The sequence below is a fragment of the Streptomyces sp. NPDC090798 genome, assembly GCF_044768965.1.
Taxonomy (GTDB): domain Bacteria; phylum Actinomycetota; class Actinomycetes; order Streptomycetales; family Streptomycetaceae; genus Streptomyces.
In genome coordinates, this window is the sequence record NZ_JBIVXA010000004.1 from 338756 (window position 1) to 454098 (window position 115343).

At 70.2% G+C, this 115343-nt stretch carries 93 protein-coding genes and 6 pseudogenes (1 of these 99 cut by a window edge); 55 read left to right on the forward strand and 44 right to left on the reverse strand.

Annotated elements, in window-relative coordinates; translation table 11 throughout:
- On the reverse strand, positions 1-799 hold the 5' portion of the coding sequence (locus ACIQTP_RS11695) for a hypothetical protein (RefSeq protein ID WP_403398760.1). It extends 758 nt beyond the left edge of the window; only the first 799 of its 1557 coding nucleotides appear in the window; its start codon is at positions 797-799; its stop codon lies beyond the left edge, outside the window.
- Positions 800-981: 182 nt separating this feature from the next.
- Here ACIQTP_RS11695 and ACIQTP_RS11700 point away from each other — a divergent pair, with 182 nt between their 5' ends.
- The 3 genes from ACIQTP_RS11700 (at position 982) to ACIQTP_RS11710 (ending at position 4716) form a co-directional block, all read left to right on the forward strand.
- Positions 982-1443 (forward strand): MarR family winged helix-turn-helix transcriptional regulator, encoded by a 462-nt coding sequence (locus ACIQTP_RS11700; protein ID WP_403398761.1) that lies wholly within the window; start codon positions 982-984, stop codon positions 1441-1443.
- 104 nt (positions 1444-1547) lie between these two features.
- Positions 1548-3218 carry an MFS transporter gene (locus ACIQTP_RS11705; protein ID WP_403399107.1) on the forward strand — a complete coding sequence of 557 codons (1671 nt, stop codon included), beginning with the start codon at positions 1548-1550 and terminating at the stop codon, positions 3216-3218.
- 718 nt (positions 3219-3936) lie between these two features.
- Positions 3937-4716 carry a polysaccharide deacetylase family protein gene (locus ACIQTP_RS11710; protein ID WP_403398763.1) on the forward strand — a complete coding sequence of 260 codons (780 nt, stop codon included), beginning with the start codon at positions 3937-3939 and terminating at the stop codon, positions 4714-4716.
- Between the two features lie 7 nt (positions 4717-4723).
- Here the strand turns inward: ACIQTP_RS11710 and ACIQTP_RS11715 are convergent, their stop codons facing one another.
- Together ACIQTP_RS11715 and ACIQTP_RS11720 are read right to left on the reverse strand one after the other, a co-directional pair.
- Entirely contained in the window at positions 4724-5818 is a 1095-nt protein-coding gene (locus ACIQTP_RS11715; RefSeq protein ID WP_403398765.1) for a sugar ABC transporter substrate-binding protein, read from the reverse strand.
- Positions 5815-8349 (reverse strand): SpoIIE family protein phosphatase, encoded by a 2535-nt coding sequence (locus tag ACIQTP_RS11720; protein WP_403398767.1) that lies wholly within the window; start codon positions 8347-8349, stop codon positions 5815-5817. Before ACIQTP_RS11720 ends, ACIQTP_RS11715 begins: the two co-directional genes overlap by 4 nt.
- A gap of 412 nt (positions 8350-8761) precedes the next feature.
- Between ACIQTP_RS11720 and ACIQTP_RS11725 the strand changes: the two genes are divergently transcribed.
- The 4 genes from ACIQTP_RS11725 to ACIQTP_RS11740 all read left to right on the forward strand — a co-directional run bounded on the left by ACIQTP_RS11725 (position 8762) and on the right by ACIQTP_RS11740 (position 14239).
- Positions 8762-9850 (forward strand): sugar ABC transporter substrate-binding protein, encoded by a 1089-nt coding sequence (locus ACIQTP_RS11725; RefSeq protein ID WP_403398768.1) that lies wholly within the window; start codon positions 8762-8764, stop codon positions 9848-9850.
- A gap of 38 nt (positions 9851-9888) precedes the next feature.
- A complete protein-coding gene (locus tag ACIQTP_RS11730) occupies positions 9889-10671 on the forward strand; it encodes an ATP-binding cassette domain-containing protein (protein WP_403398770.1) in 783 nt (260 codons plus the stop codon).
- Between the two features lie 5 nt (positions 10672-10676).
- A complete protein-coding gene (locus ACIQTP_RS11735; RefSeq protein WP_403398772.1) occupies positions 10677-11960 on the forward strand; it encodes a sugar ABC transporter permease in 1284 nt (427 codons plus the stop codon).
- A 203-nt stretch (positions 11961-12163) separates the two neighbouring features.
- Entirely contained in the window at positions 12164-14239 is a 2076-nt protein-coding gene (locus ACIQTP_RS11740; protein ID WP_403398774.1) for a DUF1996 domain-containing protein, read from the forward strand.
- 131 nt (positions 14240-14370) lie between these two features.
- Here ACIQTP_RS11740 and glpK read toward each other — a convergent pair whose 3' ends face one another.
- Together glpK and ACIQTP_RS11750 are read right to left on the reverse strand one after the other, a co-directional pair.
- The gene (glpK, locus tag ACIQTP_RS11745; RefSeq protein WP_403398776.1) at positions 14371-15885 is read right to left on the reverse strand and encodes a glycerol kinase GlpK; all 1515 of its coding nucleotides are present in this window, start codon (positions 15883-15885) and stop codon (positions 14371-14373) included.
- A 39-nt stretch (positions 15886-15924) separates the two neighbouring features.
- Positions 15925-16692, reverse strand: a complete 768-nt coding sequence (locus ACIQTP_RS11750) for an IclR family transcriptional regulator (RefSeq protein WP_403398779.1) — start codon at positions 16690-16692, stop codon at positions 15925-15927.
- Between the two features lie 197 nt (positions 16693-16889).
- Here ACIQTP_RS11750 and ACIQTP_RS11755 point away from each other — a divergent pair, with 197 nt between their 5' ends.
- Positions 16890-17315, forward strand: coding sequence for an ATP-binding protein (locus tag ACIQTP_RS11755; protein ID WP_403398781.1), 426 nt, complete (start codon positions 16890-16892; stop codon positions 17313-17315).
- A 64-nt stretch (positions 17316-17379) separates the two neighbouring features.
- Here ACIQTP_RS11755 and sbnB read toward each other — a convergent pair whose 3' ends face one another.
- From sbnB to ACIQTP_RS11775, 4 genes are read right to left on the reverse strand one after another with little or no spacing between them, the layout of a single operon-like run.
- On the reverse strand, positions 17380-18414 hold the full coding sequence (gene sbnB, locus ACIQTP_RS11760) for a 2,3-diaminopropionate biosynthesis protein SbnB (RefSeq protein WP_403399110.1): 1035 nt from the start codon (positions 18412-18414) through the stop codon (positions 17380-17382).
- A gap of 43 nt (positions 18415-18457) precedes the next feature.
- Positions 18458-19117, reverse strand: a complete 660-nt coding sequence (locus tag ACIQTP_RS11765; RefSeq protein WP_403398783.1) for a TauD/TfdA family dioxygenase — start codon at positions 19115-19117, stop codon at positions 18458-18460.
- Between the two features lie 23 nt (positions 19118-19140).
- Positions 19141-21642, reverse strand: a complete 2502-nt coding sequence (locus ACIQTP_RS11770; RefSeq protein ID WP_403398785.1) for an amino acid adenylation domain-containing protein — start codon at positions 21640-21642, stop codon at positions 19141-19143.
- Between the two features lie 48 nt (positions 21643-21690).
- Positions 21691-24414 carry a Pls/PosA family non-ribosomal peptide synthetase gene (locus ACIQTP_RS11775; RefSeq protein ID WP_403398787.1) on the reverse strand — a complete coding sequence of 908 codons (2724 nt, stop codon included), beginning with the start codon at positions 24412-24414 and terminating at the stop codon, positions 21691-21693.
- A gap of 464 nt (positions 24415-24878) precedes the next feature.
- On the opposite strand from ACIQTP_RS11775, the gene sbnA reads away from it, so the two are divergent.
- Positions 24879-25865, forward strand: a complete 987-nt coding sequence (gene sbnA, locus ACIQTP_RS11780) for a 2,3-diaminopropionate biosynthesis protein SbnA (RefSeq protein WP_403398789.1) — start codon at positions 24879-24881, stop codon at positions 25863-25865.
- A gap of 69 nt (positions 25866-25934) precedes the next feature.
- Here the strand turns inward: sbnA and ACIQTP_RS11785 are convergent, their stop codons facing one another.
- A complete protein-coding gene (locus ACIQTP_RS11785) occupies positions 25935-26249 on the reverse strand; it encodes an ArsR/SmtB family transcription factor (RefSeq protein ID WP_403398791.1) in 315 nt (104 codons plus the stop codon).
- Positions 26250-26369: 120 nt separating this feature from the next.
- Here ACIQTP_RS11785 and ACIQTP_RS11790 point away from each other — a divergent pair, with 120 nt between their 5' ends.
- The 4 genes from ACIQTP_RS11790 (at position 26370) to ACIQTP_RS11805 (ending at position 29300) form a co-directional block, all read left to right on the forward strand.
- The gene (locus ACIQTP_RS11790) at positions 26370-26789 is read left to right on the forward strand and encodes an arsenate reductase ArsC (RefSeq protein ID WP_403398794.1); all 420 of its coding nucleotides are present in this window, start codon (positions 26370-26372) and stop codon (positions 26787-26789) included.
- A gap of 200 nt (positions 26790-26989) precedes the next feature.
- Positions 26990-27982 (forward strand): Ppx/GppA phosphatase family protein, encoded by a 993-nt coding sequence (locus ACIQTP_RS11795; protein WP_403398795.1) that lies wholly within the window; start codon positions 26990-26992, stop codon positions 27980-27982.
- Entirely contained in the window at positions 27979-28587 is a 609-nt protein-coding gene (locus ACIQTP_RS11800) for a histidine phosphatase family protein (protein WP_403398798.1), read from the forward strand. The genes ACIQTP_RS11795 and ACIQTP_RS11800 overlap by 4 nt, the downstream gene beginning before the upstream one ends.
- 149 nt (positions 28588-28736) lie before the next feature.
- Positions 28737-29300, forward strand: a complete 564-nt coding sequence (locus tag ACIQTP_RS11805; RefSeq protein ID WP_403398800.1) for a hypothetical protein — start codon at positions 28737-28739, stop codon at positions 29298-29300.
- Here the strand turns inward: ACIQTP_RS11805 and ACIQTP_RS11810 are convergent.
- The gene (locus ACIQTP_RS11810; RefSeq protein WP_403398802.1) at positions 29278-29841 is read right to left on the reverse strand and encodes a DUF3291 domain-containing protein; all 564 of its coding nucleotides are present in this window, start codon (positions 29839-29841) and stop codon (positions 29278-29280) included. The genes ACIQTP_RS11805 and ACIQTP_RS11810 overlap by 23 nt on opposite strands.
- 354 nt (positions 29842-30195) lie before the next feature.
- Between ACIQTP_RS11810 and ACIQTP_RS11815 the strand changes: the two genes are divergently transcribed.
- Both ACIQTP_RS11815 and ACIQTP_RS11820 read left to right on the forward strand, forming a co-directional pair.
- Positions 30196-30441: a hypothetical protein gene (locus ACIQTP_RS11815; protein WP_403398804.1), complete on the forward strand. Its 246-nt coding sequence runs from the start codon at positions 30196-30198 to the stop codon at positions 30439-30441.
- Positions 30442-30458: 17 nt separating this feature from the next.
- Entirely contained in the window at positions 30459-30644 is a 186-nt protein-coding gene (locus ACIQTP_RS11820; protein WP_403398805.1) for a hypothetical protein, read from the forward strand.
- On the opposite strand, the pseudogene ACIQTP_RS11825 reads toward ACIQTP_RS11820, so the two are convergent.
- Positions 30637-30801, reverse strand: a pseudogene (locus tag ACIQTP_RS11825) (Tn3 family transposase); the annotation flags it as partial. The gene ACIQTP_RS11820 and the pseudogene ACIQTP_RS11825 sit on opposite strands and share 8 nt — an antisense overlap.
- Before the next feature lie 775 nt (positions 30802-31576).
- Between ACIQTP_RS11825 and ACIQTP_RS11830 the strand changes: the two are divergent.
- Positions 31577-32647, forward strand: coding sequence for an acyltransferase family protein (locus ACIQTP_RS11830; RefSeq protein ID WP_403399112.1), 1071 nt, complete (start codon positions 31577-31579; stop codon positions 32645-32647).
- Here the strand turns inward: ACIQTP_RS11830 and ACIQTP_RS11835 are convergent.
- Both ACIQTP_RS11835 and ACIQTP_RS11840 read right to left on the reverse strand, forming a co-directional pair.
- Positions 32639-33823, reverse strand: a complete 1185-nt coding sequence (locus ACIQTP_RS11835; RefSeq protein ID WP_403398806.1) for a cytochrome P450 — start codon at positions 33821-33823, stop codon at positions 32639-32641. The two genes, ACIQTP_RS11830 and ACIQTP_RS11835, sit on opposite strands and share 9 nt — an antisense overlap.
- A 1516-nt stretch (positions 33824-35339) precedes the next feature.
- On the reverse strand, positions 35340-35537 hold the full coding sequence (locus ACIQTP_RS11840; RefSeq protein WP_403398808.1) for an antitoxin: 198 nt from the start codon (positions 35535-35537) through the stop codon (positions 35340-35342).
- Positions 35538-36267: 730 nt separating this feature from the next.
- Here ACIQTP_RS11840 and ACIQTP_RS11845 point away from each other — a divergent pair.
- The 4 genes from ACIQTP_RS11845 (at position 36268) to ACIQTP_RS11860 (ending at position 45031) form a co-directional block, all read left to right on the forward strand.
- The gene (locus tag ACIQTP_RS11845; protein WP_403398810.1) at positions 36268-40842 is read left to right on the forward strand and encodes a HAMP domain-containing protein; all 4575 of its coding nucleotides are present in this window, start codon (positions 36268-36270) and stop codon (positions 40840-40842) included.
- A gap of 86 nt (positions 40843-40928) precedes the next feature.
- Entirely contained in the window at positions 40929-43364 is a 2436-nt protein-coding gene (locus ACIQTP_RS11850; protein ID WP_403398813.1) for a SpoIIE family protein phosphatase, read from the forward strand.
- A 399-nt stretch (positions 43365-43763) separates the two neighbouring features.
- Positions 43764-44105: an STAS domain-containing protein gene (locus ACIQTP_RS11855; protein WP_403399114.1), complete on the forward strand. Its 342-nt coding sequence runs from the start codon at positions 43764-43766 to the stop codon at positions 44103-44105.
- The gene (locus ACIQTP_RS11860; protein ID WP_403398814.1) at positions 44102-45031 is read left to right on the forward strand and encodes an anti-sigma factor RsbA family regulatory protein; all 930 of its coding nucleotides are present in this window, start codon (positions 44102-44104) and stop codon (positions 45029-45031) included. Before ACIQTP_RS11855 ends, ACIQTP_RS11860 begins: the two co-directional genes overlap by 4 nt.
- Positions 45032-45069: 38 nt before the next feature.
- On the opposite strand, the gene ACIQTP_RS11865 is transcribed toward ACIQTP_RS11860, so the two are convergent.
- The 5 genes and pseudogenes from ACIQTP_RS11865 to ACIQTP_RS11885 all read right to left on the reverse strand — a co-directional run bounded on the left by ACIQTP_RS11865 (position 45070) and on the right by ACIQTP_RS11885 (position 49372).
- Positions 45070-45201, reverse strand: coding sequence for a hypothetical protein (locus tag ACIQTP_RS11865; RefSeq protein ID WP_403398816.1), 132 nt, complete (start codon positions 45199-45201; stop codon positions 45070-45072).
- A gap of 327 nt (positions 45202-45528) precedes the next feature.
- Positions 45529-45976 (reverse strand): annotated as a pseudogene (locus ACIQTP_RS11870) (ATP-binding protein).
- A 1030-nt stretch (positions 45977-47006) separates the two neighbouring features.
- Entirely contained in the window at positions 47007-47234 is a 228-nt protein-coding gene (locus ACIQTP_RS11875; RefSeq protein ID WP_403398818.1) for a DUF6480 family protein, read from the reverse strand.
- A gap of 677 nt (positions 47235-47911) precedes the next feature.
- Positions 47912-48176: pseudogene (locus tag ACIQTP_RS11880) on the reverse strand (hypothetical protein); the annotation flags it as partial.
- A gap of 17 nt (positions 48177-48193) precedes the next feature.
- Positions 48194-49372: an AI-2E family transporter gene (locus ACIQTP_RS11885; protein WP_403398821.1), complete on the reverse strand. Its 1179-nt coding sequence runs from the start codon at positions 49370-49372 to the stop codon at positions 48194-48196.
- Positions 49373-49690: 318 nt separating this feature from the next.
- On the opposite strand from ACIQTP_RS11885, the gene ACIQTP_RS11890 reads away from it, so the two are divergent.
- The 7 genes from ACIQTP_RS11890 (at position 49691) to ACIQTP_RS11920 (ending at position 58595) form a co-directional block, all read left to right on the forward strand.
- Entirely contained in the window at positions 49691-50179 is a 489-nt protein-coding gene (locus ACIQTP_RS11890; RefSeq protein ID WP_403398823.1) for a flavin reductase family protein, read from the forward strand.
- A gap of 391 nt (positions 50180-50570) precedes the next feature.
- Entirely contained in the window at positions 50571-51557 is a 987-nt protein-coding gene (locus tag ACIQTP_RS11895; protein WP_403398825.1) for a YihY/virulence factor BrkB family protein, read from the forward strand.
- Between the two features lie 518 nt (positions 51558-52075).
- Complete coding sequence (locus ACIQTP_RS11900) at positions 52076-53881, forward strand: methylmalonyl-CoA mutase family protein (protein WP_403398827.1); 1806 nt, start codon at positions 52076-52078, stop codon at positions 53879-53881.
- Between the two features lie 8 nt (positions 53882-53889).
- A complete protein-coding gene (scpA, locus tag ACIQTP_RS11905) occupies positions 53890-56064 on the forward strand; it encodes a methylmalonyl-CoA mutase (RefSeq protein WP_403399116.1) in 2175 nt (724 codons plus the stop codon).
- Between the two features lie 5 nt (positions 56065-56069).
- Positions 56070-57056 (forward strand): methylmalonyl Co-A mutase-associated GTPase MeaB, encoded by a 987-nt coding sequence (meaB, locus tag ACIQTP_RS11910; RefSeq protein WP_403398829.1) that lies wholly within the window; start codon positions 56070-56072, stop codon positions 57054-57056.
- A 184-nt stretch (positions 57057-57240) separates the two neighbouring features.
- A complete protein-coding gene (locus tag ACIQTP_RS11915) occupies positions 57241-57981 on the forward strand; it encodes an FAD binding domain-containing protein (RefSeq protein ID WP_403398831.1) in 741 nt (246 codons plus the stop codon).
- Positions 57982-58061: 80 nt separating this feature from the next.
- Positions 58062-58595 (forward strand): GNAT family N-acetyltransferase, encoded by a 534-nt coding sequence (locus ACIQTP_RS11920; protein WP_402046866.1) that lies wholly within the window; start codon positions 58062-58064, stop codon positions 58593-58595.
- A gap of 27 nt (positions 58596-58622) precedes the next feature.
- On the opposite strand, the gene ACIQTP_RS11925 is transcribed toward ACIQTP_RS11920, so the two are convergent.
- Positions 58623-59516, reverse strand: a complete 894-nt coding sequence (locus tag ACIQTP_RS11925) for a DMT family transporter (RefSeq protein WP_403398833.1) — start codon at positions 59514-59516, stop codon at positions 58623-58625.
- Positions 59517-59804: 288 nt separating this feature from the next.
- On the opposite strand from ACIQTP_RS11925, the gene ACIQTP_RS11930 reads away from it, so the two are divergent.
- The 10 genes from ACIQTP_RS11930 to ACIQTP_RS11975 all read left to right on the forward strand — a co-directional run bounded on the left by ACIQTP_RS11930 (position 59805) and on the right by ACIQTP_RS11975 (position 72299).
- Entirely contained in the window at positions 59805-60008 is a 204-nt protein-coding gene (locus tag ACIQTP_RS11930) for a hypothetical protein (protein ID WP_403398835.1), read from the forward strand.
- Between the two features lie 329 nt (positions 60009-60337).
- A complete protein-coding gene (locus ACIQTP_RS11935; RefSeq protein WP_403398838.1) occupies positions 60338-60865 on the forward strand; it encodes a hypothetical protein in 528 nt (175 codons plus the stop codon).
- 500 nt (positions 60866-61365) lie between these two features.
- Positions 61366-63510 carry a hypothetical protein gene (locus ACIQTP_RS11940; RefSeq protein ID WP_403398840.1) on the forward strand — a complete coding sequence of 715 codons (2145 nt, stop codon included), beginning with the start codon at positions 61366-61368 and terminating at the stop codon, positions 63508-63510.
- Positions 63511-63596: 86 nt separating this feature from the next.
- A complete protein-coding gene (gene pelF, locus ACIQTP_RS11945; RefSeq protein ID WP_403398842.1) occupies positions 63597-65135 on the forward strand; it encodes a GT4 family glycosyltransferase PelF in 1539 nt (512 codons plus the stop codon).
- Positions 65132-66508 (forward strand): hypothetical protein, encoded by a 1377-nt coding sequence (locus ACIQTP_RS11950; RefSeq protein ID WP_403398844.1) that lies wholly within the window; start codon positions 65132-65134, stop codon positions 66506-66508. The genes pelF and ACIQTP_RS11950 overlap by 4 nt, the downstream gene beginning before the upstream one ends.
- A gap of 88 nt (positions 66509-66596) precedes the next feature.
- Positions 66597-67598 carry a GDP-mannose 4,6-dehydratase gene (locus ACIQTP_RS11955; protein WP_403398846.1) on the forward strand — a complete coding sequence of 334 codons (1002 nt, stop codon included), beginning with the start codon at positions 66597-66599 and terminating at the stop codon, positions 67596-67598.
- 34 nt (positions 67599-67632) lie between these two features.
- Positions 67633-68346, forward strand: coding sequence for an NDP-sugar synthase (locus tag ACIQTP_RS11960; protein ID WP_403398849.1), 714 nt, complete (start codon positions 67633-67635; stop codon positions 68344-68346).
- Positions 68347-68353: 7 nt separating this feature from the next.
- Positions 68354-69268: an NAD-dependent epimerase/dehydratase family protein gene (locus tag ACIQTP_RS11965; RefSeq protein ID WP_403398851.1), complete on the forward strand. Its 915-nt coding sequence runs from the start codon at positions 68354-68356 to the stop codon at positions 69266-69268.
- On the forward strand, positions 69265-69924 hold the full coding sequence (locus ACIQTP_RS11970; protein WP_403398853.1) for a spherulation-specific family 4 protein: 660 nt from the start codon (positions 69265-69267) through the stop codon (positions 69922-69924). The genes ACIQTP_RS11965 and ACIQTP_RS11970 overlap by 4 nt, the downstream gene beginning before the upstream one ends.
- Positions 69925-70022: 98 nt before the next feature.
- A complete protein-coding gene (locus ACIQTP_RS11975; protein ID WP_403398855.1) occupies positions 70023-72299 on the forward strand; it encodes an FUSC family protein in 2277 nt (758 codons plus the stop codon).
- 62 nt (positions 72300-72361) lie between these two features.
- Here the strand turns inward: ACIQTP_RS11975 and ACIQTP_RS11980 are convergent, their stop codons facing one another.
- From ACIQTP_RS11980 to ACIQTP_RS11995, 4 genes are all read right to left on the reverse strand, one after another.
- The gene (locus ACIQTP_RS11980) at positions 72362-73567 is read right to left on the reverse strand and encodes a cysteine desulfurase-like protein (RefSeq protein WP_403398857.1); all 1206 of its coding nucleotides are present in this window, start codon (positions 73565-73567) and stop codon (positions 72362-72364) included.
- 44 nt (positions 73568-73611) lie between these two features.
- Positions 73612-73977, reverse strand: a complete 366-nt coding sequence (locus ACIQTP_RS11985; protein ID WP_403398859.1) for a PRC-barrel domain containing protein — start codon at positions 73975-73977, stop codon at positions 73612-73614.
- 108 nt (positions 73978-74085) lie between these two features.
- Positions 74086-74262: a hypothetical protein gene (locus ACIQTP_RS11990; protein WP_402046902.1), complete on the reverse strand. Its 177-nt coding sequence runs from the start codon at positions 74260-74262 to the stop codon at positions 74086-74088.
- A gap of 462 nt (positions 74263-74724) precedes the next feature.
- Entirely contained in the window at positions 74725-75687 is a 963-nt protein-coding gene (locus ACIQTP_RS11995) for an anti-sigma factor RsbA family regulatory protein (RefSeq protein WP_403398861.1), read from the reverse strand.
- A 218-nt stretch (positions 75688-75905) separates the two neighbouring features.
- Between ACIQTP_RS11995 and ACIQTP_RS12000 the strand changes: the two genes are divergently transcribed.
- A complete protein-coding gene (locus ACIQTP_RS12000; protein ID WP_403398863.1) occupies positions 75906-76787 on the forward strand; it encodes an RNA polymerase sigma factor SigF in 882 nt (293 codons plus the stop codon).
- A gap of 96 nt (positions 76788-76883) precedes the next feature.
- Here ACIQTP_RS12000 and fusA read toward each other — a convergent pair whose 3' ends face one another.
- From fusA to ACIQTP_RS12015, 3 genes are all read right to left on the reverse strand, one after another.
- Positions 76884-78983 (reverse strand): elongation factor G, encoded by a 2100-nt coding sequence (gene fusA / locus ACIQTP_RS12005; RefSeq protein ID WP_403398865.1) that lies wholly within the window; start codon positions 78981-78983, stop codon positions 76884-76886.
- A gap of 512 nt (positions 78984-79495) precedes the next feature.
- Positions 79496-80158, reverse strand: a complete 663-nt coding sequence (locus ACIQTP_RS12010; protein ID WP_403398867.1) for an alpha/beta hydrolase — start codon at positions 80156-80158, stop codon at positions 79496-79498.
- A gap of 240 nt (positions 80159-80398) precedes the next feature.
- Positions 80399-80746 (reverse strand): PRC-barrel domain containing protein, encoded by a 348-nt coding sequence (locus ACIQTP_RS12015; protein ID WP_403398869.1) that lies wholly within the window; start codon positions 80744-80746, stop codon positions 80399-80401.
- Between ACIQTP_RS12015 and ACIQTP_RS12020 the strand changes: the two genes are divergently transcribed.
- Positions 80745-80966, forward strand: a complete 222-nt coding sequence (locus ACIQTP_RS12020) for a hypothetical protein (protein WP_403398872.1) — start codon at positions 80745-80747, stop codon at positions 80964-80966. The two genes, ACIQTP_RS12015 and ACIQTP_RS12020, sit on opposite strands and share 2 nt — an antisense overlap.
- Positions 80967-80977: 11 nt before the next feature.
- The gene (locus tag ACIQTP_RS12025; RefSeq protein ID WP_403398874.1) at positions 80978-82084 is read left to right on the forward strand and encodes a PP2C family protein-serine/threonine phosphatase; all 1107 of its coding nucleotides are present in this window, start codon (positions 80978-80980) and stop codon (positions 82082-82084) included.
- Positions 82085-82148: 64 nt separating this feature from the next.
- Here the strand turns inward: ACIQTP_RS12025 and ACIQTP_RS12030 are convergent, their stop codons facing one another.
- Positions 82149-84419 (reverse strand): M4 family metallopeptidase, encoded by a 2271-nt coding sequence (locus tag ACIQTP_RS12030; RefSeq protein ID WP_403398876.1) that lies wholly within the window; start codon positions 84417-84419, stop codon positions 82149-82151.
- Between the two features lie 551 nt (positions 84420-84970).
- On the opposite strand from ACIQTP_RS12030, the gene ACIQTP_RS12035 reads away from it, so the two are divergent.
- Positions 84971-85885 (forward strand): endonuclease/exonuclease/phosphatase family protein, encoded by a 915-nt coding sequence (locus ACIQTP_RS12035; RefSeq protein WP_403398878.1) that lies wholly within the window; start codon positions 84971-84973, stop codon positions 85883-85885.
- 180 nt (positions 85886-86065) lie between these two features.
- Here the strand turns inward: ACIQTP_RS12035 and ACIQTP_RS12040 are convergent.
- Positions 86066-86380 (reverse strand): annotated as a pseudogene (locus tag ACIQTP_RS12040) (AAA family ATPase); the annotation flags it as partial.
- Positions 86381-86512: 132 nt separating this feature from the next.
- Between ACIQTP_RS12040 and ACIQTP_RS12045 the strand changes: the two are divergent.
- Entirely contained in the window at positions 86513-87199 is a 687-nt protein-coding gene (locus ACIQTP_RS12045; protein ID WP_403398880.1) for a hypothetical protein, read from the forward strand.
- An 80-nt stretch (positions 87200-87279) separates the two neighbouring features.
- Here ACIQTP_RS12045 and ACIQTP_RS12050 read toward each other — a convergent pair whose 3' ends face one another.
- The 4 genes from ACIQTP_RS12050 to ACIQTP_RS12065 form a co-directional block, all read right to left on the reverse strand.
- A complete protein-coding gene (locus ACIQTP_RS12050; RefSeq protein ID WP_403398882.1) occupies positions 87280-87930 on the reverse strand; it encodes a cytochrome P450 in 651 nt (216 codons plus the stop codon).
- Positions 87927-88526: a hypothetical protein gene (locus ACIQTP_RS12055; RefSeq protein ID WP_403398884.1), complete on the reverse strand. Its 600-nt coding sequence runs from the start codon at positions 88524-88526 to the stop codon at positions 87927-87929. Before ACIQTP_RS12055 ends, ACIQTP_RS12050 begins: the two co-directional genes overlap by 4 nt.
- A 53-nt stretch (positions 88527-88579) precedes the next feature.
- Entirely contained in the window at positions 88580-88705 is a 126-nt protein-coding gene (locus ACIQTP_RS12060) for a hypothetical protein (protein ID WP_403398886.1), read from the reverse strand.
- 116 nt (positions 88706-88821) lie between these two features.
- Positions 88822-90102 carry an MFS transporter gene (locus ACIQTP_RS12065; RefSeq protein WP_403398888.1) on the reverse strand — a complete coding sequence of 427 codons (1281 nt, stop codon included), beginning with the start codon at positions 90100-90102 and terminating at the stop codon, positions 88822-88824.
- Between the two features lie 900 nt (positions 90103-91002).
- On the opposite strand from ACIQTP_RS12065, the gene ACIQTP_RS12070 reads away from it, so the two are divergent.
- Entirely contained in the window at positions 91003-91176 is a 174-nt protein-coding gene (locus ACIQTP_RS12070) for a CsbD family protein (protein WP_403399118.1), read from the forward strand.
- A 68-nt stretch (positions 91177-91244) separates the two neighbouring features.
- Positions 91245-91922 (forward strand): low affinity iron permease family protein, encoded by a 678-nt coding sequence (locus ACIQTP_RS12075; RefSeq protein ID WP_403398890.1) that lies wholly within the window; start codon positions 91245-91247, stop codon positions 91920-91922.
- A 31-nt stretch (positions 91923-91953) separates the two neighbouring features.
- Here ACIQTP_RS12075 and ACIQTP_RS12080 read toward each other — a convergent pair whose 3' ends face one another.
- The 4 genes and pseudogenes from ACIQTP_RS12080 to ACIQTP_RS12095 form a co-directional block, all read right to left on the reverse strand.
- The gene (locus tag ACIQTP_RS12080; RefSeq protein ID WP_403398892.1) at positions 91954-92388 is read right to left on the reverse strand and encodes a hypothetical protein; all 435 of its coding nucleotides are present in this window, start codon (positions 92386-92388) and stop codon (positions 91954-91956) included.
- A 75-nt stretch (positions 92389-92463) separates the two neighbouring features.
- Positions 92464-93429 (reverse strand): LLM class F420-dependent oxidoreductase, encoded by a 966-nt coding sequence (locus tag ACIQTP_RS12085; protein WP_403398895.1) that lies wholly within the window; start codon positions 93427-93429, stop codon positions 92464-92466.
- A 262-nt stretch (positions 93430-93691) separates the two neighbouring features.
- Entirely contained in the window at positions 93692-93979 is a 288-nt protein-coding gene (locus tag ACIQTP_RS12090; RefSeq protein ID WP_403398898.1) for a substrate-binding domain-containing protein, read from the reverse strand.
- Positions 93980-94376: 397 nt separating this feature from the next.
- Positions 94377-94586, reverse strand: a pseudogene (locus ACIQTP_RS12095) (hypothetical protein); the annotation flags it as partial.
- Positions 94587-94619: 33 nt separating this feature from the next.
- Between ACIQTP_RS12095 and ACIQTP_RS12100 the strand changes: the two are divergent.
- Both ACIQTP_RS12100 and gndA read left to right on the forward strand, forming a co-directional pair.
- Positions 94620-95615: a methylenetetrahydrofolate reductase gene (locus tag ACIQTP_RS12100; RefSeq protein WP_403398901.1), complete on the forward strand. Its 996-nt coding sequence runs from the start codon at positions 94620-94622 to the stop codon at positions 95613-95615.
- Positions 95616-95932: 317 nt separating this feature from the next.
- The gene (gene gndA / locus ACIQTP_RS12105) at positions 95933-97372 is read left to right on the forward strand and encodes an NADP-dependent phosphogluconate dehydrogenase (RefSeq protein ID WP_403398904.1); all 1440 of its coding nucleotides are present in this window, start codon (positions 95933-95935) and stop codon (positions 97370-97372) included.
- A 222-nt stretch (positions 97373-97594) separates the two neighbouring features.
- Here gndA and ACIQTP_RS12110 read toward each other — a convergent pair whose 3' ends face one another.
- The 4 genes from ACIQTP_RS12110 to ACIQTP_RS12125 form a co-directional block, all read right to left on the reverse strand.
- Complete coding sequence (locus ACIQTP_RS12110; protein ID WP_403398907.1) at positions 97595-98638, reverse strand: NAD(P)-dependent alcohol dehydrogenase; 1044 nt, start codon at positions 98636-98638, stop codon at positions 97595-97597.
- 607 nt (positions 98639-99245) lie between these two features.
- Entirely contained in the window at positions 99246-100280 is a 1035-nt protein-coding gene (locus ACIQTP_RS12115) for a zinc-dependent alcohol dehydrogenase family protein (protein ID WP_403398910.1), read from the reverse strand.
- Between the two features lie 386 nt (positions 100281-100666).
- The gene (locus tag ACIQTP_RS12120) at positions 100667-101044 is read right to left on the reverse strand and encodes a toxin Doc (protein ID WP_403398913.1); all 378 of its coding nucleotides are present in this window, start codon (positions 101042-101044) and stop codon (positions 100667-100669) included.
- The gene (locus ACIQTP_RS12125; protein ID WP_402046974.1) at positions 101044-101283 is read right to left on the reverse strand and encodes a hypothetical protein; all 240 of its coding nucleotides are present in this window, start codon (positions 101281-101283) and stop codon (positions 101044-101046) included. Before ACIQTP_RS12125 ends, ACIQTP_RS12120 begins: the two co-directional genes overlap by 1 nt.
- A gap of 244 nt (positions 101284-101527) precedes the next feature.
- On the opposite strand from ACIQTP_RS12125, the gene ACIQTP_RS12130 reads away from it, so the two are divergent.
- Entirely contained in the window at positions 101528-102148 is a 621-nt protein-coding gene (locus ACIQTP_RS12130) for an L-threonylcarbamoyladenylate synthase (protein ID WP_402046977.1), read from the forward strand.
- Between the two features lie 18 nt (positions 102149-102166).
- On the opposite strand, the gene ACIQTP_RS12135 is transcribed toward ACIQTP_RS12130, so the two are convergent.
- Positions 102167-103948 (reverse strand): PucR family transcriptional regulator, encoded by a 1782-nt coding sequence (locus ACIQTP_RS12135; RefSeq protein WP_403398917.1) that lies wholly within the window; start codon positions 103946-103948, stop codon positions 102167-102169.
- 283 nt (positions 103949-104231) lie between these two features.
- Here ACIQTP_RS12135 and dnaK point away from each other — a divergent pair, with 283 nt between their 5' ends.
- From dnaK to trxA, 6 genes are read left to right on the forward strand one after another with little or no spacing between them, the layout of a single operon-like run.
- Complete coding sequence (gene dnaK / locus ACIQTP_RS12140) at positions 104232-106142, forward strand: molecular chaperone DnaK (RefSeq protein WP_403398920.1); 1911 nt, start codon at positions 104232-104234, stop codon at positions 106140-106142.
- Between the two features lie 9 nt (positions 106143-106151).
- The gene (locus ACIQTP_RS12145; RefSeq protein WP_402046986.1) at positions 106152-106670 is read left to right on the forward strand and encodes a nucleotide exchange factor GrpE; all 519 of its coding nucleotides are present in this window, start codon (positions 106152-106154) and stop codon (positions 106668-106670) included.
- Between the two features lie 6 nt (positions 106671-106676).
- Positions 106677-107651 carry a DnaJ C-terminal domain-containing protein gene (locus ACIQTP_RS12150; protein WP_403398923.1) on the forward strand — a complete coding sequence of 325 codons (975 nt, stop codon included), beginning with the start codon at positions 106677-106679 and terminating at the stop codon, positions 107649-107651.
- Complete coding sequence (locus ACIQTP_RS12155) at positions 107648-108043, forward strand: chaperone modulator CbpM (protein ID WP_403398926.1); 396 nt, start codon at positions 107648-107650, stop codon at positions 108041-108043. Before ACIQTP_RS12150 ends, ACIQTP_RS12155 begins: the two co-directional genes overlap by 4 nt.
- Positions 108034-110676, forward strand: a complete 2643-nt coding sequence (gene clpB, locus ACIQTP_RS12160) for an ATP-dependent chaperone ClpB (RefSeq protein ID WP_403398928.1) — start codon at positions 108034-108036, stop codon at positions 110674-110676. The genes ACIQTP_RS12155 and clpB overlap by 10 nt, the downstream gene beginning before the upstream one ends.
- 29 nt (positions 110677-110705) lie before the next feature.
- The gene (gene trxA / locus ACIQTP_RS12165) at positions 110706-111137 is read left to right on the forward strand and encodes a thioredoxin (RefSeq protein ID WP_403398930.1); all 432 of its coding nucleotides are present in this window, start codon (positions 110706-110708) and stop codon (positions 111135-111137) included.
- 87 nt (positions 111138-111224) lie between these two features.
- On the opposite strand, the gene ACIQTP_RS12170 is transcribed toward trxA, so the two are convergent.
- Together ACIQTP_RS12170 and ACIQTP_RS12175 are read right to left on the reverse strand one after the other, a co-directional pair.
- The gene (locus ACIQTP_RS12170) at positions 111225-112025 is read right to left on the reverse strand and encodes a metallophosphoesterase family protein (protein ID WP_403398932.1); all 801 of its coding nucleotides are present in this window, start codon (positions 112023-112025) and stop codon (positions 111225-111227) included.
- A 68-nt stretch (positions 112026-112093) separates the two neighbouring features.
- Complete coding sequence (locus tag ACIQTP_RS12175) at positions 112094-112882, reverse strand: IclR family transcriptional regulator (RefSeq protein ID WP_403398935.1); 789 nt, start codon at positions 112880-112882, stop codon at positions 112094-112096.
- Positions 112883-112988: 106 nt separating this feature from the next.
- Here ACIQTP_RS12175 and ACIQTP_RS12180 point away from each other — a divergent pair, with 106 nt between their 5' ends.
- Positions 112989-113948, forward strand: coding sequence for a 5-dehydro-4-deoxyglucarate dehydratase (locus ACIQTP_RS12180; protein ID WP_403398937.1), 960 nt, complete (start codon positions 112989-112991; stop codon positions 113946-113948).
- A gap of 217 nt (positions 113949-114165) precedes the next feature.
- Positions 114166-115306 (forward strand): annotated as a pseudogene (locus tag ACIQTP_RS12185) (gluconate:H+ symporter).
- Positions 115307-115343: the final 37 nt, after the last annotated feature.

Sequence of the window (115343 nt, forward strand, 5' to 3'; positions counted from 1 at the left end):
CGGTCCAGTCCGCCGCGCCACCGCTCAGCGACTGCGACGCGCACTCGTAGAGCGAGGTCGCCAGGCGATCGTCGGGCCAGGTGGACAGTGCTCCGAGTTCCCGCTTGCCCATGGTCCTCGGTACGGTGCGCAGGTACTTCAAGGGCGCTATGGCGTCGCAGTAGTTCTTCTGGTCGAAGGACGCACCGACGGTGGCGTAGTACGTCTTGAGCCGGTCGGGGACCCGGGCGGCCGCGCGTGAGCCCGGATGGTCGCTGCGCAGGCCCCGATAGACCGCCAGTGCCCGGCGGTAGTCGGCCTCCGCCGTTGCGAACGGCTGCTTGCCGGCGCTCTGGACAAGCTTGTCCGCCCGCTCCAACCGGTCCATGAACATCGCCTCGGTGGCGTCGTCACGTGCGCCGTCGTACAGGACGACGCCTCCGGTGGGCACGGCCAGAAGGACGACCCCGAGCGCGATCGCGACCCAGGCGCGCGGTGGCCACACCAGACGGGTCCGCAGCCCCACGACCGCACCATGGACGGCCGCGAGACCGAGGAGGACCAGGTAGGCGACGACGGCTCCGCCGGGGACGCCGTCCGGGTCCGCGGGGAGGGCCACCAGGAGCAGAATCGCGGTCGCGACCCAGCACAGCGCCATGAGTCCCCAACGGCGCACCAGCGCATAACCGAGGCCCAGTCCGCACAGGTTCAGCAGCGCCACCGCGGCCGCTCGCAGGCCGTCAGCCGGAGCGGGCGGCGGCGCGGTCGGCATCGGCGGTACGACGAATCCGGCGCGCGGGCCGTTGTTGTCCCAGGACATGACGGCTCCCCCAGTCAATCACGCCCGACGTGCTACGACTTGTCAGCGTACGTTCAATCGTTCGGTCGCGACAGAGGGTGCGCGGTGGCAGGGCGGGCAAGTCCGGGGATCACCCGTTCGATCATTACTAACATTTGATTGATCAGCCCAGACTGATAAACCTACTGTTAGTACTTGTGCAGGTGGATAGAGAAGCAGGTACCGATCACACCCACGGCCCGAGCGACACCGTCCGGCTCGCCTCCGACCTTCGCCTCGCCGTGGGCCGCATGACCCGGCGACTGCGCCAGGCCCACGCCGTGGGGGACGTGTCCCTCTCCGGCGTTTCGGTGCTCGCGCGGCTCGCCGCCGACGGCCCCAGCTCCCCGGGATCTCTCGCCGACCTGGAACGCGTACGGCCACAGGCGATGGCCGGCACGCTCGCCGTACTCGAACAGCGCGGGCTCGTCGGACGTGGCCCCGACCCGGCGGACGGGCGACGGATCATCGTGGCGATCACCGAGGAAGGACGGGCCATGCTGGCGGAGCGGCGCTCCGAGTCCGTACACCGGCTCTCGGCCGTCCTCGACGAGTTCACCCCGGAGGAGCGCGAGACACTCGCGTCGGCCCTGCCCCTCCTCGACCGACTGGCGGAACGGCTGTGACCGCGCGCACCTCGCGCTGGACGCGCCGGAAGGACACCCCCGCGGGCCCCGGCTACAAGTGGGTCGCCCTGTCCAACACCACGCTCGGTGTACTGATCGCCACGATGGACGCCTCCATCGTGATCATCTCGCTGCCCGCGATCTTCCGCGGGATCGGGCTCGACCCGCTCGCGCCCGGCAACATCGGCTATCTGCTCTGGATGATCCTGGGCTATCTGCTCGTGTCGGCCGTACTCGTCGTCGTCCTCGGCCGGCTCGGCGACATGTACGGCCGGGTCAAGATCTACAACCTCGGTTTCCTCATCTTCGCCTGTGCCTCCGTCGCGCTGTCCCTCGACCCCTTCCGGGCCGGCGCCGGCGCGATGTGGCTCATTCTCTGGCGCATCGTGCAGGCCTTCGGCGGCTCCATGCTCACCGCCAACTCGGCCGCGATCCTCACCGACGCCTTCCCCGCCCGGCAGCGCGGCATGGCCCTCGGCATCAACCAGATCACCGCGCTCGCCGGCCAGTTCCTCGGCCTCCTCGCCGGCGGGCTGCTCGCCGTCGTCGACTGGCGCGCGGTGTTCTGGGTGAGCGTGCCGATCAGCGTCACCGGCACCATCTGGTCGTACATGAGCCTGCGCGAGACCGCGGCGGGGCGCCCCGGCCGTATCGACTGGCTGGGCAACATCACCTTCGCCGCGGGCGCCGGAATCCTGCTGGCCGGCATCACCTACGGCATCCAGCCCTACGGCTCCCACGCCACCGGCTGGGGAAATCCGTGGGTGCTCAGCGGCCTGATCGGCGGGGTCGTACTGCTGGTGCTCTTCTGCTACGTCGAGTCGCGCGTCGCCGACCCCATGTTCACCCTGGCCCTGTTCAAGATACGGGCGTTCGCCGCGGGCAACCTGGCGGCGCTGCTGACCGCGATCGCACGCGGCGGGCTGCAGTTCATGCTCATCATCTGGCTGCAGGGCATCTGGCTGCCCCTGCACGGCTACGCGTACGAGGACACCCCGTTGTGGGCGGGCATCTTCATGCTGCCGCTGACGCTCGGCTTCCTGATCGCGGGTCCCCTGTCGGGTTACCTGTCGGACCGGTTCGGCGCCCGGATGTTCTCGACGGCCGGCCTGGTCGTCGTCGCGGTTTCCTTCCTCGGGCTGCTCGCCCTGCCCATCAACTTCGACTACGGGCTCTTCGCGGCGCTGCTCCTGCTCAACGGGCTGGGCCAGGGCATGTTCTCCGCGCCGAACACGTCCTCGATCATGGGCAGCGTGCCGCCCGAGTACCGGGGCGTCGCCTCGGGCATGCGCTCCACGTTCCAGAACTCGGGCACCGCCCTGTCCATCGGTGTGTTCTTCTCCCTGATGGTCTCCGGACTGGCCTCATCCCTGCCTTCGGCACTCAGCAGCGGACTGCAGGCGCACGGTGTACCGGCCGGCTCCGCCGAGCATGCCGCGTCGCTGCCCCCGGTGAGCACGTTGTTCGCCACGTTCCTCGGCAACAACCCCATCGAGCACCTGCTCGGATCCGGCGGAACCCTCACCCACCTCACCGCTGCCCAACACGCCACCCTGACCGGTCACACCTTCTTCCCGCAACTGGTCTCCGGCCCGTTCCACCACGGACTGGCGATCGTCTTCAGCGTCGCCGCGGGCATGGCGCTGGTGTCCGCCCTCGCCTCGGCCCTGCGCGGCGGCCCCCGTCCCGCTCAGGACAACCCCCCACGGAGCCGACCGCCCGCCGTGGCCGACCCGCCGCAGTCCGCACAGCGCCGGAACAGCGCGCCCTCGTAGGAGCGGGTCATCGCCCGGGCCGGCCGTGCGACGCCGGTACGGGCGGCCCGAGAACGAGACCGCCGCTTTCACGGCCGGCGATGACGGATGTCGACCACACGCGGGCCGTCGGGAACTGGGTCCGGGCCGCCTGGGACTCTCGCCGCAGCACTCCTGGGGCGGATGGAGATGCCGGTGGAGCGTCCGACGCTGCCGGGAACCGAGCAAGTGGCCGTCCGGTGGGGCTACTTCGACGAGCAGGCGAGCAGGCGAGCTGGACCTGGGACGTCGAGCCCGGCCGCCCGATGACGGTTCATGTCCACACGCCGGGCGACCGGCAGTTGCGGCTGCTGCTCAACGGTGCCTCAGCCCGGGTGGCGCCGCGACTCCCGAACGTGCCATGGCCACGTTCAACGTGCCGTACGCCCCCGGTGAGTTGACGACGGCCGCCGGCCGCCACGGCGAGGAGATCGGCCTCGCGGGCGGGCACTCACCTTGCCGGTCGGCCAGGAGCGAGCCCTCTCGGACCGAGGCCAGCCGTAGTACCGCAGAGGGCTGTCGTCACCAACGCGGCGCTCACCGCCGCTCGTTCGGAGGACTTTCCCCGCGTGGTGTCGCCGCTCCGTCTCCGAATCCCCGCGGAATTGTCCGTGATCGGTAACGGACGCATCCTCCGGCGGTCCATCTCCGTCCTCACGGGTGCACGAGATCCACAAGGACGACGAGGAGTGGGGCGGACATGTCGCGGCATGGGGGACGGGGTTGGCACGGGCGGGTTCTCGCGGCGGCGCTCGGGGTGACGGCGGCGGCTGCCGCCACCTCGGTGTGGACCGCGCAGGCCAATCCCGTCGAGGGGCAGCGCACGCCGGCCGGCAGCTCGGCGCACGCAGGGTCCAAGGCTCCGGGCGGGAAGCCGGTGTCAGTGGACATCGCCCATGCCTCGGACCGCGGGGCCCACGGCGTCAACATCACCATTGACGACGGACCGGACCCCACGTGGACGCCGCAGGTCCTCCAGGTGCTGCGGGACAACGGCGTCAAGGCCACCTTCTGCATGGTGGGCACCCAGGCCCAGGCCCACCCGGACCTGGTCAAGGCGGTGGTGGCCGCCGGGCACCGGCTGTGCGACCACACCGTCTCGCACGACACCACCATGGACACCAAGTCCCAGGCCTACCAGTCCCAGCAGATCCTGGACGCCCAAAGCATGATCACCCAGGCCTCCGGAGGCGTCCGGCCGCAGTACTACCGCGCCCCGGGCGGCGCTTTCACCCCGTACAGCCGCCACCTCGCCGCCTCGCACGGCATGCGACCGCTCGGCTGGAACGTCGACTCCAAGGACTTCGAACACCCCGGCACGGGCGCCATCGTCGCCACCGTCAAGAGCGAGATCTCCAACGGCCCGACCATCCTCTTCCACGACGCCGGCGGGGACCGCTCCCAGACCGTGGCCGCCCTGCGTGAGGTCCTGCCCTGGCTGAAGCAGCAGGGGTACTCCTTCGGCTTTCCCGTGCGCTGAGTGCCCGTCACTCGCCCTCTGAGCGGGTGAGACCGGACCTCTCGCAGGCGGCCCGGAGCTCGGCGGTGCAGATCTGGTCGACGCTGTACATGCCGTCCTTGAGGAGTGTCGGCTTGATCTTGTCCACCGTCACCGCCCTCGGAGTGAGCAGGACGGACGGGATGTTCCTGGTGGTGGGGCTGTTGGTCGTCGTCGTGGCGATCTCGCGGAGGTCCTCTCCGCGTCCCAGGGCGACGGCCATGGTGACGGCCGCTTCGGCTTCCGCCTTGAAGGGTTTGTACACCGTCATGTACTGCTCGCCCCTGACGATGCGCTGCACGGCGTCGAGGTCGGCGTCCTGGCCGGTGACGGGAGGAAGCTCCGTGACACGGGCGCTCTTGAGAGCGGAGATGACACCCGCGGCGATGGTGTCGTTGGCCGCCAGGACGCCGTCGATCCGGTCCGGGCCCAGGGCCGCCATCGCGGCGGACATGTTGGCGTGGGCGCTGTCCGTGCTCCAGCCCTGGGTGTCGTACGACCTGCCGATCTTCACCTTGCCGGAGACGACGGACAGTGCGCCGCCGCGGAACCAATCCGCGTTGGGGCTGGTCGGATCGCCGTTCATCATGACGACGTTTCCGCCGTTCGCCTTGTCGCCCATGGCCTTCAGGAGCGCCTCGCCCTGGAGCCTGCCGACCTGCGCGCCGTCGAAACTGACGTAGCCCGAGATCGGGCCTTCGGCGAGCCGGTCGTAGGCGACGACCGGGACTCCCGCCTCGTGCGCTTCCTGGATCGAGGAGCGCAGCGCCCTGGTGTCGGTGGCGTCGAGGATCAGGACCCTGACCCCTTTGGTGATCATGGAGCTCATCTGTTGCCGCTGCCTCATCGCGTCGTCCTGGGCGTTGGCGTACTCCAAGGTGCAGTGGGGGCACAGTTGCTTCAGCCGCTTCTCGATCAGCGGCCTGTCGGACCGCTCCCAGCGGGGGACGGTTCGGCTCGGGAGCAGCAGGCCGACGGTGAAGCCGGCCTTGCCCGTCTCCTCTTCTTCTTCGCAGGCGGCCAGGGACGTCGTCATGACTCCCGCGACGAGCACCGCGACGACGTGCCAGGTACGGGCCCTCATGGCAGACCCCCTCGCTCCGTCCGGGGCCCCGCGTCCACGCGTACCTGCCCGCTTCGCGGCACGACGAGCTCGCTCCACACCTGCTTGCCGCCGGCCACCGGCACCGAGCCGAAGGACTCCGACATCGCTTCGACGAGCAGCAGACCTCGGCCGCCGGTCGCGTCCCAGTCCACGATCACCGGCTTGGCGGGGGCACGCGGCGAGCAGTCGCTCACACTGACCCGCACCCGGTCTCCGCGGAGCATCAGGTCGACGCGGACCGGGCCCTGAGTGTGCATGAGGCCGTTGGTGACCAGTTCCGACACGACCAGCAACGCCGCGTCGGTCACTTCTTCGACCTTCCACCGACGCAGCGCGCGTGCGGTGAAACGGCGTGCGTGCATGACGGCGTCGGGCAGCCGCCACACCGCCCAGCCGGCCCGTATCGGTCGGATCTTCATGCCGTCGTAGCGCAGCAGCAGCAGCGCCACGTCGTCCTCACGAGGGTCGAGTTCGCCGAGCAGTGCGTCGGCCATTCCCCCCGGATCCGCCGGATCAGCCGCGGCGAGCGCGGTGCGGGTCCGGTCCATGCCCTCGTCCAGGGGCAGGTCGGCGGCCTCGACCAGGCCGTCGGTGACCATGGCGATCACCGTGCCGGGGGCCAGCGCGCAGGTGGTCATGGGGAACTCCGCGTCCGCGAGGATCCCCAGCGGGAGCCCGCCCGCGACCTGTACCTCCTCGGTCCTGCCGTCGGGATGGCGCACCAGCGGTGCGAGGTGCCCGGCCCGTACGAACAGGGCGTTGCCCTCCTCCATGTCCAACTCGGCGTAGCAGCAGGTGGCGAACAGATCGGTCTCCATACCGACGAGGAGCCGGTTGGCGTGCGAGACGACCACGTCGGGCGGATGGCCCTCCACGGCGTACGCCCTGATCGCGGTGCGCATCTGGCCCATGATCGTCGCGGCTCCGGCGCTGTGTCCCTGCACGTCGCCGATGACCAGCGCCACCCGGTCCTCGGAGAGGGCTATGACGTCGTACCAGTCACCGCCCACCTGCAACCCCCGCCTGGCGGGCAGATAGCGGGCGACGGCCGTCCCGCCGGGCAGCTCGGGGAGGCGCCGGGGCAGGAGACTGCGCTGCAGCATCGTCGCGAGCTCCTGTTCGGCGTCGTGCGCGCGCGCACGCTTGAGGGCCTGTCCCACCAGCGCCGCGGTGGCGGTCAGCAGGAACCGCTCCTCGGGGACGAATTCGTGCGGCTGGTCCCAGCCGACCAGGCACACGCCGGCGACCCAGCCCTTCGCGGGGAGCGGCAGGACGGCCAGACCTCCGGCGCCGATGCCGGCGAGTCCGGGTTCGAGGGCCGCGCCGGCGGACCACAGATCCATTCGTCCGTCCCGTAGAGCCCTCTGAAGGGTGGGCAGGGCGCTGACCGGTGCGTCGGGCCACTCCGAACGCCACTCGGAACGCCACCACTGCGGCCAGGCGGCGGGCTCGGGCGGGTCGAGCACGGTGACCGCGAGCCGGTCGTCCTGCAACTCGGCGAGTGCCACCCGGTCGGCGCCCAGCGGCTCACCGAGCGCGGTGACCACCACCCGGCTGACGTCACGGACCGTTACGGCATCGTCGAGTGCGGCCGTCAGCCACTGGATCCTGGACACGTCGTCGGCGCTCTGTCGCAGGACGGAGGTCGCCGTCACCACGCCCAGTACCTGCTCCGGCCGGCCGTCGAAGCCTGCCACCACCTGGCAGCTCAGGCTCAGCCAGCGCATTTCACCGGTCGGGCGGCGGACACGGAACTCCAGCTCCCGTCGGCCGACCGTCTGGGTGGAAGGCTCCAGGACCGACATCAGCGCGTGCATGTCCTCCGGGAGGGTGTGCGCGAGCAGGGTGTCCGCCTTGCCGTCGAAGTCGTCGGGCGTGATGCCGGCCAGCTCGAGCAGCGTCTCGTCCGCCTCGATCAGGCCGGTGTCCGGCGTGATGACGAAGGAGCCGACGCACAGCCTCCGCAGGGCCGCACTCAGTAGCGGCGACGGAGCGGGGCGGCCGGTTCCCGTCCGGAGCACGGCGACGACCGCGTCGGCGTACTGCCCCAGGAAGCGCCGTTGTTCGGCCTCGAAGCCGTCCGCCGAAGCCCCCACGACGACGAGGCAACCCAGCCGCCTGCCCTCCGTGCCGAGCGGCAGCGCGGCGAGCGACGCCTCCGGTCGCGCGGGCGTGAGCCCGCCCGTCGCGTAGGAGGCGAGTGCCGCGGGAGTCAGCCACAGAGGTCGGCCGGTGCGGAAGGTACGCGCCGCCGGTGAGTCACCGGACAGCGGCAGACGCTCGGGCAGCCCGTACTCGGAACGGGCGCATCCGGCCGTTTCCACCAGCCGAAGCTCCTGATTCCCGGCACCGGGCAGATAGACCGCTGTCAGCGCCGCCCCCGCGAACGTCAGGGCCCGCTCGCTCGTGACCGCCTCAGGCGCCGGAGGCGGTGAACCGGTGTCCGCGGCGTCGGCCTCGCGTGCCCGTGGCTCGGAGACCCCGGTCCGGGCACGGCCGTCATGAGGCATGTCGGCGACCTACCTCCCGTCGATGCGACAGGTGCCGACGGATGAAAATCGGGCACCCGCACACAAGAATCGTATATGGGTATTAACGGGACATATATGTGCAGCATGAACAGGACATGTATGTGCAGCGGTGCACGTCGATGGCCGCAGTCGCTGCGTTCGCAGATCACCTCGGCCGGTGTCAGACTGACGACGTGGTCGTCTTGCCACCGGGCGGGCCATGACGCTCCGCGACCACCTGCCTGGTTCGACGGGATCTGCGCCGTCGGGCCGCGTCGCACGAGGCTCGTACCGCCCCGCCGTCCCGCGCAGGAGCCCTTGACGCCACCCCGCGCTGCCCGCGCGCCGTTCGGTGAAGAACAAGCGCGAGGTGAAGGACAGGCACGAGGTGAAGGACAGGGAGGTCTCTCGCATGAAGGCCTGCATCCGGGGCGCGGCCGTCGTCTTGACCGCGATCTCGACGGCCGTCGCTCTCACGGCCTGCGGGCACGACGCCGGAAACGGCTCCGGCGGTGGCAACGCCCTGACGATCGGACTGCTGCTGCCGGACGCCACCACGTCTCGTTGGGAGACACAGGACACGCCCCTGCTCACGAAGAAGATCACGGAGCTGTGCCACGACTGCACGGTCGAGCACGTCAATGCCAAGGGCGATGTGGCCACCCAGCAGGAACAGATGGACTCGATGATCACCAGGGGGGTCGATGCCATCGTGCTCGTGGCCGTCGACGCCAGATCGCTCGGCGTCGCGGTCAAGAAGGCCCATGCGGCAGGTATCCCGGTCATCGCCTACGACCGTCTCGCCGAGGGCCCGATCTCGGGTTATGTCTCCTTCGACGGCGAGGAGGTCGGCAGGCTCCAGGGCAGGGCACTGCTGAAGGCGATGGGCACCAAGGCGCGCACCGGCCAGATCGTCATGATGAACGGCGATCCCAGTGACCCCAACGCGGTGGCGTTCAAGCAGGGCGCGCTGTCCGTGCTCAACGGGAGAGTGAAGATCGGCAAGGCGTACGACATCCTCCAGTGGAGGCCGGAGACCGCGAACCTCGACATGTCCGGCGCCATCTCCGCGCTCGGCGCCTCCACCATCCACGGGGTCTACGCCGCCAACGACAGCCTCGCCGCCGGCAGCATCTCCGCCCTCAAGGCGAACAAGGTCACCCCGCTGCCTCCCGTCACCGGGCAGGACGCCGAACTGGGAGCCCTGCGGCGCATTGTCGGCGGCGATCAGTACATGACCGTCTACAAACCCTTCGGACCCGAGGCCTCCGCCGCCGCCACCATGGCCGTTGCGGCGGCCCGCCATGAAAGCCTCGACCGGGTCGCCACGGGCAAGGTGAGGACCCGCGACGGGAGGACGGTTCCCGCCGTCATGCTCACCCCGGTGTCCGTGACCGCCGGCAACATCAAGAACACCCTGGTGAAGGACGGCGTCTACACGATCCAGCAGATCTGCACCTCCCCACTCGCGGGCGCATGCGCCAAGGCGGGGCTCACCTGACAGGCAGCTTCCGAGCAGGTCCGGGCCCCGGGAAGGAGATGGTCACCGTGCCCACTCCCCCCTTGCTGGCGCTGCGCGGCGTGTGCAAGCGCTACGGCGTCGTCGAGGTCCTCACGGACATCGAGCTGGAGATCTACGCGGGCCAGGTCGTCGCTCTTCTGGGGGACAACGGGGCCGGCAAGTCCACCCTGGTCAATGTCATCTCCGGCGTCGCCCCCGCGGACAAGGGCGCCATCGAGTGGGAAGGCCGGGCGGTCCCCATCAAGCGCCCCCACGACGCCCGGGACCTCGGTATCGCCACCGTCTACCAGGACCTCGCGCTGTGCGGGAACCTCGATGTCGTCGGCAATCTCTTCCTCGGGCGCGAGATCCGCAGGTTCGGGTTCCTCGACGAGGTGGAGATGGAGCGCCGTACCAGGCAGCTCTTGGAACGCCTGACCAAGGGTGTCCCCGATCTGCGGGTCCCCACCGTCTCACTCTCCAACGGCCAGCGGCAGACGGTCGCCATCGCCCGCTCGCTCCTCGGCAACCCGCGGGTCCTCCTCCTGGACGAACCGACCGCGGCTCTGGGATTCGAGCAGACGCGCGAGGTCCTCGACCTCGTCGACCAGCTGCGCGACCGCGGCCTGGGAGTACTGCTCATCAGTCACAACATGGGCGACGTCAAAGCTCTCGCGGACCGGGCCGCCGTGCTGCGGCTCGGTCGCAACAACGGCTTCTTCGACGTGAACACCGCATCCCAGGAACAGATCATCTCCTCCGTCACCGGCGCCACGGAGAACGCGCCCCACCGGATGGCCTCCCACGAGTCGGGGTGGTGAGAGGGATGCGCAGGACGGCGGACAACGCTCGGGCCGAACCCGCCGCACCCGACGCCGAGGCCCCGGGGCCCCGCCGCGGGCAGGCCTTCGTCCGCGCCGTCGCCCGTGCCGTCGATCGCTGGGTCGCCGCCTCCCGGCGCAGGCTGAGCGCCGGCGAACTGGGCTCGCTGCCCGTCGTCCTCGTCCTCGCCGCGGTCTGGATCACCTTCCAGTCCCTGAACCAGAGCTTCCTCTCGCCCCGGAACCTGTCCAATCTCAGCGTGGACGTCGCGGGCACCGGTCTCATCGCGGTCGGCATCGTCTTCGTCCTGCTGATCGGTGAACTCGACCTGTCGGTCGGCTCGATCAGCGGTCTCGCGGCGGCCGTCTTCGCCGTTCTCAACGTGAACAACGGTGTGCCCGAATGGCTCGCCGCCATCATCGGGGTGCTCACGGGTACCGCGGCGGGAACCATCCAGGGCTTCTCCTTCGCGAGAACCCGGGTGCCTGCGTTCGTCGTCACGCTCGCGGGGCTGCTCACCTGGAACGGCTTCATGCTGTACATCCTCGGGGCCAGCGGCACCGTCAACCTCGACGAGCACGGGCTCGTCGCCAAGCTGACCAGCTACTACTTCACCAATGACGCCGCCGCCTACGGCGTGGCGGCGATCGCCGCGGCCATGGTCTTCCTCGTGTGCTACGAGGACAGGCGGCGCCGCATGGCCGTCGGCATGCCCTACCGCTCGCTCCGGGGAATCGTGGCGCGTACAGGAGTACTCGCGGTGATCGCGTTCACCGGCGCGTATCTGCTCAACCGCTTCCAGGGCCTGCCGCTCGCCCTCCTGATCTTCCTCGTGGTGGTGGCCGGCCTCGACATCGTGCTGCGCCGCACGCACTACGGGCGGCAGGTCTACGCACTCGGCGGCAGCGTCGAGGCAGCCCGTCGCGCCAGCCTGAGTGTGACGCGGGTGCAGACCGCGGTGCTGGCGATCTCGGGCACGATGGCCGCGATCGGCGGTCTGTTCCTGGCCTCGCGCATCACCTCGGTGAGCCAGACCTCGGGCTCGGGCGTCCTGCTGCTCAATGCCATCGCGGCAGCCGTCATCGGAGGCACCAGCCTGTTCGGAGGACGCGGCACCACCTGGTCGGCCGCGCTCGGCATGCTGATCATCCAGTCGATCGCCTCGGGCATGGCGCTCACGGACACCCCCGCTGCCATCCAGTTCGTCATCACGGGCGGGGTGCTCTTCACCGCGGTGGTCATCGACTCGCTGTCGCGCCGCTCGCAGAAGGCACACGGGCGGGCTTGACGGGTGGCCCGGAATCAGGGCTCACCCGCCCCGCACTCGGCCGGAAGCGATCCACCGTGACCTGCCCGAAAAGCGTGGCAGGTTTGGCGATGACCTACGAGGCTGCTGTGAATTCGTGCAGCGTTTGAACGCTGCCGGGGTCGCCTGCGTATGGCATGAGGGATTTCCATGCCTGGCCTGCCACGGGACGTAGGAGTACACACGTGAGACGCAACACGCGCAGACGCCCCATGGGGGCACAGCGTGCAACCTTTGCCGCAGCCGCACTGATATTGGGCGGAGGAGGGCTGGTAGCGGTCAATGTCTACGCTTCCGCGACCGAGAGCGGCTCGGCCGGCGCGCCCGGCCAGGCGAACCCGAGCAACCAGACCTGGGCATCGGGAGCCGCAACGATCGACTGTCCGGACGTGGGCGGCAAACTCGCCGAGGTGCCACAGCAGGCGAGGGCGGACGTCGACAAGGAACTCGCCCTTCTCGACCAGCAGGTCTCCGAGGCGTACGCGCGAATGACCTCGGGGCAGCAGGCCCAGGCACAGGACGCGAACTCCGTCCAGAACGCGATCCTCGGTCCGCTGAAGGAGAAGCGGGGAGCGGTCATCGACCGCATCAAGACCGACTTCAAGGACGCGGGCGCCGAAGCCCCCAACTCGCTCGACGCTCTGGCCACCTGCACCGCGGTCCCCGCGGACCAGACCCAGAACAACGCCGGTGGCCAGAACGGCAACGGCGAGCAGCAGAACAACAACGGCGGCCAGAACGGCGGGCAACAGGGCGGCGGCCAGCAGGGCGGCGGCGCGAGCGCCGTCAGCGGCCCCGTCGCGGCGGACTTCGTGGACATCACGAAGGTCCAGCCGAACGTGCCGCAGAAGCCGGGCAGCGGCGGGAACGCCTCGACCGGCACGTTCATCAGCTCGTGCGGTGTGAACGCCAACAAGAAGTTCAACACCGACAACGTGATCGTCGCCCCCGGTGTCACCAACGGCGCCCACCACCTGCACGACTACGTCGGCAACCAGTCGAACGACGCGTTCGCCACGAACGACGATCTCGCCAAAGCCGAGACCACGTGCCAGAACCAGGGCGACAAGTCCACGTACTACTGGCCGGTGCTCCGGGTGCAGGACGGTACGCAGGAGTTCGACGCCGACAGGAACGGTGGCGGCCTGGAGGGCAACGTCGGGAAGGTCCTGCAGGCCAAGCAGGCGCAGATCGAGTTCATCGGCAACCCGCAGAGCAAGGTCGTCGAGATGCCGACGTTCCTGCGCATCATCACGGGCGACGCGAAGGCGTTCACCAACGGCCCCGCCAACGCCAACGCCCACTGGAGCTGCACCGGCTTCGAGGACAAGGTGCAGCTGACGGACAAGTACCCGATCTGTCCCCAGGGCAGCAGCGTGGTGCGGTCGTTCGCCTTCCAGAGCTGCTGGGACGGTCAGAACATCGACAGCGCCAACCACCGCACGCACGTCGCCTTCGCCGACGCCAACGGCAACTGCGCGGGCGGCTTCAAGGCGATCCCGCAGCTGACGATGCGCCTGCTCTACGACGTTCCGGCACCGACCCTCGACAACGGCCAGGTGAAGAACCCGTACGCCGTGGACGGATTCCCGGAGCAGGTGCACAAGGCGATCACCGACCACGACGACTTCATCAACGTCTTCGACGCCTCCCTCATGCGGGAGATGGTGGACTGCATCAACGCCGGGCGGCAGTGCGGCGACGGTGCTGGAGACGGCAACGGCGGCGGCGGCAACGGCGGCGGTACCGGTACGAGTGAGCCGTCACAGGGCGAGCCGACACCGGACCAGCCGACCCTGAGTCCTGACCCCTCGTCCGGCGGCAACGACGCGACGGCCTCCGCCACCCCCACGGATACGCAGACCACGCAGCCCCCGGCCGCCGGCACGCCGGAAACCACCGAACCGACGCGCGGCGGCCAGGCCACCGGCCACAGCGGCGTCGTCAAGGCGGACACGTCACCCTCGGCCGCGGCGAGCCACACGGCCGCCGCACCGCAGGGCGGCGCGCACGAGCACCACGGCAGCGAAACGACGCACCCCGCCCAGACGCCGGCCACGGGCGCGGACGCTCCATCCGCGCAGCCGACAGCGCAGGACACGTCACAGGCAGGTTCCCAGTCGCAGTCGCAGACCGAGCCCCAAGCGGTCACCGGCGATCTGGCCGACACCGGCACGAACCTCTGGCCCGCCGCGGGCGGAGGGGTTCTCGTGATCGCGGGCCTGGTGGTCCTGCTCCGCATCCGGCGCAGCTCCGTATAACTCACCCCCGCGCCGCACACACCGCGCCGCCCGTACCCGCACCCAGCGGGTACGGGCGGCGCGGTGTCCGGCGTTCCCGGCCACCCACAGGCACTCGAACCGCGAAGCGCGCGGGCGGACGTCGCCCGCAATCACGTGGACCTCGGCGGTTCGATCCACCCCAGCGACCGCTCGACGGCGCGCTGCCAGTTGCCGTATTCCAGGTCCCGCCGCTCGGGGTCCATGTCCGGCAGCCATCGGGCGGCCCGGTGCCAGTTACGGCGGAGCACCTCCAGGTCCGGCCAGTAGCCGGCGGCGAGCCCCGCGGCGTAGGCGGCGCCGAGGGAGACCGTCTCGGCGACCATGGGCCGCACCACGGGCACGTCGAGCACATCGGCCACGAACTGCATGAGCAGGTTGTCCGCTGTCATGCCGCCGTCCACCTTGAGCTCCTTCAGCGCGACCGAGAAGTCGGCGTTCATGGCGTCGACGACCTCGCGCGTCTGCCAGCCGGTGGCCTCCAGGACGGCTCGGGCCAGGTGTCCCTTGGTGATGTAGGAGGTGAGACCGACGATGACACCGCGTGCGTCGCTGCGCCAGTGGGGTGCGAAGAGACCCGAGAACGCGGGGACGATGTAGCAACCGCCGTTGTCCTCGACGGTCCTCGCGAGCGTCTCGATCTCCGGTGCGCTGTTGATCAGTCCCAGACGGTCACGGAACCACTGGACCAGCGAGCCGGTGACGGCTATGGATCCTTCCAGGGCATAGACCGGGGGCTGGTCCCCGATCTTGTAGGCGACGGTCGTGAGGAGTCCGTGCCGGGACCGCACAAGATCGGTACCGGTGTTGAGCAGCAGAAAACTGCCCGTTCCGTACGTGCACTTCGCCTCACCCGGTGTGAAGCAGGTCTGGCCGAACAGGGCTGCCTGCTGATCACCGAGGGCTGCCGTGATGCGGACACCCGGGAGGACCGAGCGGGCATCCCCGTAGCCCTCGGCCGAGGACCGGATCTCGGGCAGCATGGGGCGGGGAACCCCGAAGAACTCCAGAAGCTCCTCGTCCCAGGTGAGCGCCCTGATGTTCATCAGCATGGTGCGACTGGCGTTGGTGGCGTCGGTGATGTGCAGGCCACCATCCGCGCCCCCGGTGAGGTTCCAGATCAGCCAGCTCTCCATCGTGCCGAACAGCACCTCGCCGTCCTGGGCGCGCCGATCCAGCCCGTTCACATGGTCGAACAGCCAGCGGATCCGCGGTGCCGAGAAGTAGGTCGAGGGGGGCAGACCACAACGCTCGAGAAAGAATTCGTCCCCGGGCTGTTTTCTCAGGTCCTCGACGAGCGGTGCCGTACGCGTGTCCTGCCACACGATCGCCCTGCCCAGCGGGACACCCGTCCGCCGGTCCCACAGCACGGTCGTCTCGCGCTGATTGGCGATACCGATGGCGGCGACCTCTCCCGCGCCGACACCGGCGTCGGAGAGCGCCTCGGGCATGATGCGCCGCAGATTGCGCCAGATCTCGACGGCGTCGTGCTCGACCCAGCCGGGCTTGGGGAAGTGCTGCTGATGCTCCCGCTGGGCGACCGACACCAGCCGCCCGTGGTGGTCGAACAGAATGCATCGGGTGGAATTGGTGCCCTGATCGATGGACATCACATACCGTTCAACCATGATCGGGTCTGCCTTCCGATGTGTCGAGGAGGCGGGGTCCTACTGGCGTGCTGCTCCCAGATCCCTGGAGATCGCCCGTGCGGCCTCGCGGAGCAGGGTGATCAGGTTCGGCCGGGGCCGGCCGTGGCTGTCGCAGATCCTCTCGACCGGGCCGGAGAGGCCGACGGCGCCCACCACGAGGCCGCCGTGCCCCCGGATCGGCGAGGCGATAGCGGCTTCCCCCATGCTCATCTCCTGGATCTCCGCGGCCCAGCCGACTTCCCGGACCTCGGCGAGCGCCCGGGTGAGTTTTTCCGGGACGACCAGGGTGTGCCGGGTGTAGGCCTCCAGCCCGGCTTCCGAAGCCGACTCGAGGGACGCGGTCCCGTACGCCAGCAGCACCTTGCCCAGCGAGGAGGCGTGCAGCGGCAGCAGCGAACCCACGTCCAGGGTCTGGAGGGTGTCGTCCGGCCGGAACACGTGGTGGATCACGAGGACCTGACCCTCGAAGGGGGTGCCCAGGCGGACCGCTTCCCCGCTACGGGCGGCCAGGGCGTCCGCCCAGTTGATGGAGCGCGACCGCAGCTCGTTGATGTCGAGGTAGCTGGTGCCGAGGTGCAGCAGCGCCGCACCGAGCTGGTACTTTCCGGTCGACGCGTCCTGCTCCACGAAATCCACGTGCTGGAGGGTGCGCAGGATGCCGTGCGCCGTGCCCTTCGCCAGCCCGAGCGAGGCCGCCACCTCGCCGAGCCCTAGTCGACGGGGCCCACCAGCGAGCAGGCGCAAGATCGCCGCCGCCCGTTCGATCGACTGGACTGGGCCGGCCATGAGGCGAGCCTAGTACCGCCACGGAGGGTTCGCTTTACGTGCAGGCCGCCGGTTCACCACCGGGTGAAGGTGAGCGTTCGGTAATGGCGACCGCCGTTCATTGACCGGCCCCACTTCGCTTCCTACCGTTCACTGAGGCCCGGCAACGCGCGCTGAGGCTCGGCAACCGGCCGACAGCGCTCACCGGAGGAGAAGACATGGCGGCACAGCTCAATACGATGCTTCGGGAGGCAGTCGAACACGTCGGTCCGCTGCCTCACGTCGCCGAGGTCGTCTCGGCCACACGTCGGCGCGTGAAGGCGGTCCTCGCCGACTGGAACGTGTCCTGCGAGATCGCCGAGGACTGCCTTCTGGTGGTATCGGAGCTGCTGACCAACGCGATCGTCCACGCCCTGCCCCCGGCGGAGCTGCGGTTGTCCTGGGTACGGGCCGAGGGGCTCAGCACTCTGCGCGTCGAAGTCACCGACGCGGGATCCGCGCTTCCAGCCGGACAGTCGCCCCCGGGAATCGATCCGGACGAGCACGGCCGCGGCCAGGAGATCGTCCACGCGCTGGCGACTCGGCACGGCATACGTGTGCACTCCGGCGGGATCACTCGATGGGCCGATATCGTCGGCGCGTGAGAGCGCACCTCTTGTTGGCGAGAATGCGTGTCTCGCTCCATGTGAAATGACATCCGCCTGCTGGTCAGCCGTGTCGGCGCAGGTCGTGGAAGAAGTCCTCGATGACGTGAAGGTGCCCGGAGCGGGCCGTCTCGTCATAGACGTATTTGCCGACGGCGAGGTCGAGCACTCCGAGCCCGAAGGGTGAGAACACCAGGGGGCGGTCGGTGGGCGGTGTCACCCGGCCGGTCATGACGTCGGCGAGTGTTCCGTGCAGGAAGTCGCGGTTGCCGGTGAGCTGCTCGGCCAGATGCGGGGACGTGTCGGCCTTGAGGCAGTGGTCGACGTCGTCGACGATGTTGGCCGAGGCGAGGATGATCTCGGGTGCGAGGTCACGCAGGGACACATGCAGGACCAGGGGGTTGTGGTCGAACCAGGCCGGGTCGCTGACGTGCGGCTCCCCCGCGATGGTGGCGAAGACGACGAGGTCGCTGGAGCGGATGACTGCCTCGGCCCTCTCGTGCACGATGACCTGTCCCGCGGTGCCGCTTCGTTGGACGTGGTCGCGGAAGCCGGCGGCGCTGTCGCCGGACAGGTCGTGGACGCCGATCTCCTCGAAGGACCAGCCCAGGGCGGTCAGGAAGGTGTGGATGTAGCGGGCGATCAGGCCCGTACCGAAGAACCCGATACGGGTGGGGCGCGGCCGGTTGCGGCTGAGGTGGTCGGCGGCCAGGGCCGCGGACGCGGCGGTTCTGGTGGCGCTGATGATGGAGCTTTCCAGGCAGGCGAAGGGATAGCCCGTGTCGTGGTCGTTGAGGATCAGGACCGCGGAGGCCCTGGGGATGCCGGCCTGGACGTTGTCGGGGAAGCTGGAGATCCATTTGAGGCCGTCCACCCGCGCCGGGCCGCCGATCGAGGCGGGCAGCGCGATGATCCGGGCGGAGGGGCGGTCGGGGAAGCGCAGGAAGTAGGACGGGGGGTTGACCGACTCTCCAGCGGCGTGCAGGTGATAGGTGGCCTCGACGAGGTCCACGATCTGCTTCTCCCGGCCCTGAAGGGCGAGCTGGACCTGGGCGCCGGAGATCACTGCGAACGGTGGCACGAGGTGCGGCTGGGACATGACGGGCTCCAGTGCGATGGAACGGACAGTGGTCATACGGCGCTCACCTCGCCGGTCGGGTACGCGGCCCGGCGCAGCGGCTCGGCGCGGATCTCGGGTACGCAGGCCCCCGTCGGGTTGCCAGGCGAATTCGATGGCGTTGGTGCGGCAGTAGTCCTCCACGGCGGTCCGGTCGTCGGTGCCGAAGGCCTCGGCGTAGGGGGCGCCGATCTCGTCGTGGTAGGTGCGGGTGAGCAGCCAGCCCTCCTGTTCGAAGCGGCGCATCAGCTCGGTGGGCAGTGCGTCGAGGACGGGCGACGGCGGTGGCTCCGCCGGTGGCGGGTGCGGTCAGGCAGGCGAACAGCATGAGGCCGGGGGGCCGGAGGGTGTAGCTGAGTTCGTGGTGCATGCACAGCGGCTGGTTCGGCGGCCAGGTCGAGGAGAAGTACACGCCCGGGGTGTAGGCCCGGCGGGGGGCGAAGGTCTCCATGTCGGTTATCAGGGCCGGGGCCAGGCCATGGAGGACGGCGCCGGCGTGGTCCGCGTCGCGCGGTTGCAGGCCGCGGACGAGGACCGCGCCGTGTTCGGTGGCGAGGGTGCGCAGTGCCTGCCGGTGTCCGGCGGCCCGGGCCGGGGCGTCGTCGGGGGTGTCGGTGTGCAGGATCGGTGGTCTGCCGGGGTGCAGATCCACTTCGAGGAGGGACGCCGGGGTCGCGTACGGCATGGTCCTGTTCCTTTCGATGTCGGTCAGACGGAGGTCAGTGGTGGGGTCATGGGGCGTTGGGGTCCGTTGTCGACCAGAGCGGCGAGGTCGGTGAGGACCGGATGTGCGGTGACGTCCTTGAGGGACACCGCACGGTCCAGGGCGATGGCGAGCTTCACCGCCGAGAGGGAGGTACCGCCGCGGTCGAAGAAGTGGTCGCGGCGTCCGATCCGGTCCTGCGGGACGCCGAGGACCTTCGCCCAGGCGGCCGCCAGGCGCTGCTCGGTGGGGGTGACCGGCGGCTGGTGGTCGTTGTCCGTGGTGGCGGGTTCTTCGGCGAGTGCCGCCAGTGCCTTCCTGTCGATCTTGCTGTTGGCGGTCAGCGGCAGGCTTTCGCGCCAGTGGAAGGCCGCGGGGATCATGTAGGCGGGCAGTGAGGCGCCCAGCCCGTCGGTGAGGGTCCCGGTGTCGAGGGGCTTCGGACCGGAGTAGAACGCGACCAGGTGCTTGCTCCGGTCGGCGTGTTCGACCGTCACCACCGCGCCGTCGCGGACGCCGGGGAGACGGAGCAGGGTGTTCTCGATCTCGCCGATCTCGATCCGGAACCCGCGGATCTTGACCTGGGCGTCGCGGCGGCCGAGGAACTCCAGCTTTCCCGAAGGATGCCAGCGGCCGTGGTCGCCGCCGAGGTAGAGCCGTGTGCCTCCGCGGTGCGGATCGGCCAGGTAGGCCGCTCGGGTGAGTTCGGGGTCGTTGATGTAGCCGCGGCCGACGCAGACGCCGGAGAACGCGATCAGGCCGGGGGCGCCGAGCGGCACCGGGGTGAGGTGTTCGTCGACGACGTGGACGCGCACGTTGTTGACCGCGCGCCCGAGCAGGATGCGGTCCGGCGCCCGGTCCATGACCTCGTGGTTGGTGTCGTCGGAGGTCTCGGTGAGCCCGTAGGCGTTGACCAGCTTGATCCGGGGCTGGGCGGTGAACCAGCGCTCGGCGAGCTCCTTCTTCAGCGCCTCGCCGGTGACCGACACGTACCGCAGGTCGGGCAGCGCACGGGGGCGCTGTTCGAGCTCCGTCAGGACGGCTTCGAGGTAGGAGGGCACGACCTGGAGGACGGTGACCTCGCCGTCGGTGAGGCTGTCGAGGAAGCGGGGTACGTCCAGGATCACCTCCTGCTCCACCAGCAGGGTCCGTCCGCCGACCAGCAGCGCGCAGACCAACTGCCACAAGGAGATGTCGAAACACTGGGGCGCGGTCTGGGCGACCACGTGTCCCTCGCCGACCTGGAGGTCGTCGATCTTGGCGTAGAGGTGGTTCAGCATGCCCGCGTGCTCGCACATCGCGCCCTTCGGCTCGCCCGTGGAGCCGGAAGTGAAGTAGATGTAGGCGAGCTGGTCGGGCGTGACCGGGATGCCGAGATCACCTTCGGGGTGGTCCTCCGCGTAGGCCGTGTCGACGAGGAGCCGCTCGGCTCCGGGAAGGGAGTCGAGGGCCTGGTCGAGGGTGGTGGTGCTGCTGGGTTCGGTCAGCACCAGCGTGCATGCGGCGCGCGAGAGGGTGGCGGCGATGCGTGCGGCAGGGAAGTGGGGCTCGATGGGCAGGTACACGCCCCCGGCCTTGAAGACCGCGATGACCGCGGCCAGCCAGTCCAGGTTGCGTTCGGTCACCACCGCGACGACGCCTTCGCGGGCGAGCCCACGGGCTACGAGGGCACGGGCGATCCGGTTGGCCCGGGCGTTGAGCTCCCCGTAGGTCCACTGCCGGCCGGCGTGCACGGCGGCGACGGCGTCCGGATGCTTGCGCACCCGCTGTTCGAACAGCTCGTGCATCCGCGCATCGGGCAGTTCCCGGTCCGGTCCGGCCAGTTGGTCGAGCTGGAACCGCAACTCCTCGGCGGACAGCAGGCTCTGGTGCGTGTGCTCGGCATCGGGGTCGGCGGTGATCAGCGCGAGTGCGGTCAGGTGGTAGCCGGCGACACGGGCGGCGCCCTCGGCGTCGAGCACGTCGGTGCGGTAGCGCAGCCGCAGTACGAGCCGCCCGTCGTGGTGACGGACGCCCACTCGCAGTGCGGTGTCCTCGGCGAGGTCCCCTTCGATCGCGTCGGGGTCGAGGACGGTCTCGAACAACGGCCCGGTCAGGCCCAGTTCGCTCTTCAGAGCCTCGATGTCCTCGGCCGGGACGTCCGCATGTGCCAGCAGTTCGGTGGCGGCCTGGTGGGTGTGGTGCAGCAGCTCGCGCCAGGAGGAGGGTGCGGTGGTGAGCCGGCACGGGAGCGGGCTGCCGCCCCGGGCGACGTAGCCGGTGGTGATCTCCCGCTCTCCGGACAGTGCCGCGAGCACCTTGGCGTGCGCGGTCAGCAGGAGCGAAGGCAGTGGCACCGCCAGCTCCGCCGCCAGTCGGCGCAGCCCGGTCAGGGTGTCGCCGGGGACCTGTGTCTCGTACTCTCCCACGCCGCGTACCGGCTGAGGGGTCCAGCGCGGGGCGGGGGTGAAGCCGCCGGCTGTCAGGACGCCGCGCCAGTACGCGCGGGCGGTCCGGGTGGGACTCATATGCGTTGTCATCGGGTCTTTCCTCTGCTTGCCGGCGGTGTCGCGGTGTCAGTGGCCGAGTGCCGGGGCGGCCTGGGTGGCATGGTGTTCCTGACCGGCCTCGACCTGGGTTTTGTGGTCCGGCATCTCCCGGGCCGGGTTGCCCCCCCACTGGGCGTGCGAGGGGATCTCCTCGCCCTTCATGAGGAAGGAGTCGGGGGCCAGCGCGGCGCCGTCTGCGATCGTCACGCCGTAGTGCACGAAGGCGCCGACCCCGAGGGTGCAGCCGCTGCCGAGGGCGCTGCGGTCGGACTTGAAGGCGCCGTCCTCCTGCGAGTGGCACTGGACCACGGTCCCCGCGTTCAGCGTGCTGTCGTCGCCGATGGTGACGAGGGTGCGCTCCGGGAAGAAGCAGCCGTCGTCGAAGACCCGCTTGCCGATCCGGGCCCCCAGCAGCCGCCAGATCACGTTCTTGAACGGGGTGCCGTCGAATGCCTGGATGTAGTGGACCGAGGCCATCTTCCAGAAGCGTTCGTGGCGCCAGAAGGAGGGTTCGTAGATCGAGCAGTACAGCGGCTTCTGGGCCTTGAATCCGGTGGAGGCCCGCTCGACGAGCGCGAAGTGGACGACGGTGTACGTGAGGGTGAGGACACTGGCCAGTGCGATCGCCGGTGCGCCGAGCGAGGGGTAGAGATCGACCGCGCCCATGGTGATGAGGGTGATCACGAAGAGGTGGATCAGCCGCGCGAGCAGGTACAGGCCGGCGGTCACCGCATTGTGCTTGTTCTTGGCGGCCAGGCGGCGGCGCAGCTCGTCGCCGGTCTCGAGATGGTTGAACCGGTTGTCGCGCATCACCGTGCGCGGGATCTCGAAGCTGGGTGAGCCCAGCAGGCCCACGCCTTCGCGCACGGGTCCGTCGATGGGAACCATGACCTTCGTCGCGAGAAGGCAGTTGTCGCCGGTCCTGCCCTGCGCGGGGTAGGCGATGCGGTTCCCGAGGAAGTTGTGCGGCCCGATCGACGTGCGGGACACGCGGAAGGACGTGCTGGAGAAGTCGGCGTTCATGATGGACAGTCCGTCGGCGATCATGGTGCCGGTGCCGACCGAGCTCAGGTACGGGTTCTCGTGCTGCACCTCGGTGCCGAAGTTCGACCCGGTCTGCTCGACGCGGGACAGGTCGTATCCGAGGTAGCGCAGGTAGTGGACGATGCCGGAACTGTCGCCGAAGAGCGCGGTGAGGGACTTCCTGTTGGTCATCACCGCGATCGCCCGCTGGATGCCGTAGTGGAAGCCGTACAGCGGATAGACCTTGCCTGGTTTGATGGCCCGGCTCAGGAGACGCGGCACGGTGCCCACGACGAGGAGACCGGCGAGCAGGGATCCGAAGAGGACGACCACGGAGGCGATCAGGGCGTCGACGTAGAACGCCGGGGCGGCCATCGGCTGCGGGTTCAGGAGCGTCCGAAGCTGCGGGAGACCGGTGAGCAGGGCACTCACGCCGCCCAGCGCCAGCGGCAGGTACACCGCCAGGAGGCTCAGCAGTTGCACAGCGCCGTACGCGGTCCTTTTGGCGGTGGGGCAGTCGGCGGGACCGACCCTCCGGTAGTCCACCTCGGTCGGCTGCGCAGGAGAGCCGTGTCGGCGTTCGCCGGCGGGCACCACCTGGCCGGTGTGCAGGGAGGAGGCGTGGCCCAGCTGGGCGCCGTCGCCCATCGAGGTCTCGATGTCGAGGACCGTGTGCTCGCTGACGAGCACGTTGCTGCCGAGGGTGACCGGGCCGGTCTGGATCACGCCGGCGTGAGCGCGGTAGCAGGACAGCAGCACGTCCTTGCGGATGATCGTGCCCTCACCGACGGTGAGCAGGTCGGAGCAGACCGGGATGGTGTGGGAGAGGATCGTGACGCCCTTGCCGATCCGTGCGCCCAGCGCCCTGAGGTAGAGCACGTAGAGCGGTGAACCGGCGAACAGACGCACGGGGCTGGTGCGGATCAGCGTCTTGACGACCCAGAAACGCAGATAGGCGATGCCCCACAGGGGGAACTCCCCGGACCGCCAGCGGCCGACGAGCGTCCACTTCGCCACGATCGGGAGGGCGCACAGGCCGAGGAAGCCCGCGCCGGCGAGCAGGACGGAGCGCAGGTAGAGGTCGAACAGGCCTGATCCCGCGGAGATCCACTGTTGGCCTTCCTCTACGGCCAGGGCGACGAGGTAGGAATAGCCCAGGAAGATCAGGAACTGCAGCACTCCACAGACGATGTAGCGCCGTGTACGAGCCGCCGCCGGTGCCTCGGCCCGCGCCGCCCTCTCGGCCGATGTCCGTACGTCGGCCGATGCCCCGACGTCGGTCGGTGTCCGTACGTCGGTCGGTGTCCGTACGTCGGTCGGTGTCCGTACGTCGGTCGGTGTCCGCGCCGCTGACGGCGCCTCCGAGGACGGGGACGGGACGGGGGCAGGGGCGGGCGCGGCCTCGTCGAGCGCGGTGGCCAGGCTCCGGATGGTGGGATGCCGGTAGATGTCCTTCATCGACACCGCCGGCAGGTCCCCGCGCTTCCTGACCCGCGCGCAGAACTGGGCCATCACCAGGGAATCGGCGCCCAGGTCGTTGAAGAAGTGGCTGTCGGCCGGTACCTGTTCGACGTGCACGACGCCGGCCAGCACCTCGGCCAGAAGCCTTTCGGTGTCGGTCACCGAACCGGCGTCCCCGCCCTCCTGAAGGGGTGGGATCTCAGCCGGTTCGGCCGTCAAGACCTCCACGGATTTCTCTAGCACGTGAGCTCCTCGATGACGTTTCATTCAGCGTCGGTCGGTACGGACGGATTCGTGACGTCCGCGCCTCTCCAGTAGGCCCGGCCGGGGGCTTCGTGTCCTGCCCCTGCATTTCGGGGCTTGACGAAGCGCATCGGTCTTGATAGTCCGGCCATTTTGCCCGTCGTCGCCCCGTGATCCCGTACTTTCCGTGCGCGTCGCGCAGGCTTACGACCACGCCCCACAGGCACCTGTTCAATCCGCGTGAAAATCACCCGGAAATTGCGCTGAACGGCCCCGCCTCACCCGGCCACGGGTGCTTTTGCGTGAAGGGAGCGTGTGTCAAGTCCCGAATTTCGGTGGCATGACAAGGCTGCCCGGATTCGGGCGTACTGGTGTCGTTCCGGTGACTCGAGACTCACCGCTCCGAATTCCTCTCCGGGCCGCACCCGGACGGATCAGCGGCAGGAAGACCGGAAGTCAATCCCCACCCCGCAGTGAAGGAGACGACCATGCCCGTCATATCCGTCCCCCAGGACTTCAACGAGGACGACCTCTTCGTCGACCTTGAGGGAATCTCCGGGCACCCGCTGTTCCTCAAGTGCGAGGGCTTCAATTTCGCCGGTTCGATCAAACTCAAGGCCGCCACCGAAATGGTCGAGGCCGCCGAACGCGACGGTCTGCTGACGCCGGGCTCGGTTCTGGTCGAGTCGTCCTCGGGCAACCTGGGCGTGGCCCTGAGCATGATCGCGGCCGCCAAGGGCTACCAGTTCCTGTGCGTGACCGACTCCCGCTGCAACCTGGCGACCCGGCTGATGATGGAGGCCCTGGGAGGCCAGGTCCACGTCATCACCGAACCCGACCCCGTAGGCGGCTTCCTCGGCGCGCGCATCGACCACGTCCGCGCGCTGTGCGCCTCCGACGACCGCTATGTGTGGCTCAACCAGTACACCAACCCCAGTAACGGCATGGCCCACTACCGCAGGACCGCACCGGCCATCGCCCGGCAGTTCCCGGACCTGGACGTGCTGTTCGTCGGGGCCGGCACCACCGGGACCCTGATGGGCTGCGCGCGCTACTTCCGCGAGTGGCACCGCCCGGTGCGCGTCGTGGCCGTGGACAGCGTGGGTTCCGTGACGTTCGGGGGCGACGCCGGTCGGCGGATGATTCCCGGCCTGGGCGCCGGCAGACGCCCGCCGATGCTGGACGAGTCCTATGTGGACGACGTGGTGCGCGTGGCGGAGACCGACACCATCCGGGCCTGTCACCGAATGGCCAGGCGCGGGTTTCTGTTCGGAGGGTCCACCGGCACGGTGGTCAGCGGCGCGATGGAGTGGCTGGCCCGGCACGAGGGGCAGGAGTTGACCGCGGTGGCCATCGCCCCGGATCTGGGCGAGCGGTATCTGGAGACCGTCTACCAGACCAACTGGGTGCAGGACCTGTACGGCGAGGACGCCGTCGACTCCCAGGCGCTGACCGGCGCGTCCCCGGCGGCCTGACCCCGTGTCCGGTCAGGAGCCCGTGTCCGTTCAGCGCCCGGCGTCCCGGCGAACAACACTGACGGCAGGTCAGGGACAGGACCGCTTGGTGTTGTTCTCGGCGGTGGTGCGCGCGGTTTCGGCGAAGTCGGCGAATCGACCGGCGAGGGCGGCGAGGGCCGCGGGCCTGAGCCGGTAGTAGACGAACCGGCCGCACGGCTCCGTCTCCACGATCCCGGACTCGCGCAGCACCTTCAGATGGTTGGAGAGGTTGGTCTGCTTGGCGCCCGTCTCCTCGATCAGGTGCGTGGTGCAGAGCGTCTCCCGGGCGAGGAGGGTCACGATCCGGAGTCTGAGCGGGTCGGCCAGGACCCGCATGAGATCAGCATCGGCTGACGTCAGCATGGACTGATACTGTCACATCACTCGAGGCTGATACGAGTTCCGGCCGGCGCCAACCAGGGTTCACGCCCTCCGGGCCCGTACTCACCCCCGTACGACCCGTTGACCGCGAAAGAAGTACCGATGTCTGCCACTCCGCTCGCCTCCGTGCTGTTCGTCTGTGTGCACAACGCCGGGCGTTCACAGATGGCAGCCGGGTTCCTTTCGCATCTCGCGGGCGACCGGATCGAGGTCCGCTCGGCCGGCTCGATCCCGGGCGAGCGGGTCAACCCGGCCGCGGTCGAGGCCATGCGGGAGGTCGGCGTCGACATCGCCGGGCGGCAGCCGAAGCTTCTCACCACCGAGGCCGTGCAGGCGTCCGACTACGTGATCACCATGGGCTGCGGCGACACCTGCCCGGTCTTCCCCGGCAAGAAGTACCTCGACTGGGCCGTGGAGGACCCGGCAGGCCAGGGTGTGGAGTCCGTGCGCCCCATCCGGGACGAGATCAAGGCCCGTGTCGAGAACCTGATCAGCGAGATCGATGCCCAGCAGGAGGCGTGAGGCCGTCGGTCCTCGCTCCAGGCTCGCGTCGACCGTGGCTCCGTCTCGTTCGAGCGGGACGTAGGGTACACGGTTGGTGAGGAAACGTGCACGCAGTGAACCGGAAGTCCCGGCGCGTCGGTGACGGGGCCGTCGGACGATGGGGAGACGCAGTCGATCCGTTCCGACATGGAGGAAACGAGACCAGGGGAGGCGATGGGATGCGACAGGCCGGTGTACTCGACGTCGGGTGCCACAGCGCTCTGCTCACGGTGGTGCGATCGCGGCCGGGCCATGTGATGGAACCGGTGTTCTCCCACAAGGTGCGGCTGCGACTGCACGAGACGCTCGACCGCAAGGGACGACTCGACGACGCCGGGGTGGAGAGCGTCGAGCGTGCCGTCGCCCAGGCGATCGCCTCCGACCCGCGACTGCGCGGCACCGACATGTTCGCGTTCGCCACCTCCGTCATCCGGGACGCACCCAACCGCGACGAGGTCATCAGGCGCGTGGCGCGCAGAACCGGCACCCAACTGAGCGTGCTGGACGGCGAAGAGGAAGCGCGGCTTGCCTACGTGGCCGCCCGCCAGTGGGTCGGCCCGGCGGCCGGGCGGCTGCTGGTCCTCGACGTCGGCGGCGGCACCGTGGAGATCGCCTCGGGTACCGGAGACCAGCCGCACAGCGTCCACTCCCTGCCGCTGGGCGCCCGCAGGATCACCCGGGACTGGCTGCCCGGCGGCATCGCCCCGTCCAAACAGGGTCTCACCGAGATCCGTCGGTATCTGCGTCGAAAGCTGGAAGCCGTCCCCGACCTGCCGCGGGCGGAGCCGGGCACCCGCGTGCTGGCCTGCTCCAAGACCTTCGAGCAGCTCGCCCGGCTCGCCGCCGCCCGAGGCAAGGCACCCCGCTCACAACGGAAGCTGGCCCTGCCCCAGTTGCGCGCCTGCGTCCCGGTACTGGCCGCCGCGAATCCGGCGCGCCGCGCCAAGCTCCCGGGCATCTCCCGACACCGCGCCGAGCAGTCCCTGGCCGGAGCCCTGGTCGCCGAGGCCCTCATGGAGGCCTGTGAGGCCAAGGCGGTCGAGGTCTGCCCCTGGTCCACCCGCGAAGGCCTGCTGCTCGAGCACCTCGCCGCCCTCCACGACACACCCGGTGGCCCGGAGCCCCACCGGCCTGGGCGGACACGGAGGTCGGACAGGAGAGTGGGCGAATGACGAGCCGAGTGCTGATGATCTCACCCGCGATCAGTGCGGCGCTGCGGGAGGCGCGCTTCGACGACGGTTGCCCGCTCGACGCGACCGGCGCCGCGCGTGCGCGGTCGGCCGCGGACTCCCTTCCGGCAGCACAGCGGGTACTCGTCTCCCCCACCCCGCGATGCCGGGAGACCGTGTCGGCGTTGGGGTTCGACGGGGCTGTCGAGACCGCGCCGGCCGGGCTCGACGTGGGTGGTTGGCGGGGCCGTACGCTGGCCGACGTCAGCGCCGACGCCCCGGACGCCGTCGCTCTCTGGCTGGCAGACCCGACGGCCGCACCGCACGGGGGCGAGTCGGTGCACGAGTTGTGCGAGCGGGTCGCGGCGTGGCTGGACGATGCCGCACTGTTCTCGGGCCGGACCGTCGCCGTGGTGGAGCCGGAAATCGTACGAGCCGCGGCCGTTCGGGCGCTCGGAGCACCGGAGTCGGCGTTCTGGCGGATCGACGTACCGCCGCTGACCGCCACCGAGTTCAGCGGTCGCGCCGGACGCTGGAACGCGACGTTCGGGCGACCGCTCGGTCACGCCGCGGGCAGCACTCACACCTGTCGAAGCGGAAACCAGTGAAATCGCGGGCGAAACGGTCGGCCTCCGCGGCGGAGCCGGCCATCCGGTGCGGCCGAAACCCGTAGGCCGCCGACGTCGTGTGTTCCTCGGTCACATAGGGGGTTGAGACTGGTGGGCTCGCATGTTGAGGTGTCTCTGGAGGAGCGACTATGGCGTTCAAGACCGGAGTCGCCGAACGGGACGAGTGGTCCTATTCGCCGACTGTCGGCGTCGGACCGCTCCGGTTCGGTATGACCGTCGACGAAGTAGTCGAGGCGGCTGAGATGCTCGGCCAGACGAAGGTCAGCGATTGTGCACGGGACCACGCGATCTTCACGCCGACTTGGAAGGTCGAAGTCCACCGTCGCGGTGTGGCTCCTTCACCGCCTGCCGTCACGGCCTATGTGAGCCAAGCTGTGGGGCTGTTCTGCATCGCTGCCGACGCCGTGCACGGCCCTCAGGTCGCGTATGACGGACTCCCGCTGGTCGGGAGAGACCTGTCGGAGCTGGAGAGCGACGCAATCGCGTATGCCGAGGCAATGGACGTGCACTTTCGCTACACGCCCGAGGGCTACGCAGGACCGGATGATTCCGGGGTCGTGATGCGCGGGCAACTAGTCGGGCAGGTCCTCCGATCGCGTCCGTTGTTCATGGTGACGCGCGACGGGGCGAATACTGAATGGGACTCGATGCCCTCCGCGGAGTACCGCGTCAACGGCCGTTCCACGGCCTGACGTGGTGTGACTCCCCTTCGATCCTGGTCGGAGTTCCGTCCGGGGCGAACGAGTGGTGGAAGGTGAAGGCGTGCGGCGCGGAGCCGTGGTCGTGGAGGTGTTCCAGCCTGGAAACCCCGTCCTGCCAGGTGGGTATCACGCCGTCGGAGACCCACCAGAACACGTAATTCGGGTTTCCTGTCCTCTCGAACCAGTCGTAACGCCTGTTCAGCGCCTCACGGTGCGGACCGGTGTAGATGGCGTCGAAGGCGAGGCGCAGGTCGGTCCAGAGTGAGAGGGTCGCGGCCAGGGCGGTGGTTTCCACCGTACGGCCCTTGCCGTACCAGGTCGGTACGGCGAACTCTCCCCATGCACCCCAGTCCGCCTCGAAGAGCATGCCCCGGTCGCCGTCTGCCGCTTCAGCACGAGCGAGGTATCCGGGGTGCTGACTGATCTTCCGGTAGACGGCCTCGCCACTGTCGTAGAACTCGCGCGTGAGAGGTGCGGGATCGGCGAGAGGTGACTTCAGGACGCCGAATGTGTACAGCGCAAGATGGGGCATGCGTCTCTCCCTGGTTGGTGTTGCCTGGTGTGAACCCGGTTCGATGGCTTACGCGTCGGGGTCAGGATTCGTGGGGCGTGACCAACTCATCCCGTCGCGGGTGGCTCAGCCCGAAGGAACTCCCGTGCGACCGTGGGCGATCGCCGAAGGCCAGGTAAAGGTAGCTGCCTCTGCGGGCCATGTCGAAGTTGCGTTTTCCCTGTCCAAATGGCCTCTTGCTCCGGTCATTTCGGGGGCTGGGGCGGAGACGGGCGGGGCAGGCCGCGGGGTACCAGTGATCCACTTCGGCCGATCGGTTCGCCCGCCATGCCCGTCCGCACCCCCTGTCCGACAGCCCCGAGTGCCGCCGAACGCGTGCGGCTGAAGAAGATGGCCTACGGCCACAAGACCGAACACCGGCCGCAGGTGCGTGCACAGGTGGTGCTGCACGCCGCGCGTGGAGCCTGGATCGTCGAGAAGTACCGTGTGTGGAGCGATTGCGGTGGTGACCTGTCGTCCCGGTTCAGCGACGACTTCCTCCTGACTCAGGCGCCGCTCTACTGGTTCATCCACAGCATTCGACCTCCTTCCGGCTTTACTACGAATACGCCCAGCGGCTGACGAGGAGGGTGGAGCGGGTGAACGTGCCCACGGCCCTCGCCCTGTTCCCCGGCGACCTCTCCCACCCGCCACGCAGCTGGGCCGAGCGCACGTACAACATCACGAGATACACCCGCGTGCCCCGTGGCGGACACTTCGCCGCCCACGAAGAACCCGAGCTCCTCGCGCGCGACCTCACCGAGTTCTTCCACGCATACGGGTGAACACCGAGACCCGCGAGAGTTCGTCGCGGACGTCGAACCCGTCCTCGCGCAGTTGTTGTACGGCTGCGTCCATGTACCTCGTGTTGAAGAGCACCAGGGCGTTGAAAACCAGTCCCAGGGTGCCGATCCGGTCCTCCATGCCGTCCTGGCAGCGCTGTATCCGCCCGAAGTGCGCGATCGCGTCGCCGAGACAGTCGATCAACAACGAATGCCGAAGGTTCAGCTGCCACAGAAGCCCAGGTCAAACCCACTGAACACCACCAGGGCTTTGCGCCGGTTTTCGTTCCGATGTTCCTCAACCCCCGGTATCCGGGCCGGGCTGTCGGCGTCGTCGGAGCGGTTACCTCCGCCGTGGGCCCGCGGTTCCTTGGCGGTGCTGGTGACCGGGGCCGGGATGCGTCACCCCGGGACGTGCCGTGCCCTCGGTCCGCTCGGCCGTTCCTACGGAGTGAGGGTGGCGTTGCGTATGGATGCGTGCGCGGCGGTGGCCGTCGTACTGCACCCGGTCCAGTGGCCCTGGCCCCCGAGTACCGCAGCGCTGACCGCCGCGCTCACGGCGACCGCGCCGGCCCTCTCCGGTGCCGGCGGCACCGTCGGCGCCCCCAGCGCTCCGTACGCGACGCGGGTCCCCGTGCGTGTCACAGTCCATCGGCCATCCCGTTGCCCGAAGGTGTCCCGGCTGCCCTCAGATGGAGGGTGACCCAGCGTCCGACCAGGCGTTCACACCTTGACACGGCATTGCAGCGACCGACACCCGTCACCACATCGAACGGCAATTCGACACGCATACTTACCGGCTCCTCGGGGAACACGCGTCGACGACAACTACCCCAAACATGCCCAGTTCAACACCCCAGTCCCCCAGCGAGCACCTCTCCTTGACCAACACAGGCGGTCCCATCGTGAGCAAGTCTTCCTTCGCCGAGCCGGAGCTGTCCGAATCGCCGGTCCGATCGAAGACTCACCACCGCGAGGTGCCCCATCCCGGTCCACTGCCCTCCCTCACCGGTCTGCGCTGGGTGGCAGCCCTTCTCGTCTTCTGCCTGCACACCCGCAATCTGGGCTACTTCAACGGGCAGGCCCGTCACCTCGCCGACTGGGGCTTCGGGGCGGGCTCCACCGGGGTCTCCTTCTTCTTTCTGCTCTCCGGCTTCGTCCTCGCCTGGTCCGCCCGGTCCGACGACCGCCCCACGGCGTTCTGGCGCCGCCGCTTCGCCCGCCTCTACCCCGTCCACCTGGTCACGGCCTGTATCGCGGTGTTCGTCATGGGCATGGGCAAGCCGGCCGGCAGCGCGGCGAATCTGCTTCTCGTCCACTCCTGGTGGCACCCGTGGTGGCAGACACTCGACCCCGTCAGCTGGTCCCTCGCGTGCGAGGCGTTCTTCTACGCGACCTTCCCCGCGTTCGCCCTGCTGCTGCGGTACGCCGGGGCCCTCACCGCGACCGCGCTCGCCGGCGCGAGCGTCCTTACCGTGCTCATCCTGACCCGGGCGGACCTGCACATGGGTGTCGGCCGCACCCTGTATTCCTTTCCCCCGGCCCGGCTGCCGGAGTTCGTCCTCGGAGTCGCCGTGGCCCGCCTCGTGCTCCTCGGCCGCTGGCGCGGTCCCGGCCTGGAGGCGTCGGTGGCCCTGACGATCATCGGCTACTTCCTGGTCTCCCAGGTCGGCGGATCGTACGCCTGCGTCGCCTGCACCTTGGTCGGTTTCACCTGTCTGATCCCCGCGGCCGCCCTCGCCGACGTACGCGGCCTGCCCAGCTTGTGGCGGCATCCGGCCCTCGTTCGACTGGGTGAACTCTCCTTCGCCTTCTACATGCTCCACCTGCTCGTGCTGCGCACAGGGCAGCACCTGTTCAAACCGTCGCCGATCGGCGCGGTCACCGCCTTCGCGGTGTCCCTGGCACTGGCCTGGCTCCTCTACGAGTACGTGGAGGTGCCCGCCCGGCGATGGCTTCTGCGGCCCTTCACGAGATCCCCGCGACGCGCCCCGTTGTCACGTTGAGCAGGCGCGGCTGTCCCACAGGACATGCAGGGTGGGCGGCTTGCGGAAGACCAGCCCGTGCGGAGCGGCCGGGTGGGCCGGGTCGAGGCGCAGGGCGGGGAGGCGTTCGAGCAGGCGCTGAAGGGCGATACGGGTCTCCAGCCGGGCGAGGTGCGCGGCGAGGCAGTAGTGCGGGCCGTGCGCGAAAGCCAGCTGGAGACGCGCGTTCTCACGGCGGACGTCGAACCGATCGGGATCGGGGAAGACGGCCGGGTCGCGGTTGGCGCCCGCCAGAGAGACGGTGACCAGTTCACCCCGGCGGATCGTGGCCGGGCCGAGGACGGTGTCACGGGTGGCGTACCGGTCCACGACCGCCGCTCCGGGTTCGAGGCGCAGCGACTCCTCGATCGCACCGTCCAGCAGGTCGACGTCATCGCGGACAAGGGCGAGTTGGCCGGGGTGTCGCAGCAGGTGCAGCAGCGCGTTGGTGATCATCGCCTCGGTGGTCTCTATCCCACCGAACATCAGCACCGCGGCGTTGGACGCCACTTCGGGCAGCGCCAGCCGCTCGGCGGCGGAGCCAAGGAGCGAAGTCGCGCCCCGGTCGGCGACGGTGGCCTCGACAGCGGCCCGTAGCCGCGCGTAGGCCTCGGCGCCCGCGGGTGCCGCCTCGTGTCCGGCGGTGATGTCCGACACCGACCGCACGATGGAGTCGTACCAGGAGAGCACCGTGTCAGCGGTGGTGCCGACCAGCCCGAGCGCCTCGGTCACGACGGCGACGGCCAGCGGGCCGGCGAAGGCGCGTCGCAGTTCGACGGCGCCCACCGGTTCCAGCGCGGTGATGAGCCGGTCGGTCTCCCCCTCGATGAACGAGGCGAAGCCGTCGCGTGCTTCCCGGGGACGGAAGGGAGCGGTGAAGGGCTCCCGGTGGCGGGCGTGCTCGTCACCGTCCAGGGACAGCATGCTCGGGCCGACGACCTGTGCGGTGGAGAACCGGGGGTCGTCGACGGTGAAGGTCGCGGGATCCCGCATCACGTTCAGCGCGAGATCGCGACGGGTCACCAGCCAGCCGCCCAGCTCGGGCAGCCAGGAAACGGGCTCGTGCGCACGGAGCCGCGCCAGCCGCGGATGCGGATCCGCGGCGAGTTCGGCGAGCGTGGTCGCCGCACCGAGCGGGAAGGAACCGCCGGCACTCATCGCAGGCCTTGGCCGGGCACGGGGAATTGGATCACAACCAAGGCTAACAATCGTGCTGAAGGCGAGGCCGATGGGGGCGTGACATTGGCCGAGGCCAGTCACGGGAATCCGGTGCGACGGGCCCCGCGCCCGGGCCCTCGGCGCCAGAGGATGTCCCGTGCCCGTTGCGCGCCCAGCTCGCCGCCCCGCCCTGCGACCACCCCGGTCCGCGCCGACTGGACGTCACTGCCCCACTGGCCTCGTCCAGCTGACGAAGCCCCGGGGCGTACATCGAGGTTGAGCCGCGCGTACGCCCCGGGGCCTGCCGCTGGATTGTCGAGCGCCATCGCTTGGCTCCACGGCGTCCTCCCCTCGGCCGCGCGCATATTGCGCCTGGCGGCGGTCAACGCTGGTCCACCTCGGCGGGACCGACGCGAGTCAGATCGCCCTCGCCGGACAGCGCACGGCCTGTCTCAGGAGACAGGCCGAAGTCGGGAGAAGGACGGATGGCGCTGCCAGATCCTCGCCGGCGCGGGCCGGTTGCGGAACTGGCACGGTAGCGATCTGACCACCTCGTTCGCGAAATCGCCGAGGCTTCGCGCGTGGGACCGTCCGCGGTCAACGACCTCGGGTGGCTCCGCGCCGCTTTTGTGCGGGCGGGGGCGGGGAGAAGGTGTCTTCCTCCTCGTCCAGCGGCGGCAGGTCGACGGTGTAGCGCGGCTGGAGAAAGAGATCGTTGTGCTGCGGCGCGGTTCGCGAGGCTGCCGTGCCCTGTGCGGACTGGACAGGATCGAGACGAGGGGAAGCAGAAGTCATGTACAACCGTCCAGTGTTGAGGGCCGCGCGGATCCAGGACGGAGTTGTCGACCGATGATGATCAGTATTCGTCTGCTCCGCGTGCGCCTGGCCATTAGATACTATGGGCGGCGGCGCGTGGTCAGCGCGCAGCGCGAGGAGCGATCCAGTGGGATCGGGTTGTCCGCGCCGATCTGGACGCCAGTCGCCGGAGTGAGTGCCGACGCATGGCCGCTGGGCTGTACGAGTCTGCCATCTCCCCGGTTGTACTACTGCCCGCGACGGCGTCGTCCGCGTGGTTCGGCGCGAAGGCCAGCACCGGTAGGGCCTCGGCGGCGTCCCCCTACGGGGCGCAGCAGCACGCCAGCGAACCGGGACGGGGCGCCGTCGGAGGTGGCGAGTTCGGTCGCCACACGCGCCTCCGCTCGGACAACCGACCAGGTGCGGGCGGTCAGCCACCTTGCGCCGCTCTCCACGGCAAAGCGAGAGCGGGATACGGCGAACCCCGCCGGCCCGGAAGCGGCGGACTGAGTGCCCGCCCCTCACCGGCTCTGCCCATACAGCACGCTGCCCGCGTTGCTCGGGATGGCGGCGGGGGCGTGCGGCAGAGCGTCCGAGTGGGCTGTACCGCCATCAGTAACCCACTCCCACGGGAGTGCGCCGAACGGGGGTGAAAGGCCGTACGTCCCCCACGCTGCTGGACTGGTTCGCCGGCTCGGGGAGATGGGCTCCCGAAGTTGAGTCAGAGCTGGGGCGGGCGCCCCTCCTCAGGGGGCCGGTTGCCGATCTGGTCGTTGAGCTTCTGTTGTACCGTGTCGGCCTGGCCTTGGTACTTGTTACCAGTCTTCGCGTCGAAGGCGTCTCCGGCCTTCTCGACCCCTTGCCGGGCCGTGTCCTCGTGCCCCTTGAGCAGTCCTTTGAGCTTATCGAGCATCGACATGAGTGGTCCTCTCTACGCAAAGGCCGTCCACCCCAGCATCTCCGCGAAGACCCGTGTCGGCATCCGGAACGACCGCAGGTCACCCCCGCGCGCAACGTGACGCGTCAACCTTTGGCGCGCCGGTATTGGACTTGACCAGCGCAGACGCGGAGACGAGCACCATGACGACAGGGGTGACCATGGATGCGCCGTATCGGGTGTGAGGGTTCGAAGGTCGACCCTTCCCTGGGTTGTGGGGGTGGCGGGATCTGCCCGAGAGGTTCGGACCGTGGAAGACGGCGTATGAACGCTGCGCGCCGAGTTGTTGTATCCCCGAAGCATTCGGGGATGAACTCGGAGGGGATTCCTGAGTCACCCGACTTACCTGCCGGGCAGGGTAAGAGCATCGGTTTCAGATGCTGTTCCGATGGCTTTCTACTGGTGCCCCCGGAAAACGGTCCCCCCTTGGCTTTCACCGCCAGGCTTACGCTGCGCCCGGCCGCGCCTGATCCCCGCTTCGCACCGCCCGTACTGTGAGCTCGCACCGCCCGTACTGTGAGCTGGACGTTTGCCTCGCCCTGTACTGCCGAGGTCAGCCGGTCCCCCTCGGGACGGTACCGCGGATGAGTGATCCCGCTTGTGCTTTCCCCCCGTACGATGCCCTAGGGGCGTTTTCCCGCAGCCAGATGTGCTCGTGGCATGGGCATGGTCCGGTCCGTTGCTCGAGTGGGTTCAAAAGATGAGGTTGGACATGACTGAATCGAGGGTTGAGGGGCCGCGTACGCCGCCCCGCAGAACCAACCGCACCACGAGCAAGATCGGCGAGCCGGAGCTGCGGCAGTTCCTTGCCGGCCTGACCGCCGTACGGGACGGGGATTTCGGTACGCGGCTGCCGGACGACGCGGACGGCCTGCTGGGCGAGATCGCTACGGTCTTCAACGGCATGGTCGACCAGCTGTCGCTGTTCACCTCCGAGGTGACCCGGGTGGCCCGGGAGGTGGGTACCGAGGGAACCCTCGGCGGTCAAGCCGATGTGCCTGGTGTCTCCGGTACCTGGGCAGATTTGACCGACTCGGTCAACGCCATGGCGGGCAATCTCACCACCCAGGTGCGCGACATCGCCCAGGTCGCCACCGCGGTCGCCAAGGGCGATCTGTCCCAGAAAATCGACGTGGACGCGCGGGGGGAGATCCTGGAGCTGAAGAACACCGTCAACACGATGGTGGACCAGCTCTCCTCGTTCGCCGACGAGGTCACCCGGGTCGCCCGCGAGGTGGGCAGCGACGGGCGGCTGGGCGGGCAGGCCGACGTGAAGGGGGTCTCCGGTACCTGGCGGGACCTCACCGACTCGGTCAACTTCATGGCCGGCAACCTCACCGACCAGGTCCGTAACATCGCCCAGGTCACCACCGCGGTGGCCAAGGGCGATCTGTCCCAGAAAATCACCGTTGATGCCCGCGGGGAGATCCTGGAGCTGAAGAACACCATCAACACGATGGTGGACCAGCTCTCCTCGTTCGCCGACGAGGTCACCCGCATGGCACGCGAGGTGGGAACCGAGGGGCGGCTGGGCGGGCAGGCCGACGTGAAGGGCGTCTCCGGCACCTGGCGGGACCTCACCGACTCGGTCAACTTCATGGCCGGCAACCTCACCGCGCAGGTGCGGTCCATCGCCCAAGTCGCCACCGCCGTCGCCAAGGGCGACCTGTCACAGAAAATCACCGTCACCGCGCGAGGGGAGATCCTGGAGCTGAAGGAGACCATCAACACGATGGTCGACCAGCTCTCCGCGTTCGCCGACGAGGTCACCCGCGTCGCCCGCGAAGTGGGCACCGACGGCCGGCTGGGCGGCCAGGCCGACGTGAAGGGCGTCTCCGGCACCTGGAAGGCCCTCACCGAATCGGTCAACGTGATGGCCGACAACCTCACCGCGCAGGTCCGGTCCATCGCCGAAGTGACGACCGCCGTCGCCCAGGGCGATCTGTCACAGAAGATCCGCGTCGACGCCCGCGGGGAGATCCTGGAGCTGAAGGAGACCATCAACACGATGGTCGACCAGCTCTCCGCGTTCGCCGACGAGGTCACCCGCGTCGCCCGCGAGGTCGGCACTGAGGGCAACCTCGGCGGCCAGGCGACCGTCCGTGGCGTCTCGGGCACCTGGAAGGACCTCACCGACAACGTCAACGTGATGGCCTCCAACCTGACCGGGCAGGTGCGATCCATCGCGCAGGTGGCCACCGCCGTCGCCCGCGGCGACCTGTCGCAGAAGATCAACGTGGAAGCCAAGGGCGAGGTCGCCGCCCTCGCGGGCGGCATCAACACCATGGTCGACACCCTCTCGGCGTTCGCCGACGAGGTGACCCGGGTCGCCCGCGAGGTGGGCACCGAGGGCCGGCTCGGCGGACAGGCCCAGGTGCCGAACGTGGCCGGTACGTGGAAGGACCTCACCGACAACGTCAACTCGATGGCGAACAACCTCACCGGACAGGTGCGGAACATCGCCCAGGTGACGACCGCCGTCGCGAGGGGCGATCTGTCGAAGAAGATCGACGTGGACGCGCGGGGCGAGATCCTGGAGCTGAAGACGACGATCAACACGATGGTCGACCAGCTGTCCTCGTTCGCAGCCGAGGTGACCCGAGTGGCCCGCGAGGTCGGCAGCGAGGGCCGGCTCGGCGGACAGGCCGAAGTCGAAGGCGTATCGGGTACCTGGAAGCGGCTGACGGAGAACGTGAACGAGCTGGCCGGGAACCTCACGCGGCAGGTCCGCGCGATCGCCGGGGTCACCAGCGCAGTCGCCGAGGGCGACCTCACCCGCTCCATCACGGTCGACGCCTCCGGCGAGGTCGCCGAACTCAAGGACAACATCAACTCCATGGTGGAGTCCCTGCGCGAGACCACCCGGGCCAACCAGGAGCAGGACTGGCTCAAGACCAACCTCGCCCGGATCTCCGGGCTGATGCAGGGACACCGGGATCTCGCCGTCGTCGCCGAGCTGGTCATGTGCGAGCTGACCCCGCTGGTTTCCGCCCAGTACGGCGCGTTCTTCCTCGCCGAAGAAGGCCCAGGCGGTACGGAACTGGCACTGGTCGGGTCGTACGGATTCCCCGACGACGGGCGTCCCACCCGGATCCCGATCGGCCGTTCCCTGGTCGGCCAGGCCGCGCGCGGCCGCCGCACCATCGAGGTGACCGACCTGCCGCCGGGGTACGTCACCATCTCCTCCGGGCTGGGCAACGCCACGCCCGGTGCCCTGATCGTGCTGCCCATCATCGTCGAGGACCAGGTGCTCGGCGTCATCGAACTGGCCTCCGTCACTGCGTTCACCCAGACCCACCGGGACTTCCTGAGTCAGCTGATGGAGACCATTGGCGTCAACGTCAGCACCATCGTCGCCAACGCCCGCACCGACGAACTCCTCGGCGAGTCCCAACGGCTGACTGGTGAGCTGCAGGCCCGCTCCGAGGAACTCCAGGTCCAGCAGGAGGAACTGCAGCGCTCCAACGCCGAACTGGAGGAGAAAGCCGCCCTGCTGGCCTCCCAGAACAGCGACATCGAGGGCAAGAACCTGGAGATCGAGCAGGCCCGGCAGGAACTGGAGGACCGGGCCCAGCAGCTGGCGCTGGCGTCGAAGTACAAGTCGGAGTTCCTGGCCAACATGAGCCACGAGCTGCGCACCCCGCTCAACAGCCTGCTGATCCTCGCCCAGCTGCTGGCCCAAAACCCCGGCCGCAACCTCACCTCCAAGCAGGTCGAGTACGCCGGTATCATCCACTCCGCCGGCTCGGACCTGCTCCAACTGATCAACGACATCCTCGACCTGTCCAAGGTCGAGGCGGGCAAGATGGACGTCAACCCGGAGCGGGTGGCGCTGCGCCAGCTACTTGACTACGTCGAGGCCACGTTCCGGCCGATGACCACACAGAAGAGCCTCGACTTCACCATCACCACCGCCCCCGGCGTCCCGCTGGACCTCGTCACCGACGACTCCCGGCTGCGGCAGGTGCTGCGCAACCTGCTCTCCAACGCGGTCAAATTCACCGAATACGGCGGCGTGGAACTGCGGATCGAGACCGCGGACGAGGCTGAGCTGCCCAAATCCGTGCTCCGGGACGGTCCGGTGGTCGCGTTCCGGGTCAAGGACACCGGGATCGGTATCGCCAGCCAGCAGTTGGAGACGATCTTCGGGGCGTTCCAGCAGGCGGACGGCACCACCAGCCGCAAGTACGGCGGCACCGGCCTTGGGCTGTCCATCAGCCGCGAGATCGCGTTCCTGCTCGGTGGCGTCGTCACGGCCGAGAGCACCGAGGGCCAGGGCAGCACCTTCACCCTGTATCTGCCCGCGGCCCGCGCGGACTTCGAGGCGCTGACCGCCGGAACCCCCGGTGGACCCGGCTCTCTGACAGGTGCGGCATCGAGTACGCCGGAGGGCGAGCGGGCTGTGCCCGCTGTCTCCGTTCCCCGACAGACCAGGCGGCTGCTGGTGATAGAGGAGCGGCCCGGCGGCCTGCTGTCATTGGTCGCGGAGAGCGCCGTAGCCGACCTCGTGGGCAGCCGCGAGCTGGAGGTGAGCGGGGGCGCGGTCGAGATCGTCACCGCCCGCGGCGCGCAGGAGGCCGCGGCGGCCCTCGCGGCGGCCCCCTGCCACTGCGTGGTCCTCGAACTCGACATGCCCAATGCGGGCGCGTTGCACTTCCTGGAGGCGATGGACGGCGACTCGGCCCTGACCACCGTTCCCGTCCTCGCCCACAACAACCGGCGCCTGGAGGCCGATCAGGAGCAGCTGCTCCAACGGCGCGCCGACAGCCAGCCGCTGGAACTGCTCTCGAGCCTGGATGAGCTGCGCGAACGGATCGCCCTGCACCTCTCGGCCGAGGAGCCCGGACACGTGCTGCCGCTGGTACGCACGGACGAGGAACTGTCCCCGTCGGCGCGGCAGCGTGATGGCAGTCTGGCGGGGCGTACCGTCCTGGTGGTCGACGACGACGCCCGCAACCTCTACGCCCTCAGTGGCATCCTGGAACTCCACGGCATGCAAGTGCTGCACGCGGAGAACGGACGCCTCGGCATCGAGGCCCTCACCCAGCAGCCCGGCATCAGCCTCATCCTCATGGACGTGATGATGCCGGAGATGGACGGCTACGCCGCGACCGCCGAGATCCGCCGCATGCCCGGCTATGCAGGGCTCCCCATCATCGCCGTCACCGCCAAGGCGATGCCGGGCGACCGTGAGAAGAGCCTGGCGGCCGGCGCCAGTGACTACGTCACCAAGCCCGTGGACGCGGACGACCTGATGGCCCGTGTACGGCGCTGGCTGCAGCCCTGATGCCGCTCCCGGCGAAAGGCTCCGAGGCACCGGTACGCCCCGCATTCGCAGGTCTCATCCAAGGTTCGAGGAGGAGCAGTACGGTGATGAAGTCGGCGCAGCAACCCAGCGAGCCGGTTCCGCAGGTCGGTCCGGACAAGGAGATGTGCGCCAGTGCCGGCTCCCCGTCCGCGTCCGCGGAAACCCCGGTAGGCCGGCTCGCCGCCACCGTCGAGCGGCTCCGCAGGGAGGTCCGCTCCGCCCACGCGGCCGCCGACGGCCGGGCCCTGATCGAGGTCGCCAAGGGCGTCCTCATCGAGCGGCTCCAGTGCAGCCCGGCCCAGGCGAGCCGACAGCTCTCCCTCCTTGCCGACCAGGCGGGCGTGCCGCAGCTGGAGCTCGCCGCCGACATCATCAACCAGTCCGCCAACGACCGGCTCACCGAGATCACCAACGACCTGGTCCTGAACGCCGCCGACGACCCGCAGCCCCACCGTGAGAAGGTGCCCGCAGCGGTCCGGCTGCGCACCGCGGAAAGCGGCGCCCTGGCTGCCGAGGACACCCAGGCGGTCGCCGAATCCCTCCTGGAACACGCCCTCGGCCCACTGGGCGCCCACGCCGTCGCCGTGTGGGACACCGGCGCGGACGGCTCCCTCACCCTGGCAGGTCACGCCGGATTCACGGTGGAGGAGGCCACCCGGTGGCGCTACGTCCCGCCGGGTGTCGCCACCGTGGCCCGGCAGGCGCTGGCCGACCGCGCCCTGGTGAGGATCCCCACGCCGGCCAGGTCCAAAGTTCCCTCGATCGGCCAGATGGAGACGCCCGACGCCGGCCGGATCGCCGTCCCCGCGGGGACCGGCGGCCGGATTCTGGGGGTGCTGGAGATCTGCTGGCCGAACGCGCTGCCCGCGCCTTCGCCCCAAATCGACCGGCAGATCGAGGCGCTCGCGGAACTCTGCGCGCACACCCTCGAAACCCACGGACCCGCCGCATCCGCCACCGCCACGACGGGCCGGGGCGGCAGCTTCGACGCCGACTACCTGCGCGAGATCGCGGACAGCCTCTACGACCCGGCCCTGGTGCTGCGGCCCTGTCTGGACGACGAGGGCCGCCTCGTCGACTTCCGGATCCACCACGTCAACGCGGGCTTCGTCGACCCGGCGGGTCGGCCGCACAACGCCATCAGCGGCACCAACCTGCTGGAGGCCTACCCGAGGGCCGCCGACGCCCATGGCCTGTTCGAGCACATCGAACGGGTCTACGCCACCGGCGAGCGATTCCGGTCGCAGCGGATGACCCTCACCGCGCTGGTCGACCAGGTCCCGCTGACCTCGGTCGCCGACATCAACGTCAGCAGGCACGGCGACGGCATCCTGCTCATCTGGCGCATCGAGGACGAGGCGGCCCGGCTGGCCAATCTGCTCCGGCACGCGCAGCGGCTGGGTCGGATCGGTGGGTTCGAGGAGGACACGACGACCCGCGAGATCACCTGGAATGATCAGCTGTTCGCGCTGTATGGGCAGCCGCTCGCCGCCGGCCCCATCCCCCTGGAAGAGCTGCCGGCCTACGCCCATCCCGACGACGCCCTTGCCATCGGCCGCTTCCTCCGCACCGTGCTGCACCGCCGCCGCCCCGCCTCGACCGCCTTCCGGCTACGCCGCCCGGACGGCGTCACCCGCCACATCCGGGTCGTCGCCGAACCCGTCCTGGACCCTCGGGGCAGGCTGCTGTCCCTGCGCGGCGCCTACCAGGACATCTCCTCCCAGCACTGGACCGAGGTCGCACTCGCGGCGACGCGGGACCAACTGGCCCACAGCCAGGAGCAGTCCGCCGAGCGCACCCGACTCGCCCTCCAGCTCCAACACGCGATCATGCCGCCCACCACGAAACCGCTGGTCGTGCCTGGCCTTCAGACCGCCGTGCGCTACCGGCCGGCCGAGACAGACACCCTGGTCGGCGGAGACTGGTACGACACCGTCGCCCTGCCCTCGGGGAAGATCTTCCTCTGCGTCGGCGACGTCGCGGGCCACGGCATCAAGGCCGCGACCAGCATGGTGGTACTGCGCAACGCGCTGCGCGGCCTGGCCGTCACCGGCGCGGGACCGGGCCAGTTGCTCACCTGGCTCAACATCGTGGCCCACCATCTGACCGACCAGGTCACCGCCACCGCCGTCTGCGGCCTGTACGACCGGGAAGAGCGCACCCTGCGCTGGGCCCGCGCCGGACACCTCCCCCCCGTCCTCGTCCGGTCCGGCCAGGCCTCCGTACTGCCGCCGCTGAGCGGCATACTCCTGGGCGCGGTTGAGGAGGCGACGTACGAGGAGGCGGAGCTGGAGCTACGGGCCGACGACACCCTGGTGATGTACACCGACGGGCTCGTGGAACGCAGGGACGACCCGAACCAGGACTCGCTCCGCCAGCTGCTGACCATGGCCCAGGGCTCTGCGGCCGGTCCCCTGGAGCACCAACTCGACCAGCTGCTCACCTACAGCACTGCCGACACCGACGACGACACCTGCGTCATCGGCATCCGCCCGACGTAACGGAACCCCGGCGCGGGGAAAGCTTCTTCGTCCCGCCCCGTCACGGGAGAGTCCGAAGTTTCGCCCTTCAGCAGCGACAGCCTCGGAGCGGGAAGACGCTGCCGCTGGTCTCCGCTTCGGCGGTCGCGGGCGGCGGCTTCCTCCGCAGCCTTGCGGGCGGCCGTCCGACTCCGCCCGGGCGCGGTGCGCTTCCCGGCACGGCCTTGTCCGGCGGTACGCTTCGCCCGAACGGCGCTGGTCAACGGCGCTAGTTGAACGGATATGAGTCACGACGGCGCACCGTCGTGCTCTATAGTTGGCTGGCTGTATTCCGCCATTCAGCATCGCGATAGGCCCGGGGGCGAGACGCCATTCAGCGGCACCTGACGTAGGGGAGAGAATGTGAAGGCTTCCCACGGCATGGACGGATCCGTCCCGATGCCGTCGAGCAGCGGGGCTGTGCTGGAGGTGGCACTCTTGTCCGGTCTCTCTGGTTTCCGCGCGACCGGTGAGATCGGCGTGATCACCCGCGCCTCCTGGGACCATGCGCTTCAACGTCTGGCGAGGACACATGCAGACGTCTCCCTCGTGGATCTGTCCGGTGTGACGTTCATCGATGTGGGGGGCACGGCAGCTCTGGCAGTCACGGCGCAGACTCTGGGCACAGGCCGGATCGTCGTGGACCGGCCGCCGCCGGAGCTGCCACGCATCCTGGACATGTTCTGGCCTGGCCTTCCGACGATTGAGGTGGCGGCCCGATGAGTACGGCCACTAGCAGTGAACCGTTTGTGCACCCGGCGCTGTTCTACCGGGGCGCGGAGCAGTACACGGCGGCCACACTGTCGTTCCTTCTGGAAGGGCTGGCCGCCGGAGAGGCCGTCGCGGTCGCCGTTCCCGGACCCAACCTGGAGCTGATCAAGGCCGGACTCGGATCGAGTGCGGACCGGGTCAAGCTGCTCGACATGACCGAGGCCGGTCGCAACCCGGGGCGGATCATCCCCCGCGTGCTGCGGGCCTTCGCCGACTCTCACCCCGTCGGCCGGGTACGGATCATCGGGGAGCCCATCTGGGCAGGTCGCACCGCGGTGGAGTACCCGGCGTGCGTCCAGCATGAGGCGCTGATCAACGCCGCGTTCCAGGGCCGCGAGGTGACCGTCCTGTGCCCGTACGACGCGGACCGCTTGGAGCCGCAGGTCATCGCCGACGCCTACGCCACCCATCCCGTCGTCATCGACGAGGACGGTGAACTGGCCAGCGAGACCTACGACCCCGAGCGTGTCATCGCCCGCTACAACGAGCCACTTGCCTACCCTCCCGACGCGGCGACCTTCTCGTTCAACACGGAAGATCTCCCCAAAGCCCGCTACTTCGCCGTTCAGGAAGCCGAGCGACTGGGCCTGACCGGCGTACGGCTGCAGGATCTGACGTTGGCGGTGGCGGAGCTGACCACCAACAGCGTGAGACACGGCGGCGGATCGGGGACGGCGCGGATCTGGGCCGAGGGCGAGCAGATCGCCTGCGAGGTCCACGACCGCGGTCGGCTGACCGATCCCCTGGCCGGCCGGCGGCCACCGGCACGCGACCAGCTGGGCGGCCGCGGCCTGATGCTCGTTCACTACGTCGCCGACCTCGTCCGCGTCCACACCGCCCCAGAGGGCACGACTGTCCGCTTCTACCTCACCCGCTGACCACCCGGCCGAAACGGGCCGGGGCCAAGGCTCGGCCTTCATCCGACGAGGCGGTCGTAGGCGTCAGCCGTGCCCTTGCCGAAAGCATGGGTGGTCTCGAAGGTGAACTCGTAGGGGAAGGGCGCTAGGTCGGGGTGGTTCTGAGGGGCAGTGGGATGGATGAGCACCATGGCCGTGAGCGGCTAGGGCGGCGTTCATCGTGCGTTGCGGCGGGCGGGCATCTGGACGAAGCCCCGTGCGAGGCCATGGGTTCGCGCTGATCGCCCCGTCCCCCGAAGTCCCGTAGTACGGGCGCGCCTTCGTCCTCGACGAGCCCGGCGTCTTCCGGAAGATCCAGGACGGTCGCGCAGTGCTCGCACCGTTTCCCGTTGCCGGCCGGTGTACCACACACCGTGCAGAACCGGTTGGCCCGCAGGTCTTCGGTCTTCTCTGTCAGGGCCTCTCCCGCACGAGTGAACAGCGACCGCTGCCAGGTGCCCCCGAGCAGCGACGGAGATCTATTGGTTTCTTGACGGCGCCGACGCGTCAACCTCGTGCGTCTTGGCGTCGGGCGCGCGAAAACATGCGCTGACCGACTTCCCGTGGAGACAGGGGTGGGACTCCTGATTCGGCCATGGCGTCCACGAGGAACATGCCGCGCCCTCCGAGGCTCTCCGTGCCGGCATCGCGAGGAACCGGCAGGTCGCCGGACTTGTCGTGCACGGAGACATGCAGGCACTGGTCGTCACAGGTCATCACCAACTGTGCGCTGCTGTGGGCGTGGCGGTGCGCATTGGTCACCAGCTCCGAGACGGTGAGCAGTACGGCGTCCACCGTCTGCGGAGCGGTGGTGGACCAGCCCAGCGCCTCCAAATGCTCACGCGCCCAGTCACGGGCTGTCTTCACTTCGCTGTTCAGGGGCAGCGTGCGCGCCCAGCCCACTGCCCGGAGCGACGAACCTTCCATGGCGATCCTTCCTCGTTGAGGTGAGTGTGGTCAGCGATGGCCACAAAGCTTCCCAGCAGGCATCGAACTTGGGGCCCGGAGACGCGGGTCGGCAGCGGCTCCACGTGCCTGTCCGGCCGGCCGTCGACCCTCCTTTCCCACCTGTCCCAAGGCACCGCGTCCGGACCTGCTTCGGATACCCCCGGCACGTCGACTCAGCCCTGCCGCCCGGCACCCCCACAGAACACGACCCCTCAGCGCCGCCCCGGGTCCGTGGTCGCAGCAGTACGAGCGGGGGTGCCTTCCGGCACGTAGTCGGAGTCCGGCTCGCACCGGGCACGCGGCAGCCCTTACGCGCGGTCCGCGAGCAGTCCGATGCCGGCGAGCGTGTAGGCGCCGTCGTGCCAACGGAGGCACACCAGTAACCGAAATGGGCCTGCGGGGCGTAGGCGGGCCGGCGCTGCTGCTCGCCGGTGAGGTCGGAGATGCGAAAGACTCACTGTCCGTGCGAGCTGTGGGCGGCATCGAAGCACAGGCCTTCGCCCAGTCGCTGTTGCAGCTGGTCCCTGTCGACGACCAGCCGCCGGGCAGGGGCGAGCGTCGCCACCTTCCGCCGTCCTCCACCGATCATGACCATGCCCGCCCGAGGATCCGGGGAAGGGAATCCAGGGCGGGCTGTGGTCACGGCTGATCGTGCCGCACGCGGGGCACGGTTCAGCGGCGGCGCAGCATCATGACGACAGCGACGATGACAATGATGACGACGACGGTACCCAAACCTATGTACACGAGTTTCTCTTTCTTTCGGGGAGCGGCACCCATCGGTTCCGCAGAGAGCCGAGTGCCCCCGTCAATGCCTTTCAGCCCGCTCAGGTGAGTCTGTTGCCCCGCTGTGACATTCACCCGTCACTGCTGGCGGAGCGCCCGAAAGAGGGGGCCCCGACACCCCGTCCGGCATCGCGATCACGAAGGCGAACAGCGGGCCGGAGCGCAGGCCGACAGCCATCTCCCCGACGAGGCCTCGCGCGTCTGGGAGCATGCGCAGGACGCGTTACGCAATCAGGACCACCACCATGGCAATCAATCCGATCGCTACCAGTGCCACCACCACCATGATCAGGACGAGTGCCATCGGTCCCCATCCCTTGCCCACCGCGGGTGGCTCCGGATGGGAGATGCCATAAGTGCCCCCTTCGGCGGGCGGTGTCTCACCGGGTGACACACCGCGGCCCGGCTCGATTCCCGGGGTTCGCGTGGGGTCGGGGTCAGGAGTCGTCATGGCGCACGCTCCTCTCGGTGCCCAGCTCCCCAGAGCTGGCCACGTCGTTGGGTTTGACAGATGTTCAGCGGGCCGTGGGGCGGCGTGGCGGGGACGGGCGGACTCCGGGTCGCGTTCGACGGCCAGGTCGCCGATGGAGACGATGCCCACCGCGTGCTGCGCTGCCTTCACCGTGACCAGATCGTCGCTGTACGCGTCCGTAGTCCGCGCAACCGCTCACCCTCGGCGACCAGGACAGCACCTACGTCCTCGTCTCCCGCGTCATCCGGGCCACGACTGCCACCGAGGTCAGCGGTTGACGGTCACCGGGGCCTTTGTCATGACGTCGCTGACGTGCTGAGTCATGGAACCATCCCTTCGTGCGGTGGGGGGCTTTCACCGCCGTTCAGCCTCCGAGTACCCGTAGTCCATCGGTCCCAACGCCGTCACCAGGAGCGCGCGGACCGACGGTCAGGATGCCTGGTTGTCGGAGTGGCGGCGAACGACGAAAAGCGGCATTCGTCGAGGCCGCGACGCCCGCGATCCGCAACGCCATACCCCGTGGATGGCGCCGCGCAGTGCGGAGAGTTCCGCGCGCTCGCGGAGGGCGCCAGGACGATCTTCCAGCCCCGCCCGGCCGGTGCGCGCAGCAGGTCGCCCGCCTCGTCCAGCGCCGGTAGCCGCTCGAAGTACGGGGCCTAGAGGGCGTGGTGGGCCGCGGCGAGTTGGTCGTCGCCGTCAGGGTCGCGGTCGTCTCCCGGCAGGTGCACGATCAGCTCGCCGCTACCGAGGCCCCTGGCCTCGGTGAATCCGGCGTCGACGTAGGGGCGCACGGCTTCGACGACGGCGTCCACGTCGTCACCGCAGGCCCACGAACGTGGCGGGTTCGAGCAGCTCCGAGTTGACCGGCCAGCCGCCGCCGAACCAGCGGAACTGGTCGTGGGCGCGGGCGACCGCCGCGTCGTGGAGCCCATCCGGCGTCATTTCCGCTCCTTCTCGGGAAACACGTACTCGTCGAGGACCAGGCCGACGGCGACGGCCGCCGGGATGGCGACGAGGGCGCCGATGATGCCAAGGAGCGCCCCGCCGACCAGCACCGCAAGCACGGTGACCAACGGGTGGACGTCGACGGCGAACTTCATCGTCCTCGGCACAATGAGGTAGTCCTCGGCAACCCGGAAGACGACGTAGAAGACCGCGGTCGCAATCGCGATGGGCAGCGACACGGACAGCGCGACGAGGCTGACGACGATTCCGGCGAGAGTGGAGCCGACGATCGGAATCAGGTCCATCAGGGCTGTGAAGATGCCCAGCGCGGCGGCATACGGGACACCGGTGGACGCGCACCAGCCGAAGGTCGCTACGCCGGCGATCCCCGAGGTGACGAGGTTGCCGAGCATGAACTTCCCAATCCGGTTCATGATCTCTTCGGCCACGCCCTCGACCCGCTCGCGGCGGCTGACCGCCACGAAGCGGTAGCAGAACTGTTTGATGGTCGGCAGTGCCGCCATGCAGTACAGGGTCACCGTGATCACGATCGCCGTGGACGTGACGGTACTCAGGACCATCTGGCCGGCGCCCAGTACGCCCCCCGCCAGACCGGTCGCTCCGTTTCCTGAGCCGATCTGCTGCTTGGCCCTCTCGACCAGGTGGTAGCGGTCCTCCAGCCGACCGATCGACGACTGGTGGTCGTGGAGCTGCTCCAGCCAGTCGGGCACCGCGTCGGCCAGTGCGTTGATCTCCTTGGCCACCGGCGGAATGACCAGAGCCAGGAATCCGCCGAGTACCACGATGAACCCCGTCAGCACGATCGCGACGGCCCAGCCGCGCCGCAGACCACGGCGCGCGAACCACACGACCATTGGTTCCAGACTGACCGCGATGAACACGGCCAGCAGCAGCAAGGTCAGCATGGAACTGACCCGCAGAACGGTCTGAACGGCGAGCCACGCCAGGCTCGCGCCCAGTCCCAGGGCGAACCCCACTGTCACCCATGACCGCCTACGACCGCCGCGTGGATCGCGATGCGGCGGCTCCTGGGGCGCCTTCCAGGACGCCTGTACGGCGTCCGTCGGGCCGGGGTCGGCGCCGCTCACGCCCGTCTCTTCCACCGCACCGTGCTCCTCCCGCGTGGACTCGGGTTCGGACTGCGCAGACATCACGACGCCTCTCCTCGACTGCCTCGAACGGGCGCAGGTGTCACCGCTCAACACCCCCGGCCGCCTCTCGCCGTGCATGGCCCTGGCAGTGGCACGCACCCTGTGCCGTCGCCCACGAGCAGTTCGTCCGAGACGGATTGGTGGCACCGTTCCCGTGTACCCCGGCGCTCCGCTCGTACCGCGTCCATGGCCGTCAGAGCGTGAAGGTGCGCCACTTCAGTAGCACCCAGGTCACCGAACGCGCCGTGAACCAGCCGGGACACCAAAGTGTGGAACGCTTACCCGGCATCCGATCTCCTGAGGCAGGAACCAAGTACCGTGACCGATCTCGACCCCTTCACCGACTTGCTCGACTATCCGATGTACGTCGTGACCGCCGAAGCTCACGGGGAAAAAGCCGGCTGCCTGGTCGGATTCGCCTCGCAGTGCTCGATTCGGCCCGCCCGGTTCATGATCTGGCTGTCCAAGGCCAACCGGACGTACCGGGTGGCCGAGCACGCCGAACGGCTCGTGGTCCATCTTGTCCGCCGCGACCAGGACCGGCTGGCCCAGCTCTTCGGCGGCAAGACCGGCGACCGCACCGACAAGTTCACCGACACCCCGTGGCACCCAGGACCGGGCGAATCGGTGATCCTCGACGAGGCCCCCGCCTGGTTCGTCGGCCGCGTGGAGAACCGGATCGACGGCGGCGACCACGTCGGCTTCCTTCTCGCTCCGGAGGCGGCGGAAAACCTCGCGGGCAACCGCACCCCTCTGCTGACGTTGAACGACACCCATGACATCACCCCGGGCCACCCAGCGAACTGAGCCATCGGTACGGGCGTGAAGCTCCTCCTAGTTGTGCCCCTACGGTGGGCGCCTGCGCCGTATCACCGCTCTCTCGCTGGACGCGGGGCTGCCGGCAGCGAGGGCGGGTGCTCCTTCAGCGACACGCTCGGGACGCCCGACCCGGCCCTCGACAGCGTCGTCGACCACGAGGCCGTCAGACTTCTCGCGGATGCGCGTCTGCCGTCTGATCGGCCTCTGCCGCGACCAACCAAACAGGGCGAGTTGGTCTCATCCGGCATACTGGCCCTCGCCCTGGCCACGTTCGCCGTGATCCGCCCGAAGCCGCTCGGCGACCCATCATGGACAGCCCCGCTACGCGACAAAGGCGACGCCGACGCATGGTCGAGCCGGGCCGGGATACCCCAGTGGTATGGCACGGATACCGGGACCCGGACAGCAGGACGAGCACCCTAGGCCGGACAAGCCCAGCAAACTGCCGAAGCGGTCCTGGTGGGCGGTACTCAAGGGCACGATCAGGGAATTCCAGAACGACGAACTCGCCGACCGGGCCGCCGCGTTGACCTACTACGGGGTCCTGTCGCTGTTCCCGGCACTGCTGGTCCTGGTCTCACTGCTCGGCATCGCCGGCAGGTCGGCGACCCAGCAAGTCCTGGACAACATCGAGAAGCTGGCGCCGAGCTCGGCCCGGAACATCGTCAGCGACGCGGTACGGCAGCTTCAGGCGCCCGGCGGCCTCGGCTCGATCGTGGCCGTGGTCGGCATCGTGCTGGCGGTGTGGTCGGCCTCCGGCTACATCGCGGCGTTCATCCGCAGTGCCAACGTGGTGTACGACATGCCCGAGGGACGCCCCGTGTGGAAGGTGCTGCCGATCCGGGTCGGTGTCACGGTGGTGCTGCTGGTCCTGACGGTGATCAGCGCACTGATCGTGGTGTTCACCGGCGGCGTGGCCCGCGCGGCCGGTTCGGCGCTCGGAATCGGGGACGCCACGCTGAGGGTGTGGTCGATCGCGAAGTGGCCGGGGCTGGTCATCCTGGTCATGGTCATGATCGCGATCCTGTACTGGGCGGCGCCGAACGTGAAAGGCCGCGGCTTCCGTTGGGTCACTCCGGGCAGTGTGCTGGCCCTGCTGGTCTGGATGATCACCTCGGCGGGGTTCGCGTTCTACGTGGCTCACTTCGCGTCGTACAACAAGACGTACGGCACGCTCGCCGGCGTGATCGTTTTCCTGATGTGGCTGTGGTTCAGCAATATCGCGGTCCTGCTCGGCCTCGAATTCGACGCGGAACTGGCCCGCCAGCGTGCCGTCATCGGCGGACTCCCGAAGGGTGAAGAGCCGTACCTCCCGCCCCGTGACACCCGCGCCTGGAGCAAGGAAGACCACCGCCGTATGGAGTGACGCCGCTCGCGACCGAGAAGGCAGCCGAGCACGCTCGGCGTCGTCGAGCGCATCGGCAGTCGGCTGTGCGGCTTCGGCACCGCCGTAGGCTCCGCGGATCCCGCCCCGGAACATCCGGCGCTGGGGCCCGGCGGTCGCAGGAGTGGCTCGCGGGTGCCGTACGGATCACCGATCTCGCGGTGGCGCGCGCGGCGCGCGGCCGTGGCGTCGCCACCGGGCTCCTCGACGTACCGCCGCTGCCCGCCATGGACGACCGGGCCTGGGCGGTGACCGGCCATCAGGAAACCGCGGCGCTGAACTCCTTCCGCTGCCGGGGCCGGCCCCGGACCGTGCACCCGCGGCCCCGGGGGGCCACCCCGCGCAGATCGTCCTCCTCGCTCCGCGACACCTGGCGCTGTCCGAGATCCATGTGCTGCCGTAGTACGAACCCGCCCTGTTGATCAAGACCACCCCTGGGAGGTCAAGGTCACAGCCGCGTCCTCTGCTGCTCACCTGCGTATCTGGCCTAGCATCCGAGCATGACGGTCCTGCCTGACGACGGGCTCTCGCTGGCCGCCGAGTTCTCTGACGCGACCCATGAGCAGTGGCAACGCCTTGTTGAAGGCGTCCTGCGCAAGTCGGGCAAGGAAGTCTCGGGCACGGCAGCGGAAGACGCTCTGTCCACCACGCTTGAGGACGGGCTGCGCGCCCGGCCTCTGTACACCGCGGACGACTCCGCGCCCGATCCCGGCCTGCCCGGTTTCGCTCCCTTCGTCCGGGGCGGGCGACCCGAGGGCAACACGCTCGGCGGCTGGGACGTACGGCAGCAGCACACGGCCGCCGACGGCCCAGCGGTCCTCGCGGACCTGGAGAACGGCGTCGCCTCGCTCTGGCTGGTCGCCGGTGCGGACGGCATCGCGGTGTCCTCGCTCGACCGGGTCCTCGACGGCGTCTATCTCGACCTGGCGCCCGTCGTGCTCGACGCGGGACGTGAAGTCGAGCCCGCCGCACGCGAGTTGCTACGGCTTTACCAGGAGCGTGGGGTCGCCAAGGAGGCGGCGCGCGGCAACCTGGGAGCCGACCCGCTGGGCTACGAGGCCCGCACGGGAGACGGCGGGTTCGACTTCGCGCCCGTCGCCGCTCTCGCGGGGCTGTGCGCCGAGGAGTACCCGGGGCTGCGGGCGCTGACCGTGGACGCGCTGCCGTACCACGAGGCCGGCGGCTCGGCGGCCCAGGAGCTGGGCAGTTCGCTGGCGACCGGCGTGGCCTATCTGCGGGAGCTGACCGAGGCGGGCCTGACCGTCCAACAGGCCGTCGCCCAGCTGGAGTTCCGGTACGCGGCGACCGCCGACCAGTTCCTGACCATCGCCAAGTTGCGGGCGGCGCGCCGGCTCTGGGCGCGGGTGACCGAGGTGTGCGGGGCCCCGGGCGGGCAGGTGCAGCACGCGGTGACCTCGCCGGTGATGATGTCCCGCCGCGATCCGTGGGTGAACATGCTGCGCACGACGGTGGCGACCCTGGCCGCCGGGGTGGGCGGCGCCGACGCCGTCACCGTGCTGCCCTTCGACCACGCCCTGGGCCTGCCGGACGCGTTCGCACGGCGAATCGCCCGCAACACCTCGACGATCCTGGTCGAGGAGTCGCATCTGTCCCGGGTGATCGATCCGGCGGGCGGCTCCTGGTATGTGGAGCGGCTCACGGACGAACTCGCCCACGCGGGCTGGGAGTTCTTCCAGCGGATCGAGCAGCAGGGCGGCCAGGCGGCGGCCCTGCGCTCCGGGCGGCTCGGCCAGGACCTCGCCCACACCTGGGAGGCGCGCAGCGCGAAGCTCGCCAAGCGGCGCGAACCCGTCACCGGGGTCAGCGAGTTCCCGAACCTCGCCGAACGCCTCGTAGAACGCGCTCCCGCCCCCGTACCGCCGTCCGGCGGGCTGCCGCGGGTGCGGCGCGACGAGGCGTTCGAGGCGCTGCGGGCCCGCTCCGACGCCCACCTGGCGGCGACCGGTTCGCGGCCGCGGATCTTCCTGGCCGCCCTCGGCCCGGCCGCCGCGCACACCGCCCGCCTCACCTTCGCCTCGAACCTGTTCCAGGCGGGTGGCATCGAGGCCGTCACCGAGGGCGCCTTCGAGGACAGCGGTGCCACCGAGGTCTGTCTGTGCTCCAGCGACACGCTGTACGAGGAGCGGGCCGCGGAGGTCGCCGGGGCGCTGAAGGCGGCGGGCGCCGGGCACGTGTTCCTCGCGGGCCGTCCCGGGCAGTACCCGGATGTCGATGCCTATGTCTTCGCGGGGTGCGACGCCGTCGCCGTGCTCTCCGCCACCCTCGACCGTATGGGAGTGTCCTGATGGCAGCGATGGGAATCCCCGACTTCTCCGGGATCGAGCTGGGGGTCCCGAAGGCCGACGGCACCAGCGACGAGTGGCGCGGCGCCGTCAAGAGGGCCACGGGCGGGGCCGATCTCCTGTGGGAGACCCCGGAGGGCATCGCGGTCGAGCCGCTGTACACCGGGCAGGACGTGGAGGGCCTGGACTTCCTCGGCACCTACCCGGGCATCGCCCCGTATCTGCGCGGCCCGTACCCGACGATGTACGTCAACCAGCCCTGGACGATCCGTCAGTACGCGGGCTTCTCCACCGCCGAGGAGTCCAACGCCTTCTACCGCCGCAACCTCGCGGCCGGTCAGAAGGGCCTGTCCGTCGCCTTCGACCTGCCCACCCACCGCGGCTACGACAGCGACCACCCGCGTGTGACCGGTGATGTCGGCATGGCGGGCGTGGCGATCGACTCGATCTACGACATGCGCCAGCTCTTCGACGGTATCCCGCTGGACAAGATGACCGTGTCGATGACGATGAACGGTGCCGTGCTGCCGGTACTGGCGCTCTACATCGTGGCGGCGGAGGAACAGGGCGTACCGCCCGAGAAGTTGGCCGGGACCATCCAGAACGACATCCTCAAGGAGTTCATGGTCCGCAACACCTACATCTATCCGCCGAAGCCGTCGATGCGGATCATCTCCGACATCTTCGCCTTCACCTCGCAGCGGATGCCGCGCTACAACTCCATCTCCATCTCCGGCTACCACATCCAGGAGGCGGGCGCGACGGCCGACCTGGAGCTGGCGTACACGCTCGCGGACGGGGTGGAGTACATCCGGGCGGGGCGGGAGGCGGGCATGGACGTGGACGCGTTCGCGCCCCGGCTCTCCTTCTTCTGGGCGATCGGCATGAACTTCTTCATGGAGATCGCGAAGATGCGGGCGGCCCGGCTGCTGTGGGCGAAGCTGGTCAGGCAGTTCGACCCGCAGAACGCCAAGTCCCTTTCCCTGCGCACCCATTCGCAGACCTCCGGCTGGTCGCTGACCGCGCAGGACGTGTTCAACAACGTCACGCGTACGTGTGTGGAGGCGATGGCGGCGACGCAGGGGCACACCCAGTCGCTGCACACCAACGCCCTCGACGAGGCGCTCGCCCTGCCCACCGACTTCTCGGCGCGCATCGCCCGCAACACCCAGCTGCTGATCCAGCAGGAGTCCGGCACGACCCGGGTGATCGACCCGTGGGGCGGCAGCGCGTACGTCGAGAAGCTGACGTACGACCTCGCCCGCCGGGCCTGGCAGCACATCGAGGAGGTCGAGGCGGCGGGCGGTATGGCCAAGGCCATCGACGCGGGCATCCCCAAGCTGCGCATCGAGGAGGCCGCGGCCCGCACCCAGGCCCGGATCGACTCCGGACGCCAGCCGGTCATCGGCGTGAACAAGTACCGGGTGGAGACCGACGAGCAGATCGACGTCCTCAAGGTCGACAACTCGTCCGTACGCACCCAGCAGATCGAGAAGCTGCGGCGGCTGCGCGCGGAGCGCGACGAACAGGCGTGCCAGGACGCCCTGCACGCCCTGACGCGGGCCGCCGAAGGCACCGGCAACCTGCTGGAGCTGGCGGTGAACGCGGCCCGTGCCAAGGCCACGGTCGGCGAGATCTCGGACGCCCTGGAGAAGGTGTACGGGCGGCACGCGAGCCAGATCCGTACGATCTCGGGTGTGTACCGCACCGAAGCCGGCGAGTCGCCGTCCGTCGAACGCACCCGCACCCTGGTGTCCTCCTTCGAGGAGGCCGAGGGCCGTCGGCCCCGGATCCTGGTCGCCAAAATGGGCCAGGACGGGCACGACCGCGGCCAGAAGGTGATCGCCACCGCCTTCGCCGACCTCGGCTTCGACGTCGACGTCGGCCCGCTGTTCCAGACCCCGGGCGAGGTGGCCCGCCAGGCCGTCGAGGCGGACGTACACATCGTCGGGGTGTCCTCGCTGGCCGCCGGGCACCTCACCCTCGTACCGGCGCTCAGGGAGTCGCTCGCCGAGGAGGGCCGCGAGGACATCATGATCGTGGTCGGCGGGGTGATCCCGCCGCAGGACGTGCCCACGCTCCTGGAGATGGGCGCGGCGGCCGTCTTCCCGCCCGGAACAGTGATCCCGGACGCGGCGCACGACCTGGTGCAGCGGCTGTCCGCCGACCTCGGCCACGACCTCTGACCCCCATGGCGATCGACCTCGACACCTATGTGAAGGGCGTACTCGACGGAAAGCGGGCGCTGGTGGCACGCGCCATCACGCTCGTGGAGTCGACGAAACCCCAACACCGCGCCCTGGCACAGGAGTTGCTGACCGAGCTGCTGCCGCACAGCGGGAAGGCGCGGCGGATCGGCATCAGCGGCGTACCCGGTGTGGGCAAGTCGACGTTCATCGACGCGTTCGGCACGCTGCTCACCTCGCTCGGGTACCGGGTCGCGGTGCTTGCCGTCGACCCGTCCTCCAGCCGGACCGGCGGTTCGATCCTGGGCGACAAGACGCGCATGGAACGTCTGGCCGTCGACCCGGCGGCGTTCGTACGCCCCTCCCCCACCGCCGGCACGCTCGGCGGGGTCGCCAAGGCGACCCGTGAGTCGATCGTGGTGATGGAGGCTGCGGGCTACGACGTGGTCCTGGTGGAGACGGTAGGCGTCGGCCAGTCCGAGACCGCCGTCGCGAACATGGTCGACTCCTTCCTGCTCCTGACCCTCGCCCGCACCGGCGACCAGTTGCAGGGCATCAAGAAAGGTGTCCTGGAACTGGCGGACGTCATCGCCGTCAACAAGGCGGACGGCCCGCACGAACGCGACGCCCGGAGCGCGGCACGGGAGCTGGCGGGCGCGCTGCGCCTGATGCATCCCGCCGACGCGGCCTGGACACCGCCGGTGCTGAGCTGCAGCGCCCGGGAGGGCACCGGCCTGGACACAGTCTGGGAGTGCCTCGAACAGCACCGGTCCCTCCTCCATTCCACCGGCCGCCTCGCCGCCAAGCGCCGCGACCAGCAGGTGGACTGGACGTGGACGATGGTCCGCGACGAACTCCTCGGCCGGCTGCACGGCGACCCGGCCGTACGCGCCCTCGCCCCCGGCCTCGAACGGCAGGTGCGGGACGGGGAGTTGACGGCCACGCTGGCCGCCGAGCGCATCCTGGGGGTGTTCGGCAGCGAGAGCGCCTGAACCGCCGCCGGCACGGCCACCGACCACCACCATCGGCTCCTTCCAGTGCGCGGGGCGCACCGGGTGACGCAGTGAGCCCTGTACGCGCCCCTGCCTGCCGGGGAAAAATGCGCCGTGTCGACGGTCGTATGGCTGAGGTAGTGCGTACCCGGCCGCTCACTTCCCAGAAAGCAGGTCGGCTGCCGTGCTCTTGCGTCTGCCCACGTCCGTTTCCGAAGCACAGGAGTGCATGGCCGAGGGGGCGGTGCCCATAGGCGGGGCGACCCTGGTGTGGGCCACCTGGCAGCGGGACGGCTTCCCCGAGCAGGCCATGTCACTGCGCGACCTGCCGGAGGCCAATTCGATCGGCCGCGAGACGCTCGGCGGGGCCGTGATACTGAACCGGATCGACGACCGCGTGCCCGAAGCACTGCGCCGGGCGGCCGCCACCGTGGGGACCGGAGCCGTGCGCCGCACGGCCACCGTCGGCGGCAACATCGTCGGGAGCACCCTGCGCTGCCTGCTGCCCGCCGCACTCGTACTGGAAGCCCGCGCGGTGGTCCTGGAACCGGACGGCGTCTACGAGACCGACCTGACCGAGGTACTGGCCAAGGGCCACCTGCTGCTCAGCCTCCGCTGGCGCGATCCGCTCGCCAGCGCCTACCGCAAGCTGGCCGGCGAAGCGGGCGGTCCGCCACCGCTCGTCGTCGCCGCCGCTCTGCACACCGCCGACACCGGAGGAACGCGCCTGCGAGTCGCCGTCCGCGACGGGTACGACGTACTCACCGAGAGCACCGAGCACGACACCGGCTCCGGCTCCGGCTCCGACTTCGAACGGGTCCTCGACGACCTGCGTCGCACGGCCGTCGGCGCACTGCACGCCACGGCCTGGGAGGCGGTCCACCAACTGGTCACCGACCTCTTGTCCCGTCCCACCGGCCGTTGAGGGCCTTCCCGAACACCAACAGCGCGATCTTGGCACTGCCGCCGTCGGCCCGCGCTCACCCGTCGGGCAGGATGGGCGCCATGACCGAGATCCACACGCCCCGCCTCCTCCTCCGCCGCTGGTCCGACGACGACCTCGTGCCGATGGCAGACATCAATGCCGACCCCCGAGTCATGCACTGGATCGACGACGGCTCCGTTCGCGACCTGGACCACACGGCCGAGGCCATCGAACAGTGGGAGGAGGAATGGGACGAGGAGGGATTCGGCCTCTTCGCCGTCGAACTGCTGGCCTCCGGCGAACTGGCCGGCTTCGTGGGGCTGTCCGTGCCCGAGTTCCTGCCGGAGGTGCTGCCCGCCGTCGCCATCAGCTGGCGGCTCGGCTCACCGTTCTGGGGTCAGGGGTACGCCTCCGAAGCCGCCCATGCCACGTTGGAGTTCGCACTCCAGGACCGTGGCCTCGACCGCGTCATCAGCATCACCCGAGCGGGGGACGACGCCTCCGAGAACGTCATCCGCAAGCTCGGTATGACGCCAGAGCGCGAGACGACGCACCCGGTGTACGGCTATCCGCTGTGCGTTCACGCCATCGATCTCACCGAGTTCCAGGCCTGAACCCGCCGAGCCGTCGATTCCCGCGGTTCAGGCACTGGTACGGTCCGGCGCGGCCGGCGGTGCGACGAGCACCTGGGTGAGCGGGATCCGGGCCAGCAGGATCGCTCCGTACAGGATCAGGGCGGCCCCGACGGTCTCGGGGATCAGCCACCAGCCGGTGCGTACCCGCTCCGCGTACAAGGTGACGCCCAGGACGAGGCTGACCAGGGCGTCGCCGAGGGTGAGGGCGGGTTGGGAAGCGACGAGGGGGCCGGACTGGACGGCGTTCTGGAGGAGGAACAGCGCGCAGACTCCGGTGGCGGCGAAGGCGTAGGTCTGCCAGGCGAGGAAGAACCCGGTGACGCCGTCCGTCTGCCAGGCGTGCGTGGCGTCCTTGATCAGGGCCGCGGTGAGCGCGTAGCCGATGGCCGCCGCGGCGCCGAAACAGGCGGCGCGTGCGCGTCCGGCGGGGCGCCGCAGCGCGACACCGACGGCAGCCACGATCACGCCGACGCAGCACACCATGGCCAGGATCCACCCGCCTGTGGTGGGCTGGTCGGTCCCGACCGAGGGGGCGGCCGCGGCCAGCACGGTACCCAGCCCGACGGCGATGCACACCACGGCGATCCACCCGCGCCGGGTCACCCGCCGCCGTAGCACCAGACCGCCGATGAGCAGCGCGAACGGCAGTTCCAGGACGAAGATCGGCTGTACGACGGACAGCGCGCCGTTGACCAGTGCCAGCGCCTGGAAGCACGCCGCCGCCATGACCGCGACCATCCCGCCCAGCCATACCGGCCGGTGCAGCAGCTCGATGAGCAGCCTGGCGTGGAAGCCCTCGGACAACGGCACGTCCTGTGCCGCGCGGCGCTGGAGGACAGTGGCGGTCGCGTTGCTGACCGCGGCCAGCACCGCGAAGACGACGGAGAACACCAACCCCACCGGCTTGCCCCTCCTCCTCTCCCGCTCCTCTCCCGCTTTCTCCCACGGGCGCCAACCGAGGCACACGCGTCACCCCCATGCTCCCGCGGCAGCACCGCGTCCGCCTCCCGGAGGTGCGGCCTTGGTACTCCGACCTGGCGTCGTAGCGACACTTCGAACTCCGCCGAAAGGTGTGGCTTTGGAGTACACGTGTGTGTCAATAAGGACGGAAGGTCATGGCGGCCCCGGTCCCGTCCCCCGGGGCAGGCGGTGCCGACCGAACCCGTCCTCTCCGTTCAAGGAGTCTCCATGCGTCTGCGCAAGCGTGCGATCGCCGCGGTATTCGTGGCCACCGCGGCCTTCAGTGCCGTCGGCCCACAAGCCATGGCCCTGCCCATGCCCTGGGAAACGAGCAAGGTCCCCGCGGCCGGCGCACAGGACACCCGGTCCTCGACGACCCACGGTGAAGCGCACACCGTCAGCGTTCTGTGCAGCGGCAACTGCTACCAGTAGCGGGGCCCATCACGGAGCGCATCGCGGCCGGAAATCACGGGTTGGCCGAGAACGTCTCCGCCTCGCGAGCGGTAGGCACGGTTCCGCCGACTCCGGCCCGGGTGGTACTGGCCAATAGCGCTCCGTAACCCTGTGGAACCGCACGGTGGCGAAAGAACGCCCGAGTCGGCCGGCCGCACCTTCGGTGTCATGGGCGGATGCGGGTGATCGCATGGTGTGATGGGCCGGTTACATCGCCTTCACGAGACGTACACTTCCGGCCGACCGCCTCTCCCTGCGTGCCCGTTGGGGCAGACGGTGCGCTCGCGGTTTGCCTAGCCTCCCGGGCCATGCGATCCACTCTGATGAGACGCCTCGGTCTCGCCGCCGTCTTCGCCCTTGTCCTCGCCGTGTTCGGTCTGGCCCCCAGCGCGAGCGCGGCCGACCCGGCTCCGGCCGACCTGACGTTCACGACCGACAGCGCCACCACCCACCCGGGCGGCACGGTGAACCTGTCGATGACGATCACCAACAACAGGACGTACGACGTCTGGTTCGTCTACCAGACGATCGACCCCACGTGGCTGACCACGCAGCGCCCCGACCTGAAGTACAGCTTCACCGGCTGCAGTCTGGCCACAGCCGCCGGCAGCACCCCCTGTTCGGGTACCGGGCCCGCCAACCTGGGCGCCAACTACGGCGCGACCATCCCGCCCGGTCAGAGCCGGACCGTCACACTGACGCTGCAGATCGCCGCCGACTCCGGCTGCAACGGCAACATCGGCTTCTACTCGTACTTCTATGCCGAGTTCAGCGACAGCGCCAACTCCAACGGCGGTCCGGTCTACACGCCCGAGACCCGCGTGCTCTGCTCCTGACGAAAGACCGGTGACCACGTCGGATCGAGCTCCGGGACGGGGCATCCACGGGGCCACCTGGTCCCCGGTGGCGGACGGTTCGCGCTGCGCGCGGGTCGGCCGCCACCGGCATGCCGGGGTCCGGGAGACTCAATTCCGGCCCGGACACATGAAGTTCACGTGGCCTGGACCAGTGATGCCGCGACTTGGCGGACTCCCTCGCTCCGCATCCGCTCCGGCCCGGGTCACGACCAGCCCACGGGGCCCATGGGCCAGCCTCGCCCCGCACTCCGCAGCGACCGACGGACCGGCGTTCCGGACACCCTGATGACCGATTAGACGCCTGCGCTTTTCCGTCATGTTTCGCAGCATGACCACGAAAGCTACACACAGACACCACTATGTGACGCGACGGATGCGTCGGCGACCGGCACCTGAGGGGGGCGGCGGCGTCACGCAAGGGGGTGCGTCCGCTCCGAAGGAGCTGTGCTCACCCCTGCCCGGGGAGGGGACTTCGCCGCATGCTGCGGACCAAGCGGACCATACGCAGAACCGCGCTGACCGTGGGCGCACTCATCGCCTCGCTCGGCCTGCCGGCCGGCACAGCCCACGCCGACGACACCGCACCCCGGATCGATCTGCGGGTGCTGGTCGTGAGCGACGGCGGCCCGTCGACCGATGCCATCGCCGCCGAACTGGACGCCTCGGGCACGCCGTACACCGAGGTCGACCTCCAGCAGTCCGGGAGGTCCGTGATCGACGCCGGCTTCCTGGCGGACACGGTGGACGGTCGTCCGCGCGCGAAGTTCCAGGCCGTTGTCCTGCCCAACGACAACCCGTTCCCGGCGGGCTCCGCCGAGATGGCGGCGCTGGCCGCGTACGAGCAGACGTACGCGATCCCACAGGTGGACGCGTACACCTACGCGCGTCCGGAGGCCGGGCTCAAGTACCCCGTCAGCGGCGGCTACTCCGGCAGCGTCGACGGCGTGCAGGCGCAGGTCACCGCGGCCGGCAAGGCCGGGCCTTTCGGCTATCTGGACGGCACCGTGCCGTTCGAGGACAACTCCGCTACGGTCGGCGAGAGTTACGCCTATCTGTCGACGCCCGCCGCCGGGGCCGACTTCACCCCGTACGTCGACGCGCCGATACCGGGGCAGTCGACGCGGGGTTCCCTGGTGGGCGAGTACCGGCACGACGGGCGGCGCGAGCTCGTCGTCACGTTCGTCTACAACCAGTACCAGCAGCAGTTCCGGCTGCTGGCCCGTGGCATCGTGGAGTGGATGACCGGGGGCGTGCACCTCGGCGCCTCTCGCAACTACTTCGCCGTACACGTCGACGACGTCTTCGCCGCCGACGACCGCTGGGACACCCAGCTCAACTGCACGCCCGGCGACATCGACTGCCCGCAGGGCGAGGGCGTGACCAACCCGATCCGCATGACCCCGGCGGACGTCGACCAGGCCGCCGCCTGGGAGAGCAGCCGGAACTTCACCCTCGACCTGGCCTTCAACGGCGCCGGCAGCGTGGACCAGCGTACGGACAACAACGGGGTCGACCTGCTGGCCGACAAGCTGATCGCCGACCGCGACAAGTTCCGCTGGATCAACCACACCTACACGCACGCCTTCCTCGGCTGTGAGCAGGACACCACCGTGGTGCCCTGGAAGTGCGCCACCAACACCGACGGCAGCACCAAATGGGTCAGCCGCACCGTCATCTCCGACGAGATCGCCACCAACCGGGCCTGGGGGCAGGCGGCCGGACTGCCCCTGGACGCCGGCGAGTTGATCACCGGTGAGCACTCGGGGCTCAAGGTGCTGCCGCAGCAGCCCGACGACAATCCCAACCTGGCGCCCGCGCTCACCGACAACGGCGTCGCCTGGCTCGGCTCGGACAACTCCCGCGAGCCCGACCAGCGTCAGGCCGGTCCCGCCACGACCGTCCCCCGCTACCCGATGAACGTCTTCTACAACGCGGGCCGAGCGGCCGAACAGGTCGACGAGTACAACTGGATCTACACCAGCCGCGCCCAGGGCGGCAGCGGCATCTGCGAGGACCACGCCGACACCTCCACCTGCCTGTCGGCGCCGCTGGACACCAGCACGGGCTACGCCGACTACATCGTGCCGCTGGAGACGAGGATCGACCTCGGACACGTGCTCTCCAACGACCCCAAGCCGCACTTCATGCACCAGTCGAACCTGGCCGAGGACCGCATCGCGTACCCGGTCCTCGACGGCGTGCTCAACGGGTACGACGCCCTGTTCGCCGACAACACCCCCGTGGTGAACCTGCGGATGAAGGACATCGGCACCGAGTTGCAGCGGCGCGCCGCCTGGAGGAGCGCGGTCGCCGCCGGTCAGGTCACCGGTTACCGCATCGGCGACACAGTGACCGTCCAGGCGCCCAGCGGCGTCGCGGTGACGGCCACCATGCCCACGGGCACCACCAACGGCACCGCCGGCTTCGGCTCCGCGTACGCCGGTGAGGTGTCCGGTTGGACCGCGTCGGCGGGCGCACCGCTCACGCTCGCCCTGCCGTCGACCACCCCGTCGCTGTCCGCGACCGTCGACGTGTCGCAGAAGGCGGCGACGACCCGTACCGCTCCGCGCACCCGCGTACCGGCCGGTGCGACCCGCCAGGTGCCCTACACCCCGGACAGCTGAACGGCGCACCGACAGACGCTCCCGGCCGCACCACCGGCGGCCGGGACCGGCACGACCACCACACAACTCGGCCGTGGAGCACATCGATGCACGTTCCCCACGGCGCGCGACGCCCCAAGTCAACGCGCGTCACTCTGCTCACCGAAGGTACCTATCCGCACAGTCATGGCGGCGTCAGCGTCTGGTGCGACCAGCTGGTCGGCGGCATGCCCGACATCGACTTCGACGTCGTCGCCGTGACCGGTACGGGACGCGAACCGATCGTGTGGGACATCCCCCCGCACGTCTCACGCGTCGTCGCGGTCCCCATGTGGGGGCCCGCGCCCGAAGGCCGGCCGCCCCGCGGTCGTCGGCGCAATCAACTCACCACCGCATACGAGCAGTTCCTCACCGCCCTGCTCGATCCCTGCGCGGAGGGCAGGTTCGCCGGCGCCCTGTACGAGATGGCGCGGGCCGCCGCGGACGGCATGCTGAGCCCCTTCCTGCGCGGGGACCGGGCGATCGGCATCCTGACCGCTGTCTGGAACCGGCCCGGGCTGGCCGTGCGTGAGGCACGGCCGACGCTGCACGACGCGCTCACCGCCACCGCCCTGCTGGAACACGCGCTGCGTCCGCTGGCCGCACCGCTGCCGGAGGACGGAGTTGCCCACGCGGTCAGCGGCGGTGTCGCCGCGCTGCCGGGCCTGGCCGCGCTGGAGCGGCACGGCGTGCCCCTGCTGCTGACCGAACACGGGGTCTATCTGCGCGAGCGCTACCTCGGCTACCGCACCGCCCCCTACCGCTGGCCGGTGAAGGCCGTCGTGCTGGGCTTCTTCCGGCTGCTGGCCGAGGAGACCTACCGGCGAGCCGCCCTGATCACGCCGGGCAACCGCTACAACCGGCTGTGGGAGGAACAGGGCGGCGCCGACCCCGAGTCGATCCGCACCGTCTACAACGGCGTGGACCCCGCCGCGTTCCCGCCGGCCGGCCCCGAGCCGACCGAACCCACCCTCAGCTGGGCCGGCCGCGTCGACCCGATCAAGGACCTGGAGACCCTCATCCGCGCCTTCGCCCTCGCCCGGGCCCAACTTCCCGCCCTGCGACTGCGGTTGTTCGGTGGGACACCTCGGGGCGGCGAGGCGTACCGGGAGCGGTGCGAGGCGCTGGCCGCCGAACTCGGCCACGCGGACGCGGTCACGTTCGAGGGCCGCGTCGACGACATCAAGGACGCCTACGCCGCGGGCAACGTCGTGATGCTCTCCAGCATCAGCGAGGGCTTCCCCTTCACTCTGATAGAGGCCATGTCCTGCGGACGGGCGACCGTCTCCACGGACGTGGGCGGGGTACGGGAGGCCGTCGGCGACACGGGTCTCGTCGTACCGCCGCGCGATCCCGCCGCGATGGCCGCGGCGGCGCTGGCACTGCTGGGTGATCCCGACCGCCGCCATGCGATGGGCGAGGCGGCTCGGCTGCGGGTGATCGAGCAGTTCACCCTGCGCCAGACAGTCGACACCTTCCGCTCGATCTACCTGGAGCTGTCGGCGCTCGGCCGGATCGCGCCGCGCGAGCCGTGGACGGCCGACCCGGCCACGACCGACGCCGAACTCGCGGCGGCGGGCGCGCAGTCGGGGAGCCTGGCCGGATGAGCGGGCCGATAGAGCTCGTACCCGGCGGGCCGGAGCAGGACACGTTGGCCCTCCGGCTCGCCGACGACCGCACGCTCGCCCCGCGCCTGCCGGATCACGGCCCGGACCGGGACGCGGTCGACCGGCTCGCCGCGGAGCTGGCCGACCGCATCGGGCCCGCCGTCCATCCGTACGAGGTGGCGGCGCTGCTGGAGTCGGAGGGGCTGACCGCCGAAGTCATCGAGGAGCGGTACGGGCACCCTCATCTCTTCTCGCTCGCCGCCACCCTGTTCGAACGGGTGCCGCGTACCTTCCCCGAGCCCGCGAAGCCGGCCGACCCGTGGCGCCCCGACCATGTGCGGTGCGCGTTGCGCGGGGCGCTGTTCGCGCTGCCGGGACTGGCCTACCTGCTCACGGGGCGACTGTGGCACGCCGATCGGCACACCCACGTCCTCATCGTGGCCGGGCTGGTCTCCTGGGCCTGGGGCCAGGCGCTGGGGCACCGGGCCTATCTGCGGATGACCACCGGGCGGCGGGAGGCCGGCCGCACGCTCCTCAAGGGCGCACCCCTGGGCGCCGTGGTGGCCACGGCCGCCGGGGCGCTGGTCGCCGGACGCGATCCGGCGGCCCTGGTCGCGGCCGCGCAGTCGGCGTACCTCGCGGCGGCCGGCGTGCTGCTGGTGCTGGGCCGGGAACGGCTGCTGCTGGCCGCGCTCACCCCGCTGACCGCCGGGGCGGCGGTGCTGCCGTGGTGGGAGCCGGGCACCGCGCTGCGTGCCGGACTGCCCCTGCTGGCGCTGCTCGGCACGGTCGTCGCGGCCGGGTGGGCCCTGCGGAGCACCCTCGCGGCCCTACCCGTCCCGGACGGCACCCGGCCCCGGCTGCTGCGCTCGCTGCCGTACGGCCTGTTCGGCCTGGCCGCCGGGTCGCTGGTGCTGCTGGAGGGCCGCCAGGAGCCGTACGCCGTGATCGTGCTGACCGTGAGCATGGGACCGGCCGAGTGGCTGCTGTACCGCTACCGGGGCATGTCGGTGGCGGCGCTGCGGGCGACGGCCACCCCGGCCGGGTTCCTGCTGCGTTCGGCAGGCGTGCTCGCCCTGTGTCTGTTCGCCTATCTGCTGCCGCTGCTGCCCGCGGCCCTGCTCACCGATGCCGAGCCGACCCCGCTGCTGCTGCTCGCGGCGACCCTGTGGACCGCGCTGCTGCTCCAGGCCTTCGGGGTGGCGTGGACGCCCGCCGGGGTGTGCCTCGCCGCCGCGGGCGGGGCCACGGCCATCACCCTGTTCCATCTCCCACCGGGCACGGGGGTGCTGTCGCTGTGCTGCGGCGCCGCCGCGCTGTGTCTCGCGGCGTGCGCGCTACGGCTGCTCGGGCGGCCCGCGCCGCATGCCTGACCTCCGGACCACCACCGCACGACACCGGCCCCCGGGCCGCGCCCGACGCACGGACATCACACGCGCAACCGACCGGAAGGACCACGCGTTGACCTCCGCACCGCTCGCCGCCGTCACCGGAGCCGAGGGTTTCATCGGCTCACACCTCACCGAGGCGCTGGTCGCCTCCGGACACCGGGTGAGGGCCATGGCGCAGTACAACTCCTTCGCCTCCTACGGCTGGCTGGAGACCCTGCCCACCGACGTCCTCGACCAGGTGGAGATCGTCCTCGGCGACGTACGGGACCCCGGCTCGGTCCGGGGCCTCCTCGAAGGCGCCGACTGCGCCTACCACTTGGCCGCTCTCATCGCGATCCCGTACTCGTACCAGGCACCGCACAGCTACGTGGACACCAATGTCACCGGCACGCTCAACGTGCTGGAGGCGGTGCGCGCCCTCGGCACACCCCGGCTGGTGCACACCTCCACGAGCGAGACCTACGGCACGGCGCAGACCGTGCCGATCACCGAGGACCACCCGATCAACACCCAGTCCCCGTACGCCGCTTCGAAGGCGGGCGGGGACCGACTCGCCGACAGCTACCACGCGAGCTTCGACACCCCGGTGGTGACCCTGCGCCCGTTCAACACCTTCGGGCCGCGCCAGTCGATGCGTGCGGTGATCCCGAGCGTCATCGGGCAGGTGGCGGCCGGCGCGCACACCATCACCCTCGGCGATCTGCGGCCCACCCGCGACTTCACCTACGTCAAGGACACCGCGCAGGCGTTCCTCGCGGTGGGCACCGCGCCCGCCGAGCGGGTGGTCGGCCGCACCTTCAACGCCGGAACCGGGGGCGAGATCTCCGTCGGTGACCTGGTCACACTGATCGGCAAGGTGATGGACACGGCCATCGACGTACGCGAGGACGCACAGCGCATCCGGCCCGCGAACTCCGAGGTCATGCGGCTGGTCGCCGACGCGACCCGGCTCGGCGAGGCGACCGGCTGGAGTCCCGGCCACGACCTGGAGCGGGGACTCGCGCACACCGTGGAGTTCTTCCGCGACCCGGCCAACCTCGCCCGGTACAAGACCGGCATCTACAACATCTGACCCTGTCCGGCACGTCCACGAAGGAGGAGCCCCTATGCACGCAGTGATCCTGGCGGGAGGCAAGGGCGTCCGGCTGCGGCCCTACACCACCGCGCTGCCCAAGCCGCTCGTGCCCATCGGCGACCAGCACGCCATCCTGGAGATCGTGCTGCGCCAGCTCGCCACCGCGGGCTTCACCCACTGCACGCTCGCCATCGGCCACCTCGGCGAGATCATCCGCGCCTACGTCGGCGACGGCTCCCAGTGGGGCATGGCCGTCGACTACGCCACCGAGGAGAGCCCCTTGGGCACCATGGGGCCGCTGCTCACCATGCGCGAGCGCCTGCCCGAGTCGTTCCTCGTGATGAACGGAGACGTCCTGACCGACCTCGACTACGCCGACGTCCTGAAGCAGCACCGGACCGCGGCCGCCCCGCTGACGATCGCGACCTACGCGCGCAAGGTGCACATAGACTTCGGCGTGCTGACCACCGACCAGAGCAAGGTCGTCGCGTTCACCGAGAAACCGAGCATGGACTACCGCGTCTCCATGGGCGTCTACGGGCTGTCCAGGTCGACCCTCGACGGCTACACACCCGGGCTGCCGCTGGGCTTCGACGAACTGGTGCTCGATCTGCTCACAGCACAGAACCCGCCGCACGCCTACGACTTCGACGGGTACTGGCTCGACATCGGCCGCCCCGACGACTACGACCGGGCCAACGCCGAGTTCACCACCCGCAAGTCGATGCTGCTCAAGGGAGCCTGACCACCGCATGCGCATTCTCGTCCTCGGCTTCACCGGCTACCTGGGCGGTCACGTCGTCGAGCACCTGCGCGCCCTGCCGGGCGCCCGGGTGTTCGGCGGCGGCCGCTCGCCCGCCGCGGAGCTGGACATCGACCTGGCCACCGCCCGTACGGACGGGCTGGCGAAGACCCTGGCGTCGGCGGCGCCCGATGCCGTGATCAACTGCGCGGGCTCGACCGACGGGGACGCCGTGACCCTCGCGGAAGTCAACTCCCGTGGCCCCGCCGTCCTGTGCGCGGCGCTGCGGGAGGCGGCACCCTCGGCACGCCTCGTCCAACTGGGCTCGGCCGCCGAGTACGGCCCCGGCACCCCGGACACCAGGGTGACCGAGACGTCGGCCACCCGTCCCGTCACCCCCTACGGCGCCACCAAACTCGCCGGCACGGTCACCGTGACCGCCTCCGGTCTCGACGCGGTGGTCCTGCGCGTGGGCAACCCGGTGGGGCCCGGCGCCCCGCCCACCGGGCTGCCCGGCCGGATCGCCGGGCTGCTGCACGCGGCCGGCCCGGACCCGGACGCGGTGATCCGGCTGGGTGACCTGTCGGCATACCGCGACTTCGTGGACGTACGCGATGTGGCGCGGGCGGCGGTGCTCGCGGCCACGTCGCCCGGGCCCCTGCCGCACGTCCTCAACATCGGGAGCGGACGTGCCGTCCCGGTGCGCGAGCTCGTAGGGACGCTGGCCCGCACCGCCGGGTTCCGGGGGCGGATCGAGGAGGACGGCGGCGGCTCGGCGCGCTCGGGGGCGGTGTCGTGGCAGTGCTCCGACATCGCCGCCGCCGGCGACAGCCTGGACTGGCGGCCGTCGTACGCCCTGGAGGAGTCGCTGGCCGCGCTCTGGGCGGCGACGTCCCTCCGGCCGGAAGGCGGCCGGGCGCCGTGAGCCTGCTCATTCCGCTGTACGTCCACCCGGCCGAGGACCCGGGCGCCTGGCACCGGCTGATCACGGCCGCGGCCCGCACGTACGCGGTGGTGATCAATCCCGCGAGCGGTCCGGGCCCGAGCCCCGACCCGGCGTTCACCGCGGCGGCCGGAGCACTGCGGTCGGCCGGCGCCCGCCTGCTCGGCTACGTGGACACCGACTACGGTGCGCGTCCCACGGCCGAGGTCACTCACGACGTCGTACGGCACCGGGAGTGGTACGGGGCCGACGGCTGCTTCCTGGACCGGGTGACCTCGGACCCGGCCGAACTGCCCGCCTGCCGCAGGCTGGTGCGCGCCGTACGCCGGCTGGGCGCCACGACCGTCGTACTCAACCCCGGGGTGCACCCGGCGCCCGGGTACGCGCGCGTCGCCGACCTGACGGTGACCTTCGAGGGGCACTGGGCGACCTACGTGTCGGCGTTCAGCAGGCCGACGTGGACCGCCCGGCACCCGCCCGAGCGGTTCTGCCATCTCGTCTACGGTGTGCCCGAGGCGCTCGTACCGCTCGCCGTGCGCACCGCGCGCGAACGCGGCGCGGCGGTCTGCGGCCCCGTGACGGGAGAACCGCCCAATCCCTGGGCGCGGTTGACGCCCGCGCTGAGCGAGGCCGACTGAGCCCGGGGTCGCCGCGGAGGCCGGGAGGGACGCGCGGGCGTCGACACGTGCCATGCTGGAACCGCTGATCATGGCGGAGAGCGAGGCAGAACAACAGCGTGAGCACAGCGACACGGCCGGGCCGGACGAGGATCTGGGACCGATTCGCGGCATCGGACCCGGGGCTGCTGCGGCTCATGGCCGGGCTGCGGACAGCGGGAGCCATCGCGCTCACGCTCGCGGTACTGGCGCTGCTCGGGGCCGGTAAGACTCAGTTGGTGGCCGGTTCCATCGCGGCCATGGCCGCGACCTTCGCCATCAAGGAGAAGCAGCAGCGCAAACAGGCGGTCACGCTCGCGCTCGGTCTGCTCGTGGCGCTCGCCGCGATGTCGCTGGGGGCGCTGCTCAGCACCCACGTGGTCGCCGGTGACCTCTTCTTCCTGGCGCTGATCTTCGCCGCCGTGTACAGCCGCCGCTTCGGCGATCGCGGAACGGCGCTGGGTCTCATCGGGTTCCAGGTCTACTTCGTGTCGCTGTTCGTCGGGGCCGGCGTCTCCGGTCTGCCGGGGCTGTGCGGGACCCTGGTCGTCGCGTTCGTGTGCAGCGCGCTGGTGCGTTTCGTCGTCGTGCCGGAGACGCCGGAGCGTGTGCTGCGTCGGTTGCGCGCGGCTTTCCGGGCCCGTCTGGCACAACTGGTCTCCGCCCAGATCGAGTTGCTGGACGCCGGCCCGGACCGGGTGGAGAAGGCTCTGGAGGAGGTCAGGCGGCACACCGCCCGGCTCCACGACAGCGCGATGATGATCCAGGGACGGCTGGCGGAGGGGACCAGCGACAGCGCCACCGCCGCGCTGGTGCAGCGGCGTATCGCCGACGCCGAGATCGCCGCCGAGCGGCTCGGGGTGCTCATCCTCACCGCCCGCAGCGCGGAACGCGCCGACACGCTCACCCTGCATCTGCCGAACGCGCCCGTGCCCGCGGCGAGCGACCGGCTCCGGGCGCAGGACGACACCACCGCCACCCTGCGCCGTGATCTCGAAGCGCTGCGCCTGCTCGTCCTGCGCCCGGTCGCCGAGGACCGCGGCACCGGGGTGGCCCACATGCGCAACCGGCTGCTCGGTTACCGCGACGAGGAGAACCTGCCGCGCGCCTCGGCGGCCGTCCAGGACGTCTTCCGCGGGATCGGGGAGACGGGGCGTTCCGTCCTGGGACTGCGGCTCGCCCTCGACGGACCCCAGGACGAGTCCGACGACACACCGTCGACGACCCGTTCCCGTGAGGAGTTGGACGCCGAGGACGTCGCCATCGCCAGGGCCGAGGAGGACGAGGAGGACACGCACGACCGCACGGGGTGGAAGCGTCCGACGACGCGTACCGCGGTCCAGGTGTCGGTGGGTTCGGCCCTGGCCATCGTCGGCGGGGAGTTCCTCTCCAGCCAGCGCTGGTACTGGGCCGTGCTGACCTGCTGGGTGGTCTTCCTCAACACGGCGTCCACCGGAGAGATCCTGGTCAAGGGTTACCGTCGGCTGCTCGGCACCGTCCTGGGCGTCATCGCCGGTGCCCTGCTGGCGAGTCTGGTCGGCTCCCACACCTGGACCGCGTTCGCCCTGGTGCTGCTGTTCATCTTCGCGATGTTCTTCACCGCGCCGCTGTCGTACGCCCTGATGTCCTTCTTCGTCACGGCGATGCTGGGCCTGCTGTACACACTGCTCCACACCTACAGCACCGGGGTGCTCGTCCTCCGTATCGAGGAAACGGCGCTCGGCGCCACCTGCGGTGTCATCGCGGCCGCCCTGGTACTGCCGGTGAACACGGACCGCCGTACCGACGAGCTGCTGGCCACGGTCCTGAAGCGGCTCGGGGAGGTCACCGGCGCGGCGGTCGACCAGCTGAGCGGCGGCCCGGCGATCGAGCTGCTGGACAAGGCGCGGGATCTCGACACGGCGCTGGACGATCTACGGTCCTCCACACAGCCGTTGACCCATCCGATCACCCCGCTGCGGGCCCGGCGGGAGACCGCGCGCTATCTCGTGGCGCTCCTGGAGACGTGCGCGTACCACGCGCGTTCCCTCGCCGCGACGGCCGAGCTGCTGCCCTACAGCAAGACCGTCGCGGCCGATCCCCGGCTCAAGGGGGCCGGCCGGCGCATCGCGCACAACATCGACGTCCTGGTCGCACGCGTCGAGGACGACGACGCCGAAGGCGTGGCCGAGACCGGCCCCAGCCTCGCGTCCATGCTGGAGACGGACCGGCCGGGCCTCCCCCGGCACGACCGCGTGACCGACCGGGTCCTACGGCATCTGCAGCGCCTGGACGAAGGCGTGATCGGTCTCGCCCGCCCCCTCGGAGTACCGGTGTCGACCCCCGCGGACACGGCGTCCCGGGGACCCGCCGTCTAGAGAGTGCCGGTGGTCACGCCTTCCGTGGAGTGCCGGTGGTCATGACGTCGGGAGTTGCGGCGTCACGACTTCAGAAATGCCGCCAGGCCCTCCAGCAGCCGTTCCACGTCGTCCTCGTCGTTGTACGGCGACAGTCCGAGGCGCAGGCCTCCGGTGTCGCCCAGGCCGAGGTGGCGTGATGCCTCCAGCGCGTAGAAGGTTCCCGCGGGAGCGTGCACGCTGCGCGCCGCCAGGAAGCGGTAGGCGTCGTTTGTGTCGCGGTCGTCGAAGGTCACGAGCAGGGTGGGGGTGCGGTCGGCCGCCCGCGAGCGGATCGTGACGCCCGCCAGTGCGGCCAGGCCGTGCTCCATCCGGTCCCGCAGCCCTCGCTCGTGCCGCTCGATCGACGCGAACGCGGACCGCAGCCGGGCGCGCCGGTCGTCCGCCGGACCGGTCCCGAGGCCGGCGAGCAGGTCGACGGCGGCGCGGGTGCCGGCGAGGAGCTCATAGGGCAGTGTCCCGAGCTCGAAACGCTCCGGGACCGCGTCGGTGGAGGGCAGCAGCTTGTCGGGACGCAGCGTCTCCAGCAGGGCCGGAGCGGCGGCGAGCACGCCGTGGTGCGGGCCGAGGAACTTGTACGGCGAGCACACGAAGAAGTCGGCGCCCAGTCGTGCGAGGTCCACGAACGCGTGCGCCGTGTAGTGCACGCCGTCGACGTAGAGCAGTGCGTCCGTGCGGTGGACCTGGCGGGCGATCTCCGCGACGTCGGGGAGGGTGCCGATCAGGTTGGAGGCGGCGGTGACGGCGACCAGCCGGGTGCGCTCGGTGAGCAGTTCGCCCACGGCCGAGGGCGGGAGTTCGCCGGTGACCGGATCGAAGTCGGCCCATCGCACCAGGACGCCGGCCCGCTCCGCGGCCTGGACCCAGGGGCGGATGTTGGCGTCGTGGTCGAGACGGCTCACCACGATCTCGTCGCCGGGGACCCAGTCCTTCGCCAGGGCCATGGAGAAGTCGTACGTGAGTTGGGTGGCGCTGCGGCCGAAGACGACTCCGGAGGGGTCGCCGCCCAACAGGTCGGCCATGGCCTGTCGGAACTCCCTGACGAAAGCCTCCGCGTTCGCCTCTCCCGCCGTGACGCTCCCCCGGTTCGACAGCGGGCGGGTGAGCGCGTCGGCGATCGCCGCGCCGACCCGCGCCGGCGTCTGCGTACCGCCCGGACCGTCGAAATACGCGATGCCGGTCCGCAGAGCGGGGATCTGGGCGCGCAACGCGCCGACGTCGTAGGTCACTCGGGCTCCTTGGGTGCGAGGTCGTCAGCTCGGGGACGACGACGTCAGGCGAGTTGTCCGGGCGGCAGGCTTCGGTAGTAGCTGCCGACCCGGGCCAGGTATGCGGGGTCCAGGGTCTCGCGGTCGGTCCGGAAGGCGGGTGCCGAGCTCATCTCCTCCCGGGTGCGGGCCATCGTCACCTTCCTCGCCTGTGTGTCGATGTCGGCGACGACACCCACAGGTACCAGAACACTCTTCCCGAACACCCACACGCCGGTGTCGACGATCAGGTGACGCATACCGGAATCGTCGGCCTGCCGGTCCACGTGCCCCATCGTCCCGTCGCTCGCCTCGACGGTGTAGCCCGTGAGGTCCAGCCCCTCGGGGCCGCTGAACTCCGGTGCGTACGTCCAGATTCTGTCGATCGTCATGCTGTTCCTCCTGAACCGTCTGCGTCGGACTTCAGAACAGCGATTACCCTGCTCTCCGGGCCGCATTCGACGGACTCGCGCGGTGCGGCACGTTGCCCGCCTCAGGTGTCAGCGCCTACGGCTGCGGGTCGCCCAGCCGCTGCCGACACCGGAGACGTGCAGGGCGAGCAGGGCCAGCCCTATGAGCATGACGTTGGTCGACGTGAAGACGTCGTTCGTCGAGATGTCCGCGGCATTGATCAAGAACGCGATGAACAGCACGATCGCCGCAACGATTCCGAGCATGAACTCTCCTCTTCCGAAGTGATGGTGGAGCCCGAGTGCCCCCAGGAATCCCGTCGACACAACTTCGCGTACCGGTCTGCGCGTACCGCTCGCGCGCCGGGAGTCCCCGCACGCAAGTCCAGCCGACCCGGAGGGGGCCGAACCGCGGGTCCTGCCGTCATCATTGAGCCCACCACCCGGGCCGCGAGTGCTGATCGGTCTGCTCCTGTCGCCGCACACGCCCCCACCGGCCCGCAGCTCATCGAAAGCAGACAGCAATGGCACACACCCTGGCCGTCTGGGCCTGTTCTCCCGTCGGAGCCGCTTCGTGATCGCGGCCCGTGTCCCGGGCCTGATCCTGCCCCTGGTCTATCTCTGCGGGCTCGTCGCGGTCCTGGTCTGGTACTGGAGGCACCGTGACGAGTAGAGCGAGTACGGCGAGTAGTGAGGGGCATGGTCGGCCCCCGGGTGGAGCGACCGCGGTCATCTCCGGGCGAGGTAGCTGCGTACGGTCGTTCCGGACGCGGCGGTGTGGACGCGTACGAGGTCGGACAGGAAGTGGACGAGGAGCAGGCCCCGACCGCCGAGTCGGTCCGGGCGCACCGGGCGGAGGCCGGCCAAGGGGTCGGTCAGGTGTCCCTCGTCACGCACCTCACAGACGATCTGCTCGCTCTCGGCCCAGATCCGCAGCGTCCCCCAGCCGCCTCCGTGCACCACGCTGTTGGTCGTCAACTCCGCGACGACGAGGTTCAGATCCTGCAACCGGGGCGGCGCCATCCCCCGCTCCCGTGCCTCGCGCAGCGCGAAGTCGCGTGCGGTGGGCAGCAGTCCGGCGGCGAAGCGGACCGTGGCGGCTCCCGGCGGATACGGCAAGGTCTCGTTGTAGCGCGCGAGGACGCGTTCGGGAGCGTAGGCGTGGCTGACGTCCGGCCGCCCTTCGCTGATCACCACGGGGTGCGTGGCGTGCGCGTCGGCGATCACGTCGTCGGAGAGGGTTCCCGCGTCGTACGGGCACAGGATGGTCACGTCACGTCCGCGGAACGCCTCGTTGATGAGGGCTTCGTGCTGGACGCAGGCCGGGTACTCGAGCGGCGTACGCCCGTACCAGATCGGCTCCCCGATGATGCGCACGGGGCGTCCGGGGTGGGCGTCGGCGAACGATCGCAGGACGGTGGGAACGATCCGGCCGGGGTTCCGGCCGGCCCGTGTCATGTCGATCCAGCGGACCTCGTCGGCGACCGGTCCGAGATCCGCCTTGAGCAGCGCCAGCCGGGACGGAGGTGCCGCCACCGCCACGGGCCGGCCGGTGGCGAGGCCCTCGGACACGAACGGCAGCGTGCCTTCCGCGTACTCCTGGTCGGAGCGATACAGGAGCGCGAGGTGCGCGAACGGCTCCGCCCGGTCTCGGGCGAGGGGCGACCGCGCTCCGTTCTCTCCCTGCTCCATGCCCACGGGCTCACCTCGGATCCCACTCTAGGCCGCGGCGGTTGCCGTCGGTGTGCGTCCGGCGGGCGGCCGCGGCGAGAAGTGGCACTGGCCCCACGTCCGGCGGGCCGCAGAACAGACACGTTTCGCAGGTTTCCGAAGTTGGGTGGCATGACCGGCTTGAGACGGGGCAGACGGGCTCTGTCTTCAATTCCTTCGAACGATTTGGGGTGGACCGCATGGCAGCCGTGACGGCAGCGAAGGCGACCAACACGGCACTGCAGGCCGGGACGGTACAGGAGGAGGCACTCCCCCTGATCGACGAGCCGCTGAAGATCAGCCCGAAGGACGCGCGCGGGTTGTCGCGTCAGTTCTTCGACCGGCTGGCCGTGCTGGAGGAGGGCACGCACGACTACCAGTACGCGCGCAACACGCTCATCGAGATGAACCTCTCCCTCGTGCGGTACGCGGCGGCTCGCTTCCGCAGCCGCAGCCAGGACGAGATGGAGGACATCGTCCAGGTCGGCACGATCGGGCTCATCAAGGCGATCGACCGCTTCGAGCTGACCCGCGAGGTCGAGTTCACGTCCTTCGCCGTTCCGTACATCGTCGGCGAGATCAAGCGTTTCTTCCGCGACACCAGCTGGGCCGTGCACGTGCCGCGCCGTCTTCAGGAGGCGCGGATCGAGCTCGCCAAGGCGACGGACGAACTGCGCACCCGCCTCGGCCGCACCCCGACCACGCGTGAGCTGGCCGCGCTGATGTGTCTCTCCGAGGAGGAGGTCATCGAGGCGCGCAAGGCCTCCAACGGCTACAACTCCTCGTCCCTCGACGCCGCGCTCACGGCCGACGACGGCGCGGACGGGGACACCGTTCTCGCGGACTTCATCGGCGAGGACGACCCCTCGCTCGAACTCGTCGAGGACTTCCAGTCCCTGGCTCCGCTGATCGCCGAACTGGACGAGCGTCAGCGCCGGATCATCCACATGCGTTTCGTCGAGGAGCGCACCCAGGCCCAGATCGGCGAGGAGCTCGGCATCTCGCAGATGCACGTCTCGCGTCTGATCACCCGGATCATCAAGCGTCTTCGCACCGGGCTGCTCGATCCCGCGGTCGCCTGACGCGCCGCGGTCGGCTGACGTACCCGCTCCGGGCGACGTTCGTCCGGGGCGCCGCGGGACGGTCCCGCCCGAAGTCGGGCGGGACCGTCCTGTGCGTCACCGGGCCCGAGTCCCGGTCGACGCCGTGCTCGGTGCCGGGGCGTACCCGGCGGGCCGGGCGGTGAAGACTCCCCGGCCCCGGGTCCGGCTGCGCAGCCGGGTCGCGTAGCCGAACAGCTCGGCCAGCGGCACGGTCGCGGTGATCACCACGACTCCCGCCCGCGCGACGGAGCCCGAGACCTGCCCGCGTCGCGCCGCCAGGTCACCGAGGACCCCGCCCACGGCGTCGTCCGGCACGGTGACCGTGACGTCCGCCACCGGTTCCAGGAGAACCATCGCGCAGGCGCGCAGTGCTTCCCGCAGCGCGAACCGGCCGGCCGTCCGGAACGCCCGCTCCGAGGAGTCCTTCGGGTGGGTCGCTCCATCGGTGAGGACGACACGCAGCCCGGTGACCGGGTGCCCGCCGAGCGGCCCGTCGTCCAGCGCGTCACGGCAGCCGGCCTCCAGCGCCCGGACGTACTCCTGCGGCACCCGCCCGCCGACGACGGCGGAGCGGAACTCGAAGCGCGTCGCGCCCTCGCCGCCGTCGCCCGGGACGTCCTCCAGCGGCTCCACGTCGAGCACGACATGGGCGAACTCACCGGCGCCGCCGTCCTGTTTGACGTGCCGGTGGACCAGCCCCGACACTCCCCGGGCGACCGTCTCCCGATAGGCCACCCTCGGCCGGCCGACCCGGACGTCCAGCCCGTGGGCGAGCCGGATCTTCTCCATCGCCACCTCCAGATGCAGTTCTCCCATGCCCGACAGGACCAGCTGGCCGGTCTCGGGGTCGGTGCGCACGACCAGCGAGGGATCCTCCTCGACCAGCCGCGTCAACGCGGACACCAACAGGTCCGCCTCAGCGCTGCCGACGGCCTCGACGGCCACCGAGACGACCGGATCGGCGACGGTCGGCGGTTCGAGAACCAGCGGAGCCCCGGGGACACACAGGGTCGACCCGGCGCGGGCCGACCTCAGCCCGACCACCGCGACGATGTCGCCCGCCACCGCCTGCTCCAGTGGGGCGTGGCGGTCGGCCTGGACCCGCAGGATCCGGCCGATGCGCTCGGTGCGCCCCGTGCCCGACTCCCACACCGTCTCTCCCTTCCCGATCGTTCCCGAATAGACACGCAGGTACGTCAGCCGCCCCGTGGCGGTCGCGTTCACCTTGAACACCAGTGCCGCGAACGGTGCCTCCGGGTCGGCGAGCCGCTCCTGTTCCGTGCCGTCCCGGGTGCCGCGTACCGGGGGCACGTCGCGCGGCGACGGCAGGTAGGCCACCACGGCGTCGAGCAGTGGCTCGATCCCGCGGTTGCGGTAGGCCGAGCCGCACAGCACGACCACGCCGTCGCCGGAACGGGTCAGGTCGCGCAGCGCGGCGGTCAGGGTCCGCGCGGAGAGCGTCCCTTCCGCGCAGAACTCCTCGAGCGCGCCGGGGTGGAGTTCCGCCACCGCTTCCTCCAGCTGTCGGCGGCGGCCTTCCGCCGCGTCCCTCAGTGCCTCGGGCACGGGGCCTTCCTCGACCGTGTCGCTGCCTTCGAGCCAGACCAGTGACCGCATGCGCGGCAGATCCACCACACCGGTGAACCCGGCCTCCGCTCCGATCGGCAACTGGACGACCAGCGGGGCCGGATGGAGCCGCTCCCTGATCGACTCGACCGCGCTGTCCAGGTCGGCACCGGCGCGGTCGAGCTTGTTGACGAAGGCGATCCTGGGCACGCCGTACCGGTCCGCCTGGCGCCACACCGACTCGCTCTGCGGTTCGACTCCCGCGACGGCGTCGAACACCGCCACGGCGCCGTCGAGCACCCGCAGGGAGCGCGCCACCTCGTCGGAGAAGTCGACGTGGCCCGGGGTGTCGATCAGGTTGATCCGGTGCGCGTCCCAGGCGCAGCTCACGGCTGCGGCGAAGATGGTGATGCCACGATCGCGTTCCTGGGGGTCGAAGTCGGTGACGGTGGTGCCGTCATGGACCTCGCCCCGCTTGTGGGTGGTCCCGGTGAGATACAGGATCCGCTCGGTGAGGGTGGTCTTCCCGGCGTCGACGTGGGCGAGGATGCCCAGGTTGCGGACGGCGGCGAGCGGGGTGTCGAGGTGACGGTGCAGGTCGGTACGCACGGCCCATGGCCTTTCGGAATGATCCGGATGGGGCGGCGCGATTTCCCGGACGAAGCGGCCCGCGGTCGTGCCGCGGGCCGTGCGGAGACCTCCGGCCACGGCACATGCCCGTCGGGGCGTACGGAGCCGATCTGCCCGGTGACGGGCGGGGAGAGGTCAGATGTTCGTCACGGACCACCGGTGTCGGCCGCGCAGCCGGCACCGGGGAGCCGAAGACACGAGGATCACCTCGTACCGCGACGGGGGAACGACGACAGCGGTGCGGTGACGCACGGCCCGGCTCCCCTCACTCGTCAGGACGCGCGCCACGGTGGTCCGCAGGTGCGGTGAGCGCGCGTTGTGGGGTGAGTGTAGGGAGCGCGAAGCGGTCGGCGCACCGGAATTACGCTCCTCGCCCCGCGCCCGGTCCCCGAGTTGAAGACTCCGACGGGTCCCGGAGTCGCGGGATCCGGGCCGGTCCCGAGTTGCGGATCCCGGACCGTCCCGGGATCGCAGGTCCCGGGACGGTCCGGTCAGAGCAGGCCGGCGTCGGCCTCCGAAAGCGCCCGGGCGAGCAGTCCCCCGGGCGGCTCCGTGGGCCTCAGCAGTTCGGCGACGGCCGCCCCCGTGACACCGTGCCAGGTTCCGTACCGTCGGAGCATGGCGTGGTCACCGCCCTTGACCAGCAGCAGACCCGCGCGGGAGCCTGCGGCCCTGGCCCGACGGAGGAACGCGACCGACTCCGACGGATCGGTGACGCGGTCGCGGTCGCCATGGAGCGCGATCACCTTCTTGTCCTGGAGGTGGGCCACCGGTTCGCCCTCCGGACACCAGGGCGCCAGCGCCACCACTCCCCCGACCTGTGTCGCCGCCGCGACGCGCAGAGCTGCCCGGCCGCCCATCGAATGGCCCACGAGAACCACGGGCACCTCGCCGACGAGGCGGGCGAGCTCCGCGAGTGCCCGCTGGACGTCACCGACGGGGTCCGCCCGTGAACCGTTCCAGCCCTGGAGGCGGTAGCGCACCTGTCCGAGGAAGATCTCGTCGTCCGGCACGGCAGTGGCGACGGCCCGGACAACGGGCCTCATCCGCAGCGCCGCCACGTTCCAGGGCCGCGAGGGGGCCAGGCTGTCGGCCCGGCCCCCGTGCAGGACGAGCACGGCCGCACGCGCCGCATCCGAGTGACGGACCGGCACCAGGGCGGTGTCGGCCCCGACCGGTCCACGCGCCGGTGCGCCAGAGGTCGTTGTCCGCGTTCGGCCCCGCATCACAGCTCTTCCCGTGTCCCGACTCCGCCTGTGGGATAAGTGTCCCATCGCCCACTGGTCGTCCGTCGCCGGGCACGGCGCGGACGGGTCGCCAGCCGCGACGATGCCCGGCGCGGAAACGCCGGTACTGCCCCCCGAAAGAGGGCAGTACCGGCGGACGAGGCGGTGTCAGTGTCCGGACCCGTAGTGTCCGCCGAGCTGATCGCGGTAATGCGGATCGCCGAGGTGCTTCTCCTTGTCGAACTCCGGTGCCGACTTGATTTCGTCTTTCGACCGGGCGACGTGGATGGTCTTCTCCTCGTGGCTGATCGCCGTGATCGTCCCGGCGGGCAGCAGGACCTCCTTGCCGAAGATCCAGATGCCTGTGTCGACCACGATGTACTGGGATCCGACCTCGTCGGAGTGCTTGTCGACCTTCCCGATGTGTCCGTCGGTCGCTTCCACCCGGTACCCGGTGAGGTCCGCGTCGGGTGTGTGGCCGCTGGTCGGAGTGTAGGCCCACAGATTCTCGTACATGAAGAAATCCTCCAGCTGTGTCGCGGTGCGCTTGAAACACCGGGTGTCCGTTCAGGGCGCGCCGACACCCATTTTTTCCGAAGAGAATCCTCAGAGAATTGCGATTTTCAACCAACAGCAGGAATTCTTCGCGCGGAACAAGGAAATCCTCGAGGTCCGGCGGCCCGTCCGGCCCACCGTGATGCGCCAGACCGCCGGAAGGAGGAGCGTGGTGGGGTAGGGAGGAGTGCTATGGGCACGGCCGACCACCGGCATCAGGGCCGGGAGAACCAAGGCTGGCTGCGCGGAGCACCACCACCGCGCTGGGTGCGGGTGCTGCCGCCGGCGCTGCTGGTGGCGGTCTGCACCGCCGAACTCCTGAGTCGCTACCCCTTGGACATCGGCTTCCTGCTGGGCGCCATCCCATCGCTGGCCGTGCTCTCCTACGGACCGGTGGCGACGGCCTTCTTCGGCGCCGTCATCATCGTGTTCCTGTTCGTACCGCCGCTCCAGCTCAATCATCCGGGCAACACCGACCTGTGGACGATCACGTTCGTCGCGATCCTGAGCGTCGTCATCTCCCTGGTGCGCAGTCGGCGCGACGCCCACCTGGTCACGGTGCGCACCGTCGCGGAGGCCGCCCAGCTCGCCGTACTGCCGCCGCTTCCCGAACGCGTCGGCCCGGTGCGCTGCACGGCGCTCTACCGGGCGGCGCAGCGCGAGACACTGGTGGGTGGCGACTTCTTCGACGTGCGCGCCGGACCGTACGGTGTGCGGGCGGTGCTGGGCGATGTGCAGGGGCACGGGCTGTCGGCCGTCAAGACCGTCGCTTCCCTCCTCGGGGCGTTCCGGGAGACCGTGCTGGACCAGAGCGACCTGAAGTCGGCCGCGAGCCGCCTCGATCGCCGGCTCGTCGTGGACTCGGCCCAGACCGCACACGCCGAACTGTTCGCGACCGCCCTGCTGCTGGAGTTCTCGGCCGACGCGGACGCGGTGCGCCTGACGTCCTGCGGACACCCGCATCCGTTTCTGCTGCGCGACGGCAAAGCCGTCGAGCTCGTTCTCGAACCGGGCGCCCCCCTCGGTCTCGGGTTCTTCGACATCTCTCCGCCGCAGGTCTGCACCGTCCGGCTGGAGCGCGGCGACCGGCTCTTCCTGGGCTCCGACGGAGTGACCGAGAGCCGGGACGAGACGGGCGCCTTCTATCCCCTGGCCGAGCGCCTGACCACGTTGTCCCAGGAGAGACCGGCCGACCTCACCGACCGCGTCTGGGAGGACCTTCTACGGTTCTGCACCGCGGTGCGTGACGACGTCACGATGCTGGTCCTCACACCTGACCCGCAGGGCGAGCGGAGGTGAGGACGGTTCGTCCGCCCGGACCGCACGGGGCGGGCCGGGCGGACGAGGTCGGCGGGCGGACAGGTCAGGGGGTGAGCTGCCACTGCTGGATGTAGCCGACGTCGATCGCGGCGGTGTCCTGGACCCTCAGTTTCCAGGTGCCGTTGACGGGTTGCGCGGAGGCGTCGACGGTGAAGGTCTGGTCGACGTTGTCGGCGCTGCCGCCGCTGTGGTTCAGCAGCGAGTAGACGGTGCCGTCGGGACCCACCAGGGAGACCGTCAGGTCACCGCGGTAGGTGTGAATGATCTTGACGTAGACCTGGGTGGTGGCCGAGGCGTTGCCGGTCCGGCCGGTGACGGTGATGGGTGACTCGACCGCGGCCCCGGCATCGGGGATGTCCACCCGCGTGCTGTTGGCGTAGATGTTCGCCACCCGCCAGGTGAAGCTCACCGAGACCGACGCTCCCGTGCTGTTGGTGACCGTGAGGGTCACGGCGCTGGACCCGGTGGTGGTGGGAACTCCCGAGATCAGGCCGGTGTCGCTGATCGTCAGGCCGTCCGGCAGACCGGTGGCCGCATAGGTCAGGCCGGCGCCGGAGTTGGTGGTGTAGGCGCTGGTCTGGAGGGAGACCTGCTGGCCGACCCCGCTCGTCTGGTCGTCGATGGGCGCCACGTTGACACCCAACGCGATCCGGTCGCCGACATGGATCCCGGCCCAGGCGGCTGCGACGGCGAGGTAGGTGTCGCTGTACGCGCCGAAGAGGTCGGCGGCAGCCTGGAGGGTCGCGGTGCGGGCTCCGGCGTAGTTGGTGCTTGAGGTCATGTAGGTGGTCAGGGCCCGGTACCAGATCCGCTGGGCGTTCTCGATGCCGATACCGGTCACGGGGACACCGTCGTAGGTCGGGCTGTCGTACGAGACCCCGTTGACGGTCTTGGCGCCGCTGCCCTCGGAGAGCAGGTAGAAGAAGTGGTTGGCCGGTCCGGAGGAGTAGTGGACGTCGAGGCCGCCCAGCGAGGAGTCCCAGTTGTCGCGGGACGCGCCGTCCTTGGAAGGCTTGTCCATGTACCGCAGCGGGGTGCCGTTGCCGTTGATGTCGATCTTCTCGCCGACCAGGTAGTCGGGGACGTCGGCGGGCAGGTTGGCGTGGAACTCCACCGCGGCGGCGAAGATGTCCGAGGTCGCCTCGTTGAGGCCACCGGACTCGCCCGAGTAGGTGAGGCCCGCGGTGGCGGCGGTCACGCCGTGGCTCATCTCGTGCGCGGCGACGTCCAGGGCGGTCAGCGGGTGCGCGTTGCTCGCGCCGTCCCCGTACGTCATGCAGAAGCAGCTGTCGGACCAGAAGGCGTTGACGTAGCCGTTGCCGTAGTGCGCGCGGCTGTAGGCGGCCACGCCGTCGTTGCGGATGCCGTCACGGCCGAAGACGTCCTTGTAGTAGTCCCAGGTGGCCGCCGCACCGAAGGCGACGTCCACGCCGGCCGTCTGCCGGTTGCTCTGGGTGCCGTCTCCCCAGACATCGTTGTCATCCGTGAAGAGGGTGCCGGTGCCGGAGGTGCCCTGGTTCAGGTCGTAGGTGCGGTGACCCGCGCGGTCGCCGTCCACCAGTTGGTACGTGGAGTCGGACGGCGTGGTGCTGAGCGGAACCGATCCGGCGTACTGGCCCGTGCCCGTGCCGGTGCGCACCGCCTGGAAGTCGAACAGGGCCTTGCCCGAGGTGGCGTCGGTGATGACATGGAGCTCGCTCGGCGTGCCGTCGTCCTGGGTGCCGCCGACCACCGACTCCCAGGCCAGCACCGGCTCGGCTCCGGCGGCCCAGACGACGAGCCGGGGAGCGCCGTGGACCGCGGGACGCGTGGCGTCGGCCTTCTTCGCGACCGCGAGCGCCTTGCGGGCGGCGGTGGCAGACGTGACGCGGGCGGTGGTGGTCGGCACCTTGAGGTCGGCCTCGCTCGCCTCGGACACGGTGGAGAGACCGTTCTTGACGTGTACGACGAGGTCGCCGCCGAGGACGGGCAGTCCGGCGTAGGTGCGCTCGTAGCGGGTGTGCGTGGTGCCGTCGGCGTCCTTCGCGACGTCCTTGACGATCAGCTTCTCCTTGGAGCCGAGGTCGAGGATCTTCGCGGTGGTGGCGACCGCGGCGGTCGCGCTCTTGAGCAGCGCGGCGTGCGCGGCGGGCGAGAGCTTCGCCGGGGCCGCGCCGGCCCGGGGGGTGGCGACGATCTTCGCGTGGCCGCGGTCGCGGGGGGCCGCGGACGCGACGCCGGTGTGGAATCCGGCGGCGAGCAGCGTGCCGGCGGCGGTGAGCGCCAACGCCGCGGTGTATCTGCGTCGGTGCGAGGTGCGGTGGGGCGGGAGCAAGGGCTTCTCCTTCTGGCGACGATCGGCCCGTGGTCGAGGCCGAGAGAGCGGGCCGGCAGGGGGCGGCCGGCTGGCAACGCGCTGAGCAGGGAAGGGCGCTGCACGAGGTGACCCACGAGGGGTGTGTCGGAACTCGGCGGCGCGCGACAGGTGGGGGGTGTGAAGGAACGGTGAACGTTCAAGAGCAGACTGGCATCGCATATGCCGCCTTGTCATGGAGATGACAAAGCAACGGCTGAAATTGGCTATTGATTGCTGGATGTTCACCCCGGCTCAGGGCGCTTTTCGGCCGGTGCCGGACGGTGCGGGTGACACGGGTGGTGCGGGTGGTGCGGGTTGCGAACGGCGCGTTCGTGCGGCGCCGGCACCGGGTGAGCGAGGAGCGTGCCGCCGAGGCGGGTGAGCAGGACCCGGTCACGTACGGTCCGGTGCCAGGCCCCGGCACCCGTCCCTGGCAGGAAGACGAACTACGGACGATCAGGTGGTCCGCCGGGCCGCGTGCGGGCGGCGCCAGGACATGGACTGGACGGTACGGGGACACTGGCCTGACGATGAATCAGCGAGATCAGCGGGACCAGGGCACGCGCCGTCGACCGGTGCGGCTCGCGACGTTCAATGTGCTGCACGGCCGTCCGCTGCCGAACGGACAGCCCCTCTCCCCCGCCACGGACCCGGCCGAGGGACCGCTCGCCCGAGCCGTCCTGTCCCTGGCCGCCGATGTCCTGGCGTTGCAGGAACTGGACCGCCTCCAGGAGCGCTCGGGCGGAGTCGACCAGGCGTCGGTCGCCGCCGACGCGGCGGGGCTGAGGCACTGGCGCTACGCGAGCGCGTTCCACGCCCGTTCCACGGCGGACCGCGGATGGGTCCTCGACCCGGCCGAGCCGGGGCTGCGGGTGTACGGCCCGCAGGACGTGGGCTCGGCCACGGACGTCCCCTCGCACGGGATCGCGTTGCTGTCCCGGTTTCCCGTACGGGAGTGGCGGGCCCGGCGGTTGGCCCCGGCGCCCCTCGGTATGCCCTTGCGGAATGCCGGGCGGCCCGGGCTCACCCTGGTTCGGGACCAGCCGCGCGCGGCGCTGGCCGCCGTACTGGAGGGGCCGGGCGGTCCGTTCACGGCGGTGGCGGTGCATCTGTCGTTCGTACCGGGCTGGAACGTCGGACAGCTGCTCGCCGTCCGCGACTGGATCGCCGACCTGCCCCCGCCTCATGTGCTGCTGGGCGACTTCAACCTGATCGGCGCCCTGCCCAGGGTCGTGCTGAACGCTCCCGGAAAGACCCGTACCCCGCCGTCGCCCCGAGGCTGGTCCGATCTGGCCCGCACCCCGACCTATCCCGCGCACCGCCCGGTCGTGCAGTTCGACCATGTGCTCGCGACCGGCGTCGGCGTTGCCCCGGCCGGCGGAGCGCGCACGCCCGCGACGGGGATCTCGGACCATCGCCCACTCGTGCTGGAACTGCCCCTGTGACCCCGCCCGTTCAGCCCGCCGTGCTCCGCCACCAGCTCGGCGATCTCGAATTCCAGGGAGAGCAGACAGAGGGGGTTGCCCTCGCCGGCGGCGTACAGCTTCCTGGCCTGGTCCGGGGGAGATCGGCGGCGAGCGCCCGGATGGACTCCTGTTCGGGCAGGCGGCGTGGGCGAAGGCGTCGGTGAACGCCTGCAACGGGATGTGCCGCTCGTACTCCGTGGCTCTGCCGCGCAGCACGGTGAACCCGGCCTGCCGCGCCCGGGCGCACACTTCCCCCGGCAACCGGCTCTTGCCGATGCCGGGTTCCCCGGCGATGTCGGCGGCTGTCGGCGCCCCGGGCTGCCCCGGGCCGTGGATCACGGCGTCGAGACGGGCCAGTTCCGAGGTCCTGCCGACCAGTTGTGCCACGTTCGCGTCCCCCCTCGGCGTGGTGTGCGCCCCGTGCGTCGCTCTCCGTCTTCGGCCCAACCCTGAGGTCGGGCGCTGACAACGCACGGGCGGGGACTACGTAGTTCCACCGATGTGCACGGCGCCGGTTTGTGCCAGCATCGTCCTCCACCGCTTTGCCCGCTCCTCGCCTGTCCGCGCGCGGGAGCCCGCGGCACGGCGCAGAAGGAGGACAACCCCATGACGGTACGGCCACCGGGTCCGGGCGACGCCCCGCTCTCCGATCTGTCGCAGGACGACGACACGGATCTCGCGTGGGTCTCGGTCAGGCCCGACAACAGGACGATCAAGGGCCCGCTCCTCAAGGGTGCGCCCCTCATCCTCATCGGCGCGCTGCGCATGGGCCTGATGATGGCCAAGGGGCGTGGCACCTCAGCGGGATCGGGCGCGGCGGGTCTGGTGATCGGGGTGTTGGCGTTCGCCGTCCCGCTGCTGTGGATCGGCGCGCTGAGCGGCCTGCGCTGGGCGAACGCCGGTATCCGGCTGGAGGACGGCGTTCTGACGGTACGGAACCTGTGGAACCGTCGGGTCCTCGACGTACCGGTGTCCTCCCTCACGGGGCTGCACACGGTGCGGCTGCCGCTGGACGGTGTGCACACCGGCCGGATCCTCATCACCTCGAAGACCGGCAAGCCCCTCGTGATCGACACCCGGCTGTGGAACCCTGAGGGGCTCGAGGAGTTGTGGCGGCAACTGGGGTTGGCCTTCAAGGACCACGGTCGTCTGGACTGGTCCCAGCTGTACCGGCGTTTCCCCGGGGTGCGCATGCCGTGGCGTCAGGTCCACTACGTCGTGTTCACGCTGCTCATCGTGATCGGAGCCATCGCGTACATCGCCCTGATCGTGAACCTGCCCTTCCTCGTGTGATCCGGTGGCCGTCCGACCGTCCGGGGCGTCGGGGGCGGTGCGGGCGACGAGGGCTCAACGGCCCGTCCGTATCAGGCCCGTCAGATAGTGCCAGAGCGACGAGCGGCGCTGGACGGCCTGGTCCGCCGCCACCGTCCCGGACACGTCGGGCGTGTCGGAGGTGTCGGAGGTCGGAGGTGTCGGACTCCGGTCCTTCCGGCCCGTTCCCGTCCTTCCGGCGCCAACGGGGCGACCGGCTGGGCGAGTTCGTACCGTACGGGCAGCGATCGCAGGCCGCGCATGAACGGGGAGGAGCGCCAGGGCGGTTGGTCCACGGGGAGCGCGAGTTCCAGGTGGGAGAAGCGCTCGAACAAGCGGCTCACCCCCGCCGCCGCGACCGTCGACGCCAGCTCGCGTGCCGGGCACTGGCGCCGGCCCGCGCCCCACGCGAGGTGCGCCCGGGTGCTGATCGTCGTGTCGGCCACCGCGTGGTCGGCGAAGACGGGATCGGCGTGCGCGGCGGCGGAGGACACCCAGACCGGATCGCCTTCGCGGATCGTGTAGTTGCCGAGGGGAGTGTCCTTCGCCGCGAACCTCGGTACGAAGTTCACCAGCGGCGGTTTGCGCATGACGACCCGGTTCATGGTCTCCCTGACCATCCCGGCGGACAGATTTGCCCGCGCGCCGCCCTCCCCGGCGAGGACCTCGACCACGGTGTCGGAAATCAGGATGCCGACGTGGTCGGACGTCATGCCGAGCAGCATGAACAGCTCACGGGCGAGCGCGTCGAGGGAGAGGTCGGGGTGGGCGGCCGGCAGATAGGAGGGGAGTCGTCGCCCGGCCGCGTCCGCTGGGCCGCCGCCAGCTCCACCAGGGTCTCCAGCAGGCGTTCCAGGGCGGGTTCCGCGTCCGGCCCCGCGTCGAGCACCCGCCACATGTCCATCAGCGCGTCGCCGCCCTGTGAGGCGGGGAAGCCGAGCAGATGGCTTGCCACCATCAGCGGCAGCGGTCGCGCGAACTGCGCCGACAGGTCGGCCACGCGTGTGCGGCCGACCTGTCCCAACAGGGCGATCAGCTCGTCGGCATGGGCGGTGACGACCGCTTTCAGCCGCTTGGTCTGCGGATGGCGCGGGTCCTGGAAGGGCTTGAGCGCCGCGTCCCACGCCGTCCGCAGCGGCTGGTAGCCGGGGCCGCCCTGGATCAGCACGTGGTTCACCTCCAGAGAGGGTCCGAGCGGCCAGTCCGCGGGAACCCTGCCCTGCGACCGGGCCCGCCAGTTCTCCAGCCCCTTCGGCCACGCGTCGTCGTCCTGGAGGACTTGGAGCGACTCGCGGTACCCCAGTACCAACCACGCGGGTACGCCCAGCAGATCGACCGGCGCGACCGGGCCGTGCCGCTGCCTCAGCCGCTCGTGGACGAGCGCGGGCGCGTCTCGTAGTCCCGGGTCAGCAGTGGCTGCGCGGTCGTCGCCTCCAACGGTGTGTCGTCCAGGTCCATGGATCCGCCGTCCTCCAAGTGGGATTCCACCGTTCGCAGCCCTTCGACGCTCTCCGCACCCGGCTCGTGGCCCTTCAGTGGCTGCGAACCGGTGGCAGACCCCACTTCGGGCCGCACGAACGGACCGCCGCGGGGCATCCCTTGGTTCAGGCCGTGACCTGCGCTGGTTTGCCCGGGGTGCGCAGGACCGGGTCGGTCCGCAGGCGCAGGAAGGCGAGACCGAGGGCGACGGCCTGCAACGCGGCGCACACCGCGATGACGTAGCCGAGGGCCCACGGCGAGGTGAGGGCGACCACGATGCCCGCGAGCGGGAAGGGCAGCAGCAGAAGCAGGATGGTCAGGGAGAGGGTGCTGCCGAAGACCGCGGCCGGGATGAGCAGGGAGCGCAAGGTGCGCAGGACGACGGTCAGGCCGCCGTCGCCCGCCATGAACAGCGCCATGAGGACGACGTACGCGGTGTACGTGGGCGCGTGGGCCAGGGCGAGACAGGCCGCGGACGCGACGGTCGAGCACACCACGCCGACTCCCCACAGGCCCAGCCGGTTGAGCGCGAAGCGGCAGACGGTGACCGTCAGGAGCGTGGAGGCCGCGGCTGCCGACCAGAGGGTGCCGACGGCCGCGGGGGACAGACCGAAGCGCTCGACGACGATGATCGGGCTGGCGGACTGGAGCAGCCCGAGCGCGAGGTTGGAGACGGTCAGACCGCCCACCAGCCAGCCGAGCGCGGGCAGCGAACGCAGCGTCCGCCAGCCCGTCTTGAGGCCCGCTCCCCGCTGTGTGGTGCCGGGCTGGGAGCCGCGTAGGGGGGTCGGCGGGGTCTGCAGGGCGAGGGCTGCCGCCAGGCACGACAGCAGGCTCAGAACGGCGAGCATCTGGGTCGGCCCCGCCAGCAGCAGGACGCCGCCGAGCGCGGGCCCGGTGAGCGTCGCCGTCTGGTCGATGCCGATCAGGACGGCCTGAACCTTGTGTGCCTGGGTGTCCGAACGGCGGCTCACGATCGCGCCCACGGCTTCGTTGGCGATGAAGCTGAACTGCGTCAGGGTGCCCGTCGCGGCGGCCAGCGCCATCACGACGAGTGTCTGCGCCGTCCCCCGTTCCAGCATGGTCAGCGCGACGCTCCCGCCGGCCACGAGAACCGCGCGCGCCGAGGAGGCGAGGAAGAACACGATGGCGGCGCCGCGCCGGTCGACCAGGTCACCGGCGAGGCCGAAGGCCGCCACCCGCGGTATCCATTCAAGCGCGAAGGCCAGCCCGGTCAGCGAGGCGGATTCGGTCGTGGCCAGCACCAGGAGCGGCATGGCGTACGTCGACATGGAGAAGGCGAGTGCGTCGAAGGCCCGCGGTGCGTAGACCCGGCGGAGCAGGCTCCCTGGAGGTACGGCGGCATGCCGTCCGGCCGGTCGGCCCTCGTACAGTTGCATGGTCACGGAGTATGGGGGCTTTCACTCAGCTGTGATGGGGAACGCCCGGCGGGCTCGAAGGGACCCTCAGGCGGGCAGGTGCACGACAATCATCGAGCCGGCGGGCCACCCGCCGTCCGCGGCGTGACGCGCCGGCAGCGGTCCGCTCGACACCGGCTGCGCCTACGGGGCGATGTGGGCCGCCTCGCCACCAGGACCGGCGGAGAGAGGACTGCTCGTCCATGCCATGGCGCGATGTCGGGTCACACGAACTCCGCTCGGAACGAGGGCGAGTCGGGAAACGGGCATGCGGGATGAATCGACACGACCGAGACCGGGAAAGAGGCATCGACGCAGGCCTTGTTTAGGCATCAACATCTGTGCAGCCACACGGTAGCCGAAACTTTCGGATCGCCCGAAAGCGCAATCAGCCAATGCCACTGTCCTGCGGCTGAATATGACATCAGCAACAGCCGGACCGTGCAAGAGGTCCGCCGGATCCCACCAGGCCGTCGCACGGGACGGTGTGCGCAACGGAGGCGTCGGTGGGGGCCGGCCGCCGGCTTCCGACGCGTCAGCATGAGCCGACGGCCGAGCCGTTGTCCTCGTCCGGGCGGTGGCCCGGAATCCGTATCGTGGTCCGTGTTCGTGACCGTCCCGCAGCCGACGGACGCCGGACCGGCTGACGAGCGTGCGATCCGCGGCACAGGGGACCGGGCTCGGCCGGCACGTGGATCACCTGCCGGAAGTCGTTCGCCGGTACGTGAGGGCACCGGGTTGAGGTCTTCCGTGGCGAACCGACCCATGCGGACTCGAACGGTGAAATCGCGTATGCCGGTTTGCGGTGTCCACCTCCTGGCCACACGGTGAAGAAAGACATGTCGCCGCACCCACTCGTCGGCGGCCTCGAGGAAAGCGACTGTGATGATGAAGGGCAATGCCAGAACGAAGCAGCTCAGGGGCAAGATGAGGGAGACCCTCGGCAAAGCCCTGGGCGACAAGTCCATGCAGAGGACGGGCCGCGGCGAACAGCTGCGCGGAAAGGCCCAGGAGTTGACCGAAAGGGCCGCGGGTCAGATCCGCCAGCGGACCAAGCGCTGAGGACGACGGCCCGGGCGTCCCGGATACGGTCGTCGGCGCCCCGGACAAGGTCTTCAGCGCCCTGGGGCATGGTCCTCATCGTCGTCCCTCCGACGGACGTGACGGCGCCGCTCGGTCCGCTCACGGTGACGAACCGGCTCCGGCCTCCTGGCTTTATCGCGGTGATCGGCGCCCTGCGAGGTCAGCGGCCCGGGATCAATGCCGGCGACGACCCCCTCATCTCGATGGCGTGGCTCATCTCGGTGGCGTGGCTCATCTCGGTGGCGTGCGCGATCACGCCACCGAGGAGGGTCCGCGACGCGCCAGAAGCTCCGCCCGGGTCCGGCCGGAACCCCGCAACGGAGGGCGCACAGGACCATGACTCTTCAGGCAGGAACATGACTCTTCAGCATCCCGCCGACCGCGGCGGTGCCGGACGCGGCAGGTTCGAACGACTCGCGGAGTCGGTCTCGACGTTGACCAGTTCACCGGCCTTCTTCGTCTTCTGTCTCGCGCTGGTTTCCTTCACCGTCGCCGTGCACATCGCCGGAATCGCGACGGCGTGGCTCCTTCTCGCCGGCGACTCCATGACGGCGGTGACGCTGCTCCTCCTCGCGCTGCTCAAGAATTCGGAACTCCGGGCCGAGCGAGCGATTCAGCGCAAGTTGGACGCCATCGCCGCCGCTCTGCTCGAAGCGCAGGAAGGTGAACCCGGAAAGGCGCACGAGGAGCTCAGGAACGTGATCCGGATGGAGGACGAGATCTGAGGGGCGACTCGCTCCCCGGTTCCCCGCGGGCTTACGCGTGCGTCAGCAGGAGCCTCAGATCGATCTCCTGGTCGCCGGAGGCGGACCCGGACACCTGGACGCCGAAGGCGGACGTGAGGGTCTGCCGCAGCCGGTCCACCGCCACGGGACCGCCTTGGAGCTCCACGGTGACGGAACCGTCCAGGGAAAGGTCGGACGGGAGCGCGGCGTCGCGCGCCTCCCGCCCGACGAGGAAGGCTCCGGTCCAGGTGTCGGACGTCGCGGCGCTGTCGTGCCGTGGCATGTCGTCCCCGCTCTCCGCGGCGAAGCGCGTACCCAGGACGCGCAGCACGGTGTCCGCGTCCGCGACGGAGCAGGCGTCCAGGACGACCTGCACCAGCTCCTGGGAAGGGGCCGACCGATCGGCCGGGCCGGGGGATGACGAGGTGTCGCGCGCGGTGTCGGTGTGGTGCGCCGAGCTGTTCATGATGTCCTCTCACGTCTCCTGGTCGGGCCCGGCACCGGCGGAGCGGGGCCGAACCGTGTGCGGGTCGCGCTGTCGTCAGAGTTCGCGCAGGGCGGGCAGCAGCGTCTTCTCGGCCCAGGCGATGAACGGGAGTTGCTGGTCGCCGCCCACCTGCACCAGGGCGATCTCGGTGAAGCCCGCCTCCACGTAGGGCCGGACCGCCTCCACGAAGGTGTCGACGTCGTCGCCGCACGGGATGGCCCCCGCGGTGTCCTCCGGCGTGACGTACTGAGTGGCGCCCTCGAAGCCCGAGGGGCCCGGCAGTTCGGCGTTGACGGGCCAGCCGCCGAGGGCCCAGCGGAACTGTTCGTGCGCACGGGCGACCGCGGCCTCCCGGTCCGGGTCGTAGGAGACGGGCAGCTGGCCGACGCGCGGTTTGCCCCGGCCACCACTTCGGTCGAACGCCTCGATGAGTTCCGGTTCGGGCTCGGTGGCGATGACGAGGTCCGCGAGCCGGCCGGCCAGGGAACAGGATCGCTTCCCGGATACGGCCACCCCGATCGGGGGCGGTTCGTCCGGCAGGTCCCACAGCCGGGCGTTCGCCACCTCGAAGTGCGCGCCCTGGTGATGGACATTGCCTCCCCCGAAGAGCTCGCGGATGATCTCCACGGCTTCTTCGAGCATCTCCAGACGGATCTGCGGAGAGGGCCAACCACCGCCCACCACATGCTCGTTGAGGTTCTCGCCCGAGCCGAGACCGAGCCGGAACCGGCCCTCCGAGAGCAGTTGAAGGGTCGCCGCCTTCTGCGCGACGACGGCGGGGTGATAGCGGGTCGTCGGACAGGTCACGTACGTCATGAGCGGTATCCGCGCCGTCGCCTGGGCGGCGGCGCCGAGCACGCTCCACGCGTAGGGGGCGTGCCCCTGCGACTCCAACCAGGGGAAGTAGTGGTCGGACGTGACGGAGAAGTCGAAGCCGGCCCGCTCCGCCTCGACCACGTGTTCTACGAGGTCGCGGGGGCCGGCCTGCTCGGTCATCATCGTGTAGCCAATTTGCACCATATCCTCCGCATTACCCGTAGCCATGATCCGAAACATCCGACCGCTGCCACAGGTGGTGAGCGGGCGCCGACCGGAGGGGCGTGCCACACCGACGCCGAGTTCCCCCACGCCTCAGGCACGCCTGGCGCCGGACCACAGTCGTCCGGCGGTTTCCTTGCCGTCCCGGAAGACCACCACCACGCCGTCGGCCCGTGACCGGACCTCTGTCAGCAGGTCAGCGGCCAGGCGTGCCGCCTCCCGGGCGAGCACGGGCAGGGCCGGGTCAGGCCGAGTCGCGGACGAGCACCCGTCCTGGGGACCGGGTGATGCGGGTCGTGCCGAGGCCGAGGGCGGTGCGTGCGGCCCGTCGTCCGTGGGCTTCGGCGTCGATGTGGACGGTGGTGAGTGCGGGGGTGGTCAGGGCGCCGTACTCGGTGTCGTCGAAGCCGATCACGGCGATGTCGTCGGGCACGGTGAGACCGAGGTCGTGCAGGGCGGTCAGGGTGCGCAGGGCGACGTCGTCGTCGAACGCGGCGACGGCCGTCACCGAGTCGCTGTCCGGCAGCACCATGGCGATGTCCGTGTGGCCGCACTCGGCGAGGTAGCGGATCTGCGGGGCGGCATGCCGGGGCGAAGCCGTTCTTCCAGTCCTCGGCGTCGGGCTCGTGGCCGCTCAGAGCGGCCTCGGCGAACCGGAGCACGGCACGTGGGGTGATCGTGTCGAGGATCTGCCGCGTCGAGTGCGGCGCGCAGTGCCCGTGCCGGACGAGCAGGACGTGGTCGTGGGCGGCGAGTTCCTCATCGAGGCCCCGGATGTAACTGCGCGAGCAGTTGCCTTCGAGACCCCAGTCGATGTCGAGGACGACGATCCGGGACGAGCCCTCGCGCAGCGCCCGCGCGATGCCGTGCGGCACATGGCCGAGGTCGCGCCCGGCCTGTCGTACACGCTCTCGGGTGGCCGGCGAGATCGTCTGGTTCGGATCGCCGTTGGGCACGAAGCTCACGGTCGCCCGCGAGACTCCACTCGCCGCGGCGACGTCGTTCAACGTCACCCGCCCCGGACCAGCCCGATCGATTTGGTGCACGTGATGGCGTGATCCACCCCCTGTGACAGGGAGAGTCGACTCCCCCTGCGACACTGTCGCGCGCCCCCACCCGCGTCCTCCCGGAGAACGCATGCGGCACGGAGAACGATGTGAACAAGGAGCACCATGGATTCCGTCTCCACGGCAGCGGCGTCGGCCGTCGCCCCTTTGCTGGATGACTTCTCCCTCGAGATGACGGGCAAGGACGTCCCGAAGCTCGAGGAGGCCCGCGGCACCATCCCTCAGGGCACGCGGATCAACGTGACCTTCCTCGGCAACGAGGACCTCGACATGCGGCTGGCCGCCGCGCGGGTGGTCAAACGACTCGGCTTCGTCCCCGTACCGCACATATCGGCCCGTCGGCTGCCGTCGCGGGCGGCGCTGCAGGAGTTCCTCGCCGCGCTGGAGGCGGACGGTCTCGCCGACAACGTCTTCGTCGTGGGCGGCGACCCCGCCGAGCCGCAGGGCCCGTACGACGACGCGCTGGCCCTGATCCGGTCCGGACTGCTGCAGAAGCACGGCGTGCGGCACGTCGGTGTGAGCGGCTACCCCGAGGGGCACCCCGCGATCGCGGATCCGGTGCTCTGGTCGGCGATGGAGCACAAGAGCGCCGCCCTTGAGGAGCACGGACTGCCCGGCGCCGTCATCACCCAGTTCGGTTTCGACGTCGACGCCGTCCTGGCCTGGGTCGAGGCGGTACGGGCCCGGGGCATCGACCTGCCCGTCCGGATCGGTGTGCCCGGGCCCGCCGGGATCCGACGGCTGATGACCTACGCGGCCCGCTTCGGCGTCGGCACCAGTACGTCCATCGCCAAGAAGTACGGCTTCTCGCTCACCAACCTCATGGGCACAGTCGGGCCCGACCGCTTCATCCGGGCCCTGGCCAAGGACTACGACGCACGCCGGCACGGCGAACTCAAGCTGCACTTCTACACGTTCGGCGGGCTGAAGGCCACCTCCGAGTGGGTCGCCGAATTCCGCGACACGGAGATCTGCCGTGACGCGGTCACGGTGCGAACATCGTCCCGCTCGACCAGTACTCCGACATTCCACAGGGCGGCGCGCTCTTCCGCGGACGTTGCCGCAGCGGGTCGCGCAGGAGGCTCGGCTCCGCCGCGCTGATCGACCGTACCCCCGTCGGCAAGGACGTGGACGGACCGACCACGGCGAGCGCCGGTCTGCCGGCCCGCGGGGAGTCGGCCTGCGGCCCCGCGCCCCCAGCGGTGTCGTCGAACTGCTCGACGCGGAGGGCGTCACCATCAAGGGCGCCCACGCCGTGCGGGTCGCGGCAGCGTGGCCCGCGTCTCGACGACGGCCTCCGGGAACCTGATCAAGATTGGCCGCCGCGACATCGAGAAGACCGGGCCGTGGGCCCGTACCCATGGTCATGGGGTCGCCCCGCCCCTGACATGGCCGACATTCGAAGAACAGGCAGCCTCATGAACGCATCCGCTTCCATCGGCGTCACCGGCCTCGGAGTGATGGGCCGCAACCTGGCCCGTAACTTCGCCCGGAACGGTTACACCGTCGCCGTCCACAACCGCTCCGCCGGCCGCACCCGCGCGCTGGTGGAGGAGTTCGGCCACGAGGGCTCCTTCGTCCCGGCCGAGACGGCCGAGGAGTTCGTCGCCGCGCTCGCCCGCCCCCGCCGCCTCATGATCATGGTGCAGGCGGGCGCGGCCACCGACGCCGTCATCGACGAGTTCGCCCCGCTCCTGGAAAACGGCGACATGATCATCGACGGCGGCAACGCCCACTTCGCCGACACCCGCCGCCGCGAGGCCGCGCTGCGCGAACGCGGCCTGCACTTCGTCGGCGCCGGCATCTCCGGCGGCGAGGAGGGCGCCCTCAACGGGCCGAGTATCATGCCCGGCGGCTCGGCCGAGTCGTACGCTGTCCTCGGTCCGATGTTCGAGAGCATCAGCGCCAAGGTCGACGGCGAACCGTGCGCCACGCACATCGGCACCGACGGCGCCGGACACTTCGTCAAGATGGTCCACAACGGCATCGAATACGCCGACATGCAGCTCATCGCCGAGGCCTACGACCTGCTGCGCCAGGTCGCCGGATACAGCCCCGCCGAGATCGCCGACGTCTTCCGCACCTGGAACGAGGGCCGCCTCGGCTCCTATCTGGTCGAGATCACCGCCGAGGTCCTCGCCCACACCGACCCGCACACCGGTGGCGCGTTCGTCGACATCGTCGACGACGCCGCCGGGCAGAAGGGCACCGGCCGCTGGACCGTGCAGACCGCCCTCGACCTGGCCTCCCCGGTCACCGCCATCGCCCAGGCCACCTTCGCCCGCGCAGCCTCCGGCCAGAGCGACCTGCGTGCCGCCTACCGAGGGCTGCCCGGCGGCACCACTCCCCCGCTCAGCCACACCGAGGCCGCGCGCTTCACCGCCCAGGTCGAACACGCCCTGTACGCCTCGAAGGTCATCGCCTACGACCAGGGCTGGAAGATGATCCAGGACGCCGCCGCCGAGTACGGCTGGAAGATCGACCTCGGCGCGGTCGCCCGCATCTGGCGCGGCGGCTGCATCATCCGCGCCTCCTTCCTCGACCGTATCCGCGCCGCCTACGCCACCGACCCCGACCTCGTCAGCCTGCTCGCCGAGGACGGTTTCGCCCAGGAGATCAGCGACGCCCAGGTGCCCTGGCGGGAGATCGTCGCCTCCGCCGCCCGGCGTGGCATCCCCGTCCCCGCGTTCTCCGCCGCGCTCGCGCACTACGACACCCTGCGCGCCGACCGCCTGCCCGCCGCCCTCCTCCAGGGGCAGCGCGACTACTTCGGCGCCCACACCTATCGGCGCACCGACCGTGAGGGCTCCTTCCACACCCACTGGTCGCAGCCCGACCGCCCCGAAACCACCGCCTGACAGGGGCTCGGGCCGCGCACGACGCAACGCGCGGGTCACGTCGGTGGGGTGGGCCTCAGCAACAGGCTGACCAGGGTCGTCGTCGGCAGCGTGCCGCGGCGATCAGGAGGCTCGCCTCGCGGGTGACCTCGCGCGGTGCGGCAACACCGGCAACACCTCGTACGAGGGCTCGGGGGGCGCGCCTCGTACGGGGCGGTCTCGGGCGGTCGGTGCCGCGGTGGGTCAGGCCAGGGTCGCGGTGTCGATCACGAAGCGATAGCGCACGTCCGAAGCCAGGACCCGCTCGTACGCCTCGTTGATCTTCTCGGCGGGGATGATCTCGACCTCGGCGCCGATGCGGTGCCCGGCGCAGAAGTCGAGCATCTCCTGCGTCTCGCGTATGCCGCCGATCAGCGACCCCGCGTACACGCGGCCCTGCATGATCAGCGAGAACACGTTCAGCGACAGCGGCTCCGCGGGTGCGCCGACGTTGACCATCACGCCGCCCACGGCGAGCAGGCCGAGGTAGGTGTCGAGGTCGAGCTTGGCGCTGACCGTGTTGAGGATGACGTCGAAGGTACCGGCGAGCTGCTCGAAGGTGGTGGGGTCGCTGGTGGCGTAGTAGTGGTCGGCGCCCAGCCGCAGGCCGTCGTCCATCTTCTTCAGCGACTGCGACAGCACGGTGACCTCGGCGCCCATCGCGTGTGCGATCTTGACGGCCATGTGGCCGAGTCCGCCGAGGCCGATGACGGCGACCTTCTTGCCGGGGCCCGCGCCCCAGCGGCGCAGCGGGGCGTACGTGGTGATGCCCGCGCACAGCAGCGGGGCGGCCTCGTCGAGGCCGAGGCCCTCGGGGACGGTGACGACGAAGTCGTCGTTGACCACGACGTGGGTGGAGTAGCCGCCCTGGGTCAGCGTGCCGTCGGCGTCGATCGAGCCGTAGGTGAGGGTGTTGCCCTTGAGGCAGTACTGCTCCTCGCCCCGCAGGCAGGGCACGCACTCACGGCAGGAGTTGACCATGCAGCCGACGCCGACCCGGTCGCCCACGGCATGCCGGGTGACCTCGGAGCCGACCTGGGTGACGATGCCGGCGATCTCGTGGCCGGGGACCAGGGGGTAGGTCGCCGGGCCCCACTCGCTGCGGACGTTGTGGATGTCGGAGTGGCAGATGCCGCAGTACTTGATGTCGATGAGGACGTCGTGCGGGCCGACGTCACGGCGCTCGACGGTGGTCGGCGCGAGCGGTTCGGTCGCCGAAGTGGCGGCGTATGCGGGGACGGTAAGCACCGGTTCTCCAGTGGGGGGTGAAGTTGATGGGGTGGCCGGCAGCAGGGTGGCCGCCGATGTCCGACCAGGCGTCCGCTCCGCCGCGTGGCACCAGTCGCATTAGCGGCCGTACTTGTTGCGGTAGGAGGCGTCGACCTCGCTGTTGATCTCGCCGTCGGCGTGACGTCCTTCTCGACGCCATCGGCTTCGGAACTCCCAGGGTGGGCGCGCGTCGGCAGGCCGCGGAGGCGGCGATGAACAGCGCACCCGGCCGCGTACGCCTGACGCGCGCCGATCCCGTCGGAGAGGGCCCCCGAGGACACCGCAGCGCCGACAGGTCGCCGGACCAGAGTGACGGGGACGGACATGGGACGCTCCCGGGAAATGGGATCTTCAACGAGCATCCAGCCTGCTCGCCCGGCCCGCATCTCGGCAGACCGTGATGTTCAGGGGAGCGGTGTTCAGGGGTGCGGCAGGGCCCCCCACGGGGCTGCCGCACAGGTCACGGGGGCGCCAGACCGGCGCTCACGACCAGTGAGCGGCACCGCGGGAGCGGCGGTGCGGGGCCCGCCCCGGCGCGTCCGGGAGCCCGGGACCGCCTCGAACGGCGGGGCGGTCAGCTCCGTGTTCAGGGCTGGACGAGTACCTTCAGTGCCTCCCGGTCGGCCATCGCGCGATAGCCGTCGGGTACGCCGTCGACGCTCACCGTGCGGTCGAAGACGCGCCCGGGTTCGATCTTCCCCTCGAGGATGTCGGGGAGGAGTTCCTCGATGTAGGCGCGGGCCGGAGCCACACCGCCGGTGAGGGTGATGTTGTTCATGAACTCCTGGAAGCCCAGTGGCGCCTGGTCGTACTGCGGGGCGCCCACCCGGCTGATCGTGCCGCCCGCGCGCACCACGCCCAGCGCCATCTCCAGCGCGGGCAGCGTACCGACACACTCCAGCACCGTGTGCGTACCGTCGCCGCCGGTCAGCTCGCGCACGCGCTCGACGCCCTCCTCGCCGCGTTCGGCGACGATGTCGGTGGCACCGAAGTCGCGGCCGAGATCGGTGCGGTCCTTGTGCCGCCCCATCAGGATGATCCGCTCGGCGCCGAGCCGCTTGGCGGACAACACCGCCGACAGCCCGACCGCTCCGTCACCGACCACGGTCACGGTCGTACGCGGGGTGACGCCCGCCGTGACCGCGCAGTGGTAGCCGGTGCAGAACACGTCCGACAGGGTCAGCAGCGACGGCAGCAGGGCGGAGTCCTCGCCGACGGGCAGCTTCACCAGCGTGCCCTGGGCATGCGGTACCCGCACCGCCTCGCCCTGGCCCCCGTCCACTCCTTCCGTGGCCCAGAAGCCGCCGTGCCGGCACGAGGTGTGCAGGCCCTCGCGACAGAAGTCGCACGTGTTGTCCGACCAGACGAAGGGGGCCACCACCACGTCTCCGGTCTTCAGCCCGGACACCTCCGCGCCGGTGTCCTCGACGACGCCCAGGAACTCGTGGCCGATGCGGTCGCCGACCTCGGTGGGCGGACGCGAACCGTACGGCCACAGGTCGCTGCCGCAGATGCACGCACGCAGCACGCGTACGACGGCGTCCGAGGGCTGCTGGATCTTCGGGTCGGGAACCTCCTCCACGCGCACGTCACCGGCACCGTAAATCAGAGTTGCTCGCATGAGTCTTTCCGATCGAGTCGTCCTTTACTTGCTCGCAGAGCGTCAAGAGCGGCGACAGCGCCGCGTCCAGCTCGGAACAACCGGGAATTCAGGCGACTGCCCCCTTCGCTCGAAGGGATATTCCGGCCACTCAAAAAGTATGGGTCCCGGTATCGGGGCCCGCACTCTCGCGCCCACCTGCGTCGACAGGACTTCCACCTCGAGAAGAGACCGCGCAGTTGGGCGACACACAGGTGGCCGGGACACGCGGCCGGCTGCGCTGCTCTTCCCGCATTCGCCCGAAGTCCGTGATGAGCGCCAGGACGACGTCCGCACGGCGCGTGCACTTCTTCGGCGCGCGCCCGACGATCTCCTCCGAGGTACCGCACCCGTAGATGTCGGCGGGGTCAGACCTTCCAGGAGCGGAGCTGGTCGGCGACGGTGGGGACGCCGACGCGGGTGTCGCGGATCTTGCGGACGAGGTCGGACAGGGCTCCGTAGGGCGGGTCGATGCCCTCGCCCGACTGGTCCATGTACTGGGCGGCGACGAACGCGGCGAACAGGCTGTTGCGGTGCGGCAGCGGCTCCAGGCACACGATGGTGTGCATCAGCGCGGCGGCTCGCCAGGCCGCGTCCGGGTCGGCCGCGGCGAGCGTGGGCAGCTTGGTCTTGTGCCGGGCGATGGCCGCGACGAGCGCGGAGTAGTCCGACACCGACATGTCCTCGCGGGCGAGGGCGGCCTCCTGGACGTCGAGCAGCCAGGCGACATCGATGGTCAGGTGCATCAGGCGGCCGCGGATCCGTCCCGGCGCTCGGCGGGCGGCACCTCGTCGGGGAACGCGTCGTCGAACTCGCCGCGCAGCCGGTCGGCCCAGGCGTTGGCGCCGGCGACGAACTGCCTGCGCTGCATCTCCCGGACACCGAGGTCGTGCAGATACTGCTTGAGGCTCTTGCCGTCGGCCGCGGCGGCCGCGCGCACTCCCTCGAGCTCCTCTTCCGTGAAGGTCACGTTCAGTGATGGCATACACGGATGGTACCTGCTTGGTACCTGGGGCGCGAGGCCTCAGGACCGGCCGCCCGCGCCGAGCCGGTCCGGGGCCGCGAGGTTCTCCTGAGGCAGCCGGACGGGCGTCGGCGTGCTGGACCTCCTCATGGACGCCGTCCGGCGAGTACAGCCGGTCACCGGCCGTGCCGGTGCCTCACCGCCTGACCGAATGGCCATGGGGCGCATCGACAGGTCATCGACGCCGCCGATCTAAGCTCGGCGCATGGCCAAGTACTTCGACGTGCACCCCGAGAACCCCCAGCAGCGCACTCTCAGCCAGGTGGCGGAGATCATCCGCGGCGGAGGGCTCGTCGCCTATCCGACCGACTCCTGCTTCGCCCTCGGGGCTCAGTTGGGCAACCGGGACGGACTCGACCGGATCCGCTCGATCCGCCGGCTGGACGACCGGCACCACTTCACCCTGATGTGCCAGGACTTCGCGCAGCTGGCCCAGTTCGTACGCCTGGACAACGCGGTGTTCCGTGCGATCAAGGCGTCGACGCCGGGTAGTTACACCTTCATCCTCCCGGCGACGAAGGAGGCACCGCGCAGGCTGCTGCACCCGAAGAAGAAGACGGTCGGCGTCCGGATTCCCGACCATGTCGTCGCCCGGGCGCTCCTCGCCGAGCTCGGCGAGCCCCTGCTGTCGAGCACTCTCCTCCTCCCCGATCAGGAGAAGCCGCTGACCCAGGGCTGGGAGATCAAGGAGGAACTCGACCACGTGGTGGACGCGGTCCTCGACTCCGGCGACTGCGGCGTCGAGCCGACCACCGTCATCGACTTCTCGCAGGGCGAGCCCGAGATCGTACGACGAGGAGCGGGCGATCCCTCCCGGTTCGAGTGAGCGGGGCGAACCGGCCGGTCAGAACGCGGGGCCGCTGACCTTCCAGATCCGGGTGGCGACCTGGAGGTTGAAGCGGCTGTCCACCTCGTCGAGCCGGCGGCCGCTGACCTCCCTGATGCGCTGCAAACGGTAGCGGAGCGTGCTGCGGTGCACGGCGAGGGCCCGCGCCGTCTCGTCGTAGTTGCCGCCGTGGTCGAAGTACCGGGTGAGGGTGTGCACCAGGTCGGTGCCGTGGGCGTCGTCGTAGTCGAGGAGCGCGCCGAGCCATTCGCGGACGAAGTCGGTGACGTCCCCCGCGTCCTTGTCCCGGGCCAGGATGCGGTAGAGGCCGAGTTCCTCGCAGGTCGTGGTGCCGTCCGCGGGGTCGGACTGGCGGCGTACGGCGAGCGCGCGGACGGCCTGGTCGAAGGAGCGCGGGATGTCCGCCACCGCCTCGCACAGGCTGCCGATGCCCACCGCGCCGTACGGGGAGCCCACTTCGTCGGCGAGGGCCTTGTACAGACCCGAGTCGCGCGGCTCGCCCCGGACCACGAGCACCGCCATGTCCCCTCGGCGGGCCAGCAGCGACCGCAGGCCCAGTCCCTGCGCGGCACGTCCCACCGCTCCCAGGAAGCGGTCGTCCGCGGCCGTTGCCCGCCACTGTGCGACCGTGACGTGGTGCGGTCCGCGCAGGTCGTGGCCGACGGCCTCGGCCCTGGCGTACGAGCCGCCGTCGTCCGCGCCGGTGAGCAGGTCGTCCACGAGTTCCCGGCGCAGGCGCAGTTCGGCCTCCGCCAGGCTGCGGCGGTGGGCCAGTTCCAGGGACAGTGCCGTGCACGCGTGTTCGAGGGCGAATATTTCGGACCCGCCCGCCGTGCCGTCGGGGTCGATGATCTCGATGCTGCCGAGGGGCTCCCCGTGGTGGCGGGCCAGTCCGATGAGGCGTCCCTCGTGGCGGATCGGACCGAGCTCGCGCATCGCGTCGTACATGAATTGCTCGCGCCGGAGCGGATCGGGCTTGGTGTCGGCCACGGGCGGGACCGGCCCCGCCCGGGCCAGGAGGTTTCCGAAGCGGTCCTCGACACGGGTGGCGAGGCCGGTCAGCTCGTACACGGCGGCGGCGATGCCGTGCTCCCCCTCGTCGGTGACGGAGGTCCGGGCGAGGACGTCGTGCACGGTGCGCTGCTCCTCCAGCTCCGCCACCAGCGCGGTGAGTCGTTCGTTGACCGCGTCCCGCTCCTCGATCGCGCGGAACAGCTGACGGGCGTACTCGCGGTCGCGGCGGCGGGCTTCGGCGTTGTAGAGCGCGGCGCCGGTCAGCTGAGCAAGGGCGTAGACGAGGAAGCGGTCCTCGTCGGGAGGCGGTTTCCCGGTGCTGACCAGCAGGTAGCCGAGCAGCCCGCCGGAGCTGCGTAGGCCCGCCGCCCAGCCCCAGCCGCCCTCCCGGAAGTGGACGGCGCCGTCCTCCCCTCCCAGTGCGGTCAGCTGTTCGACCGGGTCGGTCAGCTCGCGCGGTGCCCGGCCGCCAAGGGTTCGCGTGCTCGGCGTGGCCTCGAGCTCGAAGCGGCCGTCCCTGAGCATGGAGCAGCCCTCGGGCCGGCAGTCGAGGAGACGTGGCACCTCGTCCATGGCCAACTGGAGGATCTCGTCCACCGGACGGCCGTCGAGCATGGTCACGGCCAGCACGAACACGTCGTACAGGCTCGCCGACTGCTTGCGTCCCCAGCCGGTCAGGGCGGTGGTCGGCGCCCGGCTGCCGAGGCCGCGTGGGGCGATGCTCCGGTGCGCCGCACCGGTCGCGTCGTCGGCCGTGCCAGACATACCGCAATACTAGCTTTCGCTCCCTTTCACCGCTTCTTGCGCCGGGCACCCGTGGGGGTGGCGCGTGCCGCGTGGCCTCCTGCACTCCCAGGGGGAGAGGAGGGGCCGAATTTCGCCCCGCCGGGAGCAGGCGTCGTCCTTCGTCCCGTAACACCCTGGCAAGGACGGAACCCAACGACCCGTGTCCGCCCGCTGACGCCCGCGGACACGCGACCTCACCTGAAGACAACCGCCGCCACCGGAGACGGGCGGACACCGGGAGCGGCAGGCGAAGGAGTTCCTCATGGGCAAGGCAGTCGGAATCGACCTGGGCACCACCAACTCGGTGATCGCCGTGTGGGAGGGCGGTGAAGCGACCGTCATACCCAATGCCGAGGGCTCGCGCACCACGCCCTCCATCGTCGCCTTCACCGACAGCGGCGAACGGCTGGTGGGTCAGCTCGCCAGGCGCCAGGCGATCCTCAATCCCAAGGGCACCATCTACTCGGCCAAGCGGTTCATCGGCCGGCACTTCGACGAGATATCCGACGAGGCCAAGGCGGTGGCGTACGACGTCGTCGAGGGCGAGGGCGGAGTCGCGCGCTTCAAGGTACGCGACAAGCTGTACGCGCCTGAGGAGATCAGCGCGCTGGTGCTGCGCAAACTCGCCGACGACGCCGGCAAGCAGCTGGGCGAGAAGGTCACCGAGGCCGTCATCACCGTGCCCGCGTACTTCAACGACGCCCAGCGCCAGGCGACCAAGGACGCGGGGCGCATCGCGGGGCTCGAAGTACTGCGGATCATCAACGAGCCGACGGCGGCGGCGCTGGCGTACGGCATGGAGAAGAAGCAGCACGAGACGGTGCTCGTCTTCGACCTCGGTGGCGGCACCTTCGACGTGAGCATCCTGGACGTCGGTGACGGGGTCGTGGAAGTGCGCTCGACGGCGGGCGACAGCCACCTCGGCGGCGACGACTTCGACCGTCGTCTCGTCGACCTGCTCGCGGACGGCTTCCAGAAGGAGAACGGGATCGACCTGCGCAAGGACCCGCAGGCGCTGCAACGGCTGTTCGAAGCCGCGGAGAAGGCCAAGACGGAGCTGAGCTCGGTGACGCAGACGCAGGTCAGCCTGCCGTTCATCACCGCGGACGCCACCGGCCCCAAGCACCTGACCGAGACGATCATGCGGTCCACGTTCGACAAGATCACCGCCGACCTGGTCGAGCGGACCATGGAACCGGTCAAGCAGGCGATGGCCGACGCCAAGGCCAGCGCGAACGACATCGACGAGGTCATACTCGTGGGCGGCTCGACACGCATCCCGGCCGTGCAGAACCTGGTCCGCCGGCTCACCGGCGGCAAGGACCCGAACATGAGCGTCAACCCCGACGAGGTCGTGGCGCTGGGCGCGGCGATCCAGGCGGGCGTGCTCAAGGGAGAGGTCAAGGACGTCCTCCTGCTCGACGTGACGCCGCTGTCGCTGGGCGTGGAGACCCGCGGCGGTGTGATGACGAAGATCATCGACCGGAACACCACGATCCCGGTCCGCCGCTCGGAGACCTTCTCCACCGCAGAGGACAACCAGGAGGCCGTGGACGTCGTCGTCCTGCAGGGCGAGCGCGAGATGGCCGCCGACAACCGGGTACTCGGCCGCTTCCAGCTGAAGGACATCCGCCCGGCACCGCGCGGCGAGCCGCAGGTCGAGGTCATCTTCGACATCGACGCCAACGGGATCCTGAACGTCACAGCACGGGACAAGGACACCGGCAAGGAACAGACCATCACCATCAGCGAGGGCTCCAACCTCGACAAGGGCGAGGTCGAGCGGATGGTCCAGGAGGCCGAGCAGCACCGCGGCGAGGACCAGGCGCTGCGCGACGCCGTGGACGCCCGCAACGAACTGGACGCCGTGGCCTACCAGGTGGAGCGCCAACTGAACGAGCTGGGCGACGCGGTGCCCTCGCACGAGCGGGCCCGGGCGGACATGCTCGTCGCCGACGCCCGTGAGGCGGTCCAGCAGGAGGCGTCCCCGGACAAGGCCAGGCCGCTGACCTCCGAGCTCCAACAGGTGCTGGCATCGCTCGCCCAGTACCAGGCGGGCGCGGCCGCACAGGCCCAGGCCGGCGCCGGAACGGCAACCGGGACGGAGGACAGCGCGAGCGCCTCGGCAGCATCGAGCGACGACGTGATCGACGCGGAATTCGACAAGAGCTGAGGAGCGGTCATGGCCACCGAGCAGGAGCCGATGACGCCCCCGGAGCAGCCGGGCGAGACCCCCGCGTCCCCGCACGTGCCGGAGGCGGACGAACAGGCCGCCGCCCTCGACGAGCTGCGCGACCGCTGGCGCCGCGCGCTCGCCGACCTGGACAACCTCCGTAAGCGTCACGCGAAGGAACTCGAACGCGTGCGGGCCGAGGAGCGCGCCCGCACCGCGGCGGCCTGGCTGCCCGTCCTCGACAACCTGGAACGGGCGCTGGCCCACTCCGACTCCGACCCCTCCGCCGTGCTGAAGGGCGTCGAAGCCGTACGCGACCAGGCGGTCGAGGTACTGCGCGGCCTCGGGTATCCCCGGTACGAGGAGACCGGGGTGCCCTTCGATCCGACCCGGCACGAGGTCGTCGGCGTCGTGGACGCCCCCGACGCCGAGCCGAACACCGTGGCCCAGGTCGTGAGCCCGGGCTACGGGGCGGACGGGAAGCAGTTGCGCCCCGCCTTCGTCATGGTCAGCAAGCGGCAGGAGTGACGCCTCATGGCACGGGACTACTACGACGTGCTCGGGGTGACGCGCACCGCGAGCGCGGAGGAGATCCAGCAGGCCTTCCGCAAGCTGGCGCGCAAACACCACCCAGACGTCAACAAGGACCCGGGAGCCGAGGAGCGCTTCAAGGAGATCAACGACGCGTACAGCGTGCTGTCCGACCCCAAGACCCGGCAGCGCTACGACCGCTTCGGTGAGAACTTCCGGCAGATCCCGGAGGACTACGACGAGCGGGTGGCCGCGGGGGCGGGTGCCCGGGGCGGCTGGAGCGCGGGCGTCGGAGGGGCCCGAGGAGGCGGCGGCGGGGGCCGGGGGCGCTTCCGGACGGCCGACGGTGTCGACTTCGACGGCTCCGGCGTCGACTTCGAGGACCTGTTCGGCGGGATCTTCGGACGCGGCGGGGGCGCGGGCGGCGGCTGGGGTCCGGTGCCGGGCGCCGACCAGGAGGCCGAGCTCCAGCTCAGCGTCGAGGAGGCGTACCGGGGCGGCAAGCGCAGCATCACCCTGGGCGGCCCCAGTGGGCAGCGCACCTACGACGTCAACATCCCGCGCGGGGTGGTGGACGGGCAGCGCATCCGGCTGGCCGGAGAAGGCGGCAAGGGGAGCCCCGACGCCCCGTCGGGTGACCTGTATCTGCGGGTGCGGATCAAGCCCGACGGGCGGTTCCGGCTGGAGGGCCGCGACATCCACGTGGTCCTCCCGGTGACACCGTGGGAGGCGGCTCTCGGCGCGACCGTGCCGGTGCCCACCCCCGGCGGCACGGCCAAGGTCACCGTCCCCGCGGGCTCCTCCAGCGGCCGCCGGCTGCGGCTGCGCGGCGAGGGCATGCCCAACCCGCGCGGCGAGGACGGCAACCTGTACGCGGAGGTCCGCATCATGGTGCCGCCCGAGCTGACCGCCCGTGAGCGTGAACTCTTCGAGGAACTGGCCGCCGCGTCCGCCTTCGACCCGAGGAGGCCCCGATGACCACAGCCCCCCGTCCCGGCGGTGCGCACCGCCGTACCGCCACCCCGGTACCCCGGCCGACCCTGAACATCGTGGTCCGCGCCGCCCCGCTCGGACCGGCCCATCGGCTCGGTCTCGACGCCGTCGCCACCCGTTCCGGTCTCCATCCGGATCTCGTACGCCGGTTCGTCACCCTCGGCCTCGTCGACGCCACCCGGGACGCCACCGGGCGACTGTGGTTCGAGCCGTCCGCTCCCGCCACCCTCGCCCGCATCCAACGACTACGGGCCGCGCTCCCCCTCAACTACGCCTCCTTGGGTCTGGTGCTCGATCTGCTCGACCGGATCAATGAGTTGGAGGACGCTCTGAGGCGCAGCAACGCCGGCTCCAGGAGTGATGAATCGTGGATATGAACCGGCTCACCCAGAAGTCCCAGGAGGCGCTTCAGGAAGCGCAGACCCTCGCCGGCCGGCTGAACCACACCGAGGTCGACGGCGAGCATCTGCTCCTCGCCCTGCTCGACCAGCCGGACGGCCTGATACCGCGACTGCTCGACCAGTCGGGCGCCGACACCCGGGCCCTGCGCACCGCGCTGAACGCGGAGTTGGCCCGCCGGCCGAAGGTGACGGGCCCCGGTGCCACCCCCGGGCAGGTGTACGTCACCCAACGGCTGGCGAAGGTACTGGACTCGGCCGAGCAGGAGGCCAAGCGGCTCAAGGACGAGTACGTGTCCGTCGAGCACCTGGTGCTGGCACTCGCCGACGAGGGATCCCGCACGGCATCCGGCCGGCTGCTCAAGGACCACGGCGTCAGCAAGGACGGATTCCTGTCCGCGCTCACCCGGATCCGTGGCAACCAGCGCGTCACCTCGGCGACGCCCGAAGGGGCGTACGAGGCACTGGAGAAGTACGGCCGTGATCTGGTCGCCGCGGCACGCAGCGGCAGGATGGACCCGGTGATCGGCCGGGACGCGGAGATCCGCCGGGTCATCCAGATCCTGAGCCGCAAGACGAAGAACAACCCCGTCCTCATCGGTGACCCGGGAGTCGGCAAGACCGCCATCGTGGAAGGACTCGCCCAGCGCATCGTGCGGGGCGACGTACCCGAGGGGCTGCGCGACCGGACGATCTTCTCGCTCGACATGAGTTCGCTGGTGGCGGGCGCCAAGTACCGCGGCGAGTTCGAGGAACGGCTGCAGGCCGTACTGAGCGAGGTCAAGGCGGGCGAGGGGCGCATCCTGCTCTTCATCGACGAACTGCACACGGTCGTCGGCGCGGGCGGCGGTGCCGAGGGCGCGATGGACGCCGGGAACATGCTCAAGCCGATGCTCGCGCGCGGCGAGCTGCACATGATCGGCGCCACCACCCTCGACGAATACCGCAAGTACGTCGAGTCCGACGCGGCCCTCGAACGCCGCTTCCAGCAGGTGCAGGTGGACGAGCCGAGCGTCGAGGACACCGTCTCCATCCTGCGCGGACTGCGCGAGCGCCTGGAGGTCTTCCACGGTGTGAAGATCCAGGACACCGCGCTGGTCGCGGCGGCGACCCTCAGCCACCGCTACATCTCCGACCGGTTCCTGCCGGACAAGGCCATCGACCTGGTCGACGAGGCGTGCGCGCGGCTGCGTACCGAGATCGACTCCATGCCCGCCGAACTGGACGAGATCACCCGCCGGGTGACCCGTCTGGAGATCGAGGAGGCGGCGCTCGCCAAGGAGACCGACGCCGCCAGCAAGAAGCGACTTGAGGAACTGCGCCGCGAACTGGCCGACCTGCGTGCCGAATCCGACGCCATGCACGCCCAGTGGGAGGCCGAACGCCAGGCCATCCGCCGGGTGCAGGAGCTGCGCCAGGAACTGGAGCAGGTCCGGCAGGAGGCCGAGGAGGCCGAGCGCAGCTACGACCTCAACCGGGCCGCCGAACTGCGCTACGGCAGGCTCACCGAGCTCGAACGCCGCCTCGCGGCGGAGGAGGAGGCGCTGGCCGCCAAGCAGGGCGAGAACCGGCTGCTGCGCGAGGTCGTCACCGAGGACGAGATCGCGGAGATCGTCGCCGCCTGGACCGGCATCCCCGTCACCCGCCTCCAGGAGGGCGAGCGCGAGAAGCTGTTGCGCCTCGACGAGATCCTCACCGAGCGGGTGATCGGCCAGGACGAGGCGGTCAAGCTGGTCACCGACGCGATCATCCGGGCCCGCTCCGGGATCCGGGACCCGCGCCGGCCGATCGGCTCGTTCATCTTCCTCGGCCCCACCGGCGTCGGGAAGACCGAGCTGGCCAAGGCGCTCGCCGCGGCGCTCTTCGACTCCGAGGAGAGCATCGTCCGCCTGGACATGAGCGAGTACCAGGAACGGCACACCGTCAGCAGGCTGGTGGGAGCGCCTCCCGGATACGTCGGCTACGAGGAGGGCGGCCAGCTCACCGAGGCGGTGCGCCGCAAGCCGTACTCCGTGGTCCTGTTCGACGAGATCGAGAAGGCCCACCCCGACGTCTTCAACATCCTGCTGCAGGTGCTCGACGACGGCCGCATCACCGACTCCCAGGGCCGCACCGTCGACTTCCGCAACACCGTGATCATCATGACCTCCAACATCGGCTCGGCCCACCTGCTGGACGGGGTGACCGCCGACGGCGAGATCAAGCCCGACGCGCGGGCGCTGGTGATGAGCGATCTGCGGAGCCACTTCCGGCCGGAGTTCCTCAACCGCGTCGACGACATCGTGCTGTTCAAGCCGCTGGGCATGACCCAGATCGAGCGGATCGTGGAGCTGCAGTTCAACGACCTGCGCCGGCGGCTGGCCGAACGGCAGATCACCGTCGAGCTCACCGACACCGCCCGCGAACTCATCGCCCATCAGGGCTTCGACCCCGTGTACGGAGCCCGGCCGCTGCGCCGGTACATCTCGCACGAGGTCGAGACGATGGTCGGCCGGGCGCTGATCCGCGGTGACGTGCAGGACGGGTCGACGATCCGCGTCGACGCGCAGAACGGCGAACTCGTCGTCACCTATGGCGGACAGGCCGCACCGGACGTGCGGAAAGCCGCGTGAGTGCGGTGACCACGAGTACAAGCACGACCATGACGGTCGTCTGTGACCACTGCGGCCGCAAGAACCGGGTGCCGGCGGCGGCCGAGGGCACGCCGCGCTGCGGGAACTGCGCGTCCCCGCTCGCGTGGATCGCCGACGCCGGCGACGCGGACTTCGCGGAGGTCGCCGAGCAGGCGAAGCCGTACGTCGTCGTGGACCTGTGGGCCACCTGGTGCGGGCCCTGCCGGCTGGTCAGCCCCGCACTGGAGCAGGTCGCCCACGAGCTCGCCGGGCGGGTGAAGCTGGTCAAGGTCGACATCGACCAGAATCCGCGGCTCGCCCAGCGGTTCCAGGTACAGGCCGTGCCGACGCTGCTGCTGCTCGACAAGGGTGAGGTGATCGCACGCAGGACGGGAGCGGCACCCGCGCCGGCGCTGAGGCAGTGGCTGGAGGAGACCCTGGCCGCCCGTCGTCGAACCTGACCGCGCGAACGCGGGCACGGCCCCGGCAGGGTGAACCCCCACACTCGTCGCCCGCTGTCCGACGCCCGTGGGCCGGGCGCCCCGCTACTAGTCGGAGAAGACCCGCGCCTCCGCGTCCGAGGTGATCTCGGCCGGCGTGGGCGGGGCGTTCAACAGGGCGGTGATGCGTTCGGCGGCGGGGTCGCCCGTGCGGGGCCCGGCGGCACGGGCCGCGTCGACGTCGTACGAGGTCTGCCGCAGCTCGACGTCCGGCCCGAGCAGGGCCCAGAAGGCGGTGCCCGGCGGGCCCTCGTGGAAGGGGAGCCCGACGCTGCCCGGGTTGACGCTGCGCCGTCCGGCGACGGTGCGGTCGAACTGGAGGTGCGTGTGCCCGGTGACGATCACCGCCTCCTCGACGTCCGCGGCCAGTTCCGCGAAACGCTCGGCAGGCGTGGCGGGTGTGACCAACTCCGTGTCGCCGCGCGGCGATCCGTGGCAGAACCGCACGGGTCCCAGCCCGACGACGTCCACGACGACGCTGAAGGGGATCCCGGCGACGAACGCGACACTCGCGTCCGAGTGCTGCCGCGGCACCCAAGCCTCACGCACGGTACCGGGCCGACGGACCCCGCGGTGAATGTCCACGACGGCGCGCTCCCCGTTGCCCCGGACGAACAGGGCCCGCGGCAGCCCGGCCATCAGCTCCAGCGTACGGTCGGGTTCGGCGCCCCAGGTCAGGTCTCCGCACGAGACCACCAGATCGACGCCGGCCCCCTCGATCTCCGCCAGGACCGCGGTCAGCGCCGGCACGTTCGCATGGACGTCGGAAACGACCGCGACCCGTCGTATGGGACCGTAGCGGCGCGTCGGCCCCTCCCAGGCCCCGGGGCCGTACAAGGTCGTGTCCATGATTGACGGTAACCGCGGCGGCCGGTGCCGGACCGGCCGTTCCACCGAAACCGTCGGCACCGAACCGGTCAACGCCAGTCGGGAGCACCCGAGGCGGGCGACAGCAGGGACTCGATCTTCATCCGCGTCTCCCGCATGACGGCGACGATACGGGCCTCGTGGTCGCCGGTGAGCCGGGCCACCGGAACCGAGCAGCTGATCGCGTCGACGGCCGGGGTGTCGTAGCGCAGGGCGAAACCGAAGCCCGCGATGCCGGGCACCGTCTCCTCGCGGTCGATGGAGTAGCCGCGCTCCCGTACCTCCGCGAGGTCCGCGAGCAGGGTGGCCGACTCGGTGTGCGTGTTCTCCGTGAGAGCGGTCAACGGCTGCACCGAAAGCGACAGTTCGCCGTCGGGACGCTCGGCGAGCAGGGCCTTGCCGAGGGCACCGGCGTGGGCCGGGACCCGGCGGCCGACCCGGCTGAGGGTGCGTGCGTACTCGTGGGACTCGCGGGTCGCGAGATAGACGACGTCGGCGCCGTCGAGGCGCGCCAGGTGAATGGTCTCCCCCAGCGCGTCCGAGGCTTCGTCGAGGTAGGGGCGGACCACCCGTACGTGCCGGTCGCTGTCGAGATAGCTGGTACCCGTGAGCAGGGCACGGATCCCTATGCCGTACAGCGAACCGGTGGTGTCGGTGCGTACCCAGCCACGGTCGACGAGGGTCTGCAGCAACTGGTACATGCTGCTGCGCGGCACCCCCAGCTGCGCGGCGAGTTCGTCCAGCCGGGCCGGCCGGTCGCCCCGCCCGGCGAGCAGTTCCAGCAGCGCGACCGTGCGGGCCGCCGACTTCACTTCTCGGACACCACTGCTCTCCGGCATGGGGCTCATCGTAAATCCGCCGTGCCGCACCCATTGACCCCAGGCGTTCACGAATCTAGCCTCGATTTTCATACATAGACATCATCTGCATATGGGGACAGGGTTCATGACACGGTTCAGTGCGGCGACCGAGGGCGTGGCCAAGCGACTGCGGGACGGCATGGTGGGCGGGGTGCTGTCCTTCCCGCTCACAAGCTTCCGGGAGGACGGCGGTCTGGATCTGGCGGCGTACCGGGCCTATCTGACCGCCCAGTTGGACAGCGCGCCGGGCGCGGTGTTCCCCGCCTGCGGCACCGGGGAGTTCTTCTCGCTGGACGAGGACGAGTACCGCGCGATCGTCGGGGCCACGGTCGAGATCGCCGACGGACGGCTGCCGGTGGTCGCGGGCATCGGCTACGGCTGGGCACAGGCGCTGCGCTTCGCCCGGATCGCGGAGGAGGCGGGCGCGGACGCCGCGCTGGTACTCCCCCACTACCTGGTCGCGGCCCCGCAGGACGGGCTGGTGGAACAGCTGCGGCGGATCGCCTCCGGGACCTCTCTGCCGCTGATCGCCTACCAGCGCGGTCAGGTCGCCTTCACCGCCGACAGCCTGCGCCGGATCGCGGAGATCCCCACGGTCATCGGCCTCAAGGACGGACACAGCGACCTCGACCGCCTCCAGCGCCTCACGCTCGCGGCGCCCGACGGCTTCCTCTTCTTCAACGGCGCCTCCACCGCCGAGATCCAGGCCCGCGCCTACGCCACCGTGGGCGTCCCCGCCTACTCCTCGGCGGTCCACGCCTTCGCGCCCGAGATCGCGAACGCCTTCTTCGCCGCCCTGCGGGACGGCGACAACGCGCGGATGACCCAGCTCCTGCGCGACTTCTACGTCCCGCTCGTCGAGCTGCGCGACCGGGTCCCCGGCTATGCGGTGTCGCTGGTCAAGGCCGCCGCCCGGCTGCGCGGTCTGCCGGTCGGCCCGGTCCGCGCGCCGCTTACGGAGCCGGGGCGGGACGACCTCGGCGCGCTGGCGAAGGTGCTCGACGACGGTCTGAACGTGGTCGGGGCCGTACGGCGATCCGACTGACAGACGACGTCGTCTGTCACCTGTCATCTGTCATCCGTCACCTGTCATCCGAAATCCGTCATCTGTCATCTGTCATCTGTCATCTGTCATCTGTCATCTGTCATCTGCCACCCGTCGCCCGTCACCCGGTCCAACCAGTTCAAAGGGGAACTGAGACGTGCCGCTCCTCGTAGTCGGGATCAAGCTCAAACTGAACGGCTTCGCCGCTCTGCTGCTGGTGGCGGTCGGCGTCGGTCTGGTCCGTGGGATTCCGCTGGAGAAGATCCCGGACGTCCTCTCGGAAGGCATCGGCGGCCAGGTCGGCGACACGATGCTCACCATCGGGCTGGGTGCCATGGTCGGCCGTGTCATGGGGGATTCGGGCGCCGCCCAGCGCATCGCCGGCAAGCTCCTCGACGCCTTCGGCCCGCGCGGCGTCCAGGTCGCTGCTGTGGGTCGGGCTGCCGATGTCGATCGCCCTGTCGACCATGCACAGCTTCCTGCCGCCCCACCCCGGTCCCACCGCGGTGGCCGCGACCTTCCACGCGTCCGTCGGTCTCACGCTGTTCTACGGCCTGTTCATCGCCGTCCCGGTCGGCGCGCTCATCGCCCTGGTGTGGCCCCGGCTGCCGTTCATCAGGGCGATGAACCCCTCGATCCCCCAGGGCCTGGTCAGCGAGCGGGTCTTCGAGGACGAGGAGATGCCCGGGCTCGGCTGGTCACTGGGCGTGGCCCTGTTCCCCGTCGTGCTGATCGCCGGTGCCGCCGTGACCGACATGGCCACGTCCGGTTCGAGCCCGTTCCTGCACTTCGTCGCCTTCATCGGATCCGCGCCGATCGCACTGCTGCTGACCCTGCTGCTGGCGGTCTGGGCGTTCGGCCCGCGTATCGGCCGGAGCCTCGCGGAGGTCAGCGCCTCCTGCAACTCCGCCGCCCAGGCGATGGCCATGATCCTGCTGGTGATCGGGGCCGGCGGCGCCTTCAAGAACGTCCTCGTCGAGGGCGGGATATCCGACTACATCAAGGACCAGACACACGGCTGGTCCATCTCGCCGATCGTCCTCGCGTGGCTCATCGCGGTCATCCTCCGAGTGGCACTGGGCTCGGCGACGGTCGCCGTCGTCACAGCCTCCGGCGTGGTGCTGCCGCTTCTGGCGGGCAGCGGGGTACACCCCGAGATGATGGTGCTCGCCGTCTGCTGCGGTTCGATCGCCTTCTCCCACGTCAACGACCCCGGATTCTGGCTGTTCAAGGAGTACTTCGACCTTTCGGTCGTCGAGGCGATCAAGGTCCGCACCACGTACACCATCGTGCTGGCCGTCCTCGGTCTGGGCGGTGTCCTGGCGGTCGAGTGGGCCCTCGACGTCCTCAGCCTCTGACCGCGGCCCCCATCACCCCCGTTACCCAAGGACTTTG

Bases quoted from the DNA above. Each gene is read 5' to 3' on its own strand.
- ACIQTP_RS11705 (WP_403399107.1), top strand. From the start codon at position 1,548: ATGGACGCCTCCATCGTGATCATCTCGCTGCCCGCGATCTTCCGCGGG.
- ACIQTP_RS11710 (WP_403398763.1), top strand. From the start codon at position 3,937: ATGTCGCGGCATGGGGGACGGGGTTGGCACGGGCGGGTTCTCGCGGCG.
- ACIQTP_RS11715 (WP_403398765.1), bottom strand. From the start codon at position 5,818: ATGAGGGCCCGTACCTGGCACGTCGTCGCGGTGCTCGTCGCGGGAGTC.
- ACIQTP_RS11720 (WP_403398767.1), bottom strand. From the start codon at position 8,349: ATGCCTCATGACGGCCGTGCCCGGACCGGGGTCTCCGAGCCACGGGCA.
- ACIQTP_RS11725 (WP_403398768.1), top strand. From the start codon at position 8,762: ATGAAGGCCTGCATCCGGGGCGCGGCCGTCGTCTTGACCGCGATCTCG.
- ACIQTP_RS11730 (WP_403398770.1), top strand. From the start codon at position 9,889: ATGGTCACCGTGCCCACTCCCCCCTTGCTGGCGCTGCGCGGCGTGTGC.
- ACIQTP_RS11735 (WP_403398772.1), top strand. From the start codon at position 10,677: ATGCGCAGGACGGCGGACAACGCTCGGGCCGAACCCGCCGCACCCGAC.
- glpK (WP_403398776.1), bottom strand. From the start codon at position 15,885: ATGGTTGAACGGTATGTGATGTCCATCGATCAGGGCACCAATTCCACC.
- ACIQTP_RS11750 (WP_403398779.1), bottom strand. From the start codon at position 16,692: ATGGCCGGCCCAGTCCAGTCGATCGAACGGGCGGCGGCGATCTTGCGC.
- ACIQTP_RS11755 (WP_403398781.1), top strand. From the start codon at position 16,890: ATGGCGGCACAGCTCAATACGATGCTTCGGGAGGCAGTCGAACACGTC.
- sbnB (WP_403399110.1), bottom strand. From the start codon at position 18,414: ATGTCCCAGCCGCACCTCGTGCCACCGTTCGCAGTGATCTCCGGCGCC.
- ACIQTP_RS11765 (WP_403398783.1), bottom strand. From the start codon at position 19,117: ATGCCGTACGCGACCCCGGCGTCCCTCCTCGAAGTGGATCTGCACCCC.
- ACIQTP_RS11770 (WP_403398785.1), bottom strand. From the start codon at position 21,642: ATGAGTCCCACCCGGACCGCCCGCGCGTACTGGCGCGGCGTCCTGACA.
- ACIQTP_RS11775 (WP_403398787.1), bottom strand. From the start codon at position 24,414: ATGAAACGTCATCGAGGAGCTCACGTGCTAGAGAAATCCGTGGAGGTC.
- sbnA (WP_403398789.1), top strand. From the start codon at position 24,879: ATGCCCGTCATATCCGTCCCCCAGGACTTCAACGAGGACGACCTCTTC.
- ACIQTP_RS11785 (WP_403398791.1), bottom strand. From the start codon at position 26,249: ATGCTGACGTCAGCCGATGCTGATCTCATGCGGGTCCTGGCCGACCCG.
- ACIQTP_RS11790 (WP_403398794.1), top strand. From the start codon at position 26,370: ATGTCTGCCACTCCGCTCGCCTCCGTGCTGTTCGTCTGTGTGCACAAC.
- ACIQTP_RS11795 (WP_403398795.1), top strand. From the start codon at position 26,990: ATGCGACAGGCCGGTGTACTCGACGTCGGGTGCCACAGCGCTCTGCTC.
- ACIQTP_RS11800 (WP_403398798.1), top strand. From the start codon at position 27,979: ATGACGAGCCGAGTGCTGATGATCTCACCCGCGATCAGTGCGGCGCTG.
- ACIQTP_RS11805 (WP_403398800.1), top strand. From the start codon at position 28,737: ATGGCGTTCAAGACCGGAGTCGCCGAACGGGACGAGTGGTCCTATTCG.
- ACIQTP_RS11810 (WP_403398802.1), bottom strand. From the start codon at position 29,841: ATGCCCCATCTTGCGCTGTACACATTCGGCGTCCTGAAGTCACCTCTC.
- ACIQTP_RS11835 (WP_403398806.1), bottom strand. From the start codon at position 33,823: ATGAGTGCCGGCGGTTCCTTCCCGCTCGGTGCGGCGACCACGCTCGCC.
- ACIQTP_RS11840 (WP_403398808.1), bottom strand. From the start codon at position 35,537: ATGTCGATGCTCGATAAGCTCAAAGGACTGCTCAAGGGGCACGAGGAC.
- ACIQTP_RS11845 (WP_403398810.1), top strand. From the start codon at position 36,268: ATGACTGAATCGAGGGTTGAGGGGCCGCGTACGCCGCCCCGCAGAACC.
- ACIQTP_RS11850 (WP_403398813.1), top strand. From the start codon at position 40,929: ATGAAGTCGGCGCAGCAACCCAGCGAGCCGGTTCCGCAGGTCGGTCCG.
- ACIQTP_RS11855 (WP_403399114.1), top strand. From the start codon at position 43,764: ATGGACGGATCCGTCCCGATGCCGTCGAGCAGCGGGGCTGTGCTGGAG.
- ACIQTP_RS11860 (WP_403398814.1), top strand. From the start codon at position 44,102: ATGAGTACGGCCACTAGCAGTGAACCGTTTGTGCACCCGGCGCTGTTC.
- ACIQTP_RS11865 (WP_403398816.1), bottom strand. From the start codon at position 45,201: ATGGTGCTCATCCATCCCACTGCCCCTCAGAACCACCCCGACCTAGCG.
- ACIQTP_RS11875 (WP_403398818.1), bottom strand. From the start codon at position 47,234: ATGACGACTCCTGACCCCGACCCCACGCGAACCCCGGGAATCGAGCCG.
- ACIQTP_RS11885 (WP_403398821.1), bottom strand. From the start codon at position 49,372: ATGTCTGCGCAGTCCGAACCCGAGTCCACGCGGGAGGAGCACGGTGCG.
- ACIQTP_RS11895 (WP_403398825.1), top strand. From the start codon at position 50,571: ATGGCACGGATACCGGGACCCGGACAGCAGGACGAGCACCCTAGGCCG.
- ACIQTP_RS11900 (WP_403398827.1), top strand. From the start codon at position 52,076: ATGACGGTCCTGCCTGACGACGGGCTCTCGCTGGCCGCCGAGTTCTCT.
- scpA (WP_403399116.1), top strand. From the start codon at position 53,890: ATGGGAATCCCCGACTTCTCCGGGATCGAGCTGGGGGTCCCGAAGGCC.
- meaB (WP_403398829.1), top strand. From the start codon at position 56,070: ATGGCGATCGACCTCGACACCTATGTGAAGGGCGTACTCGACGGAAAG.
- ACIQTP_RS11920 (WP_402046866.1), top strand. From the start codon at position 58,062: ATGACCGAGATCCACACGCCCCGCCTCCTCCTCCGCCGCTGGTCCGAC.
- ACIQTP_RS11930 (WP_403398835.1), top strand. From the start codon at position 59,805: ATGCGTCTGCGCAAGCGTGCGATCGCCGCGGTATTCGTGGCCACCGCG.
- ACIQTP_RS11935 (WP_403398838.1), top strand. From the start codon at position 60,338: ATGCGATCCACTCTGATGAGACGCCTCGGTCTCGCCGCCGTCTTCGCC.
- ACIQTP_RS11940 (WP_403398840.1), top strand. From the start codon at position 61,366: ATGCTGCGGACCAAGCGGACCATACGCAGAACCGCGCTGACCGTGGGC.
- pelF (WP_403398842.1), top strand. From the start codon at position 63,597: ATGCACGTTCCCCACGGCGCGCGACGCCCCAAGTCAACGCGCGTCACT.
- ACIQTP_RS11950 (WP_403398844.1), top strand. From the start codon at position 65,132: ATGAGCGGGCCGATAGAGCTCGTACCCGGCGGGCCGGAGCAGGACACG.
- ACIQTP_RS11960 (WP_403398849.1), top strand. From the start codon at position 67,633: ATGCACGCAGTGATCCTGGCGGGAGGCAAGGGCGTCCGGCTGCGGCCC.
- ACIQTP_RS11965 (WP_403398851.1), top strand. From the start codon at position 68,354: ATGCGCATTCTCGTCCTCGGCTTCACCGGCTACCTGGGCGGTCACGTC.
- ACIQTP_RS11985 (WP_403398859.1), bottom strand. From the start codon at position 73,977: ATGACGATCGACAGAATCTGGACGTACGCACCGGAGTTCAGCGGCCCC.
- ACIQTP_RS11990 (WP_402046902.1), bottom strand. From the start codon at position 74,262: ATGCTCGGAATCGTTGCGGCGATCGTGCTGTTCATCGCGTTCTTGATC.
- ACIQTP_RS11995 (WP_403398861.1), bottom strand. From the start codon at position 75,687: ATGGAGCAGGGAGAGAACGGAGCGCGGTCGCCCCTCGCCCGAGACCGG.
- ACIQTP_RS12000 (WP_403398863.1), top strand. From the start codon at position 75,906: ATGGCAGCCGTGACGGCAGCGAAGGCGACCAACACGGCACTGCAGGCC.
- ACIQTP_RS12020 (WP_403398872.1), top strand. From the start codon at position 80,745: ATGAAGAAATCCTCCAGCTGTGTCGCGGTGCGCTTGAAACACCGGGTG.
- ACIQTP_RS12015 (WP_403398869.1), bottom strand. From the start codon at position 80,746: ATGTACGAGAATCTGTGGGCCTACACTCCGACCAGCGGCCACACACCC.
- ACIQTP_RS12025 (WP_403398874.1), top strand. From the start codon at position 80,978: ATGGGCACGGCCGACCACCGGCATCAGGGCCGGGAGAACCAAGGCTGG.
- ACIQTP_RS12035 (WP_403398878.1), top strand. From the start codon at position 84,971: ATGAATCAGCGAGATCAGCGGGACCAGGGCACGCGCCGTCGACCGGTG.
- ACIQTP_RS12045 (WP_403398880.1), top strand. From the start codon at position 86,513: ATGACGGTACGGCCACCGGGTCCGGGCGACGCCCCGCTCTCCGATCTG.
- ACIQTP_RS12050 (WP_403398882.1), bottom strand. From the start codon at position 87,930: ATGACGTCCGACCACGTCGGCATCCTGATTTCCGACACCGTGGTCGAG.
- ACIQTP_RS12070 (WP_403399118.1), top strand. From the start codon at position 91,003: ATGAAGGGCAATGCCAGAACGAAGCAGCTCAGGGGCAAGATGAGGGAG.
- ACIQTP_RS12075 (WP_403398890.1), top strand. From the start codon at position 91,245: ATGGTCCTCATCGTCGTCCCTCCGACGGACGTGACGGCGCCGCTCGGT.
- ACIQTP_RS12080 (WP_403398892.1), bottom strand. From the start codon at position 92,388: ATGAACAGCTCGGCGCACCACACCGACACCGCGCGCGACACCTCGTCA.
- ACIQTP_RS12085 (WP_403398895.1), bottom strand. From the start codon at position 93,429: ATGGTGCAAATTGGCTACACGATGATGACCGAGCAGGCCGGCCCCCGC.
- ACIQTP_RS12090 (WP_403398898.1), bottom strand. From the start codon at position 93,979: ATGGTGCTGCCGGACAGCGACTCGGTGACGGCCGTCGCCGCGTTCGAC.
- ACIQTP_RS12100 (WP_403398901.1), top strand. From the start codon at position 94,620: ATGGATTCCGTCTCCACGGCAGCGGCGTCGGCCGTCGCCCCTTTGCTG.
- gndA (WP_403398904.1), top strand. From the start codon at position 95,933: ATGAACGCATCCGCTTCCATCGGCGTCACCGGCCTCGGAGTGATGGGC.
- ACIQTP_RS12115 (WP_403398910.1), bottom strand. From the start codon at position 100,280: ATGCGAGCAACTCTGATTTACGGTGCCGGTGACGTGCGCGTGGAGGAG.
- ACIQTP_RS12120 (WP_403398913.1), bottom strand. From the start codon at position 101,044: ATGCACCTGACCATCGATGTCGCCTGGCTGCTCGACGTCCAGGAGGCC.
- ACIQTP_RS12125 (WP_402046974.1), bottom strand. From the start codon at position 101,283: ATGCCATCACTGAACGTGACCTTCACGGAAGAGGAGCTCGAGGGAGTG.
- ACIQTP_RS12130 (WP_402046977.1), top strand. From the start codon at position 101,528: ATGGCCAAGTACTTCGACGTGCACCCCGAGAACCCCCAGCAGCGCACT.
- ACIQTP_RS12135 (WP_403398917.1), bottom strand. From the start codon at position 103,948: ATGTCTGGCACGGCCGACGACGCGACCGGTGCGGCGCACCGGAGCATC.
- dnaK (WP_403398920.1), top strand. From the start codon at position 104,232: ATGGGCAAGGCAGTCGGAATCGACCTGGGCACCACCAACTCGGTGATC.
- ACIQTP_RS12145 (WP_402046986.1), top strand. From the start codon at position 106,152: ATGGCCACCGAGCAGGAGCCGATGACGCCCCCGGAGCAGCCGGGCGAG.
- ACIQTP_RS12150 (WP_403398923.1), top strand. From the start codon at position 106,677: ATGGCACGGGACTACTACGACGTGCTCGGGGTGACGCGCACCGCGAGC.
- ACIQTP_RS12155 (WP_403398926.1), top strand. From the start codon at position 107,648: ATGACCACAGCCCCCCGTCCCGGCGGTGCGCACCGCCGTACCGCCACC.
- trxA (WP_403398930.1), top strand. From the start codon at position 110,706: ATGACGGTCGTCTGTGACCACTGCGGCCGCAAGAACCGGGTGCCGGCG.
- ACIQTP_RS12170 (WP_403398932.1), bottom strand. From the start codon at position 112,025: ATGGACACGACCTTGTACGGCCCCGGGGCCTGGGAGGGGCCGACGCGC.
- ACIQTP_RS12175 (WP_403398935.1), bottom strand. From the start codon at position 112,882: ATGCCGGAGAGCAGTGGTGTCCGAGAAGTGAAGTCGGCGGCCCGCACG.
- ACIQTP_RS12180 (WP_403398937.1), top strand. From the start codon at position 112,989: ATGACACGGTTCAGTGCGGCGACCGAGGGCGTGGCCAAGCGACTGCGG.